The sequence below is a fragment of the Allofournierella sp. CML151 genome, from assembly GCF_027853465.1.
Classification (GTDB): Bacteria; Bacillota; Clostridia; order Oscillospirales; family Ruminococcaceae; genus Allofournierella.
On record NZ_JAPNNW010000005.1, the window covers coordinates 57,672 to 172,199 of the forward strand.

A 114,528-nucleotide genomic window follows, 5' to 3' on the forward strand; every position below is an offset into this window, starting at 1 on the left:
GCTGCTGGATGTAGGGCAGGCCGTCCTGAATCAGGGCGGTGAGCAGGTCCACCAGAAAATCCCCCGCGCCGCCCTGGTCGTGGGGGCGCATGGCCAGCACCTGGGACAAAAGCGCCGTGCCGGTTTCCTCCGAGGCCAGCAGAAGGACGTTGGAGCCCTCCCACACGAAGGCAAGACTTTTGGCGGGCTGTTTGGCCCGGGCGGGAATGTGCAGTGCGCCCAGAATGCGCCCGGCGTCGAAGTCCACCCGGTAGTAGCGCAGCTGGTCCGGTTGGGCAAAATGGGCGGGGGGCTTCAGCTGCTCGGGCAGAGGTGCGCAAGCAGCCGCCTCCGGCGTGAGCACCGCCAGAACCCGGTCCCACACAGCAGGCGGCGCGGTCAGGGGCTGCAGCGGGGCGGACAGTTGATAATAAGGCATAACACAGCGCCTCCTTTTGAGCAATGCCGCAGCATTCCGGCGGGATGCTCCGTCTGAGGCGTTTGCCGTGAATCGTGCGGTGTTGGCTTATGATCTATTATAACACGCTCTGCCCGGCGGGGCAAAGCGCGGGCGTTGACAGCGGCCCGCCCGGTGATTATGATGGAGATAATGATTTGGAAAGCGGCCCGGAGGGCCGCAAATGCAAGGAGGCAATGAAAACCATGGAAGAGGTTTGGAAGGCCCGCCGGGAGCGGGTGCTGGGCGCGATGAAGGCCCAGGGGCTGGAGCAGATGATCGTGAGCGATCCCAAGAGCGTCTGGTACCTGACCGGGGTGGACGTGGAGCCCTACGAGCGGCTGTTCGCGCTGTATCTGCGCAAAGAGGGCAGCGTGCTGTTTTTGAACCGGCTGTTCCATGTGCCGAATCCTCCCTGTGAGGCGGTGTGGATGACCGACACCGACGACGGCGTGGGCATGATCGCCGCCCGGGTGGATAAGACAAAACCCCTGGGCATCGACAAGGAATGGCCCGCCCGGTTCCTGCTGCCCTTGATGGCCGCCTGCCCGGGCATGGAGTGCCGCCTGGCCTCGGATTGCGTGGACGACGCCCGCGCCCGCAAGGACGAGGCCGAGCGGGAGCTGATGCGCATGAACTCCCGTCTGAACGACGAGGTGATGCGCCGCACCGTGGCTTTTTTGAAGGAGGGTATGACCGAGAAGGAGGGCGAGGCCTTCGTTCTGGCCCAGTATAAGGCGCTGGGCTGCGAGGATGTGTCCTTTGCGCCCATCGTCTCTTTCGGGGCCAACGCGGCAGATCCCCACCACATGCCGGATGAGACCCGTCTGAAGGCCGGGGACTGCATTGTGATCGACATCGGCGGCAAAAAGCAGCGCTACTGCTCGGACATGACCCGCACCTACTTCTGCAAAGAGGCGAACCCGAAGTATGCCGCCATCCATGATCTGGTGCGCCGGGCCAACGAGGCCGCCGAGGTGCTGGTGAAGCCGGGCGTGAAGCTGAGCGAGCTGGATGCCGCCGCCCGGGATCTGATCGCCGCCGAGGGCTACGGGGAATACTTCACCCACCGGCTGGGGCATTTCATCGGCCAGACCGACCACGAGCAGGGCGATGTGAGCAGCACAAGCCCGCTGGTGGCCGAGGAGGGCATGATCTTCTCCATCGAGCCGGGCGTTTACCTGCCGGGCGAATTCGGCGTGCGGGTGGAGGACCTGGTGCTGGTGACCGCCAACGGCTGCGAGGTGCTGAATCAGGTGGACAAGCACTGGAGTCTGATCGGCTAAAGCAAAAAGCGAAAAAATCCCGGCGGCGCGCAAATTTCAAATTGACGCGTCGCCGGGATTTTGCTATAATAGACGATGCAAATCCAATCTGGAGAGTTGTCCGAGTGGTCGAAGGTGCGAAACTCGAAATCGTGTGACATTCTCCCCAATCACCCCAACAATTTTATATGGAAGCGTATCGAAGTGGTCGTAACGAGCCGCACTCGAAATGCGGTTGTCCGCAAGGGCACGTGGGTTCGAATCCCACCGCTTCCGCCAGAAAAGCCCCAGAAACGGTTGTTTTTGGGGCTTTTTTCTATTCTTTTCACGGGGCGCTGCCGGTGTGTTGCCCGGCTGCTTTGTTGCCCGGTGCAGGAATTTGTGCTCCAGATCGCGTCTGGTTTCTGGCCCTGAAAACGCTGTTTGTTGCCTGAATTGTTGCCCGGTTGTGCTAAAACCGGGTAGAAACGAATGGGAACTTATAAAAAGTTATGGGGAATTCTGGCCGGGATTTTCTGAGACCTCGGCAGGCAACAGCGCTGCTTCGTGGTACAATTTCAGTACCGCCTGCTTGCGTTCCCGGCGCACTTCCACATAACGGGCGGTGACGGTGTTGACCTGTGTGGTAAAGCCCAGACTTTTTGCGGTGCCCTCCAGCGTGTGGCCCAGAATCTCACTGACGGTATAGTAATCGCCGGTAAGCTGGTGCATATTGGTTGCCGCTGCGTGTCTGAGATCGTGGAAACGGTTGTGGGGCAGCCCGGAACGGCGCACCACCTGTCCGAACTCATTGGACAGCTTGTCCCGCCGGTAGGGGCTTCCGTCCGGCTTGGCATACACCAGATCATTGTCATAGTAGGGAGTGCCGCTGCTGCGGCACAGGGCCTTCTGCTGCTCCTGTATCTCCTTCTGGCGCAGGAAGAACCGCAGAGAAACCTCTGTAATGGGCAGTGTGCGGCCTTGGCCCGCTTCCTTGGATTTTACCGGGGCCATCTCCGAAACCTCGTGTACACCCTTCTCCAGTCCGTAGGGAAGCTGTTCCACTACCCGCAGCTCCCGTGCGTCCAAGTCCACATTGCGCCAGCGCAGGCCCAGTATCTCGCTGATACGCAGGCCATACAGGGCGGCAATGACCACCGGAAACTCCCATTTGGTTCCAGCTACAATAGCAAAGAACTGTTGCAGCTGGGGGATGGTGTAGGGGTCTGGAACATTGGACGTCTTGCTGAACTTGGTGATGATGTTCTTGGCAGGGTTGGTGTCGATGTACCCGTATTTGACGGCGCAGCCCAGCGACACACTGAGAATCCGTTGGCAGTAGCGGACGGTGCTTTGGGAGAGGTCACGGTCGAACAGCTGCCGGATCATGTCGTCGATCATGGCCGGGGTAAGAGCGTTCAGCCGTACCTCCCCCAGAATGGGAATGATTTGATTGCGGATGTGGCTGCAATAGCCGTGGTATGTACTGGGGCGCAGGTTAGGCTTGTAGTTCTCGACCCAGGTATTGAGATAGTCCCGTAGCTTTTGTCTGCTCTCCGCCTGAGATACGCTGCTGAAAGAAGGGGCTTGCAGTTTCAGGCGCATCTCCGCTTCGTGCTGCAAGGCATCTTTCTTGGTGACAAAGCCGCGCTTGCCGTAGGATTTCTGTACGCCATTTTGATAGTATTTCAGGTTCACGTCGTAAACAGTGCCCGGCTTCCCGGTGAGGACGCCGTTGCTGTTTCGCTTGTTTTTGACCTGTCGTTCACGAATTGCCATAGGTTTGTGTGCCTCCCTGCCAATTACTTGTTGGCAACTGCGGGGCACTTCATCCGGTCATACCAGTCCCAGATGGCCTCGTCGGTGAGCAGACGGCGGTTGCCGTTCTGAATGTACTCCAGTTCACCGTTGTCCATCAACTGACGCAGCCGGTTTTCACCGATGCCGCTGATCTTGCTCATCTGTTCCACTGTTTTGAGAATGGGAAAAGTGGTGGGTTCTGCCTGTTTGCGTTTGGTTTGTCTCGCCATAATGGATTCCTCCTGTTCGTGTGGTTGGTTATGGCGTACAGTTTGAAAGGGATTTGGGCTGATTCGGTTTTCAAGGTTCAAGACTCCCAAAAAGGGTGTTCTGTAGCTATATTATAGCAACACCCAAAATGGGTGTCAATCCTTATATCTGTTTATGTTTTGATTTATTTATTCGCAAGGTTTATTTTCAAGCGAGTAGATGGTATTATACATAAAGGGGGGAATGTTGATGTTGACAGTGGGACAACGCATAAAAGCAATACGTGAACAAAAGGGCCTTACACAGAAGTACGTAGCTAAAGCATCTGGAATCAACGTTGCCCTTTTACAAAAATATGAATATGGCATACGCAATCCCAAAGACGATCAGTTGAAAAAAATTGCTGAAGCACTTGGGGTGGAGCCGGTTTCTTTGCGTCCGCCTAAAATTGAAAACACAGCTGAATTGCTCTATGCCTTGCGCGAAATTTCAGACCGCTTTGGGGTTGTATTAATAGAAGATGATGGACAAAGTGTTCATATCAAATTGGATCGATTGAGTTTGGTATCTGAGACGGATGAAGATCAACCAGCGGATAATATTAAAGAGGCGCGTGTGAAGCGTATTTCGGCACTGACGTCTGAATCAATGCACCCAAAGGAAAAAGAGTATACAGATAGAGAATTAGCTATCCGATATGCACGTGCTCTTCAAACAATACGATTGGTTGTTAAGGATAAACTTGATTTAATCGAACAATGCATTGATCGAAAAGATTTGAGAACTGCTGATTATCATTTGGAAGCGTTGAAACGCACAGTTGATTTGACTGTAAAAGAAGAATTAGAGTGAAAAGGCCCTTATCTGGAAATGAGAAAGAATTCCAGATAAGGGCTTTTTTGATAGATGAGACGTAACCAACAAGCCTCCGGGTGCATAATAAGACTGCCATCTCAGCGCACAGGCAATGAGATGGTGGTCGGCATTTTTGGCGCTTTACATTCAGGGAATGTGTTCACCGGGAGGAAGGATTCGGCCCAGGCGTCATCTATCTGGCTGAGCCCCGGCGCGTTATGCAGGAGCCAAACCAGGTAGTGGTACTTTTACCTAGAGTAAAGGGCTAATTCATCTAACCTAATTAAAAAAATATTATCCTTACTTATCCCGATATTATTTAGCACATTTTTAAAATAGTGTTTATCTTCTGGTTCATAATAGGATACAAACCATTTACATTTAGGATGAACAGATTGATAAATCTTTTCAAAGTACGGCATATCAATATCTGAAAGAGAGTGACCGAGTATATAGACCTTCTTTACTTTCTTTAATCCGTTCCAAATGTCTTTATTCTGCTTAATTATTTTTTCTACATTTTTGTAAGTCTTTTTGAAATACTCTGCAATAAGTTCTTCTCCTTCAACCAAACGGATATCGTCGTCCTCTTCATAACTGTACAGTGGTGGTCTTGTAAATGAACTTTTATCTCCATGCCCTACAATCAACTCTTTAAAATCATCAACAGAACCATGTATATGACAAATCTGCCTGTCAGGAATATCATATACATCTTCTAAGGTTCTTGTGTAGTTGAATGTTATGTAAAAAGCGTATGGAGAAATAATATTTGTAGATAATTGAGGGGCAATATCGTCTATGTCCAAGGCACGAATCCAATCTTTTAAGTATTCTGGTATCTGACTTGCAAAACTCAATCCTTCTTCAATTGCAAATTGATATGCATGATGGTAACTATCACTCCAATCATCGTCTCCATAACTTTTAATTTCATCACTAAAATATTCTCTTAATTCATCTTCTTCCAAATTGCCTAAGGCTGTTTCAAAATTGCACCATAACTCATCTTCAGCTATAAAACGTTCGATTTTTTCAAGGAAATCATCGGTGTTATAACGGCTTTCTAAATATTTTTTAAAATCCCAATATGAAGAAGGTATGCCATGAAAACGGTCAAACCCATTACCAACAACAATTAAACAATCATTCATATAGTTATCACCTCTTATAAGTAGTATAAATCTTTACTCTCCAATTTTAAAGTGTACATACAAGAAGTAGTGCAGATAGAGGAATACAGTCAGGCTCAATAGCACCAGACAATATTTTTTCAAGGGGGGTGTCGTAGACACCACACCCCCCTTGAAAAAATAAATCGCATTACATCAGGCTTACGCCACCAGAACCCTGTAGAATCCCTCGTAGCCCCTTCAGCTTCAATATTAGGTAACCGTCAAAGATGGTGGACGGTTTTCCATTATGGTTTTGGAGCTTTACATTCCCGGGGGGCGTTCACCGGGAGGAAGGATTCCGTCCAGGCTTCATCCGTCTGGCTCAGCCCCGGTGCGTTGTTCAGGGGCCAAACTAGGTAGCGGTAGGGCTCCAGGTCATTCTCTTTTGCGGTTTCAAGCAGGCTGTAGATCACGGCGCTAGACTGAGTCCCGGCAGGGTGGTGGAAAAGATTCAGTTTTTCCGGCCCATCACAAAGGACTTTATGCTACGCTCGGCGCGGCTGTTGGAGAGTTCCAGTCTGTCGTCCTTCAGATAGTGCAGTGCCTTGCCCAGGGCAGACTTTGGGGCGGCCTTGGCGCTGGACTCATTTGCTCATGCCAACAGAGCGTCCAGAACCGGTTTCTCCAGTTCCAGCCGCTTGGTATAACGTTCTTTCGGTGTCAGCTCCACGAGAGACTGCTCCAGCTGAAACAGTCAGGTGCAGTAACACTCGCCGGTGGCCGCCAGAGAATCCTGCCGTTTCTCTTTGGGCAGCGTTTGCAGCGCTTCGTCAAATTTTGGACTGGCATGAGTCCAGCAGCTCACTACCCGGATATTCTCGGACAGTTTGTGACCCCTGGTAGCCGTCCGTATGCAGCCAGCCGAAAAAGCCCTTGAGGAAGGCCTTGGCGGGTTAATGGATACTCAGTGTAGACACTGGTTCGGTAGACCCACATGTAGGACTTGCTCGTAGAAGTCCTGCGCGGCTCCTTCAGCACCTGTAGTGTGATTTCATCCCCATGCAGCACCATTTCCTGGCACCATCGGCGTACCGGTAGCCCACTGCTCCGGTACGCCTCCACTCGCCGGAGCCGCTCTCCCAACCGGAGTTGCTAAGTGGCTCTTTGTAAACTCTCTATGCTCTGCACCCTACTATCTTAGAGTCTTGGATACTCTGTGGTACTACCTTGTGCTATCTCAGACTCCTATAGTTTGGTAGAGCCACTTTACCTTGCAAGCCGCTCGCTGTTTTTACGCTGACGATGGAACTAAAAACGTTAGAGTTACAAGAGAGCTAAGACTTGCCGTGTATAGTAAGGACAACTTTAGCCAATAGAATCAATAATTGAAATAATTTCATCGAAAGATTCAATTACATAATCTGGGCGAATGTTCTTTGTGACACACTCTTGCTTGATTTGGTTTTCGCGATCAAAATCTTCTTTTGTCCAATGAGAGATGGCGACAAGCTTTTTATACCAATCTGCCATTTCAGCAGTATTACAGGGGTATTTGCATAGCACGGATGTTACACCTGCCATGCGAGCCATATATATATCTTTTGTTAAACTATCACCAATATAGATGGCCTCATTTGGAAGAACGGATTCATAGTTGCAAATTTCTTTTAACAACTCTGGATTAGGCTTTTTTCCATGGACAATTTGTGTTTTAGTAGAGGTAGGAAAACCTTTTGAAGAAACATATTGGCTATCCGAAACATAAACTTTATGGAAAAGGTGATCGATTCCAAGCTTTCTCAGTCTGTAGAATCCATTTTCTTCCGCTGATTCCGTATACCCAACAATTGTGATTCCTTGTTGCTTCAAGAAAGTAAGGGTTTCTTCTACTTTTGGATAAAGCTGTAACCGCTTCTTACGTACAGAATTAAATTTATGAAACGCGGGGTTCAGTATGTCGAGCAACTCTTTTTGAGAACAATCCGGATAAGCTTTTTTAACCGCAGGCAAATAAAGCGTTGCATATGGATATTCAACGCTTCCTTTTTCTTGGTGGACTTTTTTGTACTCGTTTAACAACTCAGCAGGGCTTTCAGCTAGTATGATTGATAGTTCATCTACTAGTTCATAAAACGCAGGGATAAAAAATCCTATCCATGAATACAACGTATCATCAAGATCGGTTATCAATACTTTAATCATAACTTAATCGCTCACTTATAAAGGAATTTCGATGGTTTGGCATACAAAGTCACGAGAAGATTTATCACTGTAGAGTTTATGGAATTCTATGACTAATTTGTTATTGGTGAATTGCATCGTTGCAAATTTGTTTTCTGCATTAGGCGCACCTGTTCCGCCCATTCCAATCACAACGATATTTTTCATATTTTGGCATTCAAGAGAAGGTGCAGAAGAATCGGAAGGGCAGGATATACTGGAGATAAACGACGTGTGTTTATGACCGTGTAATAGCAATTTGACTCCCATTTTAGCAAGCCATGTCATTAACCGATTAGCGTCATATACTGCGCTGCTTGCTCTCTTAACGTCAACAATCTCTTCATAGCATGTAGGCAAATAATGATGATGCATCATTACTATACGGATTGCCTTGTTATTATTACAGTCATCTTTCCAGCCCATTCCGTTTGCCACAAAATCAAGTTGTTCTTGTGATAAATAACCATGGCCTTCGAAGTTTCGATATTGCTGAAGTCGAAGGCTGTTTAAACATGCTATTTCCAAAGTGTGCCCGGAAGAAAGCAATAGTTTCTTGCCACAAGCAAAATATTCATTGGGTGGTAAATGGTAGACAGAACGATAAAAATTAGAATACAGCTTTGCTTCTTCGGACGTGTTAGAAATAAATTCGGGTAGGCCATCTTCCAACCGTTCCTTAAACGCAAAATCATGATTTCCCGGGCAGATAAGAATGTTTTCTGAGTTTAATGTGATGGAAGAGTTTAAATCTTGCAAAAGATTCTGTGCATCCCGAAATCCATCTTCACTTCCCCTGGAAGTTATATCTCCAGAAATGAGTAACGCAGCAATATTTTTATCTTGTGTGCATTCACGTAAATGTTCTGCTAGCGTAGAACGACTTGGCTGATTATCGTTAGGAAAAACATGGTCGGCAAGATGAAGGTCAGAAAGCCACATTAATGTATCGCCCGTGGACTGATAGTAGCGTTTGCTAAAATGAGCGGGCTGTATCATTTCTGAATTCAGCAGAACAATTTCGTTATCTCGATCGGTTTCTTTCGCGTTTCTGACAAACCACATTGTGCGGTTTTGTTGGATAAGTTCTTTAACTGAAAAAATCCTCTTATCATCAAAATTGCTGTAGTCCTCGTTGTCATCACGAAAAAGATTTTTACAGTTAACATATGAGTAACCATGTAATACCTCGGGAGTTGTTTGCTCGATTTTTGTAAATTTGAACCATGCATAATAGTCCCGGGTTCGGTAATATTCCGGAGTAGCACTTTCCTCAGGAGACGTTAATTTCTTATCTCCCACATTAAATTTAATATCAGTGCATACGGCCGTATATACTAACTTCTGTCCAGAATCTACAAGTAATAAAGTCTGTGGGGTGGAGTTTGCCAATATTTTAAATGGGCTTAATTCATCAAAGGGAAGTTTTTCATGCCCTTTACTCCACCAAGCCCACCAAACATACGGTTGCTCTCCCTCATGGTGCTCAATGATCTCTTTATGTTTCGCTATGGTTTCTCCATCCGCAGTAACCAGATCACGAAAACGAAGAATTAATGTATCAAACTTCATACATAACACCTCCGCCAAAAGGAAAATACGTTAATCAAATTAAACATTGGACGACATCGTTGATTTTTGCCTTCCATTGTGGAGCTTCACACTGACTGCGATAAACTTCACATTTAGACATCAAATCAATGACTGCGGCTGGTGAAGCGGTATTCTTAATAAAAAGAGATTTAAAAAAGGAACTAAACTGCAATAGGGTGAAGGGAACGATGTGCAGTTCAAGACGCTCATCATCTTTGGTATACCAAACTCCAATTCGAAAGGTCTCAGCGGTGTTGGAATCAATGCGATTTGCAATAAACAGACCATATACAGGTTTATTATACTGCATCATCAAATCTGCCACATGCCGTCGTACAGGTTCACCTTCCATTGCTTCCTGTCTAGAGCTTTCAGAAAGGGTAACTTCAATTACAACGACGCAATCTTGAAATTCAGCCACTAAATCAGGACCATTTCCTGGAGCGGTGCTGACGGGCAAAAAATCTTGATCTATTTTGAATCTCCGCATTTCATAGGGCTTGTTTGACAGGGTATCAATGGCGAGAAAGGCACGCCACAATATCCATTCTAAATACGCAGGAGCTTCGGCTTTAGGAATACGAATTTCTGTATCGGGACCCAAGCGCAGCCGATCTTTTCGCGAAGCAATCAGCTCCATGTATGCAGCAATTTCTTGCCATTGGTGTGCTTGCTCTTGCGCGTAAAGCTCTTCTTTCTTTTCAGAAATTAACTCCTCTATTTCGTAGCGCACCTGATTAATGTGGGCCGGTGTGTCCAGCGGCCTTCCGACTATGGAATAGCTAATTCCATACATCTGAAGCTTTTCCATCAAATCTTCCAACACTTGGTGTGCGATAATTGCATTATCTGTAGGCAGTGGTGTACCGTTACACAACGAGCGGTACAAATCGAGTAACGGTTGATCGGAAAGAATTTGTTTTGAAAGTGCTACAGCAAGAGCGTGCTTTTCTGGAATTAATGCAATGCCCTTTCCTTTTGCCTGTACCATACCAGTAGCTTTTAAATACCGAATATTCATATCAGCATAGTCTATGAATGTATGAGGCTTACAACCCACTTCATCTGCGCCGCTCTCGTAAACAGCGCGATCGAAGATGCGTTTTCTCTCAGCGGCATTTCTTTGGCTACGCAACTCTAATATGTGATCAGCAACTTTGTCCACGTCAACCGTTGGGGTTGTAGTTTGAACAATTCGCGCCATTTCAATGAAGCTGATTGCTGGCTCTCCTACACGTTTTTCCAGCGCTAGAAGCAGCGCTAAAGTCCAACAGAGAGGAGAAAATGTCCTCCCATCACCGGTTGGTGACAAAGGGGTTACCAGCGCCCGCAAATAACATTCTTGCATTGCGGCTACTGTTTCGGCACGAATGAGGTTCCATCCAGCGGGAGTGATCACATCCAAAGGGCCTAAATCCTTTTGAGTAAATCCTACGTGACCTTTAATTTCTGGATAGATAAAGCCGAGTTTTCCCATAGCAGAACGCCACTTACGACCGACACTGTTTGTCGAGTCCTCGCCAAGAGAAACGACACCACATTCTCCAAGTAACCGTCGAAAAGCTGCATCGCCTTCTCCTTTTCGAATGTTGCCTTGAATTGTAGAAGTAGATAATGCAATTAGACCGTCTCGAATACGCATTGCACTTCGGACGGACGTATTGCCGAGCTGCCAGAATCCCATATAATTCACCGCCTTAATATCCAACAAAAAGGTATTCTTGTACAGAATTTCGATGCGTTTTTGCGTTATTCTGATTACCGAAAGAATATTTATAGTCAACAGGTATTACTTCGACATGTTCTTTATACTTAGCAAGAAGCGCAACCATCTCATCTTGGGTTGGGAGACTATTGGAGGAATAAGATACCATAAGAATGCTGTCTGAAAATTTCTTGAATAAACGATCAAATGCATCAGCAGCGCCTTTTCGTGTAGAAAATGGAGTAGGATATGATTTGAACTTTTTAGTTTGAGTGTGTTCCTGAATTTCCACGCCTTTCCAATCTCGCGCTAATCCTTCGACAAAATGGTATCGCCTAACATACTCATTGTCTGATAGAGGGGAATAATAAGGCGGATCAATATACACTAAATCTGGTGTTTCAATTCTTAAATCCATTGCGTCTCCATGCTTGGAACGATTGATTTTTCCGTTATCAAACACAGCATTGTTTACGGAATCGACAGCTTCTAAAAATTGCTGCGATAAAGATTTCTGCAAATCTTTTCGGCCATCATTGTAACGCTGCCCTGTGTAGGTGAAAATACCGCGAGGACGCTTTTTTATGCAAGCGCGGATAAGAGCGCTCATTGCAATTGCGCGTTTATATTGATCGTGCATATCAGCAATGTTTGTACGCAATGTATCAATTAAATCGTTTTCTTCATCTGTATAGTATAAATCTTTAAAAGTTGTCGCAACAAAGTGATCGGAATCTTTTTGTGAAACAAGGAGTTTTTTTGCCTCTTCCATGGGAAGAGTTACTGTGCTGTTTTCTACCATTGCCTTGGTAAATGTTGCAGACATGGCCATATAATCATTGCTAGTAACCGATTTGCCCTGTGCCTTGAACATATAGCCAACAATTCCAGAACCAGAGAACAAATCTACAACAGTATCGACGTCAAACTGTGATGCCACCGCCCAAATTTCATTAAGAAGTTTACTTTTTGAACCCATGAAGCGAGTGGGAGGATAAGAGGATACTTGGTTAGGCAAGGATACGGAAGTGAGTTTTGTTAAAGTTCTCGTTTTAGGTGGAATTGTAACAATAACATCTTCTCCCTTTCGTGCGCTACCATTGCAGGAAATATGGCGTTTCGTTTGAATTACGTCGATAGTGAATGGCGAATACAATTCATGCACTAGAGGATGGTTTGAGTTTGTTAGAAGAATATAGCATCCGCGTTCGTGTAAGCGCATAACTGTTTTTGCTAATTCTATATGATCTTCTTCATAAAACTGTTCTTTTGTATACCGCTTAAAATCAGAATATTCTGAAATGGGAAGATACGGCGGGTCTAAAAATATAAAATCTCCTGGCTGCGCATAATGATCTAAGACCCAAAGATAATCGCCACATATGATTTCAGCTTTCTTTAATACGCTGGAGGCCGCCCGTAAGGCGTCCTCGTCACAGATTTTTGGGTTTTTATATTTTCCATAAGGAACATTAAATTGGCCTTTTTTATTGACTCGATATAAGCCGTTAAAGCAAGTCTTGTTTAAGAAAATTGTCCGAGCTGCGGCCTCTTCTTCGGATAGCTTCGTCCAGTCTTGGCTTCTAACGGAATAAAACATATCTGATGAGTTTTCGTATCTTTTTAAAATGTCTATGACGGATTCGACGTTATGTGCAATCTGTCGATACATATTGATGAGTTCAGGATTGCTATCCGCTATAATAGCGTTTTCTGGCTGCAATGCAAAAAACATTGCACCTCCACCGATAAATGGTTCAATATATCGTCCATAAGAAACTGGGACCTTTGGCAAAAGATCACTCAACATTTGAGTTTTACCACCGGCCCACTTTAAAATAGGTTTTACCTGAACGAGAGAGTCTCTCTTAACTGCCTGTTCCATTAATACAAATGCTCCTCCTCAGCGTATATTTTCTTTTGTCAGCTCCATAATATCGCTAATATCGCATTGAAGAGCAGTACATATTTTCACCAGTACATCAGTGGTGACGTTCTCGTTTTTTCCTAATTTCGCCATAGAGGCGTGAGAAATTCCAGCCGCTGCACATAAATCTTTTTTCTTCATGTCTCGATCTATTAGAAGTTTCCATAGTTTCTTGTAACTAACAGACATAGTAGATACCTCAACAAAAATCAACTTTGAATGCATAGAACTAAGAAATAAAATCAGCGATCGCTGAGTTTATTTCAGTATAACATGGTGTGGCTAAGATTTTCAACGTTAATCTATCGAAGAGAAAAACAACATACTGCTACATATTTCTCTGATTTGTAGCAGAACAAGCGAAAACATGTAGCAATTAAAGATGCCGATGCTGCCCGAGGACAGCACCGGCATTTATTTTGCCCGTGGATAGGGTGTTTTTTCATCGGTCAGGCCCAGGAGATAGTCTACACTGACATGATGATACTGGGCCAGCGCCGCAAGGACCTGCGGCGGCACCATGCGCTCACCACTTTCATAATAGGCGTAGGTCCTCTGCGGCACATTGATTTTCTCGCCCATTTGGGCCTGTGTTAAGTCGGCATCCTCGCGCAAATTGCGGATTCGTTCGTACTTGGCAGTCATTTGGCATCACCAAGTACACTATATCCAAGAACAAAATGTTCTATTTACTTTTTGAACAAATTGTTCTAAGATATAGAAAACGGCACCATGAAAGGGGCATCACATTGAAACAGGAATATTACAAGGTGCTTCGCGCCCTTGCAAAAAGCAGCTTTGAGGACTGCTACCACGGGTTGGATATTGCACTGGAGAGCGACCCGCAGTTCAAAAAGTATATGGAGCGCAACTACCGGGTACAGGTCTATGAACGGGAGAGTGACTTCTATCTTACCGCCAATGAGCGCAACTTCCACCTCATTGGCTTCATGGACGCAATTATCTGCCTGGAACGCATGGGCCTGATCCTCTGGAACCCCACGGATAGGCCTGCGATTGAAGGCGAGGACGAAGAACCGGACGAGGAAGATCTGGAGTGTGAGGAACGGTTCAACCGAGAGTGCGAGGCCATGAAGAAGCTGGTCTGGAATGTGGAAACCGGTGAGGAATGAGCTAAAGGGAAGAGAATTATGCAGACAAATCAATTTGAGCAGGCGTTCAGCGATTTTTTAGACCGGCGGGAGTATGACCAGGCGGAAAACGCCCTGTTTTCCATGGTGCGCATTGCATTCTTAGCTGGGTGGAAGGCGGCAGGCGGTGAGGCTCCGCCGCCACAAAAGCTGTTCAGGCTGGTACATAAGGATGTAAAGCCGCTTCGGGCCATTGAAAGTGACCTGCTGCCGGAAAGCGATAAAGAAAAGTAAAGAGCAGTAAAGCCTTATCACGACAAATTTGCCCGTCCTCACCGTGAGGACGAACTAGCCGCCAATCTCCATCTGATTTCGCTTTTTAGCCTTTCCGATATGTAGTGCGGCGGACAGTTCCGGGGTCAGCCCCATGCCATCCAGCCCCTTTTCCAGTTCAGTGTGGTCGGCCTGCTGCAAGGCCCGGTGAGCCTGACGCTCCAGTACGTCGATCAACTCGCTGGCCGGGGCAGTGAGGGTGCTTTTACAGGGATTGGGGTGTCCGCCCTTGTAGTTGTATTTCAGCGTAAAGACGGCCCGCATGGCATCGTGGATGAACTGGCACAGACTGCGCACTGTCTCCTGCAATGCGGCAACCCGCTGCTTCCAGCCATTCAATTCCGTGCGCAGACGCTCATTTTCTGCCTGCAACGGGGCGGTGGCTTGCTGGACTGCCTGGGTAATCCGGGCATCCTGGGCCTGTTTCAAAAGAATGTATTGCTCACGCAACGCTTTGTTCTTCTGGATAACAGCTTTGGAACTCTCAGCAAGTTTTTGGCTGCGCTCAAAAAGTTGGTCATATTTTTCGATTTTTGCCGCCGAATACTGCTCCCGGACGGATTGTTCCCGGCATGCGGCGGCTTTCAGGGACTGCCGGACATAAAGATCATTCCGGCTTTTGCCCTCATCCATGCGCTGCAACGTCTGCTGGTTGAGCTTTGCCTGTGCCCGCAGGGTTTGGGATTCCTGCTGCATGGACTCTAAATCGGCGCGGGAAACCAGCACCTCATCAGCTTTTGCACCGGCGAGCTGCATCATTTTGTTGGGTTCCCGCATGGCTACTTCGGCGGGCGGCGTTTCGCGGATGGTGCTGCTGACGATCTCGGCGCAGGCTTTGTACTCCGGGATGGACAGATGCTGGCGGTGAACCCCCTGCTTCTCCCAGGATATGCCGTGGCGTTCCAAAACAGCCCCCAATGCGGCCCGTTCCGCCTCCAGCCATTGCCCTCCCCCGAATCGGGAGGTCGTTTGGTTGGACAGAAAATGAACACGGCCATTCTTGGGTGGCGGTGGAGTGGTTATGAAGTCAAATCCCTGCTGCTGCAATGCCTGCCGCATGGAGTTTTTTATCTCCAGCCCCCGCTTCTGTCCCGTGGCAATGGGGATGAAGTCGATATGCAGATGGGGTGTACCGTCCGGTTCGTCCATGTGCAGCACAGCATTGAATACTCTCATGTTGGGGTTGCGAGACACAAATTCATGGTAATAGTCGGTGAGAATATCCTTTGCCTTGGCGGCGTCTGCGGTGCGGATACCGGTATCGTTCCGGTCGCCCACCTGTACCACCAGTTCGTGAAAGGCTTTCTCGCCGTTTTTGCTTTTCTGGATGTGTTCCAGATAGTCGGGGATTTTTCGGTCGTTCCGCTTCTGCTTCTGGTTGTAGCGTTCCAGAGCTTCCCCAAAGATTTCCCGGTAGGCATCATTCAGCTCCTGGCGTACAAAGATCACATTCTGGGGCGTAAGGGAAGGGTCTACATTCTTGGTGTGGAACCGTCGGTTGTTATGCCCCAGAGAGCCTTTTCCCAGAGTGACCGATACAGATTTACCCATGCCCGCCTCCTTTCTCTTTTATCGCTTCTCCTTGTCCCCGCAGGGACGGTTCTGTTACTCTTGTCAAGAGTAACGCAATTTCACTTTTGACAGTTCCTATCAAAAGTGATTGCGGCAGGGAGACCCCTGCACCCCTGTACACAGGCTTTGTACGACCCACAAGACACCACTCAGACAGGGCCAGTACACGCGCCTGTTGTAAGCTACACTGGCAGCTTACAGGGAACGGGGGAGGCCGTCTGCGGACGGCTTACGAAAGACAGGCGGCGTCCAGCTTCACCTTGTAGGTAGAAAAGCTGCTCCAGATCAAAGACTTGGTGTATTTGCGGATGTCGGTGATTTCGGTGTTCTCGCAGGCGTTTAGAAAGTCGTCCATGGTCTGTTCCAGAAACTCGGACAGACCGCCCTCGGTGCAGTGGTCGGAGTTGCGGTTGATGGCGTCGATCACATTGGCATAGGAGATCAGAGCGCCCCGATAGTTGGCCTGCTGGCGGGCACAGGCCATTTCAATCAGACACTCAATGCAGAACTTGAAGGCATTCATCCGGCGGTCATCCACAAAGCCTCTGGTGGTGAGGAAGGGATGCTTGCAACGGAACTCCCATTCGGTGAGGTAGTGGATGGCGCACTCCATCATCTTGGGATCACTGGCATACTGGTAGGGAATGGCCTGCTGAACAGCCAGCTCCTCCATAACCTTATCCTGAATCTCTTCTTCACTCATTCCTTCACTCTCCTGCTGAATGAATGAGTGATTATCCTGAGTATTATTTTTAGTCTTACAAGGAAGTATTATATTGTTCCCCCCATTACCGTTGGTACGTTCACCGTACGTACGGTTACCGTTGGTACGGTAATGTAGGGTACGGGGCGCGTCCCCTACATTTTGTGGGGTACGGGAATCTGCCTGCTGTTCCGGGGCGGGTTCGGCGTTGTCCCGCTGGGCCTTCCGGGTGAGGTTGGTTGCGGTGACTTCCCCGGCCAGATTGTAATAGTAGGTATGTACCCCATCGGCAGGGTCGGCCACGTCCAGAAGCTCATACTCCACGCACCAGCGGTTGTTCTCGCCGGACGGGGTGAAGTACACTTTCAGGAAGCCATGGGTTTTCAGCTCATCCCAGGCGCTGTTGAAGGCGCGCTCTTTCTCCAGACAGTGGGTTGCCAGAAAACTTTTGGTGAGGGTCAGGCCCGGCATGGTGGCGTAGGACATAATAAACGTGTACAGCCCCTTGGCTTTCAGTGACAGTTTGCGGTCACGGATGGCGGCATTGCTGGCCATGGTGAAGCCCTGGCGCTTCCGGAAGGTGCCGTTTTCGGCCGTTTTATTGTTCAGTGACATATCATACAGTCCTCTCGTTTGTTAAAGTGAGAAAAGAAAAAGGATTTGGGCCGAATCCACCCAAATCCTTTCAGACTGTACGGTTATATGGTATAATGGCAGTGTTTCCGGCGCTGCGGTTGCAGAAGGGCAGAAATTGTTGCCCTGTTGCCGGATTGTTGCCCTGTGATGATAAAAGACGCTGTAAAGCGATATGAAACGTTTTACGAAGTGTTTTGAAAAACATTGTATTTGGTGGAGAAAATACACGGTGTTACACGGACTTATACGGGAATTTGTACGGGACACATTTCTCGAAATTTCGTGTCGGGTAAAACCGACCTAGGGTTCGAATCCCTAACTCTCCGCCAGATTGCCGCAAGCGTCCGTTCGCTTGCGGCAATTTTTTGTTAAAAGGCGCTGTGCGGGTCCGGCCGGGAATCGGGCCGGAGAAACCGGAAACCCGGCGGCGTGCCGGGGCTGGAAACCCTGACGCATCCGTGCTATGATAAAGGCGTCGCATCCGGGCGAAAACCGGTGGTTTTTGTCGATGCCCCATGGCAAGCAACGTTGCTGCGAAGCGGCACCCCATGAAAACGGATTTACAGAATAAAGGAGAACCATATGCCCTGTACCACGATTCTGGTTGGCAAAAAAGCCAGCCACGACGGTTCCACGATCATTGCCCGCAATGACGACGGCGGGTTTGAAGCCAAGCGCCTTCTGGTCCACCCGGCCCGGGAGGGAGCGGCCACCTATCGGACGGTCCTCTCGCACCTGACCGTCGCGCTGCCGGAAAAGGCCCTGCGCTACACCGACTGCCCCAACGTGTCCAAGACCAACGGCGTCTGGCCCGCCTGCGGCATCAACGAGGCCAACGTGGCCATGACCGCCACCGAGACGATCACCAGCAATCCCCGGGTTGTGGGCGCGGACCCCTATGTCCGCTACCAGGAAAAGAAGGGCCGCGGCAGCAAAGAGGTTCCCGGCGGTATCGGCGAGGAGGACCTGGTGACCCTGGTGCTGCCCTACATCCGCTCCGCCCGGGAGGGCGTGCTGCGCACCGGCGCGCTGCTGGAGCAGTACGGCACCTACGAGCCCAACGGCATGGCCTTTGCGGACGCCGACGAGATCTGGTGGCTGGAGACCATCGGCGGCCACCACTGGATCGCCCGGCGGGTGCCGGATGACCGGGTGGTGATCATGCCCAACCAGTTCGGCCTGGACCATTTTGATTTTGCGGATGCCTACGGGGAGAAAAAGGAGCACCTTTGCTCCCAGGATCTGCGGGAGTTCGTGGAAAAGTACCGCCTGGCACTGGATACGGGCGCTGCGTTCAACCCGCGGCTGGCCTTCGGCTCCCATTCGGACGCGGACCATATCTACAACACCCCCCGCGCCTGGTTCATGGCCCGGTATTTCCTGCCCCGGACCCACCAGTGGGACGGGGAAAACGCGGACTTCACCCCCCAGAGCAACGACATTCCCTGGTCGTTCGTGCCGGAGCACAAGGTGACGGTGGAGGATGTGCGGTATCTGCTGGGGTCCTATTACCAGGGAACCCCCTACAACCCCTACGACAAGACCGCCGCCTGCAAGGGCAGGTACCGCACCATCGGCGTGCCCAACAGCGACGTCTGCGGCATTATGCAGATCCGCGGCGATCTGCCCGCGGCGGTCCAGGGCGTGGAGTGGCTGTCCATGGGCGGCAGTGGCTTCACGGCCTGCTTCCCGGTCTACGCCAATGTGACCGAGTTCCCCAAATACCTGAGCGGCACCACCGAAACCGTCTCCACCGACAGCATGTACTGGCACAGCCGGATCATCGCCGCGCTGACCGACGCCCACTTCGGCAGCGCCCTGATCTTTGACGAGCGGTATCTGAACGCCGTGATGAACCGGGGCCAGCAGCTGCTGTACGAGTACGACGAGAGGATCCGGCAGGGCGAGCCGGCGGAGATTCTGAAGGAAGCCAACCGCAGGATCGCCGAGATGGTGAAGGAGGAGTCGGACAAGGCGCTGGGCCTGATTCTGAAAAACGCCTCCGAACACATGAAGATCCGCTACCACCGGGGCGACAACTGAGCCCCCAAGACACAACAAGAAAGCAGCATCGGTTTTGCCGATGCTGCTTTTTTTTCGTTCCGGGCGCCGCAAGGGATGCCGGCCCCAGCTGCCAAGATAATCCATACCGAAGCGGTAGGTCTTGCGCCGTGTTATAATGAAGCCGAGAGAGGCCTTTCCCGGGCGATAAGGTCCCTGGGAAGGGCCTTTGCCGCATTGATCACACAAAAAAGGAGGCTGAGAAGAATGCGGGAACGTGCAGTGACCGAGGCAATGATCCAGGCCTATGGACGGTATCTGGACCGGGAAGAGCGCAGCCCGGGCACCATTGCCAAATATCTGCGGGATGTGCGCGCCTTTGCCAGCTGGCAGCAGGGGGCGCCGGTGACGCCGGAGTCGGCCAAGGGCTGGAAGGAGCACCTGCTGCAGGCACAGTATGCGCCCACCACCATCAATTCCATGCTGGCGGCGCTGAACGGGCTGTTCCGCTACCTGGGCTGGAACCATTACCGGGTGCGCTTTCTCAAGATTCAGCGCCGGATGTTCCGGGACCCGGCCCGGGAGCTGAACCGCAGCGAGTATCTGCAGCTGGTGAAAACCGCCAAGGCGGCCCACCGGGAGCGCATCGGCCTGCTGATGGAGACCATCTGCTCCACCGGCATCCGGGTGTCGGAGGTGCGCTACATCACGGTGGAGAGCGCCCGGCAGGGCCGCGCCCGGGTGCTGCTGAAGGGCAAGGTGCGGGAGATCCTGATTCCCAGCCGGCTGAAGGACAAGCTGCTGGCCTACGCCCGGCGGACGGGCCGGACCGAGGGGCCGATCTTCTGCACCTGCCGGGGCCGCCAGCTCACCCGCCAGCAGATCTGGGCCGAGATGAAGGGGCTGTGCAGCCGGGCGGGGGTATCGGCCGCCAAGGTGTTCCCACACAATCTGCGTCACCGTGCGACCCGTTCTGCTGCATAAAAGGCACAGCGCCGGGCCGGCTGCGGCCGGACCGGAAGAACCGGCGGCCCGATCGGCGGAATGAGGGGGCAACGCCCGGAAACGCCGACCCTGAGACTCCGACGGGCGCGGGGCGGGCAGCGGCCCGCCCGGGTCCGAAGCTCGGTGAAGGCGGCACAATGCCCGGCCGGCAAGGCCGGGGCGGATATGCCGGGGGTCTAGAAAGTGCCTATGGTGAGCATGCCCCCGAGGGGGCTGACGAACCGGCGAAGTCACGGGCCCGGTGGGCGGCGCAGCGATGCGCCGGCATGGTGTGGCTCAGTAAAACCGGTGGCTATGAAGGGCCATATCGCGCTGCGGGCGCGATCCAGCCATGGGGCTCAAAGCCGGCACCTAAGGGCATATGCACAGATAGGACCGCCGGAACGGGGAAAGGCAGCGGCGCCCGGCGGGGCGAAGCGGACAAAGAACGATAAGCCGCTGAACCGCTGCGGAAAAGCAGAGGTCGCACCGGGGAAGTTCCTGTAATGGGGACGGAGGGATGGCCTCGAGCCGGAAGCGCGGGCGCATTCCCGAGCGGCGCGCGTTCGGGGGAACGCCGGATGCGGTGAAAGCCGCACGTCCGGTGTGGGGCCGGGGAAAAGCCGGAGCGGCAGGCGCAAGGGCTTACCTATGGCCATTGTTTGCAACGATCTTTTATCGGGACTGCAGAGACATCGTCCGCCTGGCGGATGTGATGGGCCACTCGTCCATTGAGACCACCCGGATCGATCTGGTCACCTCCGGGACCGATCATCAGCGCCAGATGGAACGGCTTGGGCTGATGACTTAGGACGAAATCTGCATTTCGTCAAAACGACGTTTGCGACAAGACAATTGTCCATGTTTCAGTGGGCGATTGTATACACCAAAAAGCAAAAAATACAAAAATATACAAAGGTCACAAAAACAAGATGTTTGTGGCTTTTATTTTCTGCACGGTTTTGAACAGAAACCAAAATTGTTAAGTTATAAAAGGTTGACGAATCCCCTCACGAATGATAGAATTTAATTGCCTCTTCCTGGGAAGAGGATTTTTTCGCGCTTTTAAGCGCGTCGAAATGCAGATTTTGTATCACTGACAGACCGTTCTGCACGTCAAAATGCAGATTTCGTTTTGGAAAGATATTTGCCCGAAGAAGGTAACCGGAGAACGCAAGATTGCTACACGAGCAACGCGCAGCGTCTGTGTTTCCCGCGGGACGCATTGAGGAGTGTGGGACAAAAGTACAATGAAAAAACTTTGTGGAAAAGTCCTGGTGCTGCTGATTTCAGTGTTTCTGATCTCGGTTACCATTTTGACCAGCGTATTTTATGCAACAATTTACCGCAAGGAGCTCAACGCCGAAAAGCAGACCGGCAACGAGGCCATTGCCCAGCTGTCCGAAACCCTGAACGAGCTGGATAAAGCCAACCAGAAAGCCACCGAGCTTTTTGTGGAGGACTACCTGAACCGGCTGAACTTTGTGAACTACCTGCTGCGGGACTACCTGCTCACCGATTCCCGGGTGCCCGACCAGGAGTGGACGCAGATCCTGGCGACCGCCGAGGTGCGGGCCATCTATGTGATCGACTCCAGCGGCGTCATCGCGCAGACCAACGACAAGCAGAGTCTGGGCCTGAATTTTTACGAGCACAAGGAGACCGCCGATTTCCTGCCCCTGATCGAGAACCGGGAGGAGGAAGGCTACCACGTGGTGCTGGACAGCGTGGCGGTGACCACCGGTGAGCGGGGCGTGTATCTGGGCATGAACGGCCCCAACGGCTATGTGGTCCAGATCAAGGTGGACGAAGAGGTGCAGCAGAGCTACCAGGGCCTGATGAGCCTGTTCTCCTACGTGCAGAACATTCCCACCAAGGCCAACCGGCGGCTGTTTGTGCTGGACGCCACCAGCGGCGAGCTGCTGGCCATCACCCGCAACAACCAGCAGACGGTGGAGATGGACAACCGGCTGGACACCCTGCTGCGCCGGGTGGGCGACCCGGGCATCGAAAAGCTGGACGGCACCGATTACCTGCTGTGCGCCGAAGCCCACGGGCCCTACCTGATCTGCTTCGCCTCGGACATGACCAGCATCCAGAAGCGGGTGATGGAATACACCCTGGGCAGAGCCGCGGTGATCTTCCTGGTGCTGCTGATCGTGTCCGTTGTGGTGTTCTACAGCCTGAACCGCTATGTGCTCCGGCACCTTCTGCAGATCAACGACAGCGTGAACCGGTTCATCCACGGCGACGCCAACGTGCAGTTCCCCAAGGGCTACACCCAGGAGGTGGCCGAGCTGAGCAAGAACCTGGAAAAGCTGGTCAAGGTCATCGGCTCCGGCGCCATCCGGCTGTCCAGCATTGTGGATCAGCTGGGCGTGAAGATGGAGGCCTACGAATACTGTGCCGACCTGAACCAGTGCTTCTTCTCCGAGCATGCCCTGGAAATGATGGGCATGACCGAAGAGGAAGCGGTGGACATTATTAAGAATGTATACCAGAACGATATGGAGACCGAGGGCCTGCTCCGCGGCAAGGACGGCCGGGTGGTGCGCAGCTACCGGGTGCGCAGCGGCGGGGTGATGTACGGCTTCCTGTACGACATCACCGAGGAGAGCCAGACCGAGGCCCGGCTGCGCATGCAGCTGCAGATGGCCCAGGGCGAAAGCGTGCGGGACTCGCTGACCGGCCTGTACAACCGCAAGTACCTGCGGGACACGGTGGTGCGCCACATCAACGAGCAGGAGGAGCCCCACGGCGTTCTGCTGAGCATCGACATGGACAACTTCAAGTCGGTCAACGATTCCGAGGGCCACCTGGAAGGCGACCGGGTGCTGGTGCGCTTTGCCCAGCTGCTGAACGAGAGCTTCCGCGCCTCGGACATCAAGGCCCGCATGGGCGGCGATGAGTTTGCCGTCTTTTTGCCCAACGCAGTGGACATGGACGTGCTGCGGGACAAGATCAACCGGCTGATCGAAAACAGCCGATCCCGCCTGGCGGACAAATACCAGGCCTACCGCCTGTCCATCAGCGTGGGCGCCGCGATCCTGAACAAGGAGCACGCGGATTACGACACCCTGTATCAGCTGGCCGATGCTGCCATGTATGTGGCCAAGCATAAGGGAAAAAACAGTTTTTACATCAACGAAGAGGGAAACAGCTGCATGCGCAAGGAGTGCATCCACTGCCGCGCGGTGTGCGCCCGGCGCACAGCTCTGTATGAAGGCGAGCAATAACTCCGGCAGTTTCCCGAGATGGGAGAGTGTCAGTGAAGCGATTTGAGAAAAACCGAAAAACGATCCTGTTCCTCTGTTACCTGCCCATGATCCTGTTCATCGGGCTGCTGTGGAACACGGCCAGCCGCCAGATTCACAGCCAGCTGTTCAGCACGCTGGCCGATCTGGCCCGGCAGAACCGCTACGTGGTCAGCTCCTCCATCAACCAGAAGATGGAGGAGCTGGAGCGGGTGGCCCAGGGCCTGGCCCAGCGGGAGGATTTCCCCCAGGGGGTGGCGATCGACGATCTGGCCACGGTGGCCAACGTGCTGGGCTTCCGGGAGATCGGCGTGACCGGCCTGGACGGCATGGCCCGCATGAGCACCGACACCAGCTACGACATCACCGGCCGGGAATACTTTCAGGTGAGCATCCAGGGCTTCAACTGGGTGAGCAAGACCCTGTGCGACATGCGGGACGGCAAGAAGGTGAACGTGTGCAGCGTGCCCGTTCGCAGCGACTCCGGCGCCGTGATCGGCACCCTGCTGGGCACCATTGAGACCGACGAGTTCTTTGCCAGCATGCAGGTGCCCAGCTTTCACGGGCAGGGCTACGCCTATGTGGTAAACCAGGACGGCGACGTGGTCCTGACCACCCGCAGCGACGGAGTGGAGGTGACCAACTTCTGCACCCTGCTGTACCAGAACCCGGGCAATGTGGACCAGCTCAACCAGCTGCGCGACTGCCTGGCGGGCAAGACCGAGAGCGTGAACCTGCTGGTGAACGAGGACGAGCGGCATTACATCAACGTGAGCCGGCTGGGCTACGACGATCTGTGGCTGGTCACCGGCGTGCCCGAGCACGCGCTGGACAGCGGCATCATGGCCCAGTTCAAGGTGATCCAGGTGCTGTCCGTGGTGTTTGCCGTGGCGGGCCTGGCGGGGCTGTTCTTCCTCAACCTGATCATGGACCGGAACGACCGCCACCTGCGCAAGCTGGCCTATGTGGACGCCCGCACCGGCATCCACAACCACTTCTACCTGCGGGAGACCATGGGCGAATTCACCACCCTGGGCCCCGGCAAGGGCAAGCGGGTGGCCGTGCTGCTGTTCAACATCCAGCAGTTCAAGAACATCAACAACCTGTACGGCTCGGTGGCCGGCGACCAGGTGCTCAAGCACGTGGCGCAGCACCTGAGCGCGGTCTTTGGAGAGGGGCGGACGCTGGCCCGGGACACCGCCGATTCCTTTGTGGTGCTGTCCCCATATGAGGACTGGAACCAGCTGCTGGAGCAGGCCGAAACGCTGTGCGCCGACCTGCCCCTGCTGCCCTCCAACAACAACGAGATCGGCGTGAAGCTGCGCTGCGGCATCTACCGCCTGCCGGACGGCGTCCAGCCGGACGAGGAGGCCCTGTTCCGGGCCCGCATGGCCTGCTTTGAGGCCCCCCGCGAGAGCGGCGTGGGCGTCTACTGCGCCCAGGTGCAGCAGAAGATGGAGCGCAAAAAGGAGCAGCAGAACACCATCCGGCAGGCCATTGCCAACCGGGAGTTCAAGGCCTGGCTGCAGCCCAAGTTCTGCGCCCAGACCCGCAGCCTGCTGGGCGCCGAGGCCCTGGCCCGCTGGTGCCGGCCGGACGGCAGCGTGCTGCCCCCCGGCGCCTTCATCGCCGACTGCGAGGAGATGGGCATCATCGGCGAGGTGGACGAGATGGTTCTGGAGGACGTGTGCCGCCAGATCCGGGACTGGCGGGAGCAGGGCATCCAGTGCCCGCCGGTGTCGGTGAACCTGTCCCGCGTCTATCTGAGCAGCCTGGACATTGTGGACAAGATCGACCGGGTGCTGAACCGGTACAAGCTGGAGAGGCAGGCCATCCAGCTGGAGATCACCGAGAGCGCCCTGGTCAAGGACGAGGACGGCCTGCGCGACGTGGTGGAGCGCATGCGCTCCCTGGGCTTTACCATCGTGCTGGACGACTTCGGCAAGGGATATTCCTCCCTGTCCTCCATCCACGATCTGCGCTTTGACATCATCAAGATTGACAAATCCTTTGTGGACCGCATCGGCTCCGAACAGGGCGACCAGATGATCCGGTTCATCATCGAGCTGGCCCGCGCGCTGCAGCTGGAGCTGGTGGCCGAGGGCGTGGAGGATCAGAGCCAGTACGAATTCCTGCGCGGCCTGGGCTGCCATGCCATTCAGGGCTACTACTTCTCCAAGCCGCTGTCCTGCCAGGACTTTGCCGACCAGTATCTGCAGTGAGCCGCCAGCGGGGAAAGACAGAGACCATGGGATACATAAACCAAAAGCTGAAAAGCCGGGCCGGGGCCTCGCTGCTGTTCGCACTGCTGGTCATCCTGCTGTGCAGCATGGCGGGCTCGGTGCTGATCACGGCGGCCACCGCCTCGGCCGGCCGGCTGAACGGACTGAAAGAAGACAAGACCGAATATTACGCCGCCTTTTCGACGGTGCGGGTGCTGCGGGACCAGCTGGAAGGGCTGACCGTGGACGGGGACGGCCCGGACCAGCCCGACGCGGAGCAGGACACCCTGCAGGGACTGCTGGCCGGCCTGGTCAGCCAGGTGCGCAGCACCGGCGAGCCGGCGCAGCAGCGCTGGGGCCTGAGCCACGGCGGCGATCTGACCGACCGGGTGCGCCAGAGCCTGGGCTGGGTGGAATTTTCCATGGACGCGGGCTACCGGCTGACGGTGCAGGTGTGCTGCGGCAGCAGCGCCTACACCCTGCGGCTGCCCGTTATGGAGCAGGAGGACGGCACCCTGCAATGGCTGGAAGGAGAGATTACCAAGGAATGAACCGCCTGATCAAACGACTGGCCAAACGCCGGGGCGAAACCCTGGCCGAGACCCTGGCCGCACTGCTGATCATTGCGCTGGCGCTGACTATGCTGGCGTCCATGCTCACCACCTCCCAGAACATTGCCTCCCGCTCGGACCAGGCGCTGCGGGCGCTGTACGAACAGACCAACCGGCTGGAAGAGGGCACCGCGGGGCTGCTGAGCGCCAACGAGGGGCTTTACCTCACCGGCGCCCAGGGCCAGGTGGTGCGCATCCCGGTGCAGGTGCGGGGCCTGCAGCAGGGGATCTGGATGTATGAAACGGTGGGTTAAACCGGCCCGGCTGCGCCGGCGCATGGCCGACCGGCGGGGCTTCAGCCTCACCGAGCTGATGGCGGCGCTGCTGGTGCTGGGCATGCTCACCTCGCTGATGGCCGGCGGGGCCATGGTGGTGAAGAACGCCTACGAGCGCATGACCCTGCGCACCACCGCCCAGCTGGTGCTGTCCACTGCGGTGACCGCCGTCACCGAAGAGCTGCGCTGGGCGGCCGATGCCCCCCAGTCCCAGCCGGACAGCCAGGACCAGCAGGCCGTCAGCTTTTACAGCGTCCGCTGGAAGGGCCAGGTCCGGCTGGAGAACCGCTCGCCCACCATCTGGCTGGTGGCGGGCGACCAGGCCGCGCCGCTGCTGACGGCCCAGACCCTGGGCCAGGGCATGCAGGTGCAGCTGGCGCTGTGCGAGCGCAGCGGGGCGGGCTTTTCCTGCCGGGTGGACGTGACGGTGGACGATAGCGTTTGGGAGTCCCAGGAATTCTGGGTGCTGCCGGTAAACAGCTGAGGGAAAGTAGAAGATGAAATACAAACGTTTGGGCGAGATTGCCACGGATTCGGGCATTCTCAGCGAAGAGCAGATTCAGCAGGCGCTGCAGCTGCAAAAGGGCTCCGGCAAGCGGCTGGGCACCGTGCTGATCGACGAGGGCTTCATCACCGAGGGCCAGCTCATCAACATGCTCAGCCAGCAGCTGGGCATCGACTTCGTGGACCTGGCCACCTACACCATCTCGCCGGAAATGGTGGACATGCTGCCCAAGAGCCTGGCGAAAAAATACGATGTGATTCCGGTGCGGCTGGAGGGCGACGTGCTGTGCCTGGCCATGGCCGACCCGCTGAACTTCATGGCGGTGGAGGAGGCCCGGGTGGCCAGCGGCCGCCAGATCCAGCCCATGATCGCCACCGCGGCGGGCGTGAGCCGGGCCTACAACAGCCTGTACGAGAACGAACGGGCGGTGAAGGCCATCTCCCAGATGCGCCAGGAGGCCCTGCCCCAGAAGCAGGCGGTGGAGGAGCGCCCCCAGGACGAGGAGGAAGCGCCCACCATCCGGCTGATCAACTCCATCATCGAGCGGGCCATCACCGAGCGGGCCAGCGACATCCACGTGGAGCCGGGCCAGGACCAGATGGTGGTGCGCATCCGTGTGGACGGCCGGCTCATGAAGACGCTGACCATCCCCAAGGAACTGCAGCAGGCGGTCATCTCCCGCCTGAAGGTCATGGGCGGCATGCACATCGCCGAGCGGCGGGTGCCCCAGGACGGCCGCGCCCAGTTCCGGGCCGGCGGCAACGAGGTGGACCTGCGCCTTTCCACCCTGCCCACCATCCACGGGGAAAAGGTGGTAATCCGACTGCTGGTGAAGAACCAGTCCATGCTCACCCGGGACGGCATCGGCATCACCGGCGCCAACGAGGCCCGCTTTGAGCGGCTGCTGAAATTCAACAGCGGCGTGATTCTGATCGTGGGCCCCACCGGCAGCGGCAAAAGCTCCACCATGTACACCATGATCCGGGAGATGCGCTCGGAGGCCACCAACCTGATCATGCTGGAGGACCCCGTGGAATACCAGATGGACGGCGTGACCCAGGTGCAGATCAACGAAAAGACCGGCATGACCTTTGCCAGCGCCCTGCGCTCGGTGCTGCGGCAGGACCCGGACATCATCGGCGTGGGCGAGATCCGCGACGGCGAGACCGCCGAGATTGCCATGCGCGCCGCCATGACCGGCCACCTGGTGATCTCCACCCTGCACACCGAGGACGCCATCTCGGCGCTGGACCGGCTGCGGGACATGGGCGTGGAGCCCTACTTGATCGCCGGCGGTCTGCGGGGCGTGGTGTCCCAGCGACTGGTGCGGCGCATCTGCCCCAACTGCCGGGCCCCCCACACCCCCACCGAGACCGAGCGGGACCTGACCGGCGTGGCGCCGGGGGACCCCCGCCCCTTTTATCAGGGCACCGGCTGCCCGCTCTGCTTCCAGTCCGGCTACTACGGCCGGGTGGGCGTGTTCGAGATTCTGAACCTGAACCAGCGCATCCGCGACTGCATCACCGAGGGCCGCCCCCGGGCGGAGCTGCGGCGGGCGGTGGCGGAGTCCGGCTTCATTCCCATGATGCGCGGCGGCCTGGAGCTGGCCGAGCAGGGCGTGACCAGCCTGGAAGAGCTGTGCCGGACCATTTGTATTCTGGAGTGAACCGCTTATGACAATGGAAGAACTGATCCGCCGGGGCCAGGAGCTGGGCGCGTCCGATCTGCACCTGGTCTGCGGCCATCCGGTGAAATACCGGGTGGACGGCGAGCTGCGGGACCTGGGCGTCGTGCCCCTGACCCGGGAGCAGTGCGAGGACTACGCCCGCCAGCTGGCGGGAAACCGCTACCAGCGGCTGGCCGGGGACGGCTGGCCCGAACAGGAGAACCGGGTGGGCGAGCTGGACCTGGCGCTCACCGTCGGGGAGCGGCGCATCCGTGTGAACCTGTTCCGCCAGCAGGGCAGCTGCTCGGCGGCGCTGCGCCTGCTGCCCTGCCGCATTCCGGCGCTGGAGCAGCTGGAGCTGCCCGCCGGCGTGCAGGAATTTGCCCGCTGGCGCCAGGGCATCGTGCTGGTGACCGGCGCCACCGGCAGCGGCAAATCCACCACCCTGGCCGCGGTGCTGGACCAGATCAACCAGACCCGGGCGGCCCACATCATCACCCTGGAGGACCCGGTGGAGTACCAGTACCGGCCGGACCGCTGCGTGATCAACCAGCGGCAGATCGGCCAGGACACCGAGAGCTACGCCACCGGCCTGCGGGCCGCGCTGCGGGAGGACCCGGACATTCTGCTGATCGGCGAGATGCGGGACCAGGAGACCATTGAGGCGGCCATCACCGCCGCCGAGACCGGTCATCTGGTCTTTGCCACGCTGCACACCAACACCGCCGCGGACGCGGTGGACCGGATCGTGGGCAGCTTCCCGGCCGAGCGCCAGCCCCAGATCCGCATGAGCCTGTCCATGACGCTGCGGGCGGTACTGGCCCAGCAGCTGGTGCGCCGGCGGGGCGGCGGCCGGGCCGCGGCCTGCGAGCTGATGATGGTGAACCCGGCCATCCGCAACCTGATCCGGGAGGGCAAGACCCACCAGATCTTCTCGGCCATTCTGAGCGGGGCGGCCCAGGGCAGCGTGACCATGGACAACGCCCTGCTGCGGCTGGTGCGCGCCGGCCGGATCGACGCCGAGACCGCCCGCGCCGCCGCCATCGACCGGGATTACGTGACCAAGAACACCTGAACGCCCACGGCCCGCCGCTGAGGGCGGGCGGGCCAGACAGAAGGAGACCCAGATGAACTATCAATACCGGGCGGCCCAGCCGGGCGGCAAACCGGTGAAGGGAACGGTGGAAGCGCCGGACGAATACATCGCCATGCAGCGGGTGCGGGCCAAATATCCGGTGGTCATCTCGATCCAGCCGGTGCGGGGCCATAACCTGCTGAGCATGGAGATCGGTACCCCCAAGATCGACGCCAAGAACCTGTCGGTCATGTGCTCCCAGTTTGCCATCATCCTGCGCTCGGGCATTCCCATCGACAACTGCATGGGCATTGTGGCCAAGCAGACCAAGGACAAAAAGCTCCGCCAGATGCTGGAGCGCTCGTCCGAGGAGGTGTCCCAGGGCGCGGGCATCGCCGCCAGCTTTGAAAAAAACTGCCCGGCGCTGCCGGTGGCCTTTCTGGAAACGGTGCGCGCGGGCGAGGAATCCGGTATGCTGGAGCACTCCTTCGCCACCCTGGAGCAGTACTTCGGCAAATCCTACCAGACCACCCAGAAGATCCGGCAGGCGCTGTCCTACCCGATGTTCGTGCTCTGTGTGGCGGTGGTGGTGGTCATGGTGCTCATGATCAAGGTGGTGCCCAGCATGACCTCGACCTTTGCCGACCTGGGCGGCGAGCTGCCGCTGATCACCCGGATCATGATCGCCGGGTCCGACTTCATGAGCCGCTATGCGCTGCATCTGGCGGTGGTCGTCCTGGCGCTGGCGCTGGCCGCCCGGGCGGCGCTGAAGACCCGCCGGGGCAAGCTGGCCTGGAACCGCTTTGTGCTGCGGGTGCCGGTGGTGGGCGAGATCCTTGCCCTGAACGCGGCGGGCCAGTTCGCCAACACCATGCGGGCGCTGCTGGGCGCGGGCCTGGGGGTAAGCCAGGCGCTGGAGGTGACCGCCCGGGTGGTGGACAACGTCTACATCGGCGCGCGCATCCGCAACATGGTGGGCCAGATCGAGGTGGGCCGCCGGCTGGCCGAGTGCATGCGGGCGGACAAGACCTTCCCGCTGCCGCTGGTGGAGATGTGCGCCATCGGCGAGGAGACCGGCGAGCTGGAGAGCACGCTGAGCACCATCGGCGCCTATTACGACAGCGAGGCCGACTACGCCACCAACAAGGCCATCCGCAAGATTGAACCGATCATGCTCATGCTCATGGCGGGGGTGGCGGGCTTTGTGCTCTTCTCCATCTACGTGCCCATGTTCAGCATGTACGAGCTGATCTGATTTTTCTTTGCTCACGGGGCCCCGCCCCCCTTCCTGACCAGGGGCGGGCCTTTGAGATAGATGTGTGCCGCAAGGCAAAATTCAACAACATTTTTTGGAAAGGACAAAAAAACGACATGAAGAACTTCAAACTGAACCTGAAAAAGAAGCTGAACCGCAAGGGCTTCACCCTGGCCGAGCTGCTGGTGGTTGTGGCCATCCTGGGCATCCTGGTGGCCATCTCCGTGCCCCTGTTCGCCGGCCGGATGGAGGCTGCCAAGAAGTCCACCGACGAGGCCAACGTGCGCGCCGCCAAGGCTGCCGCCGCTGCGTTGCTGATGAGTGATGATGAACTGACCAGTGGCAATACTGGCGTATATTTCTACGATGCTGATAAGGGCCAGCTGAAAAAAGTGACGACTGGCATCAAGGGCTATGGCCAGTCCACCACGGAGGTTGAGGGTGCCGCCGGGAGTCCGAAAGAAGATGACACGGCCAACATTCTGAAAGTAGTTATTACTCGTGAAAGCGTGAGCTCGACTGTCGACAGCAGCGGCAGCACCAGTGGCATTGTGCTGACCTGGGTGGATCCTACTTCCGGTACCTAACCCCTCCCCATCATCCGTTGCTCCCGCACAGCGGGAATTTCCGGAACGGCATCCTGCGGGAACAGGGCTGCGCATCGCAGCCCTGTTCCCTGCATTCCGTGGGTCAGCACGGAGCCGAAAACCGGGGCGGGCAGTCCCGCCCACCCAGGCCCCCGCGGTCTGGAGTTTTCCTGTACGCCCTGCCGGCAGGGCGCGCAGGAAAGCTTCAGGCTTCTTTTGCAAGAAAGGAGAAACCAACCATGCTTCCAATGGCGGGCGATCTGCCCTTTTTTCTCTATATTCTGACCCTGTCCGGGGTGCTGGGCGCGGTCATGGGCAGCTTTGCCAACTGCGTGGCCTGGCGGCTGGCCCGGGGTGAGAATCCCTGGACCGGGCGCAGCCGCTGCGCCGCCTGCGGCCATTTGCTGGGCGTGCCGGACCTGGTGCCGGTGGTCAGCTATCTGGTCCTGCGGGGCCGCTGCCGCCACTGCGGCGCCCGCGTCTGCGCGCGGTACCTGGCGGTGGAGGTGTTCACCGGCCTGCTGTATGCGGCGCTGGCGGTGCGCTGGGGGCTGTCGGTGCAGACGGTGCAGTACTGGCTGCTGGCCGCCGCCCTGATCGTGGCGGCGCTGGTGGACCTGGAGCGGTTCGAGATCCCGGACGGCTGCCTGATTCTGGGCCTGCTGGTCTGGCTGGGGGGCCTGCCCTTCGGGCCGGACGCCCTGGACAGGCTGCTGCTGGGCCTGGGCACCGCCGCCGTCATGGGCGCCGCGGTGCTGCTGCTGGCCCTGGGCATGGACCGGCGCCTGGGCGAGGAGAGCCTGGGCGGCGGCGACATCAAGCTGCTGGCGCTGCTGGCCTGCTGGTTCGGCCCCGCTTTGGGGCTGTTCCACCTGATCCTCTCCTGCCTGGTGGGGCTGGTCTTCGCCCTGGCGCTGGGCAAGCAGCGCATTCCCTTCGGCCCGGCCATTGCGCTGGCCGCCTTTGCCACCATGCTGGTGGGCCCCCAGGTGGTGAACTGGTACCTGGGCCTGTTTGTATGAATATGAGGAACCCATCATGAAAAACAAGATCCTTGGCCTCCATCTGGAGCGCTATATGAGCAAGATGATCTGCTGCGAAAAGGGTGTGGTCACCGGCATCAGCTGGGAGTTCACCCCCCCGGAGATGTTCGGGGAAAAGGGCATCCAGCGGTGGGACCTGGCCGCGGATCTGGTGCGCCGCATGAAAAAGAAGCTGCGCACCTCCTGCCGGGACGTGGCGCTGGTCATTCCGGAAAACGACGCCTACGTGCGCCGGGTGGTCATGCCCGCCATGACCAAGGAGCAGCTCTACTTCAACCTGCCCTTTGAATTCCACGACTTCATTGCCGACCGGCAGCAGGATTATGTGTACGACTACGCGCTGCAGCAGATGCTGGAGGACGAAGGCACCCACCGCAGCAAGATGGAGCTGATGGCGGCCGCGGTGTCCCGCCGGTGGCTGGACCAGCACAGCGCCATGCTGAAAAAGTGCGGCCTGCGGCTGTACAGCGCGGCCCCGGAATCCATCGCCTTTCAGAACATGGTGCGGGTGTTCCAGGCGCTGCACCCGGACGAAGACATCCACAACATGGCCTTTCTGAACCTGGGCTATTCCGAGGTGCAGCTGCGGGTATATTCCGACGCCGCCTACGAGACCGGCAAGCAGATCCACCCGGCCATGGAGCAGCTGTTCCAGATCCTGCGGGACCAGTGCGGCATCCAGGACTGGAGCACCCACGACCGGGCTCAGGTGGAGCAGGCGCTGGAGCAGCCCGCCTGCCGGGAGATCTACCAGCAGATCGCGCTGGAGATCATGCGGGTGCTGAACTTCTTCCAATACAACCACCCGGGCCAGCAGCTGAACGTCCTGTACTGCAGCGGCGGCGGGGCCACCATCCAGCCGCTGATGCGTGCCATCCGCGACACGGTGGGCCTGGAGATCCGCCTGCTGCAGGATGTGTACGCCAAGGCCTGCCGGGAGCCCGCCGCTCTGCTGTACGGCGCGGGGGCGGTGGCCATGGCCTGGAACCAGGAGAAATAACCCATGAAACGAATCTTTTTCAAAAAGACCCCGCCCACAAAGACCATCATCAACCTGGCGCGGGCCAGCCGCAACCCGGCCCGGCGCGTCCGGCTGGCGGCGGGTCTGGCGGCCGGTCTGGCGGCGCTGGGCCTGTTCGGCTGGTTCGGCGTGTACAGCCGCTTTGCCGCGGCGCAGCGGGTGCAGGAGGAGTGCGACCTGCTGCGGGCCCAGATCGCCCAGCTGCAGCAGACCACCCAGGACTACGAGGCCCTGCAGGAGGAATACCGCAAGGCCACCGGCGACTACCTGAGCAGCGCCGAGGCCGCTGAGCCGGACCGGCTGGCGGTGCTGGACCTGGTGGAGCAGACCACCCGCGGCCTGGGCCAGGTGGAGCGGATCACCATTGAGGGCACCAGCGTGAACGTGCATCTCAGCGAGACCAGCCTGGACCAGGTGTCCCGGATCATCGCGGCGCTGCAGGAAAACGAGCAGGTCAGCTTTGTGACCGTGTCCACCGCGGGCACCGAGCAGGACGGGAGCGTGATCTCCGCCGACGTGCAGCTGGAGCTGCGCCCGGCGACCAGCCAGCAAGGGGGGAACGGCCAATGAACAAACAACAGAAACAGCGGCTGACCGCCGGCGCGGCGGTGATTCTTTTGCTGCTGGGCGTGGCCTATTATCAGTATGTGTGGGCCCCCACCCAGGTGGTGCTCAAGGCCTCCACCCGGCAGACGCTGGAGCAGCAGCTGGCCGATGAGCAGGAGCGGGCCCTGGCCTGCCGCAGCATGCGCAGCGCCCTGGAGCAGATGCCCGCCGACACCCCGCAGGTGGCGGACTACGACAACCTGCACAACGAGATCGTGGCCCTGGGCGAGATCTTCGCCGGGGCCCAGAAATACCAGCTGAACTTTGCCGACGCGGTGACCGACGGGTTCATCGTGCGGCGCAACATCACCATCGACTTCACCGCGTCCGACATGGAGCAGGGCCGCCAGATTCTGGAGCAGCTGGCCCGCTGCCGTTACCGGATGCGCATCCGCACATTGAGCCTGAGCCAGCGCGCCAACAGCCTGCAGAACCAGCAGAGCGTGCAGATCCAGGCGGAGGTTACGTTCTATGAAGGAGCTACGGGAGAGATGCGCTACACCGATGAGGCGCAGTAAACGAAGAAACGCCGGCTTTACCCTGGCCGAGCTGCTGGCGGTGCTGGGGCTGCTGGCAATTCTGTCCTCGGTGGGAATGCTGGCGGTCAACCGCTACCAGGCCAGCCTCAAGCGCACCGAGCTGGACGGGCTGGCCCGGCAGATCTTTCTGGCCGCCCAGAACAATCTGACCCGGGCCCAGGCCAACGGGGAATGGGCAGCCCTGTGCCGCGATCAGGCACAGGGCTATTTTGGTATGCCCATGACCCAAAAGCCCGCCGACTATCCCCAGGAGCTGGAATGGCCCCAGGAGGGCAGCGGCGACGGCCACGCCTATTTCAGCGCCCTGCACACCGACGGCGCGGCCGACCCGGTGCTGCAGCAGCTGCTGCCGGTGGGCGCCATCGACGAGCAGGTGCGCGGCGGGTCCTATCTGGTGGAATATGACCAGGTCACCGGCCAGATCTACGGCGTCTTTTTCACCGACGCCGGCACCCTGACCCGGGAGGACGTGGCCGCGCTGGAGGAGCAGGGCGGCCGCACCAGCGCCGCCGTCCGCCAGAGCTACCGCAAGCAGGACCGGCGCTTTGTGGTGGGCTATTACGGCGGCGCCGCGGCCCAGACCATCCAGACCAGCACGGTGGAGACCCCGGTGCTGACCATTGAGAACGGCGACCGGCTGCGGCTGGTGATGGAGGCCGGGGACGACCAGACCCTGCACCTGTGCCTGACCGGCCGAAGCAGCGGGGCCCAGGCGGGCATCGTGCTGGAGCCGGATCAGCGCAGCGCACAGGGCAGCTGGGAACTGGTGCTGGACGACATCACCCAGGCGGGCAGCCACTTTGCCGACCTGTTCCCGGACTTCTGGCCCGGGGAGGATCTGCTGGTGGAGGTGTACGCCCAGGCCGCCGACGGGCTGGGCCGCTCCGAGTCGGTGTACGGCCAGGTGAACAGCCTGTTCGCCGAGCGCACCGAGCAGACCGATGATCAGGGCACCTTTGCCCAGGTGACCATTGCCAGCCTGCGGCACCTGCAGAACCTGAGCCCGGAGGTCTCCAACCTGGCCTACCAGGAGCAGGAGGACCGGGACATGCCTCTGGTGCGCCGGGCGGTGCAGACCGCCGACCTGGACGCGGCGGACTTTTTGGCCGAAGAAGAGGAGGACTGGAGCGTGGTGCTCTACGATCCCATCCTCAACGGCCAGCGGTCGCTGGAGCCGGGCTGCGTGATGAGCATCCTGAACCCGGCGCTGCAGGAGTACGACGGCGGCGGCTGTTCGCTGACCGGGCTCTCCTTCCAGGAGAACGCCTACCACAACGCAGGCCTCTTTGCCCAGGTGGGCGTGCTGCCCCGGGCGGGCGAGGCCCTAGCGGGCAGCCTGTTCGTGCATGACCTGATCCTGGTGGAGCCGTCGGCCACCGCCACCGGCTGCGCCGGCGCGGTGATCGGCCGGGTGGAGGAGAACGGCAGCTTTACCGGCGAAAACCTGCGGGTGGAGAACCCCAAAATCACCGTCACCGCCCCGGCGGACGGCGCGGAGAGCGGCGCGGCGGGCGGCCTGGCCGGCAGTCTGGCCGGCGGCAGCCTGCGCGGCGAGATCCAGGTGGAAGAACCTGAGGTGAGCGCGGAAAACGGCGATGCGGGCGGCCTGGCGGGCCGGATGAAGAGCGTCGACCTGGGCGAGCAGCAGCTTGCCGTCACTGAGCCGGCGGTCACGGTCAAAAACGGCAGCGCCGGCGGCGCGGTGGGCCGGCTGGAGAATACCGGCCTGAACGGAACGATCCGGCTGGAAGCCCCCCAGGTAAATGCCGAGAACGGCAACGCGGGCGGCTTTGCGGGCGAGCTGAACAGCAGCAGCCTGAACGGTACCGTTCAGCTGCAGGCCCCCCAGGTGAACGTGAAGAACGGCAACGCGGGCGGCATCGCGGGCCAGATGGAAAACAGCGGCCTGAGCGGCAGCGCACAGGTGTCCGACCCGGTGGTGCGCGCCGAAAACGGCAGCGCCGGCGGCGCGGTGGGCAGCCTGAAAACCGGCAGCCTGAAGAGCGTCGGCGTGCTGCTGCAGGGGGACAATGCGGCCGAGTCCTACCGGCAGGGTGCCTGGGCACAGAGCCAGACCGAAGAGAGCACCGGCCCCCGGGTGATCGCCCTGTCCGGCGGCGCCGCGGGCGGCCTTGCGGGCCATGTGAGCGGCAATTCCCTGGTGGAAAACTGCTTTGCCTCGGTGCCGGTCCGGGCCGATGGCGGCAGCGCCGGCGGCCTGCTGGGCCGCACGGAAGGGGAGTGGATCACCCTGAACGCCAGCTACGCGGGCGGCTTCACCACTGCCGAGGGCGAAGACCCGGGCGTGGTGGGCGCGGCGGCCCCCGGCGGCGTGGCCGGCGGCCTGGTGGGCAGTGCAAACAACACCGGCGGCCTGGCACTGAACAACTGCTTTGCCACCGTTTCCAGCGCGGCGGACTGCGCGGGCGGCCTGCTGGGCCGTCTGGAGCAGGGCAAGCTGGCCCCCATGAACACCTATGCCCTGGGCAGCGTGACCGCCGCCGAGGGCGGCGCTTATCTGGGCAAGCTGGCCGGCGGCTGGGTGGAGGCATCCGGCTGGAACCGGTATCTGGAGCAGAACCAGATGGACAACCAGCCCATTCTGAACAACGTGCAGGCCAGTGACTTCCAGGGCCTGATTCAGCTGGCCGGCGACCAGGCGCAGACCGGCCGCCGCACCGTGGGCTACGGCCGGGCGGGGCAGGAGTACCCCTTCCCCATGGTGAACAACACCGCCATGCCCGGCGCGGCGCTGGGCTTTTACGGCGACTGGCCCCGGGAGGTGGAGCAGTCCCAGCCCGAGGTCGCAACGGGCGAGGCGGGCCTCGTCTACTACGAGGTCATTGACGGGGAACTGTACTACCACGGCTACCTCACCGATTTCACCGCCAGCGGCGCCCGGCCCGTTTACCGGGAGATCTGGGGCGGCGCCCCGGACACGGTGAAGGGCCTGCTCTACCGCAAGGGTGTGACCGTGCAGCAGGAGGGCTATCTGTTCCTGCTGCCCAAGGGCACCGACCCGGCGCTGGTGGGCTACACCGAGAGCGGCGACGTGAACGGCACCTCGAACATTATTCCCCTGAACAAAAGCGAAGTGGCAGAGCGCTTCGTGCTGGAGGGCAGTGCCGAATTCGACCGGCTCAGCGAGAATTACGACCTGTACCGGATGGTGTGCACCCAGGGCAGTTGGGCCAACTATGTGAAGATCGGCCGCTTCCCCCTGAACGGGGACGGCACGCCCCAGCAGTGGCACTTCCAGTGGGTGACCACCTGGCAGCTGCGCTCGGAATTTGCCGACGCCATTGCCCGAACCGACGACGAGAGCGTCACCCACATCATCCATCTGCGCTCGGAGCGGCAGCTGCGCAACGTGGGCAAATACTGCGCCAGCTTCAGCAACAGCCGCTTCCACTTTGAGCAGTCGCTGGACATCCGGCTGGATTCCAGCGTGCCGGACACGGGCGATGCGGTCACCGGCGGCCAGCTGCAGGGCGACTATTATTCGGGCACCGAGCTGGATCACTACGCTTCCGGCAGCACACTGCACTATTCCATCTCCGGGGCGACCCGGCCGCTGTTCCATTACCTGCCGGATAACACCCAGGTGACCGGCGTGACCATTCTGGACAGCAGCATTCAGGGCCGCGGCGCGCTGGCGCCCTCCGGCTCGGGCAGCGCGGTGGTGAAGGACTGCACCGTGGGCAGCGCCCAGCAGAGCGTGCGGGTGACCATGGCCGACGACTCTTACGAGAGTGTGGGCGGCCTGCTGGGCTACAACATGGGCCGGGTGGAACACTGCACCGTGTATGCCACCATCTCCGGCGGCAGCAAAACCGGCGGTCTTGCGGGCGAAAACCAGGGCACCATCACCGACTGCTCCTTCGCGGGCCAGGTCAGCAGCACCGGCCAGGCGGGCGGCCTGGTGGCGGTGAACCAGGGCCCGATCACCAACTGCACCGTGCAGGCCACCGTCACCGGCGGCAGCCAGGCGGGCGGCCTGCTGGCCTACAGCCAGGGCGCGGTGACGAACTGCTCCTTTGCGGGCGATGTCGCCGGAAACAGCGCGGCGGGCCTGATCTGGAGCATCAACGGCATCGCGGTGCAGAACAGCACCGCCAACGGCACCGTGACCGCCTGGAGCGGCAACGGCGCGGGCCTGGTGGGCGAAGCGAACGGCGGCAGCCTGACCGACTGTGTCTTTGAGGGCACGGTGACCGCCAGCGGCAGCGCGGCGGGCCTGGCGGGCAGCTCCAGTGCGGCCATCCAGAACAGCCGGGCCAGCGCCACGGTGACCGCCCAGGGCGGCGACGGTGCGGGCCTTGCGCTGACCAGCAGCGGCAGCCTGACCGGCTGCTCCTTCACGGGCCAGCTGCAGGCCGCCCAGCGCGGCGCGGGCCTGGTCTGGAGCGCCAGCGGCAGCCTGACCGACTGCAGCTTCCTGGGCACGGTGACCGCCGGCGGCGACGCGGCGGGCCTGCTGGGCGAGAGCAGTGCGACGGTGACCCGCTGCATTGCCCGGGCGGCTCAGGCCGACCCGCAGGCGTACCGGCAGGTGCAGGTGATCAGCACCGGCGCAAGCGCGGCGGGCTTTGTGTACCGGAACACCGGCAGCATCACCGATTCCTACGTGGTGGGCACCGTGAAAAGCGCCGCCGACGCCGCCGGCTTCTGCCTGACCAACGGGTATGGCGGCAGCCTGCAGCGCAGCTATGCCAACGTCCGGCTGGAGGCAGCCGACGGCAGAGCCAGCGGCATGGTGCAGCACACCCAGGGAAGCGTGACCAACTGCTTTGTGACCGGCAGCATCGAGAGCGAGACCGGCGAGACCTTCGGCTTTGTGGGCATTGTGGAGAACGGCTCGGTGAGCAACTGCTACACGGCCCCCTTCCTCCTGCGGGGCAAAACCGTTTACCGGTTCGCCCAGAATTCGGTCGGCGACGGCTGCTACTGGCTGGAAAACTATTATCTGGTCTGCGACGCGCTGGGCACGACCACGGGCGCCTTCATCAGCTATGACGCTCTGGAGAAGGAAGGCGCAAAGGAATCGCCCACCGCCACCTATCCCTACCGCAGCGACGGGCTGAACATCGAGACCCAGGCCGATGAGTACCCCTTCCCCACCTACGGGCTGGACTTCTGGGGCGACTGGCCCAAGCAGGAAATCATCAACATGGACGGCCCCACCACCAGCGGCGGTGTGGTCTACTTCGAGCGGATCGGCGGCCGGCTGTACTACCACGGCTACAACACCGTGTTCGACAGCGCGGGCAACGCCACCTTTGGGGAGGTCCACTCCATCAACGGCGATGTGGTGGGCATCTCCACCGACCCGAACCGGCAGGTCACCGAAAGGGGCTACATGCTCATGGTGCCCCGGAACACCGGCAACGGCAAGTTCGGCTTTGCGGTGACCGACGGCCCCAACGATTCCATCAAGAACAAGATCACCTGGATCAAGGACAGCGCCATGCAGAACAACCAGTACCTCATGGGCTACAAAACCTATGCCCTGACCGGCAGCGGCTATCTGCAGATCGGCAACCAGGCCAACAACAACGCCTTCACCGCCTGGGCCACCCTGAGCTTCAATCAGAACGAGGTGGACTCGGTGAAGCCCTGGCCGTCCGCCTGATCGGAAAAGCGGCGTTCATCCGGCCCCGGCTCCCGTTTGCGGAGCCGGGGCCTTTTTTGGGCAAAGCTGGCCCAAAGGGTGCCGGGTGTGGTACAATAAAGCTGCACACCGGAACCATGATCCGGCCCGGGAAAGCCCGGGAATTTGGAATAGAGAGGGAAAGACCAATGGAAAAACTCACTGTTTTGGGCACCGGCTACGCCATGGCCCTGCGCTGCTACAACACCTGCTTTGCCCTGCACCAGGGTGACGAGGTGCTGCTGGTGGACGCGGGCGGCGGCAACGGCATTCTGGTGCAGCTGCAAAAGGCGGGCATCAACCCGGCGGATATTCACCATCTGATTGTGACCCACGCCCACACCGATCACATTCTGGGCGTGGTATGGGTGATCCGCAAGATCGCCACCCTGATGCTGGACGGCAAATATGAGGGCCAGTTCCACATCTGGTGTCACAAGGGCCTGCCCGAGACCATCGAGACGCTGGTGCGGCTGACCGTGCAGGGGAAGTTCGCCAAGCTGATCGGTGACCGCATCCTGCTGCACGGCGTGACCGACGGCGAGCAGGCGGACATTCTGGGCCACACCGTGACCTTCTTTGATATCCACTCCACCAAGATGGAGCAGTACGGCTTCACCGCCGAGAAGGACAGCAAAAAGCTCACCTGCCTGGGCGACGAGCCCTACAACCCCCTGTGCGAGAGCTATGTGAAGGGTAGCGACTGGCTGCTGTGCGAGGCCTTCTGCCTGTACGGCGACCGGGAGAAGTTCAAGCCCTATGAAAAGCACCACAGCACCGTGAAGGAGGCCTGCGAGCTGGCTGCCCAGCTGGCGGTGCCCCATCTGGTGCTCTGGCACACCGAGGACAAGACCTACGAGGACCGCCAGCGGCTGTACACCGCCGAGGGCAGGGAGTATTACCAGGGCGATCTGCATGTGCCCTATGATCTGGACGTGATCGCGCTGTGAGTGAAAACGGCGCGCAGCAATAACGAAGCAAGCGAAAGGCAGGGATCGAGCATGAACGATCTGGAACAGAAATTCTTGCAGGAGGTCACCGAAAAAGCCGCCGAGGCAAAGCTGGTCTGCGGCTGGGACGGAGCGCACTTCCTGGCGTTTCTGCAAAAGCGGGGCCCGGTGCGGGCCATGGCCGAGCAGGCACGCCGGGGCGCGGTGAGCGAGGGCTTTGACCGGCTGGCCGCCAAGGGCCGGCTGGACCTGTCGCCGGAGGCGGTGGCGGCCAAAAACGACTACGCCGACCTGTTCGATGACGAGACGGTGAACTTCTTTTTGGAGGTGCTCTGCGAAAAGGGCTACTTCACCGCCGGCTGATTCTGCACACGAAAAAAGGCTCCCCCACCGGGGAGCCTTTTTTGCTGCCGCTGTTCCGTTATTCCTCCTCCCGCCAGCCCTTGCACACGTCCACCCAGCCACAGGCGCCGCTGGCGGTCTCCAGCTCGGGCAGGGTCAGCTCCACCGCGCTGGCGGCGGTGCCCGCCGCCGGATAGACCACGTCGAACCGGCGCAGGGATTCGTCCAGATAGACGGTCACGCCGGGCTTTGCGCCGAAGGGGCACACCCCGCCCACCCCGTGACCGATCAGCTCCTCCACCTGGTCGGCGGGGATCATCTTGGCCTTGGTGCCGAATTTGGCCTTGTAGCGGGGGTTGTCCACCTTGGCGTCCCCCGCGGCCAGAATCAGAATGGGCTGCTCGCCCACCAGGAAGGAAAGGCTTTTGGCAATGCGGGCGGGCGCGCAGCCCACCGCTGCCGCCGCCAGCTCCACCGTGGCGCTGGATACCGAAAATTCCCGGATGTGCCCCTCCAGACCGAATTTCGCCAGGTGGTCCCTGGCTGCTTGCATCGACATTGTGCCATCGCTCCTTTTGTTCGCTTTTATGAGATAGTGAAATAAAGTATAGCACAGATTTGCCCAAAAGGCCAGCGCCGGGCGCATTCAAAACCGGGCCGAAATGTGATATACTTACAAAAGAATTTTTAAAACAATGGGATGAGGAGAGGATCACACCATGCGATACGGGTTTGTCAAAACCGCCTGCGCCACGCCGGACATCCGGGTGGCGGACTGCGCCTACAATGCCGCCCAGACCATCCGGGCGGTGGAACAGGCCGCCGGGCAGGGAGTGGAGGTGCTGTGCCTGCCGGAGCTGGGCCTCACCGGCTACACCTGCGAGGATCTGTTTTTCCAGCCGGTGCTGCAGCAGGGCGCGCTGGACGCGCTGGACACGGTGCTGAAGGCCACCGCCCACACCTCGGTGGTGTTCGTGGTGGGTCTGCCGCTGGCGGTGCGGGGCAAGCTGTACAACTGCGCCGCCGTCTGCCAGAGCGGGCGGCTGCTGGGCCTTGTGCCCAAGACCCATCTGCCCAGCTACAATGAGTTCTACGAGGGCCGCCGCTTCACCGCCGCCCCCGCCGGGACCTTCACGCTGCAGCTTCTGGGCCAGACCGTGCTGTTCGGCACAAAGCTGCTGTTCTGCCACCCCAAGGCGGATTGCTTTAAAATCGCGGTGGAGATCTGCGAGGACGTGTGGGCGCCGCTGCCCCCCAGCGTGGGCCACGCCATGGCCGGGGCCACCCTGATTCTGAATCTGTCCGCCAGCGACGAGGTGGTGGGCAAGGCGGAGTACCGCCGTCAGCTGATTGCGGGCCAGTCCGCCCGGCTGCTGTGCGGCTATCTGTACGCGGATGCGGGCCGGGGCGAGTCCACCACTGACCTGGTGTTCGCCGGGCATGACCTGATCTGCGAAAACGGGGCCATTCTGGCCCAGACCGAGCTGTTCGGCAGCGGCATGATCGTCAGCGAGGTGGATCTGGAGAAGCTGGCGGGCGAGCGGCTGAAGAACACCAGCTTTGCGGCGGTGAACGACGAGGGCTACACCACCGTGCAGCTGGCGGAGACCTGCGCCGACTGGCAGCCGGTGCGCCCGGTGGACCCGGCCCCCTTTGTGCCCGCGGGCGAGAGCGAGCGCATGCGCCGCTGCGAGGCCATTCTGGAGATGCAGGCCCAGGGCCTGCGCAAGCGGATGGAGCACACCCGCGCCGCCACCGCGGTGATCGGCATTTCCGGCGGTCTGGACAGCACCCTGGCGCTGCTGGTGGTGACCCGGGCCTTCCGGCTGATGGACAAGCCCCTCAAGGACGTGATCGCGGTGACCATGCCCTGCTTCGGCACCACAAAGCGCACCAAGTCCAACGCGGAGAAGCTGTGCGAGGCGCTGGGCGTGAGCCTGCGGCAGGTGAACATTGCGGATACGGTGCGCAGCAACTTTGCGGACATCGGCCACGACGAGTCGGTGCTGGACGTGACCTACGAAAACACCCAGGCCCGGGTGCGCACCCTGGTGCTGATGAACCTGGCCAACCGGATGGGCGGCCTGGTGATCGGCACCGGCGACCTGAGCGAGCTGGCCCTGGGCTGGGCCACCTACAACGGCGACCACATGAGCATGTACGGCGTGAACGGCTCGGTGCCCAAGACGCTGGTGCGGCACATCGTGGCCACCGTGGCCGCCAACAGCGAGCCCGCCCTGCGGGAGGTGCTGCAGGACATTCTGGACACCCCGGTCAGCCCCGAGCTGCTGCCCGCCAAGGAGAACGGCGAGATCGCCCAGCAGACCGAGGCCATCGTGGGCCCCTACGAGCTGCACGACTTCTTTTTGTACTATGCCATCCGCTGGGGCTTTGCGCCCAAAAAGATCTTCTGGCTGGCCCAGCGGGCCTTTGCCGGAGTCTATGAGGATGCGGTGCTGGTGCAGTGGCTGCGCAACTTCTACCGGCGCTTCTTTGCCCAGCAGTTCAAGCGCAGCTGTCTGCCGGACGGCCCCAAGGTGGGCACCGTGACCCTGTCGCCCCGGGGCGACTGGCGGATGCCCAGCGACGCCTGTGCCGCCCTCTGGCTGGCCCAGGTGGAGGAGCTGGAAAATACTTTGTAACCGATTATCGGGAGGGAAAACAAGATGAACAATCAGGAATATATGCTGCAGCAGGTAAAAGCGGTGCTGGCCATCGACAGCCCCAGCGGTTTTACCAAAAACGCAGTGGATTATCTGGTGAAGGAATACAAGGCCCTGGGCTATGAGCCCCAGGTCACCCGCAAGGGCGGCGTGCTGGTGCAGCTGAGCGCGGGCGACGGCTCCATGCCCGGCGACGGCATCCTGCAGGAGGCCCATCTGGACACGCTGGGCGGCATGGTGTGCGGCGTGAAGGCCAACGGCCGGCTGCGGCTCACCGCTCTGGGCGGCATGAACCCCAACAACGCCGAGGCCGAGAACGTGCGCATCTACACCCGGGAGGGCAAGGTCTACACCGGCGTGTGCCAGCTGACCGACGCCTCGGTGCATGTGAACGGCGACTACTCCAAGACCGAGCGCAGCTGGGATACCATGGAGGTTCTGCTGGACGAGATGGTCTTCTCCGAGGCCGAGGTCCACGCACTGGGCATCGAAAACGGCGACATCGTCTGCTTTGACCCCCGCACCACCGTCACCGAGAGCGGCTACATCAAGAGCCGTTTCCTGGACGACAAGCTGAGCGTGGCCATTCTGCTGGGCTATGCCCGTGCGCTGAAGGAGAGCGGCAAGACCACCCGGCGGGCGGTGTGGCAGCACATCACCGTGTTTGAGGAGGTGGGCCACGGCGGCTCCGCCTCGGTGCCCGAGGGTGTGGGCGAGGCCATCAGCGTGGACATGGGCTGCGTGGGCGAGGGCCTGGCCTGCAAGGAGCATCAGGTGTCCATCTGCGCCAAGGACAGCGGCGGTCCCTACCACTATGACGTGGTGAGCGGCCTGGTGGCGGCGGCCAAAGCGGCCGGTGTGGACTACGCGGTGGACGTGTACCCCCACTACGGCTCGGATGTGGAGGCCACCCTGCGGGCGGGCGCGGACCTGCGTCACGGCCTGATCGGCGCGGGCGTGTACGCCTCCCACGGCTACGAGCGCAGCCACGTGAAGGGCATGATGGCCACCTTCCAGCTGCTAAACGCTTACATCGAGACCGTTTAAAGCCGGATTTGATTACAAAAAAAGACCAAGTTTTCCACAGCGGCTTGACAAGCTGTGGAAAATAGAGTAATATGGCAACTAAATTCATATCGCTGTGATAGAGGCGCGGTGTTCAAGAGTAGCACGCGGCATTCGGGGCAGACCCCCGCCGCTGCAAAAGGGAACACCGCCGAAGGAAGCGAACCCGGTCTGGGGGGGCGCTTGCCTGGGTCGGCGGAGAAGATCCGCCGGACTGTCACGAAGTTTTTTCGTGAAGCGCTATCCAAGGGAAACCGAAGGGGCGGCCCGGCCGGGGCTGCCTGCAACGTGCCGCGTTCGTTTGCGGTGCGCACGGAGACTTCCGCGGGGCTGCTTTTCGAAAGGAAAGCAGCCCCGTTTTTTTGCGTGGCGGGCAGCGGTAAAGCAAAAGGAGGAAAAACACAATGAAAAAGATCGCAAGCCTTGTGCTGGCGCTGCTGCTGTTTGCCGCCCTTCCCGGCGGTCTGGCCGTTTCGGCCGAGGGCAGCGTGCTGGACGACAACACCCTGACGGTGGCCATGGAGTGCGCCTACGCCCCCTACAACTGGACCCAGCCGGATTCTTCCAACGGCGCGGTGCCCATCAAGGACAGCGCCGACTACGCCAACGGCTACGATGTGATGATGGCCAAGAAGATTGCCGAGGCTCTGGGTATGGAGCTGGAGATCGTGCGGCTGGACTGGGATTCCCTGGTGCCCGCCGTGCAGAGCGGCACCGTGGACTGCGTGATTGCGGGCCAGTCCATCACCAGTGAGCGGCTGGAGTCGGTGGATTTCACCGCCCCCTACTTCTACGCCTCCATCGTGAGCCTGACCCGGGCCGACAGCCCCTATGCCCAGGCCCAGGGCCTGAGCGAGCTGGCGGGCGCCACCGCCACCAGCCAGCTGGGCACCATCTGGTACGACGGCTGTCTGCCCCAGATTCCGGACGTCACCATCCTCACCCCGCAGGAATCCGCCCCCGCCATGCTGATGGCGCTGGAGACCGGCCGGGCAAATCTGGTGGTCACCGATATCCCCACCGCAAAGGCGGCGCTGAACGCCTACAGCGACTTCGTGCTGCTGGACTTCAACGACAGCGAGGATAATTTCCAGGTCTCCAGCGAGGATGTGAACATCGGCATCTCGGTGCAGAAGGGCAACACCGAACTGAAGGACGCCATCAACGGTGTGCTGGCCACCATGACCGAGGACGACTACAACGCCATGATGGATGAGGCCATTGCCATCCAGCCCCTGAGCGACGGCCTGCCCGAGGGCTTCTTTGCCCAGATCGGGTACCTGCTGCAGAACTACGGCACCAACTACCTGAAGGGTGCGGGCATCACCATCGTGATCGCGGTGATCTGCACCGCCATCGGCTGTGTGATCGGCCTTGGCTGCGGCATCGTGCAGACCATCCCGGTGGAAAAGCGGGACGGCATGGGCAAAAAGGTGCTGCTGGGCGCGGCCCGCGCCGTGCTGCGGGTGTATGTGGAGGTCTTCCGCGGCACCCCCATGATTCTGCAGGCGGTGCTGATCTTCTACGGCGCGGCCTTCCTGTTCGGCTGGAACCTGGACATGTGGACCGCCGCTCTGGTGATCGTATCGGTGAACACCGGCGCTTACATGGCCGAGTCGGTGCGCGGCGGCATTCTGTCCATCCCGGTGGGCCAGACCGAGGGCGCCAAGGCCATCGGCCTGACCCATGTGCAGACCATGACCAGCATCATTCTGCCCCAGGCGCTGCGCAACATCATGCCTCAGATCGGCAACAACCTGATTATCAATATCAAGGATACTTCCGTGCTGTTCATCATCGGCGTGGCCGAGCTGTTCAGCATCCACAAGGGCGTGGTGGGCGCCACTTACGCCTACTTCCCCTCGGCAGTGATCGAGATGGCCATCTATCTGGTGATGACTCTGGTCTGCTCGGCCATCCTGCGCTGGGTGGAAAAGCGGATGGACGGCGAATCCAGCTACGCGCTGGTGAAGCAGACCGGCGGCCTGAACGCCCCTCCCTATGTGGAGCACGGCAAGCCGCGCACCGGCAACCTGGACCTGTGAGAAAAGGGGGAAGAGCAAGATGAATACTACCGAAACCGGCGCCATTGTAGAGGTGCGCCACCTGAATAAATCCTTCGGCCCGCGGGAGATTCTGCGGGACATCAACTTCACCGTCTGCAAGGGCGACGTGACCACCATCATCGGCCCCTCCGGCAGCGGCAAGTCCACGCTGCTGCGCTGTTTGAACCTGCTGGAGACGCCCTCCGGCGGCGAGATTCTGTTCCACGGGCAGAACATCGGCGAGAGCGCCAACATCCCCGCCTACCGCACCAAGGTGGGCATGGTGTTCCAGTCCTTCAACCTGTTCTCCAACCTGACCGTGCTGGAGAACTGCATGCTGGGCCAGCGCAAGGCATTGAAGCGCAGCAAGGCCGAGGCGGAGCAGAAGGCTCTGTTCTATCTGGAAAAGGTGGGCATGGCCGAATATGTGAACGCCAAGCCCAGCCAGCTTTCCGGCGGCCAGCAGCAGCGGGTGGCCATCGCCCGGGCTCTTGCCATGGAGCCGGAGCTGCTGCTCTTCGACGAGCCCACCAGTGCCCTGGACCCGGAGATGGTGGGCGAGGTGCTGAACGTAATGCAGAAGCTGGCCGCCGAGGGCATGACCATGATCGTGGTCACCCACGAGATGGCCTTCGCCCGGGACGTGAGCAACCATGTGGTGTTCATGGCCGACGGCGTGATCTGTGAGGAGGGCGAACCGCACCAGCTGTTCGAGCAGCCGAAAAGCGAGCGCACCGCCGAGTTCCTGGCCCGCTTCCGGCAGGGCTGAGCCTCAAACAGAAAACAAAACAAGCAAAAAAGGCATCGGGAAAATTCCCGATGCCTTTTTGCTTTGTGTTGAAAAAGAAGCAATCAGACCTTCACGATCCAGCCCTTTTCGTCGGGCAGAACGCCCCACTGGATACCGGTGAGGGTGTCGTACAGGCGCTGGGTCACTTCGCCGATGTTGCCGTCGTTCACGGTCACCTCGTCGCCCTCGTAGTACAGCTTGCCCACCGGGCTGACCACCGCGGCGGTGCCGGTGCCGAACACCTCTTCCAGCTTGCCGGCGTGGGCGGCGTCCATGACCTCCTGAATGGACAGGCGGGTGTCGCAGTCCACGGTGTAGCCCCAGTCACGCAGCAGCTCGATGCAGCTCATGCGGGTGATGCCGGGCAGCACGGTGCCAACGGTGGGAGCGGTGCGGATGACGCCGTCGATCTTGAAGAAGCAGTTCATGCTGCCCACTTCCTCCACGTACTTGCGCTCCACGCCGTCCAGCCAGAGCACCTGGCTGTAGCCCAGGTCGTGGGCCTTCATCTGGCCCGCCAGGCTGGCTGCGTAGTTGCCGCCGCACTTGATGAAGCCGGTGCCGCCGGGAGTGGCGCGCACATACTCGTCCTCCACGTAGATCTTCACCGGGTCCAGGCCCTCGGCGTAGTAGGCGCCGGAGGGGGAGGCGATGACGATGAACTCATAGGTGGCGCTGGGCTTTACACCCAGGTGCGGCTCGGTGGCGATGGTGAAGGGGCGCAGGTACAGGCTGGTGCCGGGAGCGCTGGGCACCCAGTCACGGTCCACATCCACCAGAGCCTTCACCGCCTGCACGAAGTCCTCCACCGGGATGGTGGGGATGCACAGACGCTCGTGGGTGCTCTGCAGGCGCTCGGCGTTCTTTTCCGGGCGGAACAGCTGCACCTGGCCCTCGGCGGTGCGGTAGGCCTTCATGCCCTCAAAGCTCTCCTGGGCATAGTGGAAGACCATGGCGGCAGGGTCCAGCGAGATGGGCTGGTAGGGCTCGATGCGGGGCGAATGCCAGCCCTGGCCCTCGGTGTAGTCCATGCGGAACATATGGTCGGTGTAATGGGTGCCGAAGCCCAGATTGTTCTCATCGGGCTTTGCCTTGGGTGTGGTGGTTTTGGTTACTTTGATCTCCAACATGAAACAGGTCCTCCCTCTTGCGGCCGGTGGATATGCGCCGCCGCCTGTGATTGGCTTTTATAATGTGACCATTATAGAACCTGTTTGGTGCTTCCGTCAAGACTTTTTTGCTTTAAAAGGGTGGCCTGGTAGCGCGAAATAGCGAATTGACGCCGCACATGCCCTTTATATATAAGGAAAGCCCCCGCTTTTGGGAAAAGAAGAGGCTGGCAGGTGGTGAAATCCCTCACAAACATAAACTTAACATTGCCCCGGGCAGAAAGGGCGCGGATTCGTGGTTTTGTAAAATTTCTTTACATAAAATTGGGCAGTTTAACAAAAGCCTAACGGAACCATGCGGGCGGATTTTGCAAACCGGGCGGTATAATGATACCAGTTTCGCGGGAAAGCGAAGCACAAGCGAGACCGAAACTCCGCCCCCACAAAACACAGGAGCGGGGAGAGCGGAAGAAATTCATTGGAATGAATTGAGAAGAAGAGGGAGTAAGACAAGATGAAAATGAAGCGTTTTATGGCAATGGCTATTGCATGTGTTATGGCTGCCGGTCTGGTAGCCTGCGGCGGCTCTGAGAGCACCGCTACCACCAGCACCGCTGGTTCCACCGCCGGTTCCACCACCGCCAGCACTGCCGAAGAGACCACCGCTGACCTGAGCGGCGCGGTAGCCACCGGCGGCTCCACCAGCGTGGAGAAGGTGATCGGCGCTCTGAGCGAGGCTTTCATGGAAGCCAACCCCGGCGTGGACGTTACTTATGATCCCACCGGCAGCAGCGCAGGCGTGACCGGCGCTGCCGACGGCACCCTGGACATCGGCCTGTCCAGCCGCGCTCTGAAGGAAGAGGAGATCTCCAAGGGCCTGAAGGAGACCACCTTCGCCCTGGACGGCATCGCCATCGTGGTGAACACCGAGAACACCGCCACGGACCTGAGCCTGGAGCAGATCGCAAAGCTGGCTACCGGCGAGATCACTAACTGGAGCGAAGTGGGCGGCCCCGATGCCCCCGTTGTTCTGATCGGCCGTGAGGCTGGTTCCGGTACCCGCGACGGCTTCGAGAGCATCGTTGGCGTGGAAGACAAGTGCGCTTACGAGCAGGAGCTCACCAGCACCGGCGCCGTTCTGGCCGGTGTTGCCGCTAACCCCAACGCCTTCGGCTACGTTTCTCTGGCCAGCGTTGACGACACCGTGAAGATGGTCACCGTGGACGGCGTTGCCGCCAGCGAGGAGACCGTCAAGGACGGCAGCTACAAGATTCAGCGCCCCTTCGTGTTCGCCACCAAGGAGGGCGAGGAGCTGAGCGCTCAGGCCCAGGCCTTCTACGACTTCGCTCTGAGCGAGGAAGCCGCTGAGCTGATCGCTGCCGCCGGCGCGGTACCCATGGTTTAACAAGAAGGCTATATGCCTTCGCCTGACACCCTCAAAGGCCGGCATGCCGGCGAAATGAAGTAAGCATGTTAGGCAACCCGCCGCCGGAAAATACGTATCCACGCAGATTCCGGCGGCTTTTTTGCGGAAAAGACCGCAGTGTGTGTAAAGCGAGTAACGAAGAGGAAAAGCGCTATGAAACTGAAACAGAGCATCGAGCGGATCATGAACGCAGTGTTCTTCATCTGCGGCATGGTCTCCATCGCGGCGGTGGCGCTCATCACCATCTACATGGTGTGGGCCGGCCTGCCCGCCATCATCAAGATCGGCCCGGTGGACTTTCTGCTGGGCACCGAATGGAAATCCACCGCGTCCGAGCCCAGCTTCGGCATCCTGCCCTTCATCCTGACCAGTGTGTGGGGCATGGTGGGCGCGCTGATCATCGGCGTGCCGGTGGGCGTGCTCACCGCCGTGTTCCTGGCAAAGCTGGCACCCCCAAAGCTGGCCGCCCTGGTGCGGCCCGCGGTGGAGCTGCTGGCCGGTATCCCCAGCGTGGTCTACGGCCTGATCGGTATGATCGTGCTGGTGCCTGCTGTGATGAAGGCCTTTGACCTGAAGAGCGGCAGCTGCCTGCTCAGCGCCATTCTGGTGCTGGCCATCATGGTTCTGCCCAACATCATCTCGGTGAGCGAGACCGCCCTGCGGGCCGTTCCGCCGGAATATGAGGAGGCCAGCCTGGGCCTGGGCGCCACCTGGATCGAGACCGTGTTCAAGGTGAGCGTTCCCGCCGCCCGCAGCGGCATTGTGGCCGGCATCGTGCTGGGCGCGGGCCGCGCCGTGGGCGAGGCCATGGCCGTGATGATGGTGGCCGGTAACGTGGCCAACATGCCCGGCCTGTTCAAGAGCGTGCGTTTTCTGACCACCGCCGTGGCCAGCGAGATGAGCTACGCCGCGGACGGCAGCCTGCAGAAGCAGGCCCTGTTCAGCATCGGCCTGGTTCTGTTCGTGTTCATCATGCTGATCAACTGGCTGCTCAATACCTTTTTGAAACGGGGGGAGAAACAGTGAGCCATTCTGCAAAGCGTAAAGCAAAGGCGAACGTGCTGAAGGTACTGGTTTACGGCAGCGCCTTCCTGACCGTGGCCGTTCTGGTGGCTCTGCTGGGCTACATCTTTGTGCGGGGCATCCCCAACATCACCTGGCAGCTGCTCTCCACCAAACCCAGTGTCATTAAGGACACCATCGGCATCCTGCCGAACCTGCTCAACACCCTTTACATCATTGTGCTGACCCTGATCATCGCCCTGCCTCTGGGCGTGGGCGCGGCGGTCTACCTGACCGAGTACGCCACCAGCAAGACCTTCATCAAGGTGGTGGAGTTCACCACCGAGACCCTGGCCGGTATCCCCAGTATCATCTACGGCCTGGTGGGCATGCTGGTCTTCGTGCAGATGCTGGGCTTCGGCTCGAGCCTTTTGTCCGGCAGTCTGACCCTGGTGATCATGATCCTGCCCACCATCATCCGCACCACCCAGGAGAGCCTGAAGACCGTGCCCGCCGGTTACCGGGAGGGCGCGCTGGGCCTGGGGGCCACCCGGTGGTACATGATCCGCACCATCGTGCTGCCCTCCTCCATCAGCGGCATCATCACCGGCTGCATCCTGGCGGTGGGCCGTATCGTGGGCGAAAGCGCCGCCCTGCTGTTCACCGCAGGCAGCGCCACCATCATCGCCTCCAATATCTTTGAAGCCTACACCCGGGGCGGCGGCACGTTGTCCGTTGCGCTGTACATGTACGCCGCCGAGCGCGGCGAGTTTGAGGTGGCCTTCGCCATTGCGGCCATCCTGCTGATCCTGGTATTCCTGATCAACATGGCCACCCGTCTGGTACAGAGAAAAATGAAGCAGAAGCAGTAAAGGAGCAGCCAACATGAGCGAAAATGCAATCCTGCAGGCAAAAGACCTGCATCTGTATTACGGCGAGACCGAGGCGCTGAAGGGCATCGACATCGCCATCCCCGAAAAGAAGATCACCGCCCTGATCGGTCCCTCCGGCTGCGGCAAGTCCACCTTCCTGAAGACCCTGAACCGGATGAACGATCTGGTGCCCAATGTGCGCATCACCGGCGAGGCTCTGTTCCACGGCAAGAACATCCTGGACAAGGATGTGGACGTGACCGATCTGCGCCGCCGCATCGGCATGGTGTTCCAGAAGCCCAATCCGTTCCCCATGAGCATCTACGACAACGTGGCCTACGGCCCCCGTCTGCACGGCAACCACAGCAAGAAGGAGCTGGACGAGCTGGTGGAGAAGAGCCTGCGCGGCGCCGCCATCTGGGACGAGGTGAAAGACCGGCTGAAGAAGAGTGCGCTGGGCCTTTCCGGCGGCCAGCAGCAGCGCCTGTGCATCGCCCGCGCGCTGGCGGTGCAGCCGGACGTGCTGCTGATGGATGAGCCCACCAGTGCTCTGGACCCGGGCAGCACCCTGCGCATCGAGGACCTGATGGACGAGCTGAAGAAGGACTACACGGTGGTCATTGTTACCCATAACATGCAGCAGGCCGCCCGTATTTCCGACCAGACCGCCTTCTTCCTGCTGGGCTCTCTGATCGAGTACGGCCCCACCAAGGAGCTGTTCGCCAATCCCAAGAACCCCAAGACGGAAGAATACATCACCGGACGCTTCGGCTAAGGAAGGAACTGATAGTATGATGACACGCATCAATTACAACAACGACCTGCAGGCGCTGTACGACGCAGTGAAGCAGATGGGCCTGACCATCGAGACTTCCATCGACCAGACCTGGAAGGCCCTGCAGAAGCTGGACGTGAAGACCGCCCAGGCCATCATCGACGGCGACGAGGCCATCGACCAGATGGAACGCAACATTGAAAAGGCCTGCCTGGAGCTGGTGCTCACCCAGACCCCGGTGGCCGGTGACTGGCGGCGCATTGCCTCCATCATGCGTATGATCTCGGATCTGGAGCGCATCGCTGACCATTGCAGCGACATCTCCGAGTACATCGTGCAGCTGGCGGCCAAGCCCGCCGTGGAGCTGCCCGCGCCCATGGAGAAGATGTTCTGCCTGATGAAGACCATGGTCAAGGAGACCGTGGACGCCTTCGTGGAGCTGAATGAGGAGAAGGCCCGCGTCGTGATCGGCCAGGACGATCTGCAGGACGACTACTTCCTGCAGGTGTGTGAGGAGCTGTGCACCCGGATGCAGCAGCACCCGGAAGAGGTGCGCCAGCGGGTGGATCAGCTGATGATCGCCAAGTATCTGGAGCGCATGAGCGACCATTCCACCAACCTGGCGGAGTGGGTGGTCTACATCGTGAGCGGCCAGCTGGTCAACAACTAAACCTTTTCGTTTTCTTTGCATATACACACAGCAAAGGGAAAAGCCCCGGCGGGTTTCGCCGGGGCTTTTCCTGTTGGTTTGAACGCAAAAAAGGAGGTCCATAAAGCCGGGGTGACATAAGAAAACAGCGCCGGAAAAGGGCCGCTTTTGCGGGATTGCAGCGTCAAAGCCCCTTGACAACCACCAAGGGTGCCTGCGGGTCTTTTCCTTGCACTCCCATCAAAATCGGACCTTTTCTGGTGCTTCGCAGTTCTGCCCCAGGATTTTGGATGCAGAAAGTACAAAAAGGGGCGGAGCAAGCCTTGGTGGCTTGCCCGCCCCTTTGAATATTTTGTGCGCCAAAATCCTATGGCAGAACCGTTGTTTTCTTATGCCACACCGGCTAAAACCGGGCCGCCTTTTGAAAAAATCGGAATTACTTGCTGCGCTTTTCGAACTGGTCGGCGCCCACGCCGCACAGGGGGCAGGTGTAGCCCTCGGGCAGCTCGGCACCCTCGTAGACGTAGCCGCAGACGGTGCACACCCACTCGGTGTTCTCGTCGGTGGCGGCAGCGGGAGCGGCCTGCTTCTCAAAGAACTCGGCGCCCACGCCGCACAGGGGGCAGGTGTAGCCCTCAGGCAGCTCGTCGCCCTCGTAGACGTAGCCGCAAACGGTGCACACCCACTTGGTGCCGGAGGCGGAAACGGGCTTTGCCTCATCGGCGGGAACCTCCACGCTCTTCTTCTCGAAGAACTCGGGACCTACGCCGCACAGCGGGCAGGTGAAGCCGGCGGGCAGCTGGTCGCCCTCGTAGATGTAGCCGCAGACGGTGCAGACCCACTGGGTCTTGGTGACCGGCAGCTCGGCCACCGCTTCGGGAGCCACATAGGTGGGAGCGGTCTTGGGGCTGGAGCCCTTGATTACCTTATGGTAGTATTCGTAGGTCATGGCGGGCGCGGTCTGGGCGAACACGCCGGTGTCGATCACCTTGCCCAGGAATACGGTGTGGGTCTCGGTTTCCATCTTGTCGATCACTTTGCACAGGCCCCAGCCCATGGTGTCCTCCAGAACGGGCAGGCCCTGCTCATAGTGCCAGGCCACACCGGCGAACTTGTCCACGTCGCGGCTGGAACGGAAGCCGAAGCCGCCGATCAGGCCCGGGTCGCTGGCCTCGCTGAGCACGTTCAGCGCGAACATGCCGCTCTCGGAAATGGCCTTGTGGGTCAGATTGGAGTGGTTGATGCTCACCGCGATGGTGGCGGGCTCAGCGGTGATCTGCATGGCGCTGTTGGCGGTGCAGCCCACGGGGGTCTCGCCGTTCATGCTGGTCACGATGTACACGCCGTAAGACATGCTGAAAAAGAAACGAACGTCCATTTTTATGCTCTCCTTTGCCGCGCGGCTGCTGCCGCGCACCGTTGTGGGATTGTATTTAGGATATATTATCAGTATACCAAACAAAGGGCAAAAAACAATAGGTTTTGTGTAAAATAAAAAAGAAAGTTTTACCCGCATGGCTCCCGCTGCCTGCCGGGTGCCCTTGCATTTGCCCGCCGCCGGGCCTAAAATTGAATGGAACCACAAAGAATACGGTGAAAGACCGGATGTGAGGGAGTGTTTTGTTTGGAAGAAACGGCGCGTAAAACGCGCGTGCGGTTTACCCGGCGGGATCTGGCCCGGCTGCTGGCCCCGCTGGTGGTGGAGCAGTTTCTGGCGGTAACGGTAGGCATGGCGGATACGATGATGGTATCCTACGCGGGCGAGGCGGCCATCTCGGGTGTGTCGCTGGTGGATATGCTGAATGTGCTCATCATCAACATCTTTGCGGCGCTGGCGGGCGTGGGCATCATGGTGCTGGCCCTGGCCTTTGCCCGGCCGCTGCTGCGCCTTTTGTTCGGCCAGATCGAGCCGGAGGTGATGGACGCGGCGCTGCTGTATCTGCGCATCTCGGCGGCGTCCTACCCCTTCATTGCTCTGTACAATGCGGGCGCGGCGCTGTTCCGCAGCATGGGCAACAGCAAGATCAGCATGCAGGTGAGCATCCTGATGAACGCGGTGAATGTGGCGGGCAACGCCATCTGCGTGTTCGGCCTGGGGCTGGGTGTGGCCGGTGTGGCCCTGCCCTCGCTGGTGGGCCGCGCCATGGCTGCCGGGCTGATTCTGTGGCGGGCCTCCAACCCGGCCAATCTGGTGCATGTGCAGGCTTCCCAGTGCCTGCGGCTGAAAAAGGGGCTGGCGCTGCGGATTCTGAACATCGGCATCCCTTACGCCTTCGAGAACAGCCTGTTCCAGCTGGGCCGGGTGCTGGTGGTGGGCATCATCTCGGTGTTCGGCACGGTGCAGATTTCCGCCAACGCGGTGGCCAACAATCTGGACAGCATCGGCTGCATCCCGGGCCAGGCCATCGGCCTGGGTCTGATCACGGTGGTGGGCCAGTGTATTGGCGCACAGGACCAGAAGGCCGCCATCAGCTACGCCAAAAAGCTGGTGGGCCTGACCTATCTGGTGGACGGCTCGCTCAACCTGGCGGTGATCCTGGGCATGCCGCTGCTGCTGGGGCTTTACAACATCTCGGCCGAGACGCATGAGTTGGCCTGGCTGCTGGTGTTCATCCACTGCGCCTGCGGCATCGTGCTGTGGCCGGTGGCCTTCGTGCTGCCCAACGCCCTGCGCGCCGCCAACGACGTGCGCTTTACCATGGTGGTGAGCGTGGCCAGCATGATGATCTGGCGGCTGGGCTTCAGCTACGTGCTGGGCATCGGCTTCGGCATGGGCGCCGTGGGTGTGTGGATCGCCATGATCGTGGACTGGGTCTGCCGCAGCGCCTTCTTTGTAGGGCGGTTTGTCAGCGGCAAATGGAAGACCAAATACAAAGCCTGAGGAAGAAAGAAAAAGGAGCATATCAATGAATGTATTCAACCACAAACGGCCCCTGCGCCGGGACAATTACGACCTGGCCGGGGCGCTGCTGGAATTTCTGGACCGGATGAAGGCCCAGGGCCAGGGCGAAGCTGCCCCCTGTGAGCCGGACCGGTTCGCGCTGCTGCTCACCGGACCGGCGGCCCTGCGCAAGGTGCCGGGCATCCCCGGGGCCATGGGCGCGGACACCCTGTTCCTCTGCGAGCGGGACGGCGGCGACGCTGCCGCAGTGCGGGAGCATTGCCGCAAGCTTTACGGCGCAGACGATGCGGCGGGCCTTGCGGCCTTCGCGGAGAAGGAATACAACACCCAGAACGACTACGCCCAGTTCCGCAGTTTCTGGAAGGGCCGCCCCTGCTTTGACATGAGCGGGCTGGACGAGCGGGGAAAATTCCTCTTCAACGCCTGCAAGGATTTTGCCGAGCTGCTGGCTCCCATTGCCGGACGCAAGGGCTTTCTGGCCTTCGACTGCGCCGAGCGGCTGGGAATGTGGCGGGCTGCGGCGGCTGCGGGCATCATTACCGAGGAGGAGTTCTGGGCGAAGGCCCGGCCCCTGGCCTCTGCGGCCTCCGACCGGTACGACAGCTTTTTGGAATACGCGGCTGGCTACCTGTGCGGCGCCTGCTACGACATGTTCCGGGGTCAGATGGCCGAGGAGAGCAAGGTGGACAAGGACGAGATGCGCCGGTACGTGGAGCTGAACTGCCGGGTGCTGGAACAGCTGCTCACCGGACCCTGGCGCGCCTTCGCCTGGTACAAGCGCCCGCCCAAGCAGTATAAGCTGGCCCCCGGCCAGATGCGGCAGTTGCTCACCGGCTACGAGGGCGGCGACAGGGTGGCCTGCATCGCCAGCGACCGGATCACCGTGGACGGGATGCCGGTGGGCTACCTCTACCGGGAAGCACCTCTGGACCCCAATGCGCCGGACAGCGGCTGGCGCATCTTCGCGGGGGACGAGAGCCCCGATTACATGGCGGACGCCGCCCACTTTGAGTTTTATCACCTGAACACCATCTGCAACTACGACGCCTCCATTCTGGAGCTGCTGAACACCCCCGCGCCCGCCGCTTTCCGGCGGGCCGGAGACGGCTGGCAGCAGGAAGAGCGCTGAGCGGATGCCGCTGCCCGGCCGCCTTTCCGGTGGCCGGGCATTTTTGTGGGCGGAGGGGGCAAAATATCGTGCAAGTTATACAAAGAACGGCGGGGAAACCGGCGTTTTGCTTGACAGAACGCCCCCGAAAGGATAGGATAAAGGTAGAACGCGGGGATACGCGAAAAAACCGGCGTCCCCATGACCGGAAAGGATTGGCTCTATGCTGAAAAACCTGTATCTGATGAGCGGCACCGACGCCTTCACCAAGGGCGGGCTGGACAATGTGGCACTGACCGAGAACGCCGTCTGCCTGGAGCAGACCGGCGGGCGCTATGTGCTGTACGGCTGCTTCACCTCGCCGGAGATCCGCTTCCCGGCCTTCCGTCAGCTGACCGTGAGCTGGAATGCCGAGACGCCCGAGGGAACGGTGGTGGAGGCCCAGGCACGGGTGCTGGTGGACGGCGAGTGGACCGGCTGGTTCACCCTGGGCAAATGGAGCCCCTACATCCGGCGTGAAAGCCTGCATCAGGAGGCGGCCAAGCCCGCCTATGTGAATGGCGATACCATCCATGTCCCGGCGGGGCGGGCCAGCCTTGCCCAGCTGCGGATCTACCTTTATACCAACGATGAGCAGCTCACCCCCCTGGTACGGCTGCTGGCCGCCAGCGTGCGGCCGGTGGACTGGCATTGGGAGGAGGCGGAGCCCTACGGCCGCCTGCTGCGCCTGCCGGCCTACAGCCAGCAACTGCGGGACCCGGTGTTCGCCAAGAGCATGAGCGCCGCGGTGACCCTGGCCTCCATGATCAACCGCTGGGGGCAGGACGCCCTGCCCGAGGAGCTGGCCTGGGGCATGCGGGACTATGCGCTGGGCGACTGCTTCAACTATGCTTTCATGACCGCTCTGGCCGGCGGCTACGGCTACCAGGCCTACCGGGCCTATCTGGACCCGGCGTCGGTGTGGCAGCAGGTGAAGGCAGGGCACTCCATCGGGCTGCGTATGCACTACGCGGCCAATCAGGAGGACGCCGCCCGCCTGGGCCTGCCGGTGCTGCCGGGGGCCTTTGCCACCGGGGCGGACCAGTGCATGGCCCTGCGGGGCTTCGAGCTGGAAAACGGCCAGGTGTATGTGCTGGTGAACGACAGCCTGGCTCCCACCGACCGCCAGGCCGAGGCCCGCTACCCGGCCAAGGAGTTCTGGGCGGCCTACAGCGGCGAAGCGGTGATCATCACCGGCAAGCATCCCGGCGAGGACGAGGGCCATCCCATCCGCCGCCGGGCCGGGCTGCGGGCGCTGGAGCAGCTGGGCTGCTACCTGTTCCAGAGCGCCGAGGGGGAGGATCTGCCCCTGCCGGAGGATTTTGAGGGCACGCTGGCCTGCACCGTGCCGGACGGCGTGGCGCACGCCACCACCGCCCACAAGGCCTTCCATTACCTGAGCCGCAGCGAGGAGGGCGCGGTGCGCCTGCCGCCCGAGCTGCTCAGCCAGGCGGGCCGCCTGACCGTGTACGCCATCGATTTCAGCGGCGGCGGCCTGGTGGGCGAGGTACACACCGGCAACTGACCGGTCCTGTTTTCAAAGGCACCGGCGCATTTTCCGTGCGCCGTGCGCGATAAAAACCACAAGGCGGCAGCGCCGCCATAAAGGGGGTCAATTGTATGAAGCGCAACATCATCACCATCAGCCGTGAGCACTGCACCGGCGGTCTGGACATCGCCCGCAAGGTGGCACAGGATCTGAACATCCCGTTCTACGACAAGGAGCTCATCACCATGGCCGCCAAGGAGAGCGGCCTTTCCGAGGAGTCCATCGCGGCGGTGGAAAAGCGCCACTCCGCCAGCCTGCTGTACAGCCTGTACACCATGGGCGGCGATCTGCCGCTGAACGATCAGGTCTACATCATCCAGTCCCACATCGTTTCCCAGCTGGCGGAAAAGGGCCCCTGCGTGATTGTGGGCCGCTGCGCCGACTACGTGCTGCGGGACCGGCCGGACGTGCTGAAGGTGTTCCTGCATGCCACCATGGACTTCCGCAAAAAGTTCGCCCTGGCGGCGGGGGATTTTGCCCCCGGCACCGAGGACCGGGTCATGGAGCTGAGCATTCAGAAGGAGGACAAGCGCCGCGCCTCCTACTACAATTACTACACCCAGAACCGCTGGGGCGAGGCCCAGTATTACGATATGTGCCTGAACGCGGCCCTGGGCATCGACGCCTGCGCAAAGCTCATCGAGCAGGCCGCCCAGCTGGAGGGCTGATTTTTCCCCGACGAGGCAGCCGGAAAAAATGGCGAATCATACCACAACGCCTTGTGGTATGGTATAATAACCGAAAAGGGCGGCCCGGCGTGCGGCTGTGCGCCGGGCCGCTTTTCTGTAAAAATAAGGAATGGAGAGATTCTGATATGGTACGCATCACCATGGAAAACGGCAAGACCATCGACCTGGAGCTGGACGCTCAGGCCGCACCCATCACCGTGGAGAACTTCCTCAAGCTGGTGAACGAGGGCTTCTACAACGGCCTGACCTTCCACCGCATCATCCCCGGCTTCATGATCCAGGGCGGCTGCCCCGAGGGCACCGGCATGGGCGGTCCCGGCTGGCACATCAAGGGTGAGTTCGCCCGCAACGGCTGGAAGAACCCCATCAAGCACGAGCGCGGCGTGATCAGCATGGCCCGCGCCATGGACCCCAACTCCGCCGGCAGCCAGTTCTTCATCATGCATGAGGACGCTCCCCATCTGGACGGCGGCTACGCTGCCTTCGGCCGCGTGGTCAACGGCATGGACGTGGTGGACGAGATCGCCAACACTCCCACCGGCTTCCAGGACCGCCCCGTGACCCCCGTTGTGATGAAGACCGTGGAGGTCATTGAGGGATGATCGAAAAGCTGAAAGGGCTGATCGAGAAATATTACGAGCAGCTGGCCTACCTGTTCTTCGGCGGTCTGGCCACGCTGCTGAACATTGTGCTGGCGCTGGTGTTCCGCTGGATGGGCATGCCCACCACCTGGAACACCCTGCTGGACAACGTGATCTGCATCCTGTTCGCCTACTGCACCAACCGCATCTGGGTGTTCCGCAGCCACAGCAAGGGAATGGATGCCCTGCGGGAGTTCGCCTCCTTCATCGGCTGCCGTCTGGGCACCCTGGTGATGGACGTGGCCATCATGTGGATCGGCGTGGACCTGATCGGCGCGGCCCTGGTGCCGGAAGGCTGGCAGGGCGCGTGGTTCCTGGCGGTGAAGCTGGTGGACCAGGTGCTGGTCATCCTGTTCAACTACATTTTCTCCAAGCTCATCATCTTCAAAAAGGGACAAAACAGCTGACGCAAAAAGAAGTTCCGGATTTCCGGAGCTTCTTTTTTTGTTCACATAATATTATATTGACATTTAATATTATACGAAATATAATATTGTTAGAAACAGAAAGGGAGGCGACGGCGTGGCGTTCAACAACGGAGCGGCGCTGATGGATGCGCTGGTGCTGAGCACGGCGGCGAAGGAACCCACCTACGGGTACCGGATCACCCAGGACGTGCGCAGAATCATGACGGTGAGCGAGAGCACCCTGTACCCGGTGCTTCGCCGCCTGCAGAAGGAAGGGTACCTGGAAACCTACGATCAGGCGTTTGCCGGGCGCAACCGCCGGTACTACCGGCTTACCGAGGCGGGCGCCCGGGCGCTGGAAGAGTACCGGGCCGAGTGGATCGAGTACAAAAGGCAGATTGATTCCATGCTGCTGGAGGGGGAAGACGACCAATGACGAAACAGGAATTTTTGCAGCGGCTGAACCGCCTTCTGGCGGATGTGACCCAGGAGGAACGGGAAGAGGCGCTGCGCTATTACGAGGAATATTTTGACGAGGCGGGCCCCGAACAGGAGCAGGCGGTGCTGGCCGAGCTGGGCAGCCCGGAAAAGGTGGCCGCCATCATCAAGGCAAACGTGCCGGGCAGCCGCATCCCGCCCCGCTACCAGACGCAGGGCGCCGGGCAGGCGGCAGGTGCCGCGGCGGGCGCGGCCCAATACGCGAACCCGCCCCAGTACCCGGGTGCGGCGCAGAAAAATGACAACCGAACCCTGTTCTGGGTGGTGGTCGTGGCGGCAGCAATTCTTCTTTCGCCCCTGTGGCTGAGCGTGCTGGGCACCGTGTTGGGCATCCTGGCGGCGGTGGCCATCACCGGGGCCGCACTGGCCTTCAGCGGTGCTGCGATGGTGGTTGCAGGCATCGTGGTGGTGGTCAAGGGCTTTCTGACCATCTGGACCGGCGTGGGCACCGCCCTGCTGGTGGCGGGCCTGGGCGTGCTGGACGTTGCCCTGGGCTTTGCGCTGCTGGGCATCGGCCTTGCGCTGCTCTGGCTGCTGGTCTGGCTCTGGCGCATGGCCGTGCGGGGCTGGCACTGGGCCAAAGAAAGGCTGGCACAGAACAAGGCGAGGGGGAATGAGCAATGAAACGTGTGATCAAATACTGCTTTATGGCGGCGCTGGGGCTGCTGATCCCCGGCATCCTGCTGTGCGTGCTGGGCATGGTCACCGGCGGCGTGTGGAGCGACGCCTTCAGCCGCAACAATCTGATTTCCAGAACAAAGCCCATGTGGGGCTGGGATTGGCACTGGGGCCGCAGCACAGCCGCCTCGGTGGCGGTGGATGACCCGTCGTGGACTCTGTCCGGCTCGGACGACTGGCAGCTTCCCCACAAAACCGGCGACGTGCAGCGGCTGGACTTCACCGTGGAGGTGGGCCGTCTGGAGCTGACGCTGGGGGATGATTTTGCGCTGAACACCGACGGCTGTGACGATGTTCTGGTGGACAGCAGCAAAAAGGACGGCGTCTGGACGCTGACTGTGCGCTCGGAGCACAACCACAGCCATGACCACGGCAGTGAGGACGTGGTGGAGGTGGTGCTGCCCCGGGACGCCTGGTACGACGCGGTGGAGCTGGAGTGCAGCGCCGGGAGTATCACCGGCGAGGAGCTGGCCTGCGGCAATCTGGAGGTGGATGTGCAGGCGGGCAGCGTGCAGCTGCGCCGGGTGCAGGCCGATTCCATGGACCTGGGCGCCGATGCGGGCAGCGTGGACGTGAGCGGCACCGTGAACAACGAGGCGAAGATCGAGGTGAACGCGGGCAGCGTGACCCTGCGCACCCCTCAGCCGGAGCAGTACGGTTATACGGTGGAGTGCAACATGGGCCAGGTGGAGCTGTTCGGGGGCGTTTCCTCCTCCCTGTACAAGCGGGTGGTGGAAAACGAGGACCTGCGCCCCTTCTTCGACCTGGAGGTGAACACCGGCAAGGCTGCGGTAAGGGCGGACGATACCCTGTAAACAAACAAGCAAACGGCCCGGAGGCGTCTCCGGGCCGTTTAATTATACAAAGCGGCTATACAATACGCCGCAAAGCCGGTATAATGGAAAAAACAACAGCGCCAAAGCCCCTCGCGGGCGGCGCGGAAGGAGCGGAGCATGGAGCAGCACAGCATGCGGGTGGAGACCTTTGGCGGGTTGGCCGTCTGGCTGGACGGTCAGCTTCTGGTGCGTCGGGGCGAGCGGATCAACAAAAATCTGGAGATGCTGGCTCTGCTGGCGCTGAACGGCCGCGCGCCCCTTTCCAACGAGGCGCTGGCCGGTCTGCTCTGGACCGAGAAGGAGAGCCACAACCCGGCGGGCGCGCTGAAAAATGCCGCCTACTCCCTGCGCCGTCTGCTGGAGCAGCGGGGTGTGGAGCGGGAGCTGGTTACTGTGGAGGACAAGCAGTACCGCCTGGCACCGGACCTGGCGCTGGAGGTGGACCTGTGGCAGGCGGGGCAGCTGGCCGAGCAGGCGGTGAACCAGCCGGACAAGGCCCTGGCCCTGGCGGCCTGGGAGGAGCTGGACCGCATCTGCTGCGGCGACTTTCTGCCCCAGCTGGCGGACCGGCCCTGGGTGGCCGGGCAGTCGGCCCTGGTGCGGGACGGCTGGCTGGCTGCTGCCCGGCGGGCGGCGGCGCTGCTGCTGGAGGACCGGGAGCGCTCGGGTGCGCGCCGGGCGCTGGCGGTGTGCGCCGAGGCGCTGCTGCTCTTCCCGGATGATATGGAGCTGCAGATCGTGCGGTTTGCGGCCATGCAGGAGCTGAACATGAAGGCGGCGGTGCGCAGCCAGTACCCGCTGTTGGCCGAGATGCTGATGGAGCGGCAGGGCCAGGCCCCTCCGGCCCGGCTGCGGGCCATTCATCAGTGGGCCACCGAGGGCGAGAGCCGGGGCCGGGAGGAGATGCTGCGCATCCGTCAGAAGCTGGCCAATCACGAAAAGAACGCCCCTCCGGGCCCCTATTTCTGCGAGTACGACCAGCTGCCCATGCTGTATGCCATGGCCCGGCGGCAGGCGGCCCGCACCGGTCAGGTGACGGTGCTGCTGCTGGCGGGTGCGGGCGGCCAGCCGGGCGCGGCCAGCGCCGGGGCGGACCAGGAGCTGCGGTTTCTGCTCAGCCAGACGCTGCGCCGGGGCGACGTGTGCTGCCGCTACGGCCACGACCAGTATCTGGCGCTGCTGATGCTGGCCGACCCCGCCCACACCGGCGCGGTGGAGCACCGCCTGCGGGCGGGCTGGAAGCCGGTGAACGGCCGGCTGGAGCTCACCTTTGACTTCGGCGGTCCGCTGCCTCAGATCCACGGCGAATAAGTGCAGGCCCCCGTCAGGAACGACGGGGGCTTTTTTGGCGCTCGAACCGGAAAAAATTTGGGCGGATTTCTTAAAAAATTCACGGATTGTACCAGGATTGTTGGTTGTGTGGCCCAAAAACTTTGTTTATAATAAAGGTATCACAGGGGAGCCATTCCCCCCTCAAAGGAGCGACGAAATGGAACGGCATTTTGTGGAATTCGACAACGTGTGCAAATATTACCAGATGGGTGAAAACCGCATCGCGGCGGCGGATCACGTCTCGTTTTTCATCGACAAGGGAGAATTCTGCGTGATCGTGGGCCCCTCCGGCGCGGGCAAGACCACCGTGCTGAACATGCTGGGCGGCATGGATGGCTGCGACGAGGGCCGCATTTATCTGGACGGCCAGGAGGTGAGCGCCTACAATCAGAAGCAGCTCACCCGCTACCGCCGCTACGACGTGGGCTTCGTGTTCCAGTTCTATAACCTGGTGCAGAACCTGACCGCGCTGGAGAACGTGGAGCTGGCCAACGAGATCAGCAAGGAGCCGCTGCCCGCCGAGCAGACCCTGCGCCAGGTGGGGCTGGAGCACCGGATGGACAACTTCCCGGCCCAGCTTTCCGGCGGCGAACAGCAGCGGGTGTCCATCGCCCGGGCGCTGGCCAAAAATCCCAAGATCCTTTTGTGTGACGAACCCACCGGCGCGCTGGACTACAAGACCGGCAAGCAGGTGCTGGCCCTGCTGCAGAACACCTGCCGCCAGACCGGACGCACCGTCATCGTGATCACCCACAACTCCGCCCTCACCGCCATGGCGGACCGGGTGATCCACATCCGCAACGGCCAGGTGGCCGGTGTGGAGGTGAACGAGAACCCCACCCCCGTGGAAAGGATCGAGTGGTAAATCATGAAACGTACATACCGCAAAACGGTGGTGCGCACCATCCGCCAGAGCCTGAGCCGGTTTCTGGCAATTTTTGCGATTGTGGCCCTGGGCGTGGGCTTTCTGGCCGGTCTCTTGGCCACCACGCCGGACATGCGCTATTCCGCCGACCGCTTTTTCGACGAGACCGATCTGTTCGATCTGCGCATCGTGGGCACCCTGGGCCTGACCGACGAGGATGTGGAGGCGGTGCGCGCCGTCGACGGGGTGGAGCAGGTGATGCCCGCCTACTCGGCGGATGCCATCGTGAACACTCCCTCCGGCGACGGACTGGTGGCCCGCATCCAGAGTGTGCCGCTGGACCAGATTGAGGCAAAGGAGCCGGAAGGCTACCTGAACCGGATGGAGGTGGTGGAGGGCCGCCTGCCGGTGAAGGAGGACGAGTGCGTGGTGGAGCAGGGCTCCGACCTGCACAGCCTGGGCTTTTCGGTGGGCGATACCCTGACCATCTCGCCGGACAACGAGGACTGGGAGGATACCTTCACCCGCAATGAGCTGAAGGTGGTGGGCGTGGTGAGCACCAGCGCCTATTTCTCCATCGAGCGGGAGAGCGCCAGCGTGGGCGACGGCACCGTGGACGTGGTGCTCTACACCGGCGAGCAGAACTTCGCGCTGGATGTGTGGACCGATATTTATGTGCAGGTGGAGGGCGCCAAGGCCTACGACAGCCTCACCGACGCCTACACCGATTATGTGGACCTGACCGCCCGGAGGCTGGAGGATATCAGCGGCGAGCGCAGCCGCATCCGCTATGAACAGGTGAAAACCGAGGCCGAACAGGCCCTGGCTGACGCCACCGCGGAATATGAGGACGCCAAGGCGGAAGCGGAGCAAAAGCTGGCGGATGCCGAGGAGGAGCTGGAGGACGGCCGCAGCGAGATCGAAGAAAACGAGCAGAAGCTGGAGAGCGCCCAGAAGGAGATCGAGGACGGCCAGGCCGAGCTGGATGCCAATAAGGAAAGCCTGCCCGGCACCCTGAGTGCCAAGCAGCAGCAGCTGGCGGATGCCCAGGCCAAGCTGATCGACGCCAAGGCCGAATATGAGGCCGGCGTGGCCCAGGTGGAGCAGAAGAGCCAGGAGCTGGCGGACGCAAAACAGCAGCTGGAACAGGCGAAACAGCTGGTACAGCTGCTGGAGCCCACCCTGACCAAGGCCCAGGAGGCCCTGCCCGAATTGCAGGCCCGGGTGGATGAGCTGCAGCCCACGGTGGACAGCGCCAAGCAGCTGGCCGACCAGCTGGAGGCCGCCCGCGCCGAGGCCGAAACCAGGCGGAACGAGGCCTCCGCCAATCTGGACGCGGCCAACACCGAATTGACCAACGCCCAGGCGGCCATCGACGCGGCCCGGGGCGAACTGACCGAAGAGGAATGGGCCGCTCAGAAGCCCGATGAGGCTGCCCCGCTGCTGGCGGCCCGCACCGAGGCCGAGGTCCGGGTGCAGACCGCCCAGGCCGAGCTGGACACCGCCCAGCAGGCACTGGATTTGGCAGCCAGCCAGGCCGAGGCTGCCCGTACCCAGGCGGATGCGGCCCAGGACCTGCTGGACGAAGCCAACAGTGCGCTGGCCGAGGGTCAGCAGACCCTGAACGATACCCAGGCCCAGCTGGATGAAGCTAAGACCCAGATTGCGGAAAACGAGCCCAAGATCACCGAGGGCGAAAAGCAGCTGGAGGATGCCAAGGCCCAGCTGGAGGAGGCCAAAAAGCAGATTACCGAGGGCGAAAAACAGATCGCCCAGGGCGAAAGCGCCCTGAGCATGGCGCCGGGCCTTGCCCAGCTGGAGCTGGAGCTGGCCCAGGAAAAACTGGATTCCGCAAAGGCGGAGCTGGAGGACGGCACCGCCCAGCTGGAGGATGCCAAGCAGCAGCTGAGCGAGGGCGAGGCGGAATATGCCGAGCAGAAAAAGAGCGCCGAGGAACAGCTGGCCGACGCCAAGCAGCAGCTGGACGACGCCCAGAAGGAAATCGACGAGCTGGAGGAGCCGGAATGGTATCTGCTCACCCGGGATGAGAACGTGAGTTTCGCCTCACTGAAATCCAACGTGCAGAAGGTGGAGGCCATCGCCCGGGTATTCCCGGTGTTCTTCTTCCTGGTGGCGGCGCTGGTGGCCCTGACCACCATGACCCGCATGGTGGAGGAGGAACGGCTGCAGATCGGCACCATGAAGGCGCTGGGCTACAGCAAAAAATCCATCATGGCAAAGTATGTGATCTACGCCATGACCGCCACCGTGGCAGGCTGCGTGTTCGGCTTGCTGGTGGGCTTCAATCTGTTCCCCACCGTCATCTGGAATGCCTACTCCATGATGTATACTCTGCCGAAGATATACTGCTTGTTTAACGTGCACTACGCGGCCATCGCTTCGGGCGCGGCCATCCTGTGTACCCTGGCGGCCACCCTGAACGCCTGCTGGGCCACCCTGATGGAGACCCCCGCCACCCTGATGCTGCCCAAGGCCCCAAAGGCGGGCAAGCGCATCCTGCTGGAGCGGGTGCGGCCGGTGTGGAAGCGGATGAAGTTCACCCACAAAGTCACCGCCCGCAACCTGTTCCGCTACAAAAAGCGGTTCTTCATGACGGTGGTGGGCATCGCGGGCTGCACCGCCCTGCTGGTAACCGGCTTCGGCCTGCACGATTCCATCAGCGACATCGTGAACAAGCAGTTCGGCAAGGTGTTCACCTACGACTTCACCGTGAGCGTGCGGGACCCGGAGGAATTTGAGGGCAGCGAGCTGGAAGAGGTGCTGGGGGATACTGAGCTGGTAACCGATTGGACCCTGGTGCACCAGGAACAGAGCGAGAATGAATTCGGCGACATCACCTTCGAGACCTATCTGTTCGTGCCCCAGGAGAGCAGCCGCATCGGCAGCTTTGTGGATCTGCATGAGCGCAAGAGCGGCGATGCGGTGCCCTTCTCCGAGACCGGTGTGGTCATCACCGAGAAGATGAGCGAGCGGGCGAATCTTTCGGTGGGAGACACCGTGACCCTGGAAAACAAGGACGGCCTCACCGGCACCTTCCGGGTGGACGGCGTGGTGGAAAACTACGTGGAGAACTACGTGTACATGAGCGCCGAAACCTATGAATCCGCCTTCGGTGTGGCGCCGGAGTTCGATCTGGTGCTGGGCCACGCGGCGGACGATTCCGACGAAGGCCGGGCCGCGCTGAACAGCACCCTGCTCAAGACCGAGGGCGTGGCGGGCGTGAACCAGATCAGCGATCTGAAGAACACCTTCAGCGGCATGATGCAGAAGATCGACATCATCGTGGTGGTGCTCATCGTCTCCGCCGGTGTGCTGGCCTTCGTGGTGCTGTATAACCTGACCAACATCAACATTACCGAGCGAACCAAGGAGATCGCCACCATCAAGGTGCTGGGCTTCTACGACAGTGAGGTCTCCGCCTACGTCTACCGGGAGTCGGTGGCGCTGTCGGTCATCGGCACCCTGGCGGGGCTGGTGCTGGGCATTTTCCTGCACATGTTCGTCATCCACTCGGTGGAGGTGGATGCGGTGATGTTCGGCCGCACCATCAAGCCCATGAGCTACGTGTTCAGCGCCCTGCTCACCCTTGTGTTCAGCGCGCTGGTGAATCTGGTGATGCACCGAAAGCTGCGCCGCATCAGCATGGTGGAAAGCATGAAGGCCCCGGAATGATCCGCAGAAATCGTTTTTGAACGAATTTTGCAAGGGTTACAAAGATTTGATTTGACGGGATCGGGTGACGTATACTATAATAGTTAACATAGGGCGTGGGGCTTTGCCCTGCGCCCTGTTTTTTGCAGAAACTCTGCAGAACAGAAAGGAAGTGAACCCTGTGTTCCCGTCGACTATGACGCAGACAGATCCCGCAGCGCCGGAGACCCTTCTCATCGTGGACGATGACGAGCTGAACCGGGCGATTCTGGAGAATATATTCGCAGGGCAATACCACATCGAGCAGGCGGAAAACGGCCGCCAGGGTCTGGATGCCATTCTGGCGGACCCGGGCCGGCTGTGCGCTGTGCTGCTGGATGTGATGATGCCCGAGATGAACGGGCTGGAGGTGCTGCGGGAGCTGAATGCCCGCGGCCTCACCGAGCAGGTGCCGGTGTTTTTGATCACCGCCGAGACCGGCGATGAGATGATGAAGGAAGCCTACGGTCTGGGCGTGATGGACGTGATCGGCAAGCCGGTGGTGCCCTATCTGGTGCAGCGCCGGGTGGGCAGCGTGGTGGAATTGTTCCGCGCCCGGCGGCGGCTGGGCAGCGTGGTGGAGCGCCAGAAGGACGCTCTGCTGGCTCAGGCGGGCAAGATCATCGAGCTGAGCCACGGCATGATTGCCTCGCTGGCGGCGGCCATCGAGTTCCGCAGCGGCGAGTCCGGCGACCATGTGCGCCGGCTGCAGCGCATCACCCGGGAGCTGCTCACCCACACCGAGATGGGCAAAGGCATGAGCCAGCAGACCGTGGAGGACATCGCCCTGGCGGCGGTGATGCACGATGTGGGCAAGATCGCCATCCCGGATGCCATCCTGAACAAGCCCGGCCGCCTCACGGCCGAGGAGTTTGAGGTGATGAAGACCCACACGATCCAGGGCGCAAAGCTGCTGGAGAATATCCCCCAGATGCGGGACCACAGCGCCTACGAATATGCCATCGATATTGCGCTCCACCACCACGAGCGGTGGGATGGCCGGGGCTATCCCCACGGCCTTGTGGGGGATGAGATCTCGGTGGGTGCGCAGATCGTGTCGCTGGCGGATGTGTACGATGCATTGGTCAGCGCCCGGGTGTACAAGGCGGCCTTTTCCCACGAAAAGGCACTGGAGATGATTCTGAACGGGAAGTGCGGCACGTTCTCGCCCCGGCTGCTGGAATGCTTCCGGCAGGTGCATCCCCAGATCCGTGCACTGTATGAAACGAAGGAGGAAGGCTGAGATGAACCCACAGAGCCAGGCAATTCTGGAGCAGGGCGGCGTGGATGTGAACGGCGCCCTGGGCCGTTTCATGGGCAGCGAGGCCCTGCTGGAGCGCTTTTTGAAGCGCTTTTTGCAGGATGAGACCCTGAGTGCTTTGCAAACAGCGCTGGACGCGGGCGACACCGAAGCCGCCGCCGCTGCCGCCCATTCCCTGAAGGGGACCAGCGGCAACCTGTCGCTGAATATTCTGTTTGAGCGCTCCACCGCCCAGCTGGGCCAGCTGCGGGCCGGGGACCTGGAAGGGGCCCGGCAGGCCATGGCCGGAGTGACCGAGGCCTACACCAACGCGGTGGAGGCCATCCGCGCCGTCTACGGCGAGGGCTGAGTCACCGCAAAAACCGAACAACAAAAAACGCCCGTCCGGCATTTTCTCTCTGTGGAGAACGCCGGGCGGGCGCTTTTGTTTATGTTTGTGCTTTGGCCGGGCGGCTCACAGGATGGTCTGGCCGTTCACCACCAGCCGGAAGGCAAGGCCCAGCTTGTCCGCCGCCTTGCGGCAGAGCAGCATCCGGTCCATGAAGATTTCAAAGTAGTCGATCACCGGCGAGATGGCGGTGTCGATGGTCAGCTCCAGCAGCACCGCGCCGTCGTCGGTGAGGGTGGTGGAGGCCTTTTCCACCGCGTAGTTCACCCGGTCGTGGATGTCGAACTGGGCCGGGTCCTTGGTGCGCACCCGGCTGCGGCGCACGTCGGTCTTGTCGGCCAGGATCAGCGCCGCCGCCACCGGGTTCACCGGGTAGGCGGTGGCTTCGTCGTGGTTGCCGATGGCCGAGCACACGGTGGCGATCTCGTCCGCCTCCATGCCCAGATTGTCCAGGATGCGGAAGGCCATCACCGCGCCGGACTGGGCGTGGTCGATCCGATTGATCACGTTGCCGATGTCGTGCATATAACCGGCGATCCAGGCCAGCTGGCAGGTGCGCTGGGAGTAGCCCAGATGGGCCAGAATCTTCTCGGCAAAATGGGCCACACGGGCCACGTGAGCGGTGCTGTGTTCGGTATATCCCATGGCGGCGAGGGTGTCGTCCGCCCGGCGGATGTAGGTTTGAATCTGCTTGTTTTCCTTGATGTGGTGGGGGGTGATGATCATGGTGCGCCTCCTTGGCGGCAAAAAAATTACAATTATACGTTATTATAGCATGGTCATGTGAAGGGGAAATCAGCATGGGGTAAAGCTTTTGTTAAAAAAGGACGGAACAGGAATTGTGCATAATGACGAAGAAAGGTGCAAAGCTTGCCGGAATATGTGGAAAACGCTATAATAATAGCTGACTACGGACCAAGGAAAGAGAGTGGAAGAGCATGGAACTGATACAGCAGCAGGAGCAGCGGCAGGTACTCAGCCAGGGGCTGCGCCATTCACTGGAGATTTTGCAGATGCCGGTGCTGGAGCTGCAGGAGTTTTTGCAGGAGAAGGCACTGGAGAACCCGTTGCTGGAGCTGGAGTTACCCCAGGAGATGCACCTGCCGGACCCGGCGGAGTCCACCGCCGAGGAGAGGGGCGGCGAGGCGGACCGGTGGGAAGCCACCGGCAGCGAGAGCGCCGCAGTGTGGGACCTGCCCGCCGGGGAAGGGCTGGGCGAGTGGAACCGGGGCGGCGACGGGGAATGGGACCGGATGGCCGCGCTGGCTGACCCGGCGGACCGGGGCGAGAGCCTGGCCGAGGCGCTGCACGAGCAGCTGCTGCGCATGCCCGGCCTGACCGACGAGCTGCGCCGCCTGGCGGATTACCTGGCGGAATGCCTGAACGAAAACGGCTTTCTGGAATTCTCGCTGGAGGACCTGGCCGCCGATCGGGGCGTGAGCGTGTTTGAGATGGAGCAGGCACTGTATGTGCTGCAGAGCCTGCAGCCCGCAGGCGTGGCGGCGCGTACCCTGCCCGAATGCCTGGTGCTGCAGCTGGCCCAGACCAAGGACTTCAACGAGTACACGGTGCGGCTGGTGCGCCAGGGGCTGGAGCTGCTGGCCAAGAATAACATGACCGCCATTGCCCGGCTGCTGGAATGCACCCCGGCCCAGGCCCAGGCGGCGGCCAGGGCGGTGCGGGCGCTGAACCCCCGCCCGGCACAGGGCTACGGCGCGGGGCCGCTGGCCTATCAGATCCCGGAGGCGGTGTTCCGCCGGGAGAACGGCCAGGTGGTCATTGAGCTGGAGCGGCGGCTGGCCCCCCGGCTGCAGCTGAACGAGCAGAACTGCACGCTGCTGCAGCAAAGCGGCACCCCTGAGGCCAAAACCTATTTAAAGGAGCGCCGCGCCGAGGCCCAGCAGCTGATGCGGGCGGTGGCCGAGCGGGAAAGCACCCTGGTGCGCCTGCTGCGCCAGCTGGCCCGGGACCAGCAGGACTTCTTTTTGCAGGGCGGGCCGCTGAAGCCCATGACCCTGACCCAGATGGCCCAGAGCCTGGGGCTGAGCCTTTCCACCGTGAGCCGTGCGGTGCAGGGCAAGACCCTGCAGTTCGAGGGCAAGAGCCTGCCGCTGAAGCGGTTCTTCTCCGCCGGTGTGCCGGTGGAGGGCGGCCAGGTGAGCAGCGAGAGCATCAAACGCCAGCTGCAGCGCTTCGTGCAGGCCGAGGACCCGGCAAAGCCCTTGTCCGACGAGGCTCTGCGGGCAGCGCTGGAGGCGGTGAACCTGCCGGTGGCACGGCGCACCGTGGCCAAATACCGGGAGGAGCTGGGCATTCCCAGCTCGTCGGCCCGGCGGCGGGTGGAGTAAGGCGCATAATTCTTCCTTTTCTGCGGCATACTGATGCCAGAGGCCCGAAATACGGGTTATCCAGAAAAGGAGAGGATGCGTCATGAACCTGACCAAAAAGGAGCAGAGTCTTTTGAAGGACCTGCAAAACGAGGAAAAGACCTGCGCCGAGAAGTATCACAAGGCCGCTGAGGCTGCCTGTGACCCGGCGCTGCAGCAGATGTTCGCCCGGCTGGAGAAGGCCGAGCAGAACCACTACGACACCGTGACAAGCATGCTGGCGGGCGAGACCCCCACGCTGAAGCCGGGCCAGAGCCAGAATGCCAAAAGACCCGAGCCCCAGCGCGCGCAGGTGAGCCGGGCCGAGAAGAAGAGCGACGCCTACCTGCTGGCGGACGTGCTGGCCACCGAGAAGTTCGTTTCCGGGGTGTACAACACCGCGGTGTTTGAATTTTCCGACCCGGCGGCCCGCAATGCGCTGGCTGCCATCCAGCAGCAGGAGCAGCAGCACGGCAAGGAGATCGCCGACTACATGACCGCCAACGGTCTGTATTGCTGAATCGAAGCAAAAAACAAGACGGCGGCCGTTCCTGGGTTTCAGGAACGGCCGCCGCCTTTTGTTTGGGGAAAAGAAGAAGGAAATTTCGCGGGTTTTCCACCGGGCAGCGCCCGAAGTGTGGAAAACCGGAACGGGGAAAAGCAAAAGGTTCAGAGTCAAACAGGGGATCAATCAGTCCAGCCCGTTCAGGTACTCCTCCAGGTATTTGCTGGCGGTGGCGCCGTCGGCCACCGCGGTGACCACCTGGCGCAGGGGCTTGGTGCGTACATCGCCGATGGCGAACACGCCCGGCTGGCTGGTGCGGCAGCTCTCGTCCGCCACGATGTAGCCCTGGCGGTCCAGCTCCAGCTGGTCCTTCACCAGCCAGGTGTTGGGCTGGCGGCCGATGGCCACGAACAGGCCGTTTACCGGCAGATGACTCTCCTCGCCGGTCTGGGTGTCGGTGAGGGTCAGGCCGGTGAGGGTGCCGTCCACCTCAAAGCCGGTGACCTGCTTGTTCCACAAAAATTCGATGTTCTCGGCCTTTTCCAGCGGCTTTAAATAGCTGCGGGTGGCGCTGAGGGTATCCCGCCGGTGGATGAGGTACACCTTTTCGCAGAGCTTGGAGAGGGTGAGCGCGTCCTCGGCGGCAGAGTTGCCGCCTCCGGCCACCGCCACGGTCTTGCCCCGGTAGAAGCCGCCGTCGCAGGTGGCGCAGTAGGCCACGCCCCGGCCGCGCAGGCCGTCCTCCCCGGCTAGGCCCAGGGGGCGGGGGTCCGCGCCGGTGGCGAAGATCACAGCCTTCGCCCGCAGATCGCCCTCGGTGGTGGTCAGGTGCTTTTCCGGCCCGGCCAGCTGCACCGCGGTCACCTGAGCATACAACGTTTCGCTGCCGAATTTCTCCGCCTGCTGCTGCATGGTCATGGCCAGCTCAAAGCCGTCCACACTCTCCACGAAGCCGGGGTAGTTTTCAATGGCGTTGGTGGTGGCCATCTGGCCGCCGGGGCTGAGCATCTCCACCACCAGGGTGGAATAGCCCGCCCGCACCGCGTACAGCGCGGCGGAATACCCGGCGGGGCCGCCGCCCACGATCACAACGTCCCACAGTTTTTCCGTCATGGCTCACACCTCCTGACTCGCCAGCCACTCCTTGATCTGAGCGGCGGTGGCGGGGGCCACCAGGGCCGGGCCGTGGCTGCCGCCCCGGAACACCAGCAGAGTGGGGATGGTATCTACCTTGAAACGCTCGGCCAGCGCGGGCTCCTCGTCGATGTTCACGGCGGCGATGGGCAGCATGCCCTCGTCGGCGCTCATGCGCTGCAGCACGGGGGCCAGGCGGCGGCAGTAGCCGCACCAGGGGGCGGTGAATTCCACCAGCACCGGGGCGGAAGCTTCGAGCACGGTTTTATCAAAATCCTGGGTGGTAACAGAAAACATTGCCATAAAAAACGACCTCCTTCAAAGGTTCGGGATTCATTCGATTGGTTTCTTCGTTCTTATCCTATCATTAAAATGGGTAAAACTCTGTAACAAAGTCATAGAACCTCTTTTCGCCGGGCAATTCCATATGGTATAGTTATAGTCGAAGGAGCGCCGCCTCATGCAAGCTGAGATGAAACGGATGCGGTGCCGCCAGGAAAAAGCAGGGCAATGGTGCCCGAAGCAAAAAACGAAACGCGGGGTGGAGAAGATGAAGCTGTTGGTATCGGCGTGCCTGTTGGGCTGCGCCTGCCGGTACGACGGGGCCGCAAAGCAGAACCGGCCCCTTGTGGACTGGCTCAAAAGCCACGACTGCACCCCGGTGCCGGTCTGCCCGGAAATCTACGGCGGATTGCCCACCCCCCGAACCCCCGCCGAGCGGCAGGGCAGCCGGGTGGTGAACCGGGACGGGCAGGATGTGACCGCCCAATACGAAAAGGGCGCGGCCGAGGCGCTGGCCCTTGCCCGGCTGACCGGGTGCGAAGCGGCGGTGTTGAAAGGCCGCAGCCCCTCCTGCGGATGCGGCCTTGTTTACGACGGCAGCTTTTCCGGCACTCTGGTGCCGGGCAACGGGGTGGCCGCCGACCTGCTTTTGAAAAACGGCCTGCCGGTGTTCAGCGAGGAAACGCTGGACCGGCTGGACCAGTGGGCGCAAAGCCGACACAGCGAAACATAAAGGAGCGAAAGAAAAATGGAATTTTTGAACGACGTGCTGCACCTGATCGTGGAGGCCGCCATTCTGCTGTTTGAGTTTATGGGCGTGGCGGTTCTGATCGCCGCCGGTATCCGGGGCATCTGGAACTATCTGCGGCGGGACCCCCTGACCCGGCTCAAGCTGGCCAAGGGCATGGCCATGGGCCTGGAGTTCAAGCTGGGCAGCGAGATTCTGCGTACCGTGGTGGTGCGCCAGATGAGCGAGATTCTGATCGTGGGCGCGATCATTGTGCTGCGGGCCGCACTGACCTTTTTGATTCACTGGGAAATCAAGAACGAGGAGGCCGAGGTGGAGGCCAAGCTGGAGCACCAGCAGTAAGCGGAATAAGATCTGATTTTGCGGGGTTTTTATGCCCCGCAAATTTTTTTGAATTTTTTTGAATTTTTTTGCAAAAAGGTGTTGACACCCGGCCCAAAATTGAGTATACTAATCAAGCACCCAACGAACAGGGGCCCTGAACACAACGGGGTGTAGCGCAGCTGGTAGCGCGCCTGCTTTGGGAGCAGGATGCCGTGGGTTCGAATCCCGCCACTCCGACCAATACTATAAGCGGCTTTAGCTCATCTGGTAGAGCGCCACCTTGCCAAGGTGGAGGTAGCGAGTTCGAGCCTCGTAAGCCGCTCCATTTTTTTGTCTGGAAGTTTAGCTCAGCTGGGAGAGCATCTGCCTTACAAGCAGAGGGTCACAGGTTCGAGCCCTGTAACTTCCACCAAAAAATGCCTCTGTAGCTCAGTTGGTAGAGCAGGGGACTGAAAATCCCCGTGTCATTGGTTCGATTCCGATCGGAGGCACCACAAAGACCTGTCTTACACACTAAGGCGGGTCTTTTTTTGTGCGCGTGGGGGTCTTTTCTCTCGACAAGACCCTGCCGCTTTGCTAAAATTAAAGTGAGAACGAATGCCCTTGACCGGGGCCTTGCTCCGGAGAAAACGGAAAGGAGACTGTGAGGCATGTTTACCGCACAGCAATATGTGAAGGCCGCCACGCTGGAAGAGGCCTGGCAGCTGAACCAGAAGCGCAGCACCACCCTGCTGGCCGGGGGCTGCTGGCTGCGCCTGACCCGGCGCCGGGTGGGCACCCTTGTGGACCTGGGCGGCCTGGGGCTGGATACCATTGAGGAGACCGAAGGCGAATTTTCGCTGGGGGCCATGGTCACCCTGCGCCAGCTGGAGACCAGCCAGGCGCTGAACAGCGCCTTTGGCGGCCTGTTTAAGGAAATGACCCGCCACATCGTGGGCGTGCAGTTCCGCAACTGCGCCACCCTGGGCGGCAGCATCGCAGCCCGCTTCGGCTTCTCCGACCTGCTCTGCGCCCTGCTGGCGCTGGACTGCGAGGTGGAGCTGTTCAAGGCCGGCCGCATGCCGCTGGAGCAGTACGCAAAGCTGCCCGCCGACCGGGACATTCTGGTGCACATTCACGTGAAGAAGAACGGCCGCCGCCCGGTCTACCAGACCATGCGCAACGCCGAGACCGACCTGCCGGTGCTGGCAGTGGCCGCCTCCGAGAAGGACGGTCAGGTCCGCGTGGTGGTGGGCGCACGTCCCGCCCGGGCCGAAGTGGTGAACGCACCCCTGGCCCTCGCGGCGGACAAGGCCGCGCTGGAGGCCTTCCAGGCTGCCATGCAGAGCCAGCTGACCTTCGCGGGCAACATGCGCGGCAGTGAGGAATACCGCCGCCATCTGGCAAACGTTTTGACCGGCCGCTGCCTTGCGGCCTTACAGGAGGGCTGATCCATGCAGGTGACCATTCAATTGAACGGCAGACCCTATACCGCCGAAGCTGCGCCGGACACCCAGCTGCTGCATTTTCTGCGGGACGCGGGCTGCAAATCCGTGAAGTGCGGCTGCGAGACCTCCGGCTGCGGCCTGTGCACCGTCCACATGGACGGCAAGCCGGTGCTGTCCTGCAGCGTGCTGGCCGCCCAGGCGGACGGCCACACCGTGACCACCCTGGAGGGCCTGCAGAAGGAGGCCGAGGAATTCGGTGGCTTTCTGGCAGACCAGGGCGGCGAGCAGTGCGGCTTCTGCAGCCCCGGCTTCATCATGAGCGTGCTGGCCATGGGCAAAGAGCTGGGCGCTGACGCCACCGACCAGGAGATCCGGGAATATCTGGAGGGCAACCTCTGCCGCTGCACCGGCTACCAGAGCCAGCTGCGGGCCATTCGCGCCTGGCTGGCCGCAAAGGAGGGCAAAGCAGAATGAAGTACGTGAATCAGGCCATCCGCAAGGTGGACGCCATGAGCCTTGTGACCGGCAAGCCGGTCTACACCGGCGACATGGTCCCCGCCAACACCCTGATGGTGAAGATGCTGCGCAGCCCCCACGCCCACGCGCTGATCGAGGAAATCGACACCGCCGCCGCCCTGAAGGTGCCCGGCGTGGTGGCCGTCTTTACTTATAAAGATGTACCCCAGAGCCGCTTCACCACCGCGGGCCAGACCTACCCGGAGCCCAGCCCCTACGACCGGCTGATTCTGGACCGCCGCCTGCGCTGCGTGGGCGACCCGGTGGCCCTGGTGGCCGCCGAGACCGAGGCTGCCGCCGCCAAGGCCGTGGGCCTCATTAAAGTAAAATACCAGGTGCTGGAGCCTCTGCTGGACTTCACCAAGGCCAAGGACAACCCGATTCTGGTGCACCCGGAGGAGGACTTCAAGGCCCTGTGCCCCGTGGGCGCGGACAACAAGCGCAACCTGTGCAGTGTGGACTGCATGGAGAACGGCGACGTGGAGGCCGAACTGGCCACCTGCCCGGTGGTGATCGAGCGCACCTTCTACACCAAGGCCAACAACCAGGCCATGATGGAGCCCTTCGTCACCTTCAGCTATCTGGATGAGTACGGCCGGCTCACGCTGGTCTCCTCCACCCAGGTGCCCTTCCATGTGCGGCGCATCCTGTCCAACGCGCTGGAGATGAGCAAGGCCAACATCCGGGTCATCAAGCCCCGCATCGGCGGCGGCTTCGGCGCAAAGCAGAGCGCCGTGAGCGAGGTATACCCCGCCTTTGTTACCATGAAGACCGGCCGCCCCGCCTGCCTGTGCTTCACCCGTCAGGAGAGCCAGGCCAACGGCTCCCCCCGCCACCAGATGCGCGTGACCGTGCGCATCGGTGCGGATGAGGACGGCACCATCCGGGCGCTGGATGTGAAGGCGCTGTCCAACGCGGGCGCCTACGGCGAGCACGGCCCCACCACTGTGGGCCTGGTGGGCACCAAGTCCATCTCCCTGTACGGCAGCCTGAAGGCCGCCCGCTTCAGCAGCGAGGTGGTTTACTCCAACACCATGGGCGCGGGTGCGTACCGCGGCTACGGCGCGACCCAGGGCATCTTCGCGGTGGAGAGCACCGTGAACGAGCTGGCCGCCCAGCTGGGCATGGACCCCTGCGCCATCCGGGAAAAGAACATGGTCCGTCTGGGCCAGACCTTCGCCATGTACTACGGTGAGAGCTGCACCAGCTGCACTCTGGACAAGTGCATGGAGACCGCCAAGAAGATGATGGACTGGGAGAACAAGGCCCCCCGCCGGGTGCTGGAAAACGGCCACATCCGCTCGGTGGGCGTGGCCATGGCCATGCAGGGCAGCGGTATCTCCGGCGTGGACATCGGCAGCGTGGAAATCCGCCTGAACGACGACGGCTTCTACACCCTGCTGGTGGGCTGTACCGATATGGGCACCGGCTGTGATACCATCCTCACCCAGATGGCCGCCGATTGCCTGGACTGCCCCATGGAGAACATCTCGGTGCGCGGCGTGGACACCGACCAGAGCCCCTACGACTGCGGCTCCTACGCCTCCTCCACCACCTACGTGACCGGCATGGCCGTGGTGAAGGCCTGCGCCCAGCTGCGGGAGAAGATCCTGGCCCAGGGCGCGAAGATGCTGGATGTGCCTGCCGACACCGCCGAGTTCGACGGCAAGCGGGTGTTCGTGCCCGGCACCGACAGGGAAGTGAGCCTGTCTGCCATCGGCTACGCCAGCTTTGAGGGCCACGCCCGGTGCATTTCCGCCTGCGAGAGCCATTCTTCCCCGGTATCGCCCCCGCCCATGATGGTGGGCATGGCCGAGATCGACCTGGACCCCGAGACCGGCAAGATTCAGCTGGTGGACTACGTGGCCGCTGTGGACTGCGGCACCGTGGTGAACAAGAACCTGGCCCGGGTGCAGACCGAGGGCGGCATCGTGCAGGGCATCGGCATGGCCCTGTATGAGGACATCCAGTACACCAAGGCGGGCCGGATGATGAACGACTCCTTCCTGCAGTACCGGATTCCCACCCGTCTGGAGGCGGGCACCATCCGGGTAGAGTTTGAGTCCAGCTACGAGCCCAGCGGCCCCTTCGGCGCCAAGAGCATCGGCGAGCTGGTCATCAACACCCCCGCCCCGGCGATTCTGGGCGCCATCCAGAACGCCACCGGCGTTGCCTTCCACACCCTGCCGGTAAAGCCGGAGGACGTGGTCATGGCACTGCGGAATAAAGCCGAATAAATCCGGAACGGTACAAAGCGGCCGGGACCCCCAAACAGGAGGCCCCGGCCGCTTTTTTGTCTTTATTGGGAAATTGCGAAGAAACACGAAGGAAAGTTCGCCCTCTGTGCCGGCCTTCCGCCTTTTATAATAAAAGAAAAGGGGGCGGAGGAAGAATGTACCGGTTTGCGGTGTGCGATGACGATTGCTTTTACCGGCGGCAGCTGGCCCGGCTGCTGCGCAGCTTCGCCCCCTGGCAGAAGAGCGGCTGCCGGGTGGATTGCTTTTCCGAGGCCGAGCGGCTGTTGGCCGAGTGTGAGGGATGCCGCTACGACGCTGTGTTTCTGGATGTACAGATGCCCCGGATGAACGGGCTGGAGGCGGCCCGGCGGCTGCGGGCCCGCTGGCCGGAGCTGCCGGTGATCCTGGTATCGGCCTTCTGCGAATTTGCGCCGGAGGGGTACGAGCTGCGTGTCTACCGGTACCTGCGCAAGGACCGGCTGGACCAGTGCCTGGGCCCCTGTCTCGAGGACCTGCTGGGCCAGCAGCTGGCTCCCTGCACTCTGGAGCTGCCGGTGGACGGGGAGATCTGCCGGGTGAATCTGGTGCGGGTGGAATCCCTGCGGCTGGACGGTCACACGGTGGAATTCCATTTTGTGGACAGTACCCCGCCGCTGCCCTGCCGCATGAGCCTGGCCCGGCTGGAGACGATGCTGGCGGGCCGGCCCTTTCTGCGCACCCAGCGGGGCTTTCTGGTGAACCTGCATCAGGTGCAGCGGCTGCGCCGGTACGAGTTTATTCTGCGCAGCGGCCGCCGGGTGCCGGTGAGCGAGCGCCGCTACGGCCAGGTGCGGCAGGAATATCTGGAATGGCAGGCCCGCTTTGAGGAGTGGGCTGCCCGGCTCTGAACGTTGAACATTTATACAAAAACCGCACCCCGCTGGCCTGCTGTGGCCCGGCGGGGGTGCGGTATTGCCTTTAATTTTTATTGGGCGCAGGGGACCTGATACAGCCGGTAGCTGGTCTCGCTGTCGCCCGCCAGCACGAAGACGAAGCAGTCGCCCTCCACAAGGCCGCTGGCCAGCACATCCGAACGGGTGCGGCCCTCGCCCTCGGCGGCGAGAATCTCGTCCAGCTGGTCCAGCGCCGCGTCCAGGCCCTCCGCCTCTTCGGCAGGCCGGGCTTCGGCGGGCAGAGCCGCTTCGGGGGAAGTGGCCTCCACGGTGGTATAGGCGGGGGCGGCGGCTGTATCCTGCGGGGCCTCGGCCATGGCGGCTTCCGGGGCGGCGGCCAGCGCAAAGGGTACGGCGCCATTGGCTGCGTCGGCGCTGCTCTCCGGCATCTGGCGGGTGGCAACGCGGGGGCTGGCCTGGTCCGCCGCGGTGGCTCCGCCTGAGACGGAGGTCAGGCTGCGGGCCGCGGCCGGAATCACCAGCAGGCAGAGGGCGGCGGCGGTGGCCAGCGGAATGGCACGGCGGCCGAAGGGGATGGTCCGGCGGGGGCGGGATGCCTTTTGCGCCCCGGTCTCCGCCTGCATCTTTTCCAGGGTGGCTTGCTTCCAGCGCTGGCCGGCGGTCACTTTGTCCATGGCGCTTTTGTAATCCTGAGAGTCGGGCATGGTCAAAAGTCTCCTTTCAGCGTGTCTTTCAGAAGGGCCCGCCCGCGGGAAAGCTGGCTGAGCACCGTGTTCTGCTTGGAATCCAGCAGCGCCGCGATCTCGGCGGTGGAATAGCCCTCGATGTAATGCAGATAGATCACCTGCCGGTATTTCATGGGCAGGGCGGCCACCGCGTCCAGCACGGTGTTCTCTGCGGGGGTGAAAGGGGTGGACAGATGCTCGTCCAGCGGGGCGCTGCGGCGCACCCAGGCGCTGCGGAAATGGCTCTTGCACCGGTTGATGGTGCAGCGCAGCAGCCAGGCCTTCTGATGCTCGGCGGAATCAAACCGGGGCGCATGGCGCACCAGATTCAAAAATACTTCCTGGGCAATGTCCTCCGCGTCCTGCGGATTTTTTACCAGACCGAAGGCGGCCCGGAACACGGTATCGCCAAACTGCTCCACCGCCTCTTCCGGGGTGAAGGCAGGCATCTGGGCCGTTTCCACGGGGCAGGCCCCCCTTTCTCATACAGAATACAACATAGCTGGCCCTATTATTGCATGGAAGACTTGGATTGTAAAGAAAATCCCGCATATTTTCAAGAGAGCAGTGTGTGCAGCCTGCCGGAAAATGCAAAAAAGTGCCCCCGGGGCATCCACCTGCTTGGGGTGGGATGCGCCGGGGGCGCTTTTCGGTATATTTCCTCGGCCCCGGTTGGCCATTGAGGGCCGCCCCGCAAACACGGGAACGGCCCCCAAGGCAGCCAATCGGAGGGGAAAGCATCAGGGGGGCAACCCCGCACGGTTCATGCCCAAGGGCTTCATGCGGCATTGCCCAAAAGAGGGCGGGCGGCTCAGGAGAGCAGCAGCTTGTCGTCCGCCTCGGTGGAGCCGCTGGCCTGGTTGAATTTCTCCAGCAGGTCCTCCACGGTCAGGCGGCGCTTCTCCTCGCCCCGCACGTCCACCACCACGCGCCCGTCGTACAGCATCACCAGCCGGTTGCCGTGGGCGATGGCGTCGCGCATGTTGTGGGTGATCATCAGGGTGGTCAGATTGTCCCGCCGGACGATCTGCTCGGTGGCCGAAAGCACCTTGGCTGCGGTTTTGGGGTCCAGAGCGGCGGTGTGCTCGTCCAGAAGCAGCAGCTGGGGCTTTTTCAGAGTGGCCATCAGCAGGGTCAGCGCCTGGCGCTGGCCACCGCTGAGCAGGCCCACCTTGCTGGTGAGCCGGTCCTCAAGGCCAAGGTCCAGAATCTTCAAAAGATCCCGGTACTGCTCCCGCTCGGCCCGGCTGATGCCGGTGCGCAGGCCCCGGCGCTGGCCCCGCCGGGCGGCGAGGGCCAGGTTCTCCTCGATCTGCATGGTGGCGGCGGTGCCCATCATGGGGTCCTGAAAGACCCGGCCGATGTAGGGCGCGCGCTTGTATTCCGGCAGCTTGGTCACATCCACGCCGCCGATGGAGATGCTGCCCTCGTCCACGGTGTAGGCACCGGAGATGATGTTCAGCATGGTGGATTTGCCCGCGCCGTTGCCGCCGATCACGGTGACGAAATCGCCATCCGCCAGCGAGAGGTTCAGCCCCTGCAACGCCCGCTTTTCGTTCACGGTGCCCGGGTTGAAGGTTTTGTAGATGTTTTTCAGTTCAAGCATGGCTGCCCGCTCCTTTCCCGGCACGTCCGGTGCGTTTTGCGAAGTACCGGCCCTTCCAGTAGGGCACGGCCAGGAAGAGCGCCACGATCAGGGCGGTGATGAGCTTCATGTCGTCGCTCTTGAGACCCAGCAAAATGACCACCTGATACACCAGATAGTAGATCAGCGAGCCGAACACCACGGCCAGCAGCTTGAGGGCGAAGTTGCGGAAGATCTTGGAGAACAGCACCTCGCCGATGATGACCGCCGCCAGGCCGATGACGATGGCGCCGCGGCCGCTCTGCACATCCGCAAAGCCCTGGTACTGGGCCAGCAGCGCGGCGGACAGGGCCACCAATCCGTTGGAGAGCATCAGCCCCAGCACGGTGGTGAAGTTGGTGTTGATGCCCTGGGCGCGGGCCATGTTTGGGTTCGCGCCGGTGGCACGCACCGCGCAGCCCTGCTCGGTGCCGAAGAACCAGTACAGCGCGCCGATGGTGGCGGCGGTGAACAGTGCGCAGACCAGAATGGGGTTGGAGAGCGCTGCCTCCCGTACGTTGCGGGCGCTCACCAGCAGGGGGTATTTGTCCACGCTGATGGGCCGGTTGGACTGGCCCATGATGCGCAGGTTCACGGAATACAGCGCCAGCTGGGTGAGGATGCCGGCCAGGATGGCGGGGATGCCGCAGGCGGTGTGCAAAAGACCGGTGACCAGGCCCGCCGCCATGCCGGAGAGGAAGGCGGCCACCAGAGCGGCCCAGGGGTTCCAGCCCCCGGTGACCAGCATGATGAACACCGCGCCGCCGGTGCACATGGTGCCGTCCACCGTCAGGTCGGCCACATCCAGAATCTTATAGGTAATGTAAACGCCGATGGCCATGATGCTCCAGATCAGGCCCTGGGCGACCACGCCCGGCAGGGCGTTCAGAAGTGTGGTGATGAACACGAAAAGCTCCTCCTAAAGCCGGGAACGGCCCGGCGTATGATGGATCATTCCGCCTCGATGGCGGTGTAGCCCTCAGGAATGGTCACGCCCAGCTGCTCGCAGAGGGTGGGGTTGTACATCTTGGTGAAGGTGGGGGCGGACTGCACCTCCATGGTGGTGATGTCCGCTTCGCCGGTGAGGATCTTAGCGGCCATCTCGCCGGTGGTGCGGCCCAGCTCGTAGTAGTCGATGGACAGGGTGGCCACACCGCAGCCGCTGCAGATGCCCTGCTCGCCCGCCACGATGGGCACCCCGGCGGGCACCGCGATGTTGGCGATCAGCTCGGTGTTGTTGGCGGCGGTGTTATCGGTGGGAATGTAGATCACATCGCTGGCCGCGCAGGCACTGGTGCACACAGCGGACAGGTCGTTGGTGTCCGAGAAGGAATACTCGGTGCAGGTGTAGCCCAGCTCGGTCAGGTATTCGGTGATCACGTTCACCTGGTACTTGGAGTTAGGCTCCGCCGAGCAGTAGAGCAGGCCCACGTTCTTGGCATCCGGGAACAGCTCCTTGATCATGTCGGCCTGACCGTCCAGCGGGGCCAGGTCGGTGGTGCCGCTGATGTTGCGGCCGGAGGAGCCGGTCCAGTCGGTCACATCCAGAGCGGTGGCGTAGTCGGTGATGGAGGTGCCCAGAATGGGGATGCTGTCGGTGGCTGCGGCGGCTGCCTGCAGCGGAGTGGTGGCGTTGGCCAGGATCAGGTCCACATCCGAGGACACAAAGCTGTTGATGATGGTAACGCAGTTGGAGTTATCGCCGGAGGCGTTCTCCACGTCGCAGGTGACGGCGTCGCCAAAGGCCTCGGTGAGGGCATCCTGAAAGCCCTGGGTGGCGGCGTCCAGCGCGGGGTGCTGCATCAGCTGGCACACGCCCACCCGGTAGGTTGCGCCCTCGGCGGAGCCGGAGGCAGCGGAAGCGGCGGAAGCAGTGGAACCGGCGGACGAGGTGCCGCCGGAGCCGCAGCCGGCCAGCGTGGCCAGCATGGCGCAGGCCAGAACGCCTGCCATGGTCTTGCGAAGTTTCATGTGTGGTTCCTCCCTGTGAAAAAAGAAGTTCACTTTGTCGCCACAATGAATTGCAGCGGTAAAGTGAGAGGTGCTGGAAAAAGGCCGCTGCCGGCCTTGGCTTTATTCTAGTAAAGTTTTTTGGTTCTGTCAACGGGAAACGGGCAAAAAAGGCAAAAAAAGAGGGCGGCAGGGAGCAAAAAGACTGTAAAACAGGCCAGAACAGCGGTTTTTTCTTGTAGAAGCGGGCAAAAAATGCTATACTAAAACAGACTATTTACGCTTGGAGGATGCCCCAATGAGGAAGATCAGCGCCTGCATCGTGAGCTATAACGGAGCCGACGAGGTGATCCGGGCGGTGGAATCGCTGCTGAAATACACGAAGGACTGTGCGCTGACAGTTTATCTGGTGGACAACGCCAGCCCGGACGGAACCGGCGAAACGCTGGAGCGGCAGGGCTTTCCCGAAAACGTGAAGGTTATCCGGCTGCCGGAGAATCTGGGCTTCGGCAAGGGGCACAATCAGGTGCTTCCGCTGCTGGACAGTGAATATCACTTTGTGCTGAACCCGGATATTTTCATTGATGCCAATGTGCTGCCCGCCATCTGTGACTGGCTGGACGGCCACCCGGATGTGGTGATGGCCACCCCGAAGCTGCTCTTCCCGGATGGGCGGGTGCAGGTTCTGCCCAAGCGCAAGCCGAACATTCTGGGGCTTGCGGCGCGGCAGGGGGTGCCGGGGCTGAAAAAATTCGGCGACCGGTACGCCATGCTGGATGAGGACCTGAGCGTGCCCACGGCCATCGAGTTCTGCACCGGCAGTTTTTTCTGCATGCGTACCAGTGTGTACAAGGCCATTGGCGGGTTTGACGAGGGCTACTTCATGTATGTGGAGGACGCGGACATCACCCAGAAGGCCCGGCAGAAGGGATTTGTGTATTATCTGCCCCAGTTCACCGCCTACCACGCCTGGCACCGGGCCCCGAACAAGAGCCTGAAGCCCTTTTTGCAGCAGCTCAAGAGCATGGGCCGCTACTTCTGTAAGTGGGGCTGGAAGCTGGGCTGCTGAGGAAAGCCCGGCGCATTTGAGGCTGCGCATCGGACCCAAGTCGACGGGAGAGTCCGCCCAAGGCAGTCAGCGGTATTTGCTGAGGAAAGCCCGGTGCGTCTGAGACTGCGCATCGGACCCGAGTCGACGGGAGAGTCCGCCCAAGGCAGTCAGCGGTATTTGCTGAGGAAAGCCCGGTGCGTTTGAGACTGCGCATCGGACCCGAGTCGACGGGAGAGTCCGCCCAAGGCAGTCAGCGGTATTTGCTGAGGAAAGCCCGGTGCGTTTGAGACTGCGCATCGGACCTTGCCAACGGTCGAGTCCGCTAAAAAACCGCGAGGGCGGCGCGGCGGGTCCGGCTTGGTGCAAGCCCGGCGCGAATGCCGCTCAACACACTACGGGCCGTTCTCGTGCACGGCCCGCAGGGGAGTAGCAAGGGCGCTTGCGCGCCTTTCGCGGCAAATGCGCCCGGTCTTGCCCCGCCACCACCGCCCCGCCCCCGCTCCCTCGCAGCGTTCCGAAAGCCCGAAAAACGGCGGCAATACCTGACGGGGAAAATTTTGCTTTTACCCCAACTCGCGGGATGCGCCATTAAGGCAGTCAGCGGTATTTGCTGAGGAAAGCCCGGTGCGGTGGGCTTGCGGATTGGACCCGACCAACGGTCGAGTCCGCTAAAAAGTATATAGCGGCTGTAGCTCCGCTTTGTGTTAAGCTGCGCAAATTTTTTAGAATGGCCCGGGAATGACCCGGACGGAAAAAGGAGCGTAATGCTATTATGAAAGGTATTATCCTTGCCGGCGGCGCAGGCACTCGCCTGTATCCGCTCACCATGGTCACCAGCAAGCAGCTGCTGCCGGTGTACGACAAACCCATGATCTACTACCCCCTGTCCACGCTGATGCTGGCCGGCATCCAGGACATCCTGATCATCTCCACCCCGGAGGATACTCCCCGCTTTGAGCATCTGCTGGGCGACGGCAGCCAGTACGGCCTGCATCTGTCCTATAAGGTGCAGCCCAGCCCGGACGGCCTGGCTCAGGCGTTCCTGCTGGGCGAGGAATTCATCGGCGACGACTGCTGCGCCATGATCCTGGGCGATAACATCTTCTACGGCAACGGCTTCTCCCGCATTCTGAAGAATGCCGTGAAGAACGCCGAGGAAAACGGCCGCGCCACCGTGTTCGGCTACTACGTGAACGACCCCGAGCGGTTCGGCATCGTGGAATTCGATGAGAACGGCCGGGTCATCAGCGTGGAGGAAAAGCCGAAGGAGCCCAAATCCAACTACGCCATCACCGGCCTGTATTTCTACGACAACCGGGTCAGCGCCCAGGCCAAGAAGGTGAAACCCAGCGCCCGCGGCGAGCTGGAAATCACCACCCTGAACGCCATGTATCTGGAGGAAGGCAAGCTGGACGTGCAGCTGCTGGGCCGTGGCTTTGCCTGGCTGGACACCGGCACCATGGACAGCCTGGTGGAAGCCGCCGATTTTGTTCGCATGGTGGAAAAGCGCCAGGGCATCAAGATCAGCGCCCCCGAGGAGATCGCCTACAAGAACGGCTGGATCACCAAGGACAAGCTGCTGGAAAGCGCCGAGCGTTACGGCAAGAGCCCCTACGGCGAACACCTGAAACGGGTTGCCGACGCAAAGATCAAATACTAAGGGGGGCCTTTGCATGAAGATTCTCATCACCGGCGCCAGCGGTCAGCTGGGCACCGAGATTCAGCGCCAGCTGAAAAACGGCGGCAGCGCCCTGGGCCCTGTGCCCGAGCGGCTGAAAAACGCCACCGTCATCGCCACCGATGTGAACGAGCTGGACATCACCGACCGTGACGCCACCATCGCCTTCGTGCGCCGCCACCAGCCTGATACCATCATCAGCTGCGCCGCCTTCACCAACGTGGACGGCTGTGAGACCAATCCCGAGGCCGCCTTCAAGGTGAACGCCATCGGCGCTTCCAACCTGGCCCAGGCCGCCGAGCGCATCAACGCCCGGCTGATTCACGTGTCCACCGACTATGTGTTCCGGGGCGAGGGAAACAAACCCCTGGACGAGAGCGAGCGGGTGGACCCCAAGAGCGTCTACGGCAAAACCAAGGCCCTGGGCGAGGAATACGTGAAGAATTTCTGCCACCGGTACTTCATCGTGCGCACCGCCTGGCTCTACGGCTACGCGGGCAAGAACTTCGTGAAGACCATCGTGAACGCGGGCAAAAAGTTCGGCAAGCTGGAGGTGGTCAGCGACCAGCTGGGCAACCCCACCAATGCCGAGGACCTGGCCCATCATATCCTGCAGCTGGCCGTGAGCCACGACTACGGCGTCTACCACTGCACCGGCGAGGGCATCTGCTCCTGGTATGAATTCGCCAGCGAGATCATCCGCCTGTCCGGCGTGGACGCCACCGTAGCCCCCTGCACCAGCGCGGAATATTCCGCCAAGCACCCCGCCGCCGCCGACCGCCCCGCCTGGAGCGCGCTGGAAAACCGGATGCTGGCCTGCACCGTGGGCAACCACATGCGGGACTGGAAGGTGGCCCTGGCCGACTTCTTCGCCCACTGGAACGGCGAATGATTTTTCTTATCTGATTGAATAAGGAGTATTAAAATAGATGAAACGCTATCTCATCACCGGCTGCGCCGGCTTTATCGGTTCCAACTTTGTTTACTACATGTTGAATAAGTATAAGGGAATCCAGCTGGTAAACCTGGATAAGCTCACCTACGCGGGCAACCTGGAGAACCTGAAGGGTGTGGAGGGCGACGAGCGCCACATCTTCGTGCAGGGCGACATCTGCGACCGTGAGCTGGTGAGCGGCCTGTTCGAGAAATACGATTTTGATTACGTGATCAACTTCGCCGCCGAGAGCCATGTGGACCGCTCCATCACCAACCCCGAGATTTTCGTGGAGACCAACGTGCTGGGCACCGTGAACCTGCTGCAGTGCGCCAAGAACGCCTGGTTCAAGGACGGCAAGTGGGCCGAGGGCAAGAAGTACATCCAGGTTTCCACCGACGAGGTGTACGGCTCCCTGGGCGAGGAGGGCTACTTCATGGAGACCACCCCGCTGTGCCCCCACAGCCCCTACTCCTCCTCCAAGGCCAGCGCCGACATGTTCGTCATGGCCTTCCACGATACCTACGGCATGCCGGTGAACATCACCCGCTGCTCCAACAACTACGGCCCCTATCAGTTCCCCGAGAAGCTGATCCCCCTGATGATCAACAACGTGAAGAACCACAAGCAGCTGCCCGTGTACGGCGACGGCATGAACGTGCGCGACTGGCTGTATGTGGAGGACCACTGCAAGGCCATCGACATGGTGGCCGAGGGCGGCCGGGACGGCGAGGTCTACAACGTGGGCGGCCACAACGAGCGCCCCAACATCTTCATCGTGAAGACCATCATCAACCAGCTGCACGACCGGCTGAAGGATGAGGGCATCAACGAGGGCCTGATCAAGTACGTGGCCGACCGCCTGGGCCACGACCGCCGCTACGGCATCGACCCCACCAAGATCAAGGAGGAGCTGGGCTGGTACCCGGAGACTACCTTCGAGGTGGGCATCGTGAAGACCATCGACTGGTACCTGGCCAACGAAGAGTGGATGAACAACGTGACCAGCGGCAACTACCAGAAGTACTACGAAGAGATGTACAAGAATAAGTAAACCGCAACCAAACGGGCCCTTCGGCAACACGAAGGGCCCGCTGCGGTATCAAGGAGGAACACACCCATGAAAAAACGGGACCTGCTGATTCTGGCCTTTCTGCCCACCGTGGCTGGCATCGTGCTGGTGAATCTGGTGGTGCTGCTGGGCGGCAGCACCGGGGCCATGATCGGGCTGCAGGCGGCGTTGTCCGCCGCGCTGGTGGCGGTGTGGTACGCGCTGGGGCACTGGTGCTCCCGGGAGGATAAGCGCCCCTGGCCCGGCTTCTGGCTGCTGCAGTGGTGGGGCGTGGCCAATGTGGTATTCGGCTTTCTGCCCTCGGTGGGGGTGCTGGGCTCCTTGAGCCAGATGTACGGCGCCTGCATGAGCCTGATGCTGGCCTCGGCGGCTGAGCTGCTGGGCGGGGCGTATCTGCCTTTGCAGGCGGCCCTCACCCTGGCCCTTACCAGCGCGGCCTATCTGCTGGGCTTTGCCGCAAAGCAAAGGAGGAGCCTGTGAGCGAATTTGTAATGGAGCGGGCTACCATGGCGGACCTGCCTGCCATGATGACCCTGTATGCCCACGCCAGGCAGTTTATGGCCGAGCAGGGCAACCCGGGCCAGTGGGGCGATTCCTACCCGGATGAGGCCCAGCTCACCGAGGATATTGAATCCGGCGGGGCCTGGCTTTGCCGGGAGAACGGGGCGTTGCTGGCGGCTTTTTATTTCGCCCCCGGGCCGGATGAGGACTATGCCGTCATCCGGGACGGCAGCTGGCTGGAGGAGGAGCGGCCCTATTGGGTCATCCACCGGGTGGCCTCCTACGGCGGCAGGGGCGCGGCGGCCTGGTGCCTGGACTGGTGCTGGCAGCGGTGCGACAACCTGCGCATCGATACCCACCGGGACAACCTGCCCATGCAGCGGCTGCTGGAAAAATGCGGCTTCGGGCTGCGGGGCATGGTGAGCTGCCGCCACGGCGGCGAGCGGCTGGCCTACCAGAAGCTGCGGTGATCGGAATAGAGAGAGCGTCACAGCAAGACGCTCTCTTTTTTGCAAAAAAAAACGGCAATTCCCGTCTTCCGGGAGCAAATTCCCGCCCGGCGGGGTGGCGGCGGGAGGGGATTCCTGCTACAATGAAGCCGAACGAAAGGAGGGGCCGGGCATGGAAAACGGAACGGAACCCGGAATGGAGCAGGGCTTCAGCGAGCGGCTCAAACGCTATCGAAAAGAAAAGAACCTGACCCAGCAGCAGCTGGCGGACGCGCTGGGGGTGAGCAACAAAAGCGTCTCCCGCTGGGAGTCGGGCGGGGGCTACCCGGACCTGCCGCTGCTGGTGCCGCTGGCAAAGACGCTGGGGGTCACGGCGGACGATCTTCTGGACGAGGAAAAGCCGGTGCGGGCGCTGACTCGGGCGGACTGGCAGGGGCTGCTCTCCTTTGCCTTCGCGCTGGGCGGCGGGCTGCTGTTTTATCTGCTGGCCACCTTTGCGCCGCTGGTGGTGTGCTATGCGGTGTATCTGGGCTGCCTTTGCTACGGGGCCTATCTGCAGCGCTACTACGCCCGCCACAGCCGCTGGTTCTGGCTGGGAGTGGCCGGGATGAATCTGGCGGTGAACTGGTCCGCCGCGCTGGAGCTTGTGCTGCTGGTCGGGATGTTTGTGCGGCTGGGCCCGGCGGTGCTGCTGCTCCAGACCCAGAAGGAGCCAGACATGAACAGCTTCTGGCTGGCGTTGCTGCTATCGGCGGCGCTGGCGCTGGGGGCCACCGCTCTCACCCTGCGCCTGCTGCACTGCCGGTTTTTCGCCGGTTCGCCGGAGGAGCTTACCCTTGGCTGGCATATGCCCCGGGGCCGGGCACTGCTGCCGCTGCCGGGCTTTGCGCTGCTGGCCGGGTTCTGGGCCATGTACCTGTGGCCGAAGCTGCCGCTGGTGCTCTGGCAGCGGCAGGGCTGGCTGTTCGCCGGGCTGCTGGCGGCGCTGGCGCTGGGCTACGGGCTGGCGCTGAAACGGAAGCCGCTGGAGCTGCTGCTGGCCTGGCTTACCCTGACCATGAGTGGCGGAGTCTGGTGGCTGAGGCAGCTGAATGGAATTACCTGGGCGAAGAGCCTTTCCACCGGCAGGCTGTTTGAGTGGAATGCCGACCTGAACCTGGAAAAATATCTGCCGCTGATTCAGCCGTCGCCCGCCCTCTTCGCGGCGCTGGCGGTATTGGCGGCGGTCTATCTGCTGGCGGCGGGGCTGACGCTGCGGGAAAAGGAGAAAAGCGGCGGCACTGGTGCTATGGGAGAATAAGCAAAGCGGCAGGGGATAATCCCCGCCGCTTTTTTGTGGCGGAAAAAAGGCGCGGCGGCCTGCGCGGTATTGGTGGAAAGGAAGGCTCCCTTTGCGGTAGAATAAAGACAAAGCACACCAAAGAACAGCGAGCCGGGGAAGCGGGTGAGTGGATTGAATCAACAGTTTATACAAAGTGTATTATTTGATTGGGAGAAAGTCGGGCGCGGCAGTTACCTGAGAGAAATAGAAGCGTTTCAAGGGCTGGAGCGGCTGGAGCTGGACCGTCCCATCACCTTCTTTGTGGGGGAAAACGGAAGCGGCAAGTCCACCCTGCTGGAGGCGATCGCAGTGGCCCATGGCTTCAATCCGGAAGGCGGCAGCAAGAACTATCGGTTCTCCACGCGGGATTCCCATTCCGAGCTGTGGAAAGCGCTCCGGCTGGTGAAGGGGCACCGCAGGGAAAAATGGGGGTATTTTCTCCGGGCCGAAAGCTTTTACAATGTGGCAACACAGGAGGAAAGCTATGCGGACGCGCTGCACCCTTCCGCCGGGTACCACGAAAAATCCCATGGGGAGAGCTTTCTGGCGCTGTCGCAGAACAATCTGAGAGCGAACGGACTGTATCTGCTGGACGAGCCGGAGGCCGCATTGTCGCCGCAGCGGCAGCTTTCGCTTCTGGTGCAGATCGACCGCTGCGCAAAGGACGGCGCACAGTTTTTGATCGTCACCCATTCCCCGATTCTGCTGGGGATTCCGGGCGCGGCGATCTACTGCTTTGACCAGGGCAAGGTCCACCCGTGTGCCTATGAGGAGACGGAAAGCTACCGGGTGACCGAGCTGTTCATCAACAACCGGCAGGCGCTGTTAAACCGGCTTTTGAAGGAATGACAGGCGGATTGCCGCCGCGCCGGGCAGCATGCTACAATGGGAAAAAGACTCCAAAGGAGGAAGAACGAATGAGGTTGGCGCGAATCCTTTCGCTGGTGGTGCTGGTGGCGGTGCTGTTCGTCACCGTGGACCTGGGCATCAACTGTCTGGGAGCGCTGGTGCCGGAATTGCAGGACGGCATTCCCTATTACAGCCTGCTGCAGCGGTGGTTCGGCGTGTGGGAGGGCGAGATGCGCACCCGGCCGGATTTCTTCTTTGTGTTCAGCCGCTGGCTGTGGATCTCGTTTGCGGTGTTCGTGGAAAACGCGGTGCTGTGGGGCATCAGCATCTGGAAACAGGGCCGGTGAAGTTTTTTTGCGCGAATTTTTAAAAAACCATTGACCTGGCATCTGGTGCATCCCTTATGCTGAGGGTGCAAAACAGAGAACAGGAGGCGAATTCCATGAACGCAAAGCAAACCGAGGCGGCCACTGGCATCTCCCGGCGGAACCTGCGCTTTTACGAGGACCAGGGCCTCATCCATCCCCACCGCAACCCGGGCAACGATTACCGGGACTACTCGGAACAGGACATCCGGGACTTGAAGCTGATTCGGGCGCTGCGTATGCTGGACGTGCCGCTGGAGGAGATCGGGGATTGTTTGCGGCACAAGACCACGCTGGCCCAGGTCTCGACGGCCCAGCAGTTCCGGCTGGAGCAGCGGCAAAAAGAGCTGGAGGCAGCCATCCGCTTTTGCCGGGAGCTGCAAAGCGCCCCGCAGCCGGACGAGGAATTTCTGGATGGCCTGCTGAACCGGATGGACGCGCCGGAAAACCGGGCGGGCCTGTTCGGGGAGTGGACCTGGGACTACAAAAAGGTGGCGAAGGCCGAGGCAAAAAAGGTGTTCACCTTCACGCCGGACGACCCGGTGACCAACCCGGCGGAGCTGACGCTGGCCCTCTGCCGTTACGGCGAGCAGCAGGGGGTGAATCTGGTGGTGACCAGGGAGAGCATGGCCCCGGAATTCGAGATCGACGGCATCCCCTATACCGCACAGCTGGTCTGGCGGCGGATGGGGCCGGGGATTCTGCTGATTGTGCGCTGCACCGCCCTGCACCCGGAGCAGCTGGAAAGCGATGTACCCAAGGCCCGCAGCCGCTGGATGAAGCTGGTTCACTACGGCTGGCCGGTGGCGCTGTTCGTGCTGCTGTGGGCGCCACGGGTGATCGACGCCGACCCGGCCAACCGGCCGGAGGTGGCGGTGGCGGGCGCGACGCTGGCCGTGACCATCGCGTCCATGTACTGGGTCTTCCGCCACTTCAAAAGCTGAAGCAGCTTGCATAGGGCGGGGCTTTTCGCTGGCCCAGATCGGTCTGGCCGAGGTTTTTTTCATTTGGTCAGCTTTTTCTGCGAGGTGCCCAGCGGCATGGCGGCGGACCTGCTTGGCCGCAAGCGCACTCTGGCGCTGGCGGTCAAGCGGGCGCTGCGCTGAGCATATACAGATAAAAATAAAACAGAAACGCCGCGCCGCTCCAGGGGAAAGAATGGAGCGGTGCGGCGTTCTGTTTTGGGATTTTTGGGAATGCGGTCGCGGATAAGGGAAGCTCCGCGCGGGGTCAGGGAATTACAGGGCCTTGGCGGTCTCGTAGCCTGCGCCGATGGCGTCCTTGATGGTGCCAACCTTGTTGGCGTCACCGATCAGATGGTAGCTTGCGCCGGCGGCCTTCAGCATCTCCTCCAGCGCCGGGTCGGCCTTGTAGCCCATGGCCAGAACCAGGGTGTCCGCGTCGGCGATGCAGTGCTGCTGGCCGTCCTTGGTGTACCAGATGCTCGATTCGTCCACCTTCTCCACCTTGGCGCCGCAGATCATCTGCACGCCCTTGGCCATCATGCGCTGCACCAGCAGGCTGCGGCCCGGGCCGGACTCGGTGGCCATTACGCCGGGAGCCATTTCCAGCAGGGTGATCTCCCGGTTGCGGGGGTACAGGTCGTTCACCAGCGGGGCCAGGTAGTCGGCAGTCTCGCAGCCCACCGAGCCGCCGCCGATCACAACGATCTTGCGGCCGGGGAAGGCGCGGCCTGCCAGCACATCGTCGGCGGTCATCCACTGCTTGAAGCCGGTGAAGGCGGGCACCACAATGGGCTGTGCGCCCGCACCTGCGATCACCTCATAGCCCTTGAACTCGCCCTCCAGCATGGCCTGGTCCACGGCGCAGTTCAGGCGGACCTCCACGCCTGCGCCCTCCAGACGGCGGGCCATGTACTGAATCAGACGGGTCAGGTCCTGCTTGGCGATGGGCACCGCGGCGATGCGCATCAGGCCGCCCAGCTCGGCTTCCTTCTCGCACAGTACCACATGGTGGCCACGCTTGGCGGCCACGAAGGCGGCCTCCATGCCGGCGGGGCCGCTGCCGATCACCAGCACGTTCTTCTTCTCAGCGGCGGGGGCCAGAGTGTCCTCGTTTTCCAGCTCAAAGGAGGGGTTCACGGTGCAGGCGACCCGCTTGCCGAACATGATGCCGTTCAGACAGCGCAGACAGCCGATGCAGGGGCGGATGTCGTCGGCCTTCTCAGCGGCCACCTTGTTGGCGAACTCGGGGTCACACAGGTTGGCGCGGCCGATCATGCAGATGTCCGCCTTGCCGTTGGCAATCAGCTCCTCGGCGATCCAGGGCTCGGTGATGCGGCCAACGGTGGCCACCGGGATGGACACGTACTTCTTGATCTCGGCGGCGGTGGCGGCGTGGGAGCCCATGGGGGTGCCGGGGGCGGGGATGGAGCTGCCCCGGGCGATGGTGGTGCCGCCGGACACATGCAGGAAGTCCACACCGGCCTTTTCCAACTGCTTGGCCACGTAGATCATGTCGTTCAGGTTCAGACCGCCGTCGGTGTACTCGCTGCCGGAGATGCGCACGTCGATGATGAAGTTTTTGCCGCAGACCCGGCGAACCTCCTCGATGACCTCCAGAGTCAGGCGCAGGCGGTGGTCGATGTCGCCGCCGTATTCATCGGTGCGCTTGTTGTACAGAGGAGACAGGAAACCGCCCAGCAGGCCGTGGGCGTGGGCTGCGTGAATCTCCACACCGTCGGCACCGGCGATCTGGGCGCGCTTGGCGGCCTCGCCGAACTGGCGGATGATGACCTTCAGCTCCTCCTTGGTCACGGCGCGGGGCGCCTCCTTGGCGTAGTAGGGGCCCACGTTGGAGGGGGCGATCAGCCGGGGAGTGCCGGGCAGGGGGAAGGCCATGTGAGCCGGGTGGAACAGCTGGGGCAGAATCTTCGCGCCGTACTCGTGCACGCCGTCGGCCAGCTTCTTCCAGCCGGGGATGAAGGAATCGTCGTAGATGCACATGTCGCCGGGCAGGTAACAGTAGGTGGGCTCCACGGTCACCACCTCGGTGACGAACAGGCCGACGCCGCCCTTGGCGCGGGCCTTGTAATGCTCCACCAGCTCGTCGGTCACGTAGCCCTTATCCGCCAGATTGGTGGACAGGGGAGGCATGAAGATGCGGTTTTTCACGGTGGTCTCGCCGATCTTGATGGGCGAGAGCAGATGCTCGTATTTGCTCATAGCCAAACTCCTTCGTATGGGGCACAGGGCCGCTGACCCGCCGTGCCGGTTGGGTGCTTTCGTTTCGTTGGCCCAATTATAGCATGGCCGGGCGGGCAAAAGCCCGGGCGCTGGTTGCCATCAACGGCAGGATTTTGTTAGAAGTTTGACGGGTTGGGTCATAAAAACGCCGGAAAAAGACAAAAAATGCCGGTTTTAGCGCGCTGAAACGCCAAAACCGGCAAAATTTGCTCTGAGAATAAAGGTGGAAAACAGAGGTCAATCCTGTTTCGGCCCAAATTCCACCACCAGCTTGCCCTGCTGCTGGGTGAGGGCGGCGGGGCCTTCGCTTTCGCACACCACCGCCTCGCCCCGGCGCAGGATGGCAAGGCCGGGGGCCTGGTAGATCATCTGGTCCGGCTGGCGCAGCAGGTGGTCCAGCAGGGCCAGGTGGGCTGCGTCCAGCCGCATCTTCTGGTCCGCGCCGGTCTCGCTATAGCGAAGGTTCTGCAAAAACCGCTTGCGGTAGACGCTGGGCAGGATGCCGTACATCTCCTTGAAGGCGGCGGCGTAGGCCTTGGCGCTGGCCATGCCGCAGTCCAGCGCGATGGCCTCGATGCTCTCCTTGCCCTCCAGCAGCGCCTCCAGCGAGGCCCGCACCCGCACGTAGGAAAGATACTTCACAAAGGGCAGGCCGATGTGCTTGGTGAACAGCTTGGAGGTATAGGACACGCTGAAGGAAAGCTCCTTCGCCACGTCCTCCAGATGGATGTCCCGCCGGAAGTTCCGGTTGATGAACCGGATGGCCCGGCGGGAGCTTTCGTGCAGCGGCGACTGCAGCGGGATGGAATCCATCGGCCGGTGCGCTCCGCTGGCGCACAGGTCCGCCAGCTCCATCATCAGGGCGTTCAACTGGAAGAGGCTGTGCTCCGGCTGGGTGAGCAGCCGCAGCAGCCGCCCCAGGGTCTGGCGCACCCGGCCCAGCAGGGCGGCGTTCTCCTCTTCGGTGCAGACCAGGGTGGAGAACAGTCCCTCCACGTCGCCCACCAGGGCCTCGGGCATCCGCTCGAAGTCGATGTGCACCGTGAGAATCACGCTGGCCGCGCTGTTTTCCGCGCCGGGGGCCTTGCGGATCATGTGAATCTCCCCGGGGGCGATGAGGGCCAGCTGGTGGCGGTCCAACATGCGGGAAAAGCCCTCGGTGATTACCTCGTACCGCCCCTCCAGCACGTAGGAAAGCTCCAGGCTGGTCTGCTGGCTGAACACCTGCCGGTCAAAGCCGTTGATGCTCAAACTCAGGGGGTGGCCGAACTTCTGGCCGGAAAAATCGTAGTAGGCGTTCATGTTCTGCATGGCGGTCCCCCCTTTTTATTGCAGCTTAGCGGTGGGCCGTTAACGGCCACTGTTCGCAAAGATGGTGCCCAGGTCGTAGAGAATGTCGTGGGGCAGCATGCCGTACTGGCCCAGCCGGGCGGCGCACCGGTCCGCGGCTGCGCCGTGCAGCCACACCGCGCACACCGCCGCGTACAGCGGGTCCAGCCCCTGGCACAAAAAGGCGGTGGTCATGCCCGCCAGAATGTCGCCGCTGCCGCCCCGGGAAAGCCCCGGGTTGCCGGTGGTGTTGCAGAACACCTCGCCCTGGGGCCCGGCCACGATGGTCCGGTGGCCTTTCAGCACCACCACGCACCGGTTGGCCCGGGCATAGCCTGCGGCCACGCTCTCCCGGCTGGCGGTGATTTCCGCCGTGGTCACTCCGCACAGGCGTGCCATCTCGCCGGGATGGGGGGTGATGATCAAGGGCAGGTTGGCAGGCCGGGGCAGGCTGGGCATGGCCGCCGCCGCGTTCAGACCGTCCGCGTCCAGCACCAGGGGACAGCCCGCGCTCTCGCCCAGCTGCTCCAGCAGGGACGCGGTGCCCGCCGTGTTGCCCAGGCCCGGCCCGAAGAGCAGCGCGTCCGAGCCACGGGCCGCCTGCAGAATCCGCTCGCCCTCCGCCGGGTCGATGCCGCCGTCCTCACCGGTGCGGCAGGGCAGGAACACCGCCTCCGGGCAGCGGGCGCCCACCGCCTGGATCACCGGCTCGATGGCCGCCAGGGTCAGCACCCCGGCTCCGGCGCGCAGCGCGCCCTCCACCGCCAGCGCCGCCGCGCCCCGGTACTGGCTGCAGCCGCAGACGCACAGCAGCTTGCCGTAGCTGCCCTTGTGGCTGTCCGGCTTGCGGGCGGGCAGATGCTCAAACACCAGGCTCGCCGTGATCTCCTTTGCCATATCCGTTCCTCCCTTTTTCGCCCGGCGGCATGGCCGGGCGGAGTGTTTTGTGGTATCATCTTTATAAGGTTTATTATACTACAACCGCCCCCGGGCGGCAAAGAGATGCATAGCAAAGGAGTGTGGCCCCATGGACCAGCGTTTGGAGGAATTGATTGCAAAGAGCAATAACATCGTGTTTTTCGGCGGCGCGGGGGTGAGCACCGAGAGCGGCATCCCGGACTTCCGCAGTGTGGACGGTCTGTACAACCAGCAGTGGAAATACCCGCCGGAGCAGATCATCAGCCACAGCTTTTTTGAAGCAGATCCCGAGGAGTTCTACCGGTTTTACCGGGCCAAGCTGATCGTGAAGGATGCAAAACCCAACGCGGCCCACCTGCGGCTGGCCAAACTGGAGGCCCAGGGCAAGCTGCGGGCGGTGATCACCCAGAACATCGACGGACTGCACCAGGCGGCGGGCAGCAAAAACGTGCTGGAACTGCACGGCAGCACCCTGCGCAACTACTGCACCCGGTGCGGTAAGTTCTATCCGGTGGAATTCATCGCCGAGAGCGAGGGCGTTCCCCGGTGCGAGTGCGGCGGCATTGTGAAGCCGGACGTGGTGCTCTATGAGGAATCGCTGGACCAGAAGGTGCTGCAGCGGGCGGTGCGCGCGCTGGAGGCGGCGGACCTGCTCATCGTGGGCGGCACCAGCCTGGCGGTGTATCCGGCGGCGGGCCTTCTGCGCTATTACGGCGGCAAAGAGCTGGTGGTCATCAACATGACGCCCACCCCGGCGGACAAGCTGGCTACCCTGTGCATCCAGCAGCCCATCGGCCAGGTTTTGGGAGAATGAGATAGAATTATTCAATAAAATCACAAAAAATCATTAAAAACAGACAAAAAACTGTTGCAACTGCCCCCGCTGTGCTGGTATAGTTAAGTTATAAAGGAAGATACCCGGCGCGGATAATATTATGAATATTGGGGGCGTTGTTATGGAACGGACACAGAAAATCCCGCCGAAGGCCAAGGCGTTCATGGTATGCCTTCTGGGCGCGGAGTACGCCCTGGACGCTGCCCGTGGCCAGGTGTTCGACGGGGTAAAGACCTGCCTGGAGCGGATGCGGATTGTGGCCGACCTTGTGCTGCTCACCAACCTGAACGTGCGCTCGGCCTACAGCGAGTGGAATTTCCACAGTCTGCCCCCCTGCACGGCGGTGTGCATCAAGCGGCGGGAGCTGGCCCATTGCGTGAACGAGCTGCTGGGCCGGGGCTACGACCGGCAGAAGGTTCTGGTGGTGGGCTTCGGGCCTCAGTGCCTGGCGGCGGCGGAGAAAAACGGCGTGCTGTTTTACCCCATTCTGCCGGGGCAGGAGGCGGTGTGCTGGCACTCGCTGGAGGAGGAAGCCCTGCCCAAGCTTTTGCACGGCACCTACGCAGGCGACTATCAGCAGCGGCTGATGGCCCGCCACACCGCGGCGCTGGCCCTGGCGGGCGGCGAAGCGCCCGAGCCCTGATACAAAACAGCGGTATTGCCAAAAAAAGGGAGCGTTCTGCGAAGGAACGCTCCCTTTGTGTTTGGATGATGATGTTTACGCGGACTGCTGCACCCGCACCAAAAAGAAGTACCGCACCGAGCCGCGCCAGCCAAAGCCCGCCTCCACCTGATAGAGATACAGGCCCGGAGTGCTGGGGCAGATGATCTGACCGTCGCTCACGTCGGCCAGCTCCACAAAGTTTTCCAGCGCATCGTCCGACGCGCGCTGGATGCGCAGCGTTTTGGGCGGCAGCGAGAAATTGATGTCCAGCACGCTGTTGGGGGCCAGGTCCACCGGATACAGCTGCTCCAGCAGGGTGGAGCTGGTGTAGGCAGGGGTGTTCTTGGCTACGGTGGTGAAGAAGTTCCACTCGTAGCCGGCCCGGAAGACCATCTTGTCGTTCAGGTTCATGTCCCCGTTCACCGTGATGGTGATGGTGGGCAGAGCCTGCTCCGGGTCCTTCACGTCCATATTTTCCCGGATCAGCACCGTGATGATGATGGCCACGGTCATGAGCACCGCGCCCAGCAGCAGCTTGCGGATCACAAGCCTTGGCGTATACATGCAAAAGCCCCCTCGCACTGGTCGCCGCCGGAGCGTCCGGCGGGTAGTTACTTTTTCATTATATACGAACCGGCGGCAAAAATCCAGCGGCGGGGGTTGAAGGGCCCTGCAAAAGCAGGTAAAATTACAAAAGAGACAAAAACGGGGCACAAATGCCCTGCAAAGGGGGAGAAGAACCGATGAAAATCGTTGTGCTGGACAGCTACTGTGTGCGCCCGGGAGACCTGGAGTGGAGCGGCTTGTATGATCTGGCGGATGTGGTGGAGGAATACCCCCGCACCAGCTATGAACTGCTGGCCGATCACCTGCGGGACGCGGATTTTGCGGTGAGCAACAAGTGCCGCATCGACGATGCGGTGCTGGACGCCTGCCCGCGCCTTCGCTGGGTGGGCCTGACCGCCACCGGCACCGACAGCCTGGACCTGGAGGCCTGCCGCCGCCACGGGGTGGCTGTGGCCAACGTGCCGGGCTATTCCACAAACAGCGTGGCCCAGCACACCTTTGCCCTGCTTCTGGAGCTGGCCAATGGCACCGCCGCCCGGGCCGCCAGCCTGCGGGACGGCTACTGGCAGACCGGCGTGCCGGATTCCTACGGCATTCACCCCCATTTTGAGCTGGCGGGCCGCACCTTCGGCGTGGTGGGCTACGGGGCCATCGGCCGGGCGGCGGCGCGCATCGCAAACGGCTTCGGCATGCGGGTGATCGCCTATACCCGCCATGTGAAGCCGGAATATGCCGCCGACGGGGTGGAGTTTGTGTCCTTCGAGCAGCTGCTGGAGGACAGCGACGTGGTGAGCCTGCACTGCCCCGCCACCGCTGAGACCCGGGGCATGATGAACGAAGCGGCCCTGGCGGCCATGAAGCCGGGAGCCATCCTTTTGAACACCGCCCGGGGTGCGCTGGTGGACGAAGCGGCGGTGTGCGCCGCGCTGAAAAGCGGGCAGCTGGGCTACTACGCCTCGGACGTGGCGGCCCATGAGCCGGTGCGCCCGAAGGACGGGCTGCTCCACTGCCCGAATGTGCTGCTCACTCCCCACGTGGCCTGGGCCACCGAGGAGGCGCTGGCCCGGCTGAGCGCCGAGGTGTGCGCCAACCTGCAGGCATTTTTGCGGGGCGAACGGCGCAATCTGGTATAAAAAACAAAGCGGGGCCCGGCCCCCTTGGCAAACGGAAAGGAGCGGGTGGCTTGACCCCCTTGAAACGGCAGTTTTTTCGCTATGCTCTGCCCAGCATGCTCAGCCAGTTGCTGAACAGCTGCTTTATTATTGTGGACGGATTTTTCATCGGCCGGAACCTGGGCGACATCGGCCTGGCGGCCATCAACGTGGCCTGGCCCATCACCGCCTTCATCCAGGCGGTGAGCCTGGGCCTGGGTCTGGGAGGCGCGGTGCGCCTTTCCACCGCCCTGGGCCGGGGTGACAAAGAGGAGGCTGCGCTGGCGCGGGGCAACACCCTCACGGCGCTGGCCGCGGCGGGTGTGGTCATGAGCGTGGGGCTCTGGCTGGCCTGCCCGGTGATTCTGCCGCTGATCGGCGCGAAGGGCGAATTGTATGCCCCTGCGCTGGAATACAGCCGGATGATCTGTGCGCTGGCTTTGGGCCAGACCATCAACACCGGCGTGCTGCCCCTTTTACGAGGCAGCCACAAGACCATGCAGGCCATGAGCTTTACCATCGTGGGCCTTTTGGGCAACATCCTCATGGACTGGCTGTTCATCCAGGGCTTTCAGTGGGGGCTGGCGGGCGCTGCGGTGGCCACCGGCTCGTCCCAGATTCTCTGCGCAGTTCTGGCTCTGCCCACGCTGCTGGCTGTGCGGGAGCTGCCGCTGCGCCGGGCGGATTTCGCCCCCCGTTGGCGGATGCTCCGGGGCATTGTGCAATACGGCATTTCGCCCTTTGGCCTCTCCATCTCCACCAGTGTGATTCTGCTCATCACCAATCTGCAGGCGCTGCACTGGGGCGGCACCCGGGGCGTGGCGGTGTACGCGGTGCTCAGCTATGTGCTGGGCGCGGTGATTCCGCTGGTGACCGGCGTGGGCGACGGCGTGCAGCCGCTGCTCAGCCATGCCCGGGGCGCGGGCGAGTGGGGCCAGCTGGCTCTGCTTCGCCGCTGGGGCCTGAGCCTGGCGGTGGGGGTTGCCCTTGTGTGCAGCGTCCTTACCTGGCTTGGCCGCAGTCAGCTGCCGCTGGTGTTCGGGGCCAGCCCCGAGGCCACCGCCGAGGGCGCGGCGGCCATGTGGACCCTTTGCATCGGCTACCCCTTCATGGCGGTGGTGCGCTTTTGCAGCAGCTACTTCTGCGCGGTGGGCGAGCCGGTGTTCAGTGGCATTCTGGCCTACGGCGAACCGCTGGGCACCCAGCCCCTGATGCTGCTGGTGCTGCCCCTTTTCCTGGGGCTGACCGGCGTGTGGGTGGCCTGGCCCGCCGCAGTGGCCCTGGCGGCTGCGGCGGCGCTGGTGCTGCTGGCGATGCAGGCGGGCAAACAGCCCCCGGCGGCTAAAAACGAAAATCTGGCCGGGCAGCGGCCCTGACCACTCGAATATACGGCCCGCAATGGAACGGGCCAAACAAGGAGGAACCACCATGGAAGAGAAAAAGACCGTGGCCGGCGCAGCCGGCGGCACGCTGGTGAACTTTGTGCTGCTGGAGCAGCCTGTCTTCGACCGGGAAAAACTGCTCCGGGACCTGCAAAGCGAATGGGCTCTGGCAGGGAACGGCGAAAAGGAGGCCCCCGCCACCGGCAACGTGGTGTTTGACGATCACGGCATGATCGCGGCGGTGGCTCTGATCGGCGCGCCGGTGCCCGAGGGCGAGGCGGAGCAGCAGGCGAAAACCAACTACTGGTGGCCCCAGGCGGTGCAGGCCGCGGCGGCCCACAAGGCCCATCTGCTCATTACCGTTCTGCCCCAGGGGCAGGCGAGCCCGGTGGAGGCGGCCAAGCTGCTCACCAAGGTGAGCGCGGCAGCCTGTGCCCAGCCCGGCGCGCTGGGCGTGATGGCGGCAGGCACCCTGCTGGCCCCGGATTTTTACCGGGTCGTGGCGGATACCATGAAGGAGGACGTGCTGCCCATTCTGAACTGGGTGTACTTCGGCCTGTGGCAGAGCGAGCAGGGGGTGTGCGCCTATACCTACGGCCTGCAGGACTTTGAGCTGCCCGAGCTGGAAATTTTACACAGCGCCCGCCGCCCGGTGGAGCTGCGGGACCTGCTGGCAAACCTGGTCATGGACCTGCTGGAAGGGGACCTGGAGCTGGCCGAGGGTCAGGTGCTGGCCGCCGGGGACGGCGTGCCGGTGCAGGTGAGCCGCAGCGCCGGTGTGGCCGTGGAGGGCGAAAGCTTCAAGCTGGGCTTTTGAACACAGGCGCGGCCCGGGGAAAACGCCCGAGCCGCTTTGATACAGGAATTTTGATGCAGGAAACAGGGAAGGAGAACGGAACAGGGGATGACAGGGCTGTTGGACGAAAAGACCCGGACCCGTGCCGAGGAACTGGCGGCCCGGGGCCGCTGGTACGACGCGCTGGATCTGGTGCAGGATCAGGTGGAGGGAGCCATCGATCTGGGGCTGATCAGCCGGGAGCAGATGCGCGCGGATCTGGAGTTGGCGCTGCTGGTGGCCCGGCTGGACCTGGGCGCGGCGGAGTATGAGGCCTGGCAGCAGGCGGTGCAGTGGCTGGCCCGGCTGGAGGAGCAGGGCCAGGGCAATCTGGAATGGTGCCGCAGTCTGGCGCTGGCCCGGCTGTATACCGGTGCGCCGGAAGAGGCGCTGCGGCTGGCCCGCATGGGCCTTAATCTGAATCATCAGGACGAAACCTGCCGGTATCTGGCGGCGGTGCTCGCCGCCCATTTCGGCGACAAAGCCGAAGGCATCGCGCTGCTGGAGGAGGGCCTTGCCGCCTGCCCCGGCCAGCGCCGCTTTGCGGATGCGATGGAGCGCCTGCAGGCGGGGCAGAGCCTCGAGCAGATCGAGGCGGCCCGGCTGGAGGCGGAGGGCATCTGCCCGGCCCAGAGCGAGGAGCGGGCAAGCCATGGCCTGCGCACCCCCGCCCAGGAGGCGGTGCTGTGCATGCTGGGCGACGACGAGGGCCTGGCAAAAGCCGCCGCGGCCTTCGGGGCGGAGAACCCCCTCTTTGAGGGCATCTACTGCTTTGCGGACCTGGCCTTTCAGGGCAATCTTGTAAACCTGCGGCTGGACATGAACCAGCGGGGCGCGGGCAAGATCAGCGCAGACTGGGCCGCCGCCCTCGCCGCCCGGCTGGAGGAGCTGGACCGGCTGGCCAAGGCGGCCATCCGAAAAAAAGAGCCGGGCCGCCGGCTGGAGCTGGCTCATCTGCTCGTTGAGCGCAGCGGCTGCTTCCGGCTGGGGTACCAGGTGGGCCGCAGCCGGGAGGAACGGCTTTTTGCCTACCAGCGGTTCGACCCGCATTTTGAACCCTGGGGGGAGCCGCAGTATGAGGATTACTCGGCGGATGAGCTGCCCCTGCCCCCGGAGGAGGAGGCAAAGGCGCCGGTTCCCGCCGCCGCTTATACAAAGGAACAGAAGGACCGGCTGATCGAGCATCTGCGCCGCTGGCTGGGCCCGGTGAACCGGGTGATTCCCCCGGCCGAGAGCGGCGGCGTGGAGCTGCTGGTGCTGGGGCCCCACCGCCACCGGCACTGGACGGTGCTGGTCACCTGCGGCATGGGAGCCGCGCCCATGAACGTGCCGCCGGAGCTGGCGGGCTTTGGGGCGGAGCGGGCCGAGATCATGATGTATCTGCCCCCGCACTGGAACCCCCTTTCCGCGGACCCGAAGGACGCCTGGCCGGTGGGCTGGCTGCGGCTGCTGGCCGCCATGCCCCGGGAACAGGGCACCTGGCTGGGCTGGGGCCACACCATCCCCAACGGGCGGCCCTTTGCCCCCGGCTGCGGCTTTACCGGCGTGATTCTGCTCACTCCCGGCGGCGTGCCGGACGCGGCGGCGGTCTGCCCGCTGCCCGGCGGAGGCGAGGTAAACCTGTATCAGGCCGCGCCCCTTTATAACGAGGAGATGGCCTATAAGCTGGAGCACGAGGCCGAGGGCCTTCTGCGCCTGTTCGACGAGACCCAGCTGGAGCCCCGGGCTCCGCTGAGTGACCCACTGCGGCCCAATGCCTGCCCGGTGAAGGGCGGCGCGCCGGAAAACGAGGCCCTGCTGGAGCAGATCGAAGCCTGGAACGCGGACCGGCAGTACGAGCGGATCCTCGAAGCCATCCTGGCGGTGGAGCCGGAGCAGCGGGGCGCAAAGCTGCTGGGCCAGCAGGCCCGGGCGCTGAACAACCTGGGCCGCTTTGAAGAGGCGCTGCAGGTGCTGGAGCAGTGCAAAGAGCAGAGCGCGGCGGACCCGCTGTGGCATTTTCGGGCGGGGTACGCCTGGTATCATCTGGGCAAAGAGGAAAAGGCGCTGGAGGCCTTTGACCGGGCGGACGAGCTGGCCCCCGGCGATGAGGAGACCGAGCGGTATCTGGACTGGTGCCGCAGCGCCATTGCCCTGCCGGTGCAAAAGCAGCCCTTCACCGAGCGTGTGCGGGATTACTGGGCCGCTTTTTCGGCCCGGGAAGCCGAGCTGCGGGCGCTGAGCGCGGCAGGCGAGAGCGAAAAAGCCCGCCAGGCCCACGCAGAGCTGCTGGCCGGGGTGTTCGGCGGGGCGGAATTCTCGCTGGACACCGGGCTGGATGGCCGTCTGCGGCTGGCGGTGTGGGCCGAGTGCATGCCCACCCGGCTGATTCAGATCCTTCACTGGCGGGAGCAGGCCCCCGCGGCGCTGGCGGAGCACTGGGTATTCTGGGCGGGCCAGCCCGCTGACCCGGATGCCCCGGCCCTGCAGGAGGCGCTGGCCTGGCCCCAGAAGAGGGGCGAGAAGGCCGTGGTGGCCCTCTGGGCCCCGGATCTGCACGCCGGGCAGGACATCGCGCCCGCGGCCCGGCTGCTGAGCCAGGCCATGGGCGAGGGCGCCGCGCTGTGCCGTGTGGAGCGGCTGGAGGTGCTGAGCGAGCCCCGGCCCCAGGGCGGCATGCCGCTGCGCGAGCTGCGCAGGCAGATGGCGGACTGGTTCTGCGGCGGCGACGAGGCCGCGCTGGACGAGGCCCAGTCCATCGGCTGGAATTACCAGAACTATTGCTACGAGCCCGCCACCCAGGAGGACTGGGCCCTGCGGCAGGATGTGATCGCCGGTGCCACCTGCTGCAGCGAGCTGCTGGCGGACTACTACCGGGGCGACGATTCCCGGATGGACCGGTTGCAGGCGGACGGCGTGATCTGCGGCTTTTTCTTCTACAGCACCGAGCAGGTGCCGGAGGCCCAGCGGGTGGAGCTGCGGGGCCGCCTGGAGGATGAGCTGCAGCAGGCGGCAGGGGAGAATCTGTGGATTCTGGGCGGAGCCACCGGCTTTGCCTATTCCTACATCGACTGCATCTGCTTTGACTTGAAGCCGGTGCTGAACGCGGCCAGCGCGCTGCTGAACCGCTACCCCTTCGCCGAGATCGGCTTCCATGTGTTCCGGCTGAACTGCGGCGGCGTGAACCTGCGGGACGAAGCCGCCCGACCGGGAGAGGAACCCAACTGAACAAACAGAAAAGCGCCCCCGGGCCTTGCCAGAAACGGCAGGCCCGGGGGCGTCTTTTGTTTTATTCCTCTTTCGTCCGCTTTGCCAGTTCGGCGGCGTAGGCACCCGGAGGCGGGGGCACCGGCACGGTGCCGCCCTGCCAGGCGGAGAGATAGGCCGCGTTGGTGACCAGCAGGCTTTCCAATGCATCCGTCACCGGGCACAGGGGGGCGCGATGGTCTTCCACCGCCGCCAGGAAATCCGCCACGATGCCCGCCTGCTGCACCTCGTTGGGCTCCTCGGGGGCGGTCCACTGCTCCTCGGTGAAGGGGATGGGCCCGAAATAGCCGGTGGTGCTTTTAGCGAAGTCCCGCTCGTCGCGGGAAAGGCGGCGCAGGGTGAAAAGCCGGTCGTTTTCCAGAATCAGCTGGCCCTTGCTGCCGCTCAGTTCCAGCCGGTTGGTGCCGGGGAATTCCCGGCTGGAGGCGATGAACTGGCCGGTGGCGCCGTCTGTCCAGCGCAGGTGCAGAGTCACGTCGTTTTCCACCTGAATGGCCCGCTCGGCCCCGAATTCACACAGGGCCGTCACCTCTTTGGGCATGCCGCAGAGCCAGGTGAACAGGTCCAGCTGGTGGCTGGCCTGGGTGAGCAGCAGCCCGCCGCCCTCGCCCTTCCAGCTGCCCCGCCAGGGCTGGCTGGCGTGGTAGGCGGGGGTGCGGTAGAGGTTGGTAATCAGCCAGCAGGCCCGTTTGAGCTGCCCCAGCGCGCCGCTCTGCACCAGCTGCTTTGCCTGCCGGTACGCGGCGCTGGCCCGGCGGCAGTAGAGCACCCCGGCGGTCCGCTCCGGGCGGGCACGGCAGGCGGCCAGCAGGGTGCGGGCTTCATCCGCGTCCACTGCCAGCGGCTTTTCGATCAGGGGGTGCACCCCGGCCTTTAACGCCTGCAGCGCCATGGGCACATGCTGGTTGTGGGGCGTGCAGATCATCACCACATCCACAAGGCCGCTGTGCAGCATGGCCTCGTAGTCGGTGAAAAGGGCGGTGTCCGGGGCGCAGAAGGCGTCCCGGGCACTGGTCAGATGGTCCGGGCTGCGGCTGGACAGGGCAGTGACGCGCCCGCCGGGGATTTTCCCGGCAGCGAACAGGCCCAGATACACCTGAGCAATGGAGCCGATTCCGGCAATGCCGACACGGAGCATGGAAGTCTTCCTTTGAAAACAGAGTGGTCAGGCCAGATGTTGCAGCAGAAATTCCAGCTGGGCGTCCTCGTACCAGTTTACCCGTTCGTGGGCGTATTTGTCGAACAATACCTGCCGCTTGTTTACGCTGGCCGCCTGCCGGAACAAGGCCAACTGGGCGGCGGCAGGACTGAGCGGGTCCATCCGGCTGCTGCCCAGCAAAAAGGCGCAGCCCTCCGGCGGGGTAAGATTCATACAGTCCAGGTAATCCAGCGCGTGGAACAGCGCTTTCTGCCGGCTGCGGGTGGGGTCCTGTGCCCGGAACCACTGAATCAGGGGGCGGTAATAGTCTGCTGCGGTACCGGTGGCCGCGTGGCGGAAATCCAGCGGCAGCGGATTCAGAACCGTGCAGACGGTCACCGCATCGGACTGTGCGGCGCAGGCGAGAGCCATTGCACCGCCCAGCCCCTCACCGTTCACGGCCACGGGCAGCCCCGGGAAAAGCTGCCGGGCGGCACGGAGGGTACGCAGGGCGGCCTTATAGGTATGCAGCAATGCCGGGATGCCGCCGGGGGCATCCGGGTCCGGTGCGCCGCAGCACAGTGCGGTATCGGTGGGCAGCTCAGGAGCCAGCACGGCACAGCCCGCGGGCAGGTACCGGCTCAGATAATAGTAGCCCCGGGCGGAACGGCCGATGTCGTGAAAATCGATCAGCACGCTTGTGGGGGCAGCAGGCCGAAGCAGGCGGGCGTTCAGCGTGCCCTCGCCGCCTTTCAGCATCAGGCGGCGGAAGGAAGCCTGCGGGGTGGAAAATTCCTCGCTCTCGGACAGTTCGTCCGGTGCAAGACCGGCCCGGCAGCTGTGCCAGAAAGCGTCAAGATCTGCGGGGCGCTGCGCGGCGCAGGAAGGCTCGGGCCAGTTGGTACGGTTTGTCATAGATGTTCCTCCTCTTCCCAAAGGTGGGAGCCGGGGCAGCAGAAAAAGCGAATCAGCCGGTCATCAAAGGCCTGAATCTCCTCGTGGGCAAAATCGGGATACAGCAGGTGCCTTTTGGGTGCGGCGATCCGGTTGTAGACCGCATACTGGGTGACGGGCGGGCAGATATCGTCCTGAAAGCCGGTGGCGAACAGCACCGGGCAGCGAATCAGCGGGGCAAAGTTGATGCTGTCCACATAACCGAGCTTGCGGAAGATCTCGCCGGTGCGCAGCCCCTGCGGGTCGAACCAGCGCATGTAGTAGCGCAGCCCCTCGTAGGCAATCAGGTCGGCATCCATCTCCCAGACCTTCTGGAAATCGCTGAGAAACGGATATTGGATGCCCGCTTTTTTGATCAGATCCGGATGCAGGGCAGCGGTGGCCAGCGCCAGCGCGCCGCCCTGGGAACCGCCGTTCACATACACCCGGTCCAGATCCAGGCCGGGCAGCTGCCGTGCAATGCGGATCATCAGAGCGATGTCCTGATGGACTTTGACGTAATACAGCTGTTCGGGCGGGCCGTCCAGCCCGAGGATCATGTTGCCGCTGGCACGGGTGCTCTGATAGGCAGCAGCGTCCAGGCTGGAGCCGCCCTGGCCCCGGCAGTCCATTGCCAGCATGGCCACCCCCATGCTGGCGGTGTAGCTGGTCAGTTCCAGCCAGCTTCGGGTGGCGCCGGGGTAGCCGTGAAAATGCAGCAGCAGCGGCACCGGCTGGTCCGATGCGGGGCGGATGTATTTGGCATAGAGGCGCGAGCCGTCCGGCGCGCGAAAATGCAGCTCCTGATAGCGTACCGAGCCGCGGGCGGGGAAGGGGCCGTCGGTCAGCTCCCATTCCAGCGGAGCGCGTTCGGCCTGCGCCATACGCTCCGCCCAGAAGGCGGCGAAATCTTCCGGGCAAGGGGTGGTGCCCCGGTAGTATTCCAGAAAGGCGCGGTCAGAGGGTTGCCATTTCATAAAAACACTTCCTTGTTTTCGGATGGTTGCAGGCCGTATCCGGCCGGAGCGTCAGTTAAAAGTGGTGCGCTCGAACAGGTGGGATACCTGGGCCGCCAGCAGACTGTGCTCGGGGGCGGCAAGCTTGGGGTCCTCCTCCAGCAGCTCGTGGGCGCATTTCTGGGCGGCCTCCAATGTGCGGGTGTCGCCCATCAGGTCGGCCAGCTGCAGGGTGGGCAGGCCGTGCTGCCGGTCGCCGAAGAAGTCGCCGGGGCCCCGGGTCTCCAGGTCGTATTTGGCGATCTCGAAGCCGTCCTGGGTGTGGCAGAGAAAGCGCAGCCGGTCCCGCACCGCTTCACCGGTGTGGTCGCTGATGAGGATGCAGTAGGCCTCGCCGCCGCCGCGGCCCACCCGGCCCCGCAGCTGGTGCAGCGCCGACAGGCCGTACCGCTCCGCGTTCTCGATCACCATCACCGTGGCGTTGGGCACGTCCACGCCCACCTCGATCACGGTGGTAGAGACCAGCACGTCCAGCTCGCCCTGCTTGAACTGGTCCATCACGGCGGCCTTTTCCTTGGGTTTCAGCTTGCCGTGCATCAGGCCGATGCGCCGGTGGGGCAAAAGGGCCTGGGCCACGTCGGTGAGATAGCTGGTCACTGCCTGTAAATCTGCCGCGCCGGGCGCGTCGGTATCGCTTTCCTCCACCCGGGGGCAGACGATATAGACCTGGTGCCCCTTGTCGATCTGGTCGTCCAGAAAGTGATACATGTCCCGCCGCTTTTTGCCGGTTACCGCGTAGGTTTTCACCGGCAGGCGGCCGGGGGGCAGCTCGTCCAGGATGGAGATGTCCAGGTCGCCGTACATCAAAAGGCCCAGGGTGCGGGGAATGGGGGTGGCGCTCATCACCAGAACGTGGGGGGCGATGGATTTATCCGCCAACAGGCCCCGCTGGCGCACACCGAACCGGTGCTGCTCGTCCACCACCGCGAAGCCCAGCTTTGCAAACTCCACCCCGCTGCTGATTACCGCATGGGTGCCCACGACTAAATCCGCCTCGTGGGCGGCGATGGCTGCCAGCGTGGTGCGCTTCTGGGCGGCCTTCATGCCGCCGGTGAGCAGAGCCACCCGCAGCCCAAAGGGCTCGAGAAAGGTCTGCAGGGTGGCCGCGTGCTGGGCGGCCAGAATCTCGGTGGGGGCCATGAGGGCGCTCTGGTAGCCGTTCTTCGCCGCCATGTAAACGCCCGCCGCCGCCACCAGCGTTTTGCCGCTGCCCACGTCGCCCTGTAAAAGGCGGTTCATGGGCCGTTTGGCGGCCATGTCGGCGCAGATTTCGGCGGCGGCCCGCCGCTGGGCGCCGGTGGGGGAGAAGGGCAGGCTGTCCCAGAAGGGGGTGAGGCCGGTGGGCTTCATGGGCGCGCCGCTCTTCACCGCGCCCCGGCTTTTGAGCAGGCTCAGGCCGATCTGCAGGGTGAACAGCTCCTCAAACACCAGCCGCCGCCGTGCCGCCGCCAGTGCCTGGGGCGAGGAGGGGTGGTGGATGTTCTTCACCGCCGTCCATTTATCCGGCATCCGGAACCGGGGCAGGTAGTCCGGCGGCAGCGGCTCGGGCAGCGGGTCGGCGGCGGCCAGGGCGTTCTCCACACAGCGGGCGATCTGGCCGCTGGCCAGGCCCTCGGTCTGGGGGTAGACCGCCACAAAGGGTTTGCGCTCCACCTCGGCCCGGGTGCGCACGATGGGGTTTGCCATCTCCCGGCGGGAGAGCGCCCCTTTCGCCCGGCCCTCGAAGTAGTATTCCTCGCCCAGCAGCAGCTTGTCCGCCATGAAATGGGTGTTGAACCAGGTGAGGGTCAGGGTGCCGGTATCGTCCGCGGCGGTGGCCTGCACCATGGTGCGGCCGCCGGGCAGGCGCACCGCGCCTTTCTTGGCGCATACTTCGGCCTTGATGACCACATCGGTACCAGAGGGGGCTTCGGCGATGGGGCTGGGCTGGCTGTAGTCGATGTAACGGCGGGGATAGTGGCAGAGCAGATCGCCCACGGTGGCGATGCCCAGCCGGGCGAACCGCTCGGCCAGCTTGGGGCCCACGCCCTTGACGTATTGAATGGAGGTATCCGGCTTCATGGCGGGGCCTCCTTTTTGGCTTGAGAATCAAAGGGTAGAAAAAAGCGCCGCTTGTGTGAGGTTGGTCAACACAGGCGGCGCTCAGAATACGCAAAACGCTGTGCAATCAGGGAAGGATTACTCCACGCTGATCATGTAGTAGTAGACGGGCTGGCCGCCGTTGATCAGGGTGACCTCGATGCCGTCGCCCACCTTGGCCTGCACCAGCTCCAGCGTGCGCTGGGCGTCCTCTTCGCTCACGTCGCAGCCGGAGATCAGGGTGATGAAGCTGGTGTCCTTCTTCACCATGCTGCGGGCCAGACGGTAGGTGGTCTTGGTGATGTCGGTGCCGATGTTCACGATCTTGCCGTTCTCCATGGCCATGATCTCGCCCTTCTTGATCTTGTGGCCGTCGAAGTCGCTGTTGCGGGCGGCGAAGGTCACAAGGCCGGTGCTCACATGACCGGCGGCGTCCATCATGTTGATGGTGTTGGCGTCCACGGTGGCGTCCGGGTCAAAGCTCAGCATGGCGGTAATGCCCTGGGGAATGGTGCGGGTGGGCAGCACCACGATGCGCCGGTCGGCCAGCTTCTGGGCCTGCTCGGCGGCCATGATGATGTTCTTGTTGTTGGGCAGCACGAACACGGTCTTGGCGGGCACGCTCTGCACCGCGGCCACGATGTCCTCGGTGGAGGGGTTCATGGTCTGGCCGCCGGACACAACAGCGGAAACGCCCAGGTCGGTGAATACGTTGGCCAGGCCCTCACCGGCAGCCACGGCCACAAAGCCGTACTCCTGGTCCGGGTCCACAGCGGCGTACACGAAGGGGCTGGTCTGCTCGGCCTGCTCGGCTTCCTTCTGCTTCTCCAGGCCCTTGCCCTGCTTCTGGCGGGCCAGGAACTGCTCGTGCATGTTCTCGATCTTGAAGCCGGTCAGGTAGCCGTACTGGATGGCGTGGCTCAGAATCTTGCCGGGGTCGGCGGTGTGCACG

The 114,528-nt window shown here is 61.6% G+C and carries 105 protein-coding genes, 5 tRNA genes and 1 riboswitch (2 of these 111 running past the window's edge); of the genes, 75 read left to right on the plus strand and 35 right to left on the minus strand.

The window, feature by feature from the left end; translation table 11 throughout:
• Positions 1-418, minus strand: the beginning of a protein-coding gene (locus PH256_RS05350) for a magnesium transporter CorA family protein (RefSeq protein ID WP_270913285.1). 494 nt of this gene lie to the left of the window's left edge; only the first 418 of its 912 coding nucleotides appear in the window; it begins with the start codon at positions 416-418; its stop codon lies off the left edge, out of view.
• A 224-nt stretch (positions 419-642) separates the two neighbouring features.
• On the opposite strand from PH256_RS05350, the gene PH256_RS05355 reads away from it, so the two are divergent.
• A complete protein-coding gene (locus tag PH256_RS05355) occupies positions 643-1,722 on the plus strand; it encodes a M24 family metallopeptidase (RefSeq protein ID WP_270913287.1) in 1,080 nt (359 codons plus the stop codon).
• Between the two features lie 169 nt (positions 1,723-1,891).
• Positions 1,892-1,980: transfer RNA gene (locus tag PH256_RS05360), tRNA-Ser, on the plus strand.
• A 210-nt stretch (positions 1,981-2,190) separates the two neighbouring features.
• On the opposite strand, the gene PH256_RS05365 is transcribed toward PH256_RS05360, so the two are convergent.
• A complete protein-coding gene (locus PH256_RS05365) occupies positions 2,191-3,459 on the minus strand; it encodes a tyrosine-type recombinase/integrase (RefSeq protein ID WP_270913289.1) in 1,269 nt (422 codons plus the stop codon).
• Between the two features lie 23 nt (positions 3,460-3,482).
• Positions 3,483-3,710, minus strand: a complete 228-nt coding sequence (locus PH256_RS05370) for a DNA-binding protein (RefSeq protein WP_110441170.1) — start codon at positions 3,708-3,710, stop codon at positions 3,483-3,485.
• Between the two features lie 229 nt (positions 3,711-3,939).
• Here PH256_RS05370 and PH256_RS05375 point away from each other — a divergent pair, with 229 nt between their 5' ends.
• Positions 3,940-4,542 carry a helix-turn-helix domain-containing protein gene (locus PH256_RS05375; protein WP_270913294.1) on the plus strand — a complete coding sequence of 201 codons (603 nt, stop codon included), beginning with the start codon at positions 3,940-3,942 and terminating at the stop codon, positions 4,540-4,542.
• 251 nt (positions 4,543-4,793) lie between these two features.
• Here the strand turns inward: PH256_RS05375 and PH256_RS05380 are convergent, their stop codons facing one another.
• The 10 genes from PH256_RS05380 to PH256_RS05420 all read right to left on the minus strand — a co-directional run bounded on the left by PH256_RS05380 (position 4,794) and on the right by PH256_RS05420 (position 13,750).
• A complete protein-coding gene (locus PH256_RS05380) occupies positions 4,794-5,699 on the minus strand; it encodes a bacteriophage abortive infection AbiH family protein (RefSeq protein ID WP_270913296.1) in 906 nt (301 codons plus the stop codon).
• 266 nt (positions 5,700-5,965) lie between these two features.
• Complete coding sequence (locus tag PH256_RS05385) at positions 5,966-6,133, minus strand: transposase domain-containing protein (protein WP_270913298.1); 168 nt, start codon at positions 6,131-6,133, stop codon at positions 5,966-5,968.
• 38 nt (positions 6,134-6,171) lie between these two features.
• Complete coding sequence (locus PH256_RS15300) at positions 6,172-6,273, minus strand: IS66 family transposase (RefSeq protein ID WP_442866652.1); 102 nt, start codon at positions 6,271-6,273, stop codon at positions 6,172-6,174.
• A gap of 251 nt (positions 6,274-6,524) precedes the next feature.
• Positions 6,525-6,731 carry an IS66 family transposase gene (locus PH256_RS05390; RefSeq protein ID WP_270913300.1) on the minus strand — a complete coding sequence of 69 codons (207 nt, stop codon included), beginning with the start codon at positions 6,729-6,731 and terminating at the stop codon, positions 6,525-6,527.
• A gap of 294 nt (positions 6,732-7,025) precedes the next feature.
• Positions 7,026-7,862, minus strand: coding sequence for an HAD-IA family hydrolase (locus PH256_RS05395; RefSeq protein WP_270913302.1), 837 nt, complete (start codon positions 7,860-7,862; stop codon positions 7,026-7,028).
• A gap of 15 nt (positions 7,863-7,877) precedes the next feature.
• Positions 7,878-9,452 (minus strand): metallophosphoesterase family protein, encoded by a 1,575-nt coding sequence (locus tag PH256_RS05400; RefSeq protein WP_270913303.1) that lies wholly within the window; start codon positions 9,450-9,452, stop codon positions 7,878-7,880.
• Between the two features lie 34 nt (positions 9,453-9,486).
• Positions 9,487-11,184 carry an AlwI family type II restriction endonuclease gene (locus tag PH256_RS05405; protein WP_270913305.1) on the minus strand — a complete coding sequence of 566 codons (1,698 nt, stop codon included), beginning with the start codon at positions 11,182-11,184 and terminating at the stop codon, positions 9,487-9,489.
• Positions 11,171-13,063 carry a Dam family site-specific DNA-(adenine-N6)-methyltransferase gene (locus tag PH256_RS05410; protein WP_270913307.1) on the minus strand — a complete coding sequence of 631 codons (1,893 nt, stop codon included), beginning with the start codon at positions 13,061-13,063 and terminating at the stop codon, positions 11,171-11,173. The genes PH256_RS05405 and PH256_RS05410 overlap by 14 nt, the downstream gene beginning before the upstream one ends.
• A gap of 18 nt (positions 13,064-13,081) precedes the next feature.
• Entirely contained in the window at positions 13,082-13,294 is a 213-nt protein-coding gene (locus PH256_RS05415) for a helix-turn-helix domain-containing protein (protein ID WP_270913309.1), read from the minus strand.
• 225 nt (positions 13,295-13,519) lie between these two features.
• Positions 13,520-13,750 carry a helix-turn-helix domain-containing protein gene (locus PH256_RS05420; RefSeq protein ID WP_110441178.1) on the minus strand — a complete coding sequence of 77 codons (231 nt, stop codon included), beginning with the start codon at positions 13,748-13,750 and terminating at the stop codon, positions 13,520-13,522.
• Positions 13,751-13,854: 104 nt separating this feature from the next.
• Here PH256_RS05420 and PH256_RS05425 point away from each other — a divergent pair, with 104 nt between their 5' ends.
• Entirely contained in the window at positions 13,855-14,238 is a 384-nt protein-coding gene (locus tag PH256_RS05425; RefSeq protein WP_270913310.1) for a hypothetical protein, read from the plus strand.
• A gap of 18 nt (positions 14,239-14,256) precedes the next feature.
• Positions 14,257-14,490 carry a hypothetical protein gene (locus tag PH256_RS05430; RefSeq protein WP_110441180.1) on the plus strand — a complete coding sequence of 78 codons (234 nt, stop codon included), beginning with the start codon at positions 14,257-14,259 and terminating at the stop codon, positions 14,488-14,490.
• A 54-nt stretch (positions 14,491-14,544) separates the two neighbouring features.
• On the opposite strand, the gene PH256_RS05435 is transcribed toward PH256_RS05430, so the two are convergent.
• Positions 14,545-16,080: a plasmid recombination protein gene (locus PH256_RS05435; protein ID WP_270913311.1), complete on the minus strand. Its 1,536-nt coding sequence runs from the start codon at positions 16,078-16,080 to the stop codon at positions 14,545-14,547.
• Positions 16,081-16,330: 250 nt separating this feature from the next.
• Entirely contained in the window at positions 16,331-17,419 is a 1,089-nt protein-coding gene (locus PH256_RS05440; protein WP_270913312.1) for a hypothetical protein, read from the minus strand.
• A 603-nt stretch (positions 17,420-18,022) separates the two neighbouring features.
• Here PH256_RS05440 and PH256_RS05445 point away from each other — a divergent pair.
• The 19 genes from PH256_RS05445 (at position 18,023) to PH256_RS05535 (ending at position 42,047) form a co-directional block, all read left to right on the plus strand.
• The gene (locus PH256_RS05445; protein WP_143424695.1) at positions 18,023-19,483 is read left to right on the plus strand and encodes a C69 family dipeptidase; all 1,461 of its coding nucleotides are present in this window, start codon (positions 18,023-18,025) and stop codon (positions 19,481-19,483) included.
• Positions 19,484-19,708: 225 nt separating this feature from the next.
• Entirely contained in the window at positions 19,709-20,425 is a 717-nt protein-coding gene (locus PH256_RS05450) for a tyrosine-type recombinase/integrase (RefSeq protein ID WP_270913313.1), read from the plus strand.
• A 658-nt stretch (positions 20,426-21,083) separates the two neighbouring features.
• Positions 21,084-21,236 (plus strand): hypothetical protein, encoded by a 153-nt coding sequence (locus PH256_RS05455; protein WP_158097529.1) that lies wholly within the window; start codon positions 21,084-21,086, stop codon positions 21,234-21,236.
• 439 nt (positions 21,237-21,675) lie between these two features.
• Positions 21,676-23,661, plus strand: a complete 1,986-nt coding sequence (locus PH256_RS05460; RefSeq protein WP_270913314.1) for a GGDEF domain-containing protein — start codon at positions 21,676-21,678, stop codon at positions 23,659-23,661.
• Positions 23,662-23,693: 32 nt separating this feature from the next.
• Complete coding sequence (locus PH256_RS05465) at positions 23,694-25,901, plus strand: bifunctional diguanylate cyclase/phosphodiesterase (RefSeq protein ID WP_270913315.1); 2,208 nt, start codon at positions 23,694-23,696, stop codon at positions 25,899-25,901.
• 26 nt (positions 25,902-25,927) lie between these two features.
• Positions 25,928-26,452, plus strand: a complete 525-nt coding sequence (locus tag PH256_RS05470) for a hypothetical protein (RefSeq protein ID WP_087294251.1) — start codon at positions 25,928-25,930, stop codon at positions 26,450-26,452.
• Positions 26,449-26,766, plus strand: a complete 318-nt coding sequence (locus tag PH256_RS05475; protein ID WP_270913316.1) for a hypothetical protein — start codon at positions 26,449-26,451, stop codon at positions 26,764-26,766. The genes PH256_RS05470 and PH256_RS05475 overlap by 4 nt, the downstream gene beginning before the upstream one ends.
• Positions 26,750-27,271, plus strand: coding sequence for a prepilin-type N-terminal cleavage/methylation domain-containing protein (locus PH256_RS05480; RefSeq protein ID WP_087294247.1), 522 nt, complete (start codon positions 26,750-26,752; stop codon positions 27,269-27,271). The genes PH256_RS05475 and PH256_RS05480 overlap by 17 nt, the downstream gene beginning before the upstream one ends.
• Before the next feature lie 13 nt (positions 27,272-27,284).
• Positions 27,285-28,958: a GspE/PulE family protein gene (locus tag PH256_RS05485; protein WP_087294245.1), complete on the plus strand. Its 1,674-nt coding sequence runs from the start codon at positions 27,285-27,287 to the stop codon at positions 28,956-28,958.
• A gap of 7 nt (positions 28,959-28,965) precedes the next feature.
• The gene (locus tag PH256_RS05490; RefSeq protein ID WP_087294243.1) at positions 28,966-30,033 is read left to right on the plus strand and encodes a type IV pilus twitching motility protein PilT; all 1,068 of its coding nucleotides are present in this window, start codon (positions 28,966-28,968) and stop codon (positions 30,031-30,033) included.
• 52 nt (positions 30,034-30,085) lie between these two features.
• Positions 30,086-31,288, plus strand: a complete 1,203-nt coding sequence (locus tag PH256_RS05495; protein ID WP_087294242.1) for a type II secretion system F family protein — start codon at positions 30,086-30,088, stop codon at positions 31,286-31,288.
• A gap of 116 nt (positions 31,289-31,404) precedes the next feature.
• Positions 31,405-31,875 (plus strand): type II secretion system protein, encoded by a 471-nt coding sequence (locus PH256_RS05500; protein WP_270913317.1) that lies wholly within the window; start codon positions 31,405-31,407, stop codon positions 31,873-31,875.
• Positions 31,876-32,114: 239 nt separating this feature from the next.
• On the plus strand, positions 32,115-32,897 hold the full coding sequence (locus PH256_RS05505) for a prepilin peptidase (protein ID WP_270913318.1): 783 nt from the start codon (positions 32,115-32,117) through the stop codon (positions 32,895-32,897).
• Between the two features lie 16 nt (positions 32,898-32,913).
• Positions 32,914-33,918: a pilus assembly protein PilM gene (pilM, locus tag PH256_RS05510; RefSeq protein ID WP_270913319.1), complete on the plus strand. Its 1,005-nt coding sequence runs from the start codon at positions 32,914-32,916 to the stop codon at positions 33,916-33,918.
• Between the two features lie 3 nt (positions 33,919-33,921).
• Positions 33,922-34,509, plus strand: coding sequence for a type II secretion system protein GspM (locus PH256_RS05515; protein WP_087294234.1), 588 nt, complete (start codon positions 33,922-33,924; stop codon positions 34,507-34,509).
• Entirely contained in the window at positions 34,506-35,063 is a 558-nt protein-coding gene (locus PH256_RS05520; protein ID WP_270913320.1) for a hypothetical protein, read from the plus strand. The genes PH256_RS05515 and PH256_RS05520 overlap by 4 nt, the downstream gene beginning before the upstream one ends.
• Positions 35,050-40,716, plus strand: a complete 5,667-nt coding sequence (locus PH256_RS05525) for a prepilin-type N-terminal cleavage/methylation domain-containing protein (RefSeq protein WP_270913321.1) — start codon at positions 35,050-35,052, stop codon at positions 40,714-40,716. The genes PH256_RS05520 and PH256_RS05525 overlap by 14 nt, the downstream gene beginning before the upstream one ends.
• 167 nt (positions 40,717-40,883) lie before the next feature.
• Positions 40,884-41,684: an MBL fold metallo-hydrolase gene (locus PH256_RS05530; RefSeq protein ID WP_270913322.1), complete on the plus strand. Its 801-nt coding sequence runs from the start codon at positions 40,884-40,886 to the stop codon at positions 41,682-41,684.
• 51 nt (positions 41,685-41,735) lie between these two features.
• Entirely contained in the window at positions 41,736-42,047 is a 312-nt protein-coding gene (locus PH256_RS05535; protein WP_270913324.1) for a hypothetical protein, read from the plus strand.
• Between the two features lie 58 nt (positions 42,048-42,105).
• Here the strand turns inward: PH256_RS05535 and PH256_RS05540 are convergent, their stop codons facing one another.
• On the minus strand, positions 42,106-42,585 hold the full coding sequence (locus PH256_RS05540) for a YbaK/EbsC family protein (RefSeq protein ID WP_270913325.1): 480 nt from the start codon (positions 42,583-42,585) through the stop codon (positions 42,106-42,108).
• Positions 42,586-42,745: 160 nt separating this feature from the next.
• Between PH256_RS05540 and PH256_RS05545 the strand changes: the two genes are divergently transcribed.
• From PH256_RS05545 to PH256_RS05565, 4 genes are all read left to right on the plus strand, one after another.
• On the plus strand, positions 42,746-44,668 hold the full coding sequence (locus PH256_RS05545; RefSeq protein ID WP_270913326.1) for an NAD(+) synthase: 1,923 nt from the start codon (positions 42,746-42,748) through the stop codon (positions 44,666-44,668).
• A gap of 24 nt (positions 44,669-44,692) precedes the next feature.
• Positions 44,693-45,736, plus strand: a complete 1,044-nt coding sequence (locus PH256_RS05550; protein WP_270913327.1) for a M42 family metallopeptidase — start codon at positions 44,693-44,695, stop codon at positions 45,734-45,736.
• A 90-nt stretch (positions 45,737-45,826) separates the two neighbouring features.
• Positions 45,827-46,005: riboswitch (Lysine riboswitch) on the plus strand.
• Positions 46,006-46,158: 153 nt separating this feature from the next.
• Positions 46,159-47,799, plus strand: a complete 1,641-nt coding sequence (locus PH256_RS15255) for an ABC transporter substrate-binding protein/permease (RefSeq protein WP_333766287.1) — start codon at positions 46,159-46,161, stop codon at positions 47,797-47,799.
• Between the two features lie 19 nt (positions 47,800-47,818).
• Positions 47,819-48,568, plus strand: a complete 750-nt coding sequence (locus tag PH256_RS05565) for an amino acid ABC transporter ATP-binding protein (protein ID WP_270913328.1) — start codon at positions 47,819-47,821, stop codon at positions 48,566-48,568.
• An 83-nt stretch (positions 48,569-48,651) separates the two neighbouring features.
• Here the strand turns inward: PH256_RS05565 and PH256_RS05570 are convergent, their stop codons facing one another.
• Positions 48,652-49,719 (minus strand): branched-chain amino acid aminotransferase, encoded by a 1,068-nt coding sequence (locus PH256_RS05570; protein ID WP_087182937.1) that lies wholly within the window; start codon positions 49,717-49,719, stop codon positions 48,652-48,654.
• Between the two features lie 493 nt (positions 49,720-50,212).
• On the opposite strand from PH256_RS05570, the gene PH256_RS05575 reads away from it, so the two are divergent.
• From PH256_RS05575 to phoU, 5 genes are all read left to right on the plus strand, one after another.
• Positions 50,213-51,103, plus strand: coding sequence for a phosphate ABC transporter substrate-binding protein (locus tag PH256_RS05575; RefSeq protein WP_442866651.1), 891 nt, complete (start codon positions 50,213-50,215; stop codon positions 51,101-51,103).
• A gap of 174 nt (positions 51,104-51,277) precedes the next feature.
• Positions 51,278-52,150, plus strand: a complete 873-nt coding sequence (gene pstC, locus PH256_RS05580; protein ID WP_087182938.1) for a phosphate ABC transporter permease subunit PstC — start codon at positions 51,278-51,280, stop codon at positions 52,148-52,150.
• Positions 52,147-52,998 (plus strand): phosphate ABC transporter permease PstA, encoded by an 852-nt coding sequence (pstA, locus tag PH256_RS05585; protein ID WP_242956075.1) that lies wholly within the window; start codon positions 52,147-52,149, stop codon positions 52,996-52,998. The genes pstC and pstA overlap by 4 nt, the downstream gene beginning before the upstream one ends.
• A 13-nt stretch (positions 52,999-53,011) precedes the next feature.
• Positions 53,012-53,773, plus strand: a complete 762-nt coding sequence (pstB, locus tag PH256_RS05590) for a phosphate ABC transporter ATP-binding protein PstB (protein WP_058964008.1) — start codon at positions 53,012-53,014, stop codon at positions 53,771-53,773.
• 16 nt (positions 53,774-53,789) lie between these two features.
• On the plus strand, positions 53,790-54,443 hold the full coding sequence (phoU, locus tag PH256_RS05595) for a phosphate signaling complex protein PhoU (RefSeq protein WP_087182939.1): 654 nt from the start codon (positions 53,790-53,792) through the stop codon (positions 54,441-54,443).
• A gap of 415 nt (positions 54,444-54,858) precedes the next feature.
• Here phoU and PH256_RS05600 read toward each other — a convergent pair whose 3' ends face one another.
• Complete coding sequence (locus PH256_RS05600; protein WP_242956076.1) at positions 54,859-55,800, minus strand: rubredoxin-like domain-containing protein; 942 nt, start codon at positions 55,798-55,800, stop codon at positions 54,859-54,861.
• A 273-nt stretch (positions 55,801-56,073) separates the two neighbouring features.
• On the opposite strand from PH256_RS05600, the gene PH256_RS05605 reads away from it, so the two are divergent.
• The 14 genes from PH256_RS05605 (at position 56,074) to PH256_RS05670 (ending at position 71,287) form a co-directional block, all read left to right on the plus strand.
• A complete protein-coding gene (locus tag PH256_RS05605) occupies positions 56,074-57,303 on the plus strand; it encodes an MATE family efflux transporter (RefSeq protein ID WP_270913329.1) in 1,230 nt (409 codons plus the stop codon).
• Between the two features lie 25 nt (positions 57,304-57,328).
• Positions 57,329-58,453 carry an immunity protein Imm33 domain-containing protein gene (locus tag PH256_RS05610; RefSeq protein ID WP_270913330.1) on the plus strand — a complete coding sequence of 375 codons (1,125 nt, stop codon included), beginning with the start codon at positions 57,329-57,331 and terminating at the stop codon, positions 58,451-58,453.
• Positions 58,454-58,655: 202 nt separating this feature from the next.
• A complete protein-coding gene (locus PH256_RS05615) occupies positions 58,656-59,996 on the plus strand; it encodes a hypothetical protein (RefSeq protein WP_270913331.1) in 1,341 nt (446 codons plus the stop codon).
• Positions 59,997-60,091: 95 nt separating this feature from the next.
• Positions 60,092-60,688, plus strand: coding sequence for a cytidylate kinase-like family protein (locus PH256_RS05620; RefSeq protein WP_087182942.1), 597 nt, complete (start codon positions 60,092-60,094; stop codon positions 60,686-60,688).
• A gap of 146 nt (positions 60,689-60,834) precedes the next feature.
• Positions 60,835-61,311: a peptidylprolyl isomerase gene (locus tag PH256_RS05625; protein WP_087182943.1), complete on the plus strand. Its 477-nt coding sequence runs from the start codon at positions 60,835-60,837 to the stop codon at positions 61,309-61,311.
• Positions 61,308-61,757 (plus strand): GtrA family protein, encoded by a 450-nt coding sequence (locus tag PH256_RS05630; RefSeq protein WP_087182944.1) that lies wholly within the window; start codon positions 61,308-61,310, stop codon positions 61,755-61,757. The genes PH256_RS05625 and PH256_RS05630 overlap by 4 nt, the downstream gene beginning before the upstream one ends.
• 115 nt (positions 61,758-61,872) lie before the next feature.
• Entirely contained in the window at positions 61,873-62,193 is a 321-nt protein-coding gene (locus tag PH256_RS05635; RefSeq protein ID WP_087182945.1) for a PadR family transcriptional regulator, read from the plus strand.
• Complete coding sequence (locus PH256_RS05640; RefSeq protein ID WP_270913332.1) at positions 62,190-62,879, plus strand: DUF1700 domain-containing protein; 690 nt, start codon at positions 62,190-62,192, stop codon at positions 62,877-62,879. Before PH256_RS05635 ends, PH256_RS05640 begins: the two co-directional genes overlap by 4 nt.
• On the plus strand, positions 62,876-63,748 hold the full coding sequence (locus tag PH256_RS05645; RefSeq protein ID WP_270913333.1) for a DUF4097 family beta strand repeat-containing protein: 873 nt from the start codon (positions 62,876-62,878) through the stop codon (positions 63,746-63,748). The genes PH256_RS05640 and PH256_RS05645 overlap by 4 nt, the downstream gene beginning before the upstream one ends.
• A gap of 138 nt (positions 63,749-63,886) precedes the next feature.
• A complete protein-coding gene (locus PH256_RS05650; protein WP_270913334.1) occupies positions 63,887-65,080 on the plus strand; it encodes an AfsR/SARP family transcriptional regulator in 1,194 nt (397 codons plus the stop codon).
• Between the two features lie 178 nt (positions 65,081-65,258).
• Entirely contained in the window at positions 65,259-65,966 is a 708-nt protein-coding gene (locus tag PH256_RS05655) for an ABC transporter ATP-binding protein (protein WP_087182949.1), read from the plus strand.
• A 3-nt stretch (positions 65,967-65,969) separates the two neighbouring features.
• On the plus strand, positions 65,970-69,659 hold the full coding sequence (locus tag PH256_RS05660; protein ID WP_270913335.1) for an FtsX-like permease family protein: 3,690 nt from the start codon (positions 65,970-65,972) through the stop codon (positions 69,657-69,659).
• Between the two features lie 175 nt (positions 69,660-69,834).
• Positions 69,835-70,920 carry an HD domain-containing phosphohydrolase gene (locus tag PH256_RS05665; protein ID WP_270913336.1) on the plus strand — a complete coding sequence of 362 codons (1,086 nt, stop codon included), beginning with the start codon at positions 69,835-69,837 and terminating at the stop codon, positions 70,918-70,920.
• Between the two features lies 1 nt (position 70,921).
• Complete coding sequence (locus PH256_RS05670) at positions 70,922-71,287, plus strand: Hpt domain-containing protein (RefSeq protein WP_270913337.1); 366 nt, start codon at positions 70,922-70,924, stop codon at positions 71,285-71,287.
• Positions 71,288-71,392: 105 nt separating this feature from the next.
• Here PH256_RS05670 and PH256_RS05675 read toward each other — a convergent pair whose 3' ends face one another.
• Positions 71,393-72,052 (minus strand): HD domain-containing protein, encoded by a 660-nt coding sequence (locus PH256_RS05675; protein ID WP_206406336.1) that lies wholly within the window; start codon positions 72,050-72,052, stop codon positions 71,393-71,395.
• 212 nt (positions 72,053-72,264) lie between these two features.
• Between PH256_RS05675 and rpoN the strand changes: the two genes are divergently transcribed.
• Together rpoN and PH256_RS05685 are read left to right on the plus strand one after the other, a co-directional pair.
• On the plus strand, positions 72,265-73,674 hold the full coding sequence (gene rpoN / locus PH256_RS05680) for an RNA polymerase factor sigma-54 (protein ID WP_270913338.1): 1,410 nt from the start codon (positions 72,265-72,267) through the stop codon (positions 73,672-73,674).
• 82 nt (positions 73,675-73,756) lie between these two features.
• On the plus strand, positions 73,757-74,212 hold the full coding sequence (locus PH256_RS05685; RefSeq protein WP_270913339.1) for a spore coat protein: 456 nt from the start codon (positions 73,757-73,759) through the stop codon (positions 74,210-74,212).
• 171 nt (positions 74,213-74,383) lie between these two features.
• On the opposite strand, the gene trxB is transcribed toward PH256_RS05685, so the two are convergent.
• Together trxB and PH256_RS05695 are read right to left on the minus strand one after the other, a co-directional pair.
• Complete coding sequence (trxB, locus tag PH256_RS05690) at positions 74,384-75,310, minus strand: thioredoxin-disulfide reductase (protein WP_270913340.1); 927 nt, start codon at positions 75,308-75,310, stop codon at positions 74,384-74,386.
• A 3-nt stretch (positions 75,311-75,313) separates the two neighbouring features.
• Complete coding sequence (locus PH256_RS05695; protein WP_242956078.1) at positions 75,314-75,634, minus strand: thioredoxin family protein; 321 nt, start codon at positions 75,632-75,634, stop codon at positions 75,314-75,316.
• Positions 75,635-75,881: 247 nt separating this feature from the next.
• Here PH256_RS05695 and PH256_RS05700 point away from each other — a divergent pair, with 247 nt between their 5' ends.
• The 10 genes from PH256_RS05700 (at position 75,882) to PH256_RS05745 (ending at position 81,752) form a co-directional block, all read left to right on the plus strand.
• Positions 75,882-76,346 (plus strand): DUF523 domain-containing protein, encoded by a 465-nt coding sequence (locus PH256_RS05700; RefSeq protein ID WP_270913341.1) that lies wholly within the window; start codon positions 75,882-75,884, stop codon positions 76,344-76,346.
• A gap of 15 nt (positions 76,347-76,361) precedes the next feature.
• Entirely contained in the window at positions 76,362-76,703 is a 342-nt protein-coding gene (locus tag PH256_RS05705) for a DUF1622 domain-containing protein (protein ID WP_087182956.1), read from the plus strand.
• Positions 76,704-76,849: 146 nt separating this feature from the next.
• Positions 76,850-76,925, plus strand: a tRNA-Pro gene (locus PH256_RS05710).
• A 9-nt stretch (positions 76,926-76,934) separates the two neighbouring features.
• Positions 76,935-77,010, plus strand: a tRNA-Gly gene (locus PH256_RS05715).
• A gap of 11 nt (positions 77,011-77,021) precedes the next feature.
• Positions 77,022-77,097, plus strand: a tRNA-Val gene (locus tag PH256_RS05720).
• 6 nt (positions 77,098-77,103) lie between these two features.
• Positions 77,104-77,179 (plus strand) — tRNA-Phe (locus tag PH256_RS05725).
• Between the two features lie 156 nt (positions 77,180-77,335).
• Entirely contained in the window at positions 77,336-78,115 is a 780-nt protein-coding gene (locus PH256_RS05730) for an FAD binding domain-containing protein (RefSeq protein ID WP_270913342.1), read from the plus strand.
• 3 nt (positions 78,116-78,118) lie between these two features.
• Entirely contained in the window at positions 78,119-78,586 is a 468-nt protein-coding gene (locus PH256_RS05735; protein ID WP_087182958.1) for a (2Fe-2S)-binding protein, read from the plus strand.
• Complete coding sequence (locus PH256_RS05740; protein ID WP_270913343.1) at positions 78,583-80,865, plus strand: xanthine dehydrogenase family protein molybdopterin-binding subunit; 2,283 nt, start codon at positions 78,583-78,585, stop codon at positions 80,863-80,865. Before PH256_RS05735 ends, PH256_RS05740 begins: the two co-directional genes overlap by 4 nt.
• A 155-nt stretch (positions 80,866-81,020) precedes the next feature.
• The gene (locus PH256_RS05745; protein WP_270913344.1) at positions 81,021-81,752 is read left to right on the plus strand and encodes a LytR/AlgR family response regulator transcription factor; all 732 of its coding nucleotides are present in this window, start codon (positions 81,021-81,023) and stop codon (positions 81,750-81,752) included.
• A 77-nt stretch (positions 81,753-81,829) separates the two neighbouring features.
• Here PH256_RS05745 and PH256_RS05750 read toward each other — a convergent pair whose 3' ends face one another.
• The 5 genes from PH256_RS05750 to PH256_RS05770 all read right to left on the minus strand — a co-directional run bounded on the left by PH256_RS05750 (position 81,830) and on the right by PH256_RS05770 (position 86,078).
• Positions 81,830-82,462, minus strand: a complete 633-nt coding sequence (locus PH256_RS05750) for a hypothetical protein (protein WP_270913345.1) — start codon at positions 82,460-82,462, stop codon at positions 81,830-81,832.
• 2 nt (positions 82,463-82,464) lie between these two features.
• Entirely contained in the window at positions 82,465-82,947 is a 483-nt protein-coding gene (locus PH256_RS05755) for an RNA polymerase sigma factor (RefSeq protein ID WP_242956079.1), read from the minus strand.
• Positions 82,948-83,294: 347 nt separating this feature from the next.
• Positions 83,295-84,089 carry an ABC transporter ATP-binding protein gene (locus PH256_RS05760; protein WP_270913346.1) on the minus strand — a complete coding sequence of 265 codons (795 nt, stop codon included), beginning with the start codon at positions 84,087-84,089 and terminating at the stop codon, positions 83,295-83,297.
• A complete protein-coding gene (locus tag PH256_RS05765) occupies positions 84,082-85,008 on the minus strand; it encodes an ABC transporter permease (RefSeq protein ID WP_442866653.1) in 927 nt (308 codons plus the stop codon). The genes PH256_RS05760 and PH256_RS05765 overlap by 8 nt, the downstream gene beginning before the upstream one ends.
• Positions 85,009-85,058: 50 nt before the next feature.
• Complete coding sequence (locus PH256_RS05770; protein ID WP_270913348.1) at positions 85,059-86,078, minus strand: ABC transporter substrate-binding protein; 1,020 nt, start codon at positions 86,076-86,078, stop codon at positions 85,059-85,061.
• Between the two features lie 277 nt (positions 86,079-86,355).
• On the opposite strand from PH256_RS05770, the gene PH256_RS05775 reads away from it, so the two are divergent.
• The 10 genes from PH256_RS05775 (at position 86,356) to PH256_RS05820 (ending at position 95,221) form a co-directional block, all read left to right on the plus strand.
• Positions 86,356-87,126, plus strand: a complete 771-nt coding sequence (locus PH256_RS05775) for a glycosyltransferase family 2 protein (protein WP_270913350.1) — start codon at positions 86,356-86,358, stop codon at positions 87,124-87,126.
• 754 nt (positions 87,127-87,880) lie between these two features.
• Complete coding sequence (gene rfbA, locus PH256_RS05780; protein ID WP_270913351.1) at positions 87,881-88,768, plus strand: glucose-1-phosphate thymidylyltransferase RfbA; 888 nt, start codon at positions 87,881-87,883, stop codon at positions 88,766-88,768.
• 13 nt (positions 88,769-88,781) lie between these two features.
• Positions 88,782-89,678, plus strand: coding sequence for a dTDP-4-dehydrorhamnose reductase (gene rfbD / locus PH256_RS05785; protein WP_270913352.1), 897 nt, complete (start codon positions 88,782-88,784; stop codon positions 89,676-89,678).
• A 37-nt stretch (positions 89,679-89,715) separates the two neighbouring features.
• Positions 89,716-90,774 (plus strand): dTDP-glucose 4,6-dehydratase, encoded by a 1,059-nt coding sequence (gene rfbB / locus PH256_RS05790; RefSeq protein ID WP_270913353.1) that lies wholly within the window; start codon positions 89,716-89,718, stop codon positions 90,772-90,774.
• Positions 90,775-90,840: 66 nt separating this feature from the next.
• Positions 90,841-91,272, plus strand: a complete 432-nt coding sequence (locus PH256_RS05795) for a hypothetical protein (RefSeq protein ID WP_087182969.1) — start codon at positions 90,841-90,843, stop codon at positions 91,270-91,272.
• A complete protein-coding gene (locus PH256_RS05800; protein WP_270913354.1) occupies positions 91,269-91,763 on the plus strand; it encodes a GNAT family N-acetyltransferase in 495 nt (164 codons plus the stop codon). Before PH256_RS05795 ends, PH256_RS05800 begins: the two co-directional genes overlap by 4 nt.
• Before the next feature lie 151 nt (positions 91,764-91,914).
• Positions 91,915-93,042: a helix-turn-helix transcriptional regulator gene (locus PH256_RS05805; protein WP_270913355.1), complete on the plus strand. Its 1,128-nt coding sequence runs from the start codon at positions 91,915-91,917 to the stop codon at positions 93,040-93,042.
• 153 nt (positions 93,043-93,195) lie between these two features.
• Positions 93,196-93,912, plus strand: a complete 717-nt coding sequence (locus tag PH256_RS05810) for an AAA family ATPase (protein WP_270913356.1) — start codon at positions 93,196-93,198, stop codon at positions 93,910-93,912.
• Positions 93,913-93,980: 68 nt separating this feature from the next.
• Entirely contained in the window at positions 93,981-94,259 is a 279-nt protein-coding gene (locus tag PH256_RS05815; RefSeq protein WP_270913357.1) for a hypothetical protein, read from the plus strand.
• Positions 94,260-94,354: 95 nt separating this feature from the next.
• Positions 94,355-95,221 carry a MerR family transcriptional regulator gene (locus PH256_RS05820; protein WP_270913358.1) on the plus strand — a complete coding sequence of 289 codons (867 nt, stop codon included), beginning with the start codon at positions 94,355-94,357 and terminating at the stop codon, positions 95,219-95,221.
• 294 nt (positions 95,222-95,515) lie between these two features.
• Here PH256_RS05820 and PH256_RS05825 read toward each other — a convergent pair whose 3' ends face one another.
• From PH256_RS05825 to PH256_RS05835, 3 genes are all read right to left on the minus strand, one after another.
• Positions 95,516-97,462, minus strand: a complete 1,947-nt coding sequence (locus tag PH256_RS05825) for an oxidoreductase (RefSeq protein ID WP_270913359.1) — start codon at positions 97,460-97,462, stop codon at positions 95,516-95,518.
• 258 nt (positions 97,463-97,720) lie between these two features.
• Positions 97,721-98,794 carry a helix-turn-helix transcriptional regulator gene (locus PH256_RS05830; protein WP_270913360.1) on the minus strand — a complete coding sequence of 358 codons (1,074 nt, stop codon included), beginning with the start codon at positions 98,792-98,794 and terminating at the stop codon, positions 97,721-97,723.
• Positions 98,795-98,833: 39 nt separating this feature from the next.
• A complete protein-coding gene (locus PH256_RS05835; RefSeq protein ID WP_270913361.1) occupies positions 98,834-99,709 on the minus strand; it encodes an NAD(P)H-hydrate dehydratase in 876 nt (291 codons plus the stop codon).
• A 130-nt stretch (positions 99,710-99,839) separates the two neighbouring features.
• Here PH256_RS05835 and PH256_RS05840 point away from each other — a divergent pair, with 130 nt between their 5' ends.
• Positions 99,840-100,544, plus strand: a complete 705-nt coding sequence (locus tag PH256_RS05840) for an NAD-dependent protein deacylase (RefSeq protein WP_270913362.1) — start codon at positions 99,840-99,842, stop codon at positions 100,542-100,544.
• 142 nt (positions 100,545-100,686) lie between these two features.
• Positions 100,687-101,208: a hypothetical protein gene (locus PH256_RS05845; RefSeq protein WP_270913363.1), complete on the plus strand. Its 522-nt coding sequence runs from the start codon at positions 100,687-100,689 to the stop codon at positions 101,206-101,208.
• Positions 101,209-101,283: 75 nt separating this feature from the next.
• Here PH256_RS05845 and PH256_RS05850 read toward each other — a convergent pair whose 3' ends face one another.
• On the minus strand, positions 101,284-101,793 hold the full coding sequence (locus tag PH256_RS05850; protein ID WP_087182979.1) for a hypothetical protein: 510 nt from the start codon (positions 101,791-101,793) through the stop codon (positions 101,284-101,286).
• Between the two features lie 179 nt (positions 101,794-101,972).
• On the opposite strand from PH256_RS05850, the gene PH256_RS05855 reads away from it, so the two are divergent.
• The 4 genes from PH256_RS05855 (at position 101,973) to PH256_RS05870 (ending at position 108,371) form a co-directional block, all read left to right on the plus strand.
• Positions 101,973-102,929, plus strand: coding sequence for a D-2-hydroxyacid dehydrogenase (locus PH256_RS05855; protein ID WP_270913364.1), 957 nt, complete (start codon positions 101,973-101,975; stop codon positions 102,927-102,929).
• 50 nt (positions 102,930-102,979) lie between these two features.
• Positions 102,980-104,323 carry an MATE family efflux transporter gene (locus PH256_RS05860; RefSeq protein WP_270913365.1) on the plus strand — a complete coding sequence of 448 codons (1,344 nt, stop codon included), beginning with the start codon at positions 102,980-102,982 and terminating at the stop codon, positions 104,321-104,323.
• 52 nt (positions 104,324-104,375) lie between these two features.
• The gene (locus tag PH256_RS05865; protein ID WP_270913366.1) at positions 104,376-105,146 is read left to right on the plus strand and encodes a DUF4261 domain-containing protein; all 771 of its coding nucleotides are present in this window, start codon (positions 104,376-104,378) and stop codon (positions 105,144-105,146) included.
• An 87-nt stretch (positions 105,147-105,233) separates the two neighbouring features.
• Positions 105,234-108,371 (plus strand): suppressor of fused domain protein, encoded by a 3,138-nt coding sequence (locus tag PH256_RS05870; protein WP_270913367.1) that lies wholly within the window; start codon positions 105,234-105,236, stop codon positions 108,369-108,371.
• Positions 108,372-108,432: 61 nt separating this feature from the next.
• On the opposite strand, the gene PH256_RS05875 is transcribed toward PH256_RS05870, so the two are convergent.
• The 5 genes from PH256_RS05875 to PH256_RS05895 all read right to left on the minus strand — a co-directional run.
• On the minus strand, positions 108,433-109,548 hold the full coding sequence (locus PH256_RS05875; protein ID WP_270913368.1) for a Gfo/Idh/MocA family protein: 1,116 nt from the start codon (positions 109,546-109,548) through the stop codon (positions 108,433-108,435).
• A gap of 27 nt (positions 109,549-109,575) precedes the next feature.
• Positions 109,576-110,463 carry an acetylxylan esterase gene (locus tag PH256_RS05880; protein WP_270913369.1) on the minus strand — a complete coding sequence of 296 codons (888 nt, stop codon included), beginning with the start codon at positions 110,461-110,463 and terminating at the stop codon, positions 109,576-109,578.
• Positions 110,460-111,458 carry an acetylxylan esterase gene (locus tag PH256_RS05885; RefSeq protein ID WP_270913370.1) on the minus strand — a complete coding sequence of 333 codons (999 nt, stop codon included), beginning with the start codon at positions 111,456-111,458 and terminating at the stop codon, positions 110,460-110,462. Before PH256_RS05885 ends, PH256_RS05880 begins: the two co-directional genes overlap by 4 nt.
• A gap of 51 nt (positions 111,459-111,509) precedes the next feature.
• On the minus strand, positions 111,510-113,558 hold the full coding sequence (gene recG / locus PH256_RS05890) for an ATP-dependent DNA helicase RecG (RefSeq protein ID WP_270913371.1): 2,049 nt from the start codon (positions 113,556-113,558) through the stop codon (positions 111,510-111,512).
• Positions 113,559-113,675: 117 nt separating this feature from the next.
• A protein-coding gene (locus PH256_RS05895; RefSeq protein WP_087182991.1) for a DAK2 domain-containing protein crosses the window boundary here: on the minus strand, positions 113,676-114,528 show its 3' portion. Its footprint extends 839 nt past the window's final position; the window shows 853 of its 1,692 coding nt (coding positions 840-1,692); its start codon lies beyond the right edge, outside the window; the stop codon is at positions 113,676-113,678.

What these genes read in the sequence shown, in the direction of transcription:
- PH256_RS05395 (WP_270913302.1), bottom strand. Translation starts at nt 7,862, where the DNA reads ATGATTAAAGTATTGATAACCGATCTTGATGATACGTTGTATTCATGG.
- PH256_RS05840 (WP_270913362.1), top strand. Translation starts at nt 99,840, where the DNA reads ATGGACCAGCGTTTGGAGGAATTGATTGCAAAGAGCAATAACATCGTG.
- PH256_RS05420 (WP_110441178.1), bottom strand. Translation starts at nt 13,750, where the DNA reads ATGACTGCCAAGTACGAACGAATCCGCAATTTGCGCGAGGATGCCGAC.
- PH256_RS05380 (WP_270913296.1), bottom strand. Translation starts at nt 5,699, where the DNA reads ATGAATGATTGTTTAATTGTTGTTGGTAATGGGTTTGACCGTTTTCAT.
- PH256_RS05610 (WP_270913330.1), top strand. Translation starts at nt 57,329, where the DNA reads ATGAATGTATTCAACCACAAACGGCCCCTGCGCCGGGACAATTACGAC.
- PH256_RS05530 (WP_270913322.1), top strand. Translation starts at nt 40,884, where the DNA reads ATGGAAAAACTCACTGTTTTGGGCACCGGCTACGCCATGGCCCTGCGC.
- PH256_RS05415 (WP_270913309.1), bottom strand. Translation starts at nt 13,294, where the DNA reads ATGTCTGTTAGTTACAAGAAACTATGGAAACTTCTAATAGATCGAGAC.
- PH256_RS05730 (WP_270913342.1), top strand. Translation starts at nt 77,336, where the DNA reads ATGTTTACCGCACAGCAATATGTGAAGGCCGCCACGCTGGAAGAGGCC.
- PH256_RS05760 (WP_270913346.1), bottom strand. Translation starts at nt 84,089, where the DNA reads ATGCTTGAACTGAAAAACATCTACAAAACCTTCAACCCGGGCACCGTG.
- PH256_RS05880 (WP_270913369.1), bottom strand. Translation starts at nt 110,463, where the DNA reads ATGACAAACCGTACCAACTGGCCCGAGCCTTCCTGCGCCGCGCAGCGC.
- PH256_RS05795 (WP_087182969.1), top strand. Translation starts at nt 90,841, where the DNA reads ATGAAAAAACGGGACCTGCTGATTCTGGCCTTTCTGCCCACCGTGGCT.
- PH256_RS05695 (WP_242956078.1), bottom strand. Translation starts at nt 75,634, where the DNA reads ATGGCAATGTTTTCTGTTACCACCCAGGATTTTGATAAAACCGTGCTC.
- PH256_RS05400 (WP_270913303.1), bottom strand. Translation starts at nt 9,452, where the DNA reads ATGAAGTTTGATACATTAATTCTTCGTTTTCGTGATCTGGTTACTGCG.
- phoU (WP_087182939.1), top strand. Translation starts at nt 53,790, where the DNA reads ATGATGACACGCATCAATTACAACAACGACCTGCAGGCGCTGTACGAC.
- PH256_RS05700 (WP_270913341.1), top strand. Translation starts at nt 75,882, where the DNA reads ATGAAGCTGTTGGTATCGGCGTGCCTGTTGGGCTGCGCCTGCCGGTAC.
- PH256_RS05735 (WP_087182958.1), top strand. Translation starts at nt 78,119, where the DNA reads ATGCAGGTGACCATTCAATTGAACGGCAGACCCTATACCGCCGAAGCT.
- PH256_RS05470 (WP_087294251.1), top strand. Translation starts at nt 25,928, where the DNA reads ATGGGATACATAAACCAAAAGCTGAAAAGCCGGGCCGGGGCCTCGCTG.
- PH256_RS05375 (WP_270913294.1), top strand. Translation starts at nt 3,940, where the DNA reads ATGTTGACAGTGGGACAACGCATAAAAGCAATACGTGAACAAAAGGGC.
- PH256_RS05435 (WP_270913311.1), bottom strand. Translation starts at nt 16,080, where the DNA reads ATGGGTAAATCTGTATCGGTCACTCTGGGAAAAGGCTCTCTGGGGCAT.
- PH256_RS05520 (WP_270913320.1), top strand. Translation starts at nt 34,506, where the DNA reads ATGAACAAACAACAGAAACAGCGGCTGACCGCCGGCGCGGCGGTGATT.
- PH256_RS05815 (WP_270913357.1), top strand. Translation starts at nt 93,981, where the DNA reads ATGAGGTTGGCGCGAATCCTTTCGCTGGTGGTGCTGGTGGCGGTGCTG.
- PH256_RS05410 (WP_270913307.1), bottom strand. Translation starts at nt 13,063, where the DNA reads ATGGAACAGGCAGTTAAGAGAGACTCTCTCGTTCAGGTAAAACCTATT.
- PH256_RS05390 (WP_270913300.1), bottom strand. Translation starts at nt 6,731, where the DNA reads ATGGTGCTGCATGGGGATGAAATCACACTACAGGTGCTGAAGGAGCCG.
- PH256_RS05540 (WP_270913325.1), bottom strand. Translation starts at nt 42,585, where the DNA reads ATGTCGATGCAAGCAGCCAGGGACCACCTGGCGAAATTCGGTCTGGAG.
- PH256_RS05775 (WP_270913350.1), top strand. Translation starts at nt 86,356, where the DNA reads ATGAGGAAGATCAGCGCCTGCATCGTGAGCTATAACGGAGCCGACGAG.
- rfbA (WP_270913351.1), top strand. Translation starts at nt 87,881, where the DNA reads ATGAAAGGTATTATCCTTGCCGGCGGCGCAGGCACTCGCCTGTATCCG.
- PH256_RS05855 (WP_270913364.1), top strand. Translation starts at nt 101,973, where the DNA reads ATGAAAATCGTTGTGCTGGACAGCTACTGTGTGCGCCCGGGAGACCTG.
- PH256_RS05745 (WP_270913344.1), top strand. Translation starts at nt 81,021, where the DNA reads ATGTACCGGTTTGCGGTGTGCGATGACGATTGCTTTTACCGGCGGCAG.
- PH256_RS05660 (WP_270913335.1), top strand. Translation starts at nt 65,970, where the DNA reads ATGAAACGTACATACCGCAAAACGGTGGTGCGCACCATCCGCCAGAGC.
- PH256_RS05370 (WP_110441170.1), bottom strand. Translation starts at nt 3,710, where the DNA reads ATGGCGAGACAAACCAAACGCAAACAGGCAGAACCCACCACTTTTCCC.
- PH256_RS05650 (WP_270913334.1), top strand. Translation starts at nt 63,887, where the DNA reads ATGGAGCAGCACAGCATGCGGGTGGAGACCTTTGGCGGGTTGGCCGTC.
- PH256_RS05620 (WP_087182942.1), top strand. Translation starts at nt 60,092, where the DNA reads ATGAAGCGCAACATCATCACCATCAGCCGTGAGCACTGCACCGGCGGT.
- rpoN (WP_270913338.1), top strand. Translation starts at nt 72,265, where the DNA reads ATGGAACTGATACAGCAGCAGGAGCAGCGGCAGGTACTCAGCCAGGGG.
- PH256_RS05615 (WP_270913331.1), top strand. Translation starts at nt 58,656, where the DNA reads ATGCTGAAAAACCTGTATCTGATGAGCGGCACCGACGCCTTCACCAAG.
- PH256_RS05525 (WP_270913321.1), top strand. Translation starts at nt 35,050, where the DNA reads ATGAGGCGCAGTAAACGAAGAAACGCCGGCTTTACCCTGGCCGAGCTG.
- PH256_RS05645 (WP_270913333.1), top strand. Translation starts at nt 62,876, where the DNA reads ATGAAACGTGTGATCAAATACTGCTTTATGGCGGCGCTGGGGCTGCTG.
- PH256_RS05670 (WP_270913337.1), top strand. Translation starts at nt 70,922, where the DNA reads ATGAACCCACAGAGCCAGGCAATTCTGGAGCAGGGCGGCGTGGATGTG.
- PH256_RS05770 (WP_270913348.1), bottom strand. Translation starts at nt 86,078, where the DNA reads ATGAAACTTCGCAAGACCATGGCAGGCGTTCTGGCCTGCGCCATGCTG.
- pstC (WP_087182938.1), top strand. Translation starts at nt 51,278, where the DNA reads ATGAAACTGAAACAGAGCATCGAGCGGATCATGAACGCAGTGTTCTTC.
- PH256_RS15255 (WP_333766287.1), top strand. Translation starts at nt 46,159, where the DNA reads ATGAAAAAGATCGCAAGCCTTGTGCTGGCGCTGCTGCTGTTTGCCGCC.
- PH256_RS05430 (WP_110441180.1), top strand. Translation starts at nt 14,257, where the DNA reads ATGCAGACAAATCAATTTGAGCAGGCGTTCAGCGATTTTTTAGACCGG.
- PH256_RS05665 (WP_270913336.1), top strand. Translation starts at nt 69,835, where the DNA reads ATGACGCAGACAGATCCCGCAGCGCCGGAGACCCTTCTCATCGTGGAC.
- PH256_RS05675 (WP_206406336.1), bottom strand. Translation starts at nt 72,052, where the DNA reads ATGATCATCACCCCCCACCACATCAAGGAAAACAAGCAGATTCAAACC.
- PH256_RS05505 (WP_270913318.1), top strand. Translation starts at nt 32,115, where the DNA reads ATGCTTCCAATGGCGGGCGATCTGCCCTTTTTTCTCTATATTCTGACC.
- PH256_RS05825 (WP_270913359.1), bottom strand. Translation starts at nt 97,462, where the DNA reads ATGAGCAAATACGAGCATCTGCTCTCGCCCATCAAGATCGGCGAGACC.
- PH256_RS05750 (WP_270913345.1), bottom strand. Translation starts at nt 82,462, where the DNA reads ATGCCCGACTCTCAGGATTACAAAAGCGCCATGGACAAAGTGACCGCC.
- PH256_RS05625 (WP_087182943.1), top strand. Translation starts at nt 60,835, where the DNA reads ATGGTACGCATCACCATGGAAAACGGCAAGACCATCGACCTGGAGCTG.
- PH256_RS05835 (WP_270913361.1), bottom strand. Translation starts at nt 99,709, where the DNA reads ATGGCAAAGGAGATCACGGCGAGCCTGGTGTTTGAGCATCTGCCCGCC.
- trxB (WP_270913340.1), bottom strand. Translation starts at nt 75,310, where the DNA reads ATGACGGAAAAACTGTGGGACGTTGTGATCGTGGGCGGCGGCCCCGCC.
- PH256_RS05830 (WP_270913360.1), bottom strand. Translation starts at nt 98,794, where the DNA reads ATGCAGAACATGAACGCCTACTACGATTTTTCCGGCCAGAAGTTCGGC.
- PH256_RS05515 (WP_087294234.1), top strand. Translation starts at nt 33,922, where the DNA reads ATGAAACGAATCTTTTTCAAAAAGACCCCGCCCACAAAGACCATCATC.
- PH256_RS05495 (WP_087294242.1), top strand. Translation starts at nt 30,086, where the DNA reads ATGAACTATCAATACCGGGCGGCCCAGCCGGGCGGCAAACCGGTGAAG.
- PH256_RS05440 (WP_270913312.1), bottom strand. Translation starts at nt 17,419, where the DNA reads ATGTCACTGAACAATAAAACGGCCGAAAACGGCACCTTCCGGAAGCGC.
- PH256_RS05450 (WP_270913313.1), top strand. Translation starts at nt 19,709, where the DNA reads ATGCGGGAACGTGCAGTGACCGAGGCAATGATCCAGGCCTATGGACGG.
- PH256_RS05850 (WP_087182979.1), bottom strand. Translation starts at nt 101,793, where the DNA reads ATGTATACGCCAAGGCTTGTGATCCGCAAGCTGCTGCTGGGCGCGGTG.
- PH256_RS05445 (WP_143424695.1), top strand. Translation starts at nt 18,023, where the DNA reads ATGCCCTGTACCACGATTCTGGTTGGCAAAAAAGCCAGCCACGACGGT.
- PH256_RS05640 (WP_270913332.1), top strand. Translation starts at nt 62,190, where the DNA reads ATGACGAAACAGGAATTTTTGCAGCGGCTGAACCGCCTTCTGGCGGAT.
- PH256_RS05630 (WP_087182944.1), top strand. Translation starts at nt 61,308, where the DNA reads ATGATCGAAAAGCTGAAAGGGCTGATCGAGAAATATTACGAGCAGCTG.
- PH256_RS05570 (WP_087182937.1), bottom strand. Translation starts at nt 49,719, where the DNA reads ATGTTGGAGATCAAAGTAACCAAAACCACCACACCCAAGGCAAAGCCC.
- PH256_RS05740 (WP_270913343.1), top strand. Translation starts at nt 78,583, where the DNA reads ATGAAGTACGTGAATCAGGCCATCCGCAAGGTGGACGCCATGAGCCTT.
- PH256_RS05845 (WP_270913363.1), top strand. Translation starts at nt 100,687, where the DNA reads ATGGAACGGACACAGAAAATCCCGCCGAAGGCCAAGGCGTTCATGGTA.
- PH256_RS05535 (WP_270913324.1), top strand. Translation starts at nt 41,736, where the DNA reads ATGAACGATCTGGAACAGAAATTCTTGCAGGAGGTCACCGAAAAAGCC.
- PH256_RS05885 (WP_270913370.1), bottom strand. Translation starts at nt 111,458, where the DNA reads ATGAAATGGCAACCCTCTGACCGCGCCTTTCTGGAATACTACCGGGGC.
- recG (WP_270913371.1), bottom strand. Translation starts at nt 113,558, where the DNA reads ATGAAGCCGGATACCTCCATTCAATACGTCAAGGGCGTGGGCCCCAAG.
- PH256_RS05685 (WP_270913339.1), top strand. Translation starts at nt 73,757, where the DNA reads ATGAACCTGACCAAAAAGGAGCAGAGTCTTTTGAAGGACCTGCAAAAC.
- pilM (WP_270913319.1), top strand. Translation starts at nt 32,914, where the DNA reads ATGAAAAACAAGATCCTTGGCCTCCATCTGGAGCGCTATATGAGCAAG.
- PH256_RS05655 (WP_087182949.1), top strand. Translation starts at nt 65,259, where the DNA reads ATGGAACGGCATTTTGTGGAATTCGACAACGTGTGCAAATATTACCAG.
- PH256_RS05820 (WP_270913358.1), top strand. Translation starts at nt 94,355, where the DNA reads ATGAACGCAAAGCAAACCGAGGCGGCCACTGGCATCTCCCGGCGGAAC.
- PH256_RS05865 (WP_270913366.1), top strand. Translation starts at nt 104,376, where the DNA reads ATGGAAGAGAAAAAGACCGTGGCCGGCGCAGCCGGCGGCACGCTGGTG.
- PH256_RS05875 (WP_270913368.1), bottom strand. Translation starts at nt 109,548, where the DNA reads ATGCTCCGTGTCGGCATTGCCGGAATCGGCTCCATTGCTCAGGTGTAT.
- PH256_RS05490 (WP_087294243.1), top strand. Translation starts at nt 28,966, where the DNA reads ATGACAATGGAAGAACTGATCCGCCGGGGCCAGGAGCTGGGCGCGTCC.
- pstB (WP_058964008.1), top strand. Translation starts at nt 53,012, where the DNA reads ATGAGCGAAAATGCAATCCTGCAGGCAAAAGACCTGCATCTGTATTAC.
- rfbB (WP_270913353.1), top strand. Translation starts at nt 89,716, where the DNA reads ATGAAACGCTATCTCATCACCGGCTGCGCCGGCTTTATCGGTTCCAAC.
- PH256_RS05575 (WP_442866651.1), top strand. Translation starts at nt 50,213, where the DNA reads ATGAAAATGAAGCGTTTTATGGCAATGGCTATTGCATGTGTTATGGCT.
- PH256_RS05550 (WP_270913327.1), top strand. Translation starts at nt 44,693, where the DNA reads ATGAACAATCAGGAATATATGCTGCAGCAGGTAAAAGCGGTGCTGGCC.
- PH256_RS05460 (WP_270913314.1), top strand. Translation starts at nt 21,676, where the DNA reads ATGAAAAAACTTTGTGGAAAAGTCCTGGTGCTGCTGATTTCAGTGTTT.
- PH256_RS05365 (WP_270913289.1), bottom strand. Translation starts at nt 3,459, where the DNA reads ATGGCAATTCGTGAACGACAGGTCAAAAACAAGCGAAACAGCAACGGC.
- PH256_RS05480 (WP_087294247.1), top strand. Translation starts at nt 26,750, where the DNA reads ATGAAACGGTGGGTTAAACCGGCCCGGCTGCGCCGGCGCATGGCCGAC.
- PH256_RS05355 (WP_270913287.1), top strand. Translation starts at nt 643, where the DNA reads ATGGAAGAGGTTTGGAAGGCCCGCCGGGAGCGGGTGCTGGGCGCGATG.
- PH256_RS05705 (WP_087182956.1), top strand. Translation starts at nt 76,362, where the DNA reads ATGGAATTTTTGAACGACGTGCTGCACCTGATCGTGGAGGCCGCCATT.
- PH256_RS05870 (WP_270913367.1), top strand. Translation starts at nt 105,234, where the DNA reads ATGACAGGGCTGTTGGACGAAAAGACCCGGACCCGTGCCGAGGAACTG.
- PH256_RS05500 (WP_270913317.1), top strand. Translation starts at nt 31,405, where the DNA reads ATGAAGAACTTCAAACTGAACCTGAAAAAGAAGCTGAACCGCAAGGGC.
- PH256_RS05485 (WP_087294245.1), top strand. Translation starts at nt 27,285, where the DNA reads ATGAAATACAAACGTTTGGGCGAGATTGCCACGGATTCGGGCATTCTC.
- PH256_RS05475 (WP_270913316.1), top strand. Translation starts at nt 26,449, where the DNA reads ATGAACCGCCTGATCAAACGACTGGCCAAACGCCGGGGCGAAACCCTG.
- PH256_RS05600 (WP_242956076.1), bottom strand. Translation starts at nt 55,800, where the DNA reads ATGGACGTTCGTTTCTTTTTCAGCATGTCTTACGGCGTGTACATCGTG.
- rfbD (WP_270913352.1), top strand. Translation starts at nt 88,782, where the DNA reads ATGAAGATTCTCATCACCGGCGCCAGCGGTCAGCTGGGCACCGAGATT.
- PH256_RS05565 (WP_270913328.1), top strand. Translation starts at nt 47,819, where the DNA reads ATGAATACTACCGAAACCGGCGCCATTGTAGAGGTGCGCCACCTGAAT.
- PH256_RS05805 (WP_270913355.1), top strand. Translation starts at nt 91,915, where the DNA reads ATGGAAAACGGAACGGAACCCGGAATGGAGCAGGGCTTCAGCGAGCGG.
- PH256_RS05545 (WP_270913326.1), top strand. Translation starts at nt 42,746, where the DNA reads ATGCGATACGGGTTTGTCAAAACCGCCTGCGCCACGCCGGACATCCGG.